Annotated in this window: 90 protein-coding genes and 2 riboswitches (1 of these 92 running past the window's edge); of the genes, 37 read left to right on the plus strand and 53 right to left on the minus strand. The window is 30.4% G+C overall.

The genetic code is table 11. The features are described 5' to 3' along the window. A protein-coding gene (gene katG / locus BM072_RS08110) for a catalase/peroxidase HPI (protein WP_092908157.1) crosses the window boundary here: on the minus strand, positions 1-1008 show its 5' portion. The gene continues 1206 nt to the left of window position 1, outside the view; only the first 1008 of its 2214 coding nucleotides appear in the window; the start codon lies at positions 1006-1008; the stop codon falls past the left edge of the window. Between the two features lie 481 nt (positions 1009-1489). Here katG and BM072_RS08115 point away from each other — a divergent pair, with 481 nt between their 5' ends. From BM072_RS08115 to BM072_RS08135, 5 genes are all read left to right on the plus strand, one after another. Further along, the gene (locus BM072_RS08115) at positions 1490-1759 is read left to right on the plus strand and encodes a hypothetical protein (RefSeq protein ID WP_092908158.1); all 270 of its coding nucleotides are present in this window, start codon (positions 1490-1492) and stop codon (positions 1757-1759) included. Then, a complete protein-coding gene (locus tag BM072_RS08120) occupies positions 1759-2061 on the plus strand; it encodes a DUF6620 family protein (protein WP_338061010.1) in 303 nt (100 codons plus the stop codon). The genes BM072_RS08115 and BM072_RS08120 overlap by 1 nt, the downstream gene beginning before the upstream one ends. Positions 2062-2085: 24 nt before the next feature. Further along, positions 2086-2289 (plus strand): hypothetical protein, encoded by a 204-nt coding sequence (locus tag BM072_RS08125; RefSeq protein WP_092908160.1) that lies wholly within the window; start codon positions 2086-2088, stop codon positions 2287-2289. A gap of 61 nt (positions 2290-2350) precedes the next feature. Further along, on the plus strand, positions 2351-3574 hold the full coding sequence (locus BM072_RS08130; protein ID WP_092908161.1) for a hypothetical protein: 1224 nt from the start codon (positions 2351-2353) through the stop codon (positions 3572-3574). 37 nt (positions 3575-3611) lie between these two features. After that, positions 3612-4121 (plus strand): GNAT family N-acetyltransferase, encoded by a 510-nt coding sequence (locus BM072_RS08135; protein ID WP_092908162.1) that lies wholly within the window; start codon positions 3612-3614, stop codon positions 4119-4121. A 13-nt stretch (positions 4122-4134) separates the two neighbouring features. On the opposite strand, the gene BM072_RS08140 is transcribed toward BM072_RS08135, so the two are convergent. The 8 genes from BM072_RS08140 to BM072_RS15480 all read right to left on the minus strand — a co-directional run bounded on the left by BM072_RS08140 (position 4135) and on the right by BM072_RS15480 (position 9160). Further along, positions 4135-4593 (minus strand): DoxX family protein, encoded by a 459-nt coding sequence (locus BM072_RS08140; protein ID WP_092908163.1) that lies wholly within the window; start codon positions 4591-4593, stop codon positions 4135-4137. 3 nt (positions 4594-4596) lie between these two features. Continuing rightward, positions 4597-5019, minus strand: a complete 423-nt coding sequence (locus BM072_RS08145; protein WP_092908164.1) for an SRPBCC domain-containing protein — start codon at positions 5017-5019, stop codon at positions 4597-4599. A 164-nt stretch (positions 5020-5183) separates the two neighbouring features. Continuing rightward, positions 5184-6206, minus strand: coding sequence for a pirin family protein (locus tag BM072_RS08150; protein WP_092908165.1), 1023 nt, complete (start codon positions 6204-6206; stop codon positions 5184-5186). Between the two features lie 306 nt (positions 6207-6512). Beyond that, positions 6513-7238 (minus strand): sterol desaturase family protein, encoded by a 726-nt coding sequence (locus BM072_RS08155; RefSeq protein ID WP_092908166.1) that lies wholly within the window; start codon positions 7236-7238, stop codon positions 6513-6515. Positions 7239-7386: 148 nt separating this feature from the next. Then, on the minus strand, positions 7387-7902 hold the full coding sequence (locus tag BM072_RS08160) for a hypothetical protein (protein WP_092908167.1): 516 nt from the start codon (positions 7900-7902) through the stop codon (positions 7387-7389). A 1-nt stretch (position 7903) separates the two neighbouring features. Then, entirely contained in the window at positions 7904-8263 is a 360-nt protein-coding gene (locus BM072_RS08165) for a hypothetical protein (protein WP_092908168.1), read from the minus strand. Further along, positions 8263-8652, minus strand: a complete 390-nt coding sequence (locus BM072_RS08170; protein ID WP_092908169.1) for a hypothetical protein — start codon at positions 8650-8652, stop codon at positions 8263-8265. Before BM072_RS08170 ends, BM072_RS08165 begins: the two co-directional genes overlap by 1 nt. Positions 8653-8989: 337 nt before the next feature. Next, complete coding sequence (locus BM072_RS15480) at positions 8990-9160, minus strand: hypothetical protein (RefSeq protein ID WP_177190283.1); 171 nt, start codon at positions 9158-9160, stop codon at positions 8990-8992. Between the two features lie 212 nt (positions 9161-9372). Between BM072_RS15480 and BM072_RS08180 the strand changes: the two genes are divergently transcribed. The 6 genes from BM072_RS08180 (at position 9373) to BM072_RS08205 (ending at position 16827) form a co-directional block, all read left to right on the plus strand. Further along, positions 9373-9741, plus strand: a complete 369-nt coding sequence (locus BM072_RS08180; protein WP_092908171.1) for a hypothetical protein — start codon at positions 9373-9375, stop codon at positions 9739-9741. Between the two features lie 315 nt (positions 9742-10056). Then, positions 10057-12144 (plus strand): WG repeat-containing protein, encoded by a 2088-nt coding sequence (locus BM072_RS08185; protein ID WP_177190284.1) that lies wholly within the window; start codon positions 10057-10059, stop codon positions 12142-12144. Positions 12145-12317: 173 nt separating this feature from the next. Beyond that, complete coding sequence (locus BM072_RS08190) at positions 12318-13694, plus strand: hypothetical protein (RefSeq protein ID WP_092908173.1); 1377 nt, start codon at positions 12318-12320, stop codon at positions 13692-13694. Between the two features lie 12 nt (positions 13695-13706). After that, positions 13707-14213 (plus strand): hypothetical protein, encoded by a 507-nt coding sequence (locus BM072_RS08195; RefSeq protein ID WP_092908174.1) that lies wholly within the window; start codon positions 13707-13709, stop codon positions 14211-14213. A gap of 172 nt (positions 14214-14385) precedes the next feature. Further along, complete coding sequence (locus BM072_RS08200; protein ID WP_177190285.1) at positions 14386-16122, plus strand: TrkH family potassium uptake protein; 1737 nt, start codon at positions 14386-14388, stop codon at positions 16120-16122. Between the two features lie 9 nt (positions 16123-16131). Continuing rightward, entirely contained in the window at positions 16132-16827 is a 696-nt protein-coding gene (locus tag BM072_RS08205; RefSeq protein ID WP_092908175.1) for a potassium channel family protein, read from the plus strand. A 4-nt stretch (positions 16828-16831) separates the two neighbouring features. Here BM072_RS08205 and BM072_RS08210 read toward each other — a convergent pair whose 3' ends face one another. The 3 genes from BM072_RS08210 to BM072_RS08220 all read right to left on the minus strand — a co-directional run bounded on the left by BM072_RS08210 (position 16832) and on the right by BM072_RS08220 (position 20169). Next, on the minus strand, positions 16832-17200 hold the full coding sequence (locus tag BM072_RS08210) for a hypothetical protein (protein ID WP_092908176.1): 369 nt from the start codon (positions 17198-17200) through the stop codon (positions 16832-16834). 255 nt (positions 17201-17455) lie between these two features. Next, positions 17456-18574 (minus strand): tetratricopeptide repeat protein, encoded by a 1119-nt coding sequence (locus BM072_RS08215; RefSeq protein WP_092908177.1) that lies wholly within the window; start codon positions 18572-18574, stop codon positions 17456-17458. After that, positions 18571-20169, minus strand: a complete 1599-nt coding sequence (locus BM072_RS08220) for a helix-turn-helix domain-containing protein (protein ID WP_092908178.1) — start codon at positions 20167-20169, stop codon at positions 18571-18573. The genes BM072_RS08215 and BM072_RS08220 overlap by 4 nt, the downstream gene beginning before the upstream one ends. 197 nt (positions 20170-20366) lie before the next feature. Between BM072_RS08220 and BM072_RS08225 the strand changes: the two genes are divergently transcribed. After that, positions 20367-21668 (plus strand): T9SS type A sorting domain-containing protein, encoded by a 1302-nt coding sequence (locus tag BM072_RS08225; protein ID WP_092908179.1) that lies wholly within the window; start codon positions 20367-20369, stop codon positions 21666-21668. A gap of 354 nt (positions 21669-22022) precedes the next feature. Then, complete coding sequence (locus tag BM072_RS08230) at positions 22023-22322, plus strand: hypothetical protein (protein WP_092908180.1); 300 nt, start codon at positions 22023-22025, stop codon at positions 22320-22322. Positions 22323-22373: 51 nt separating this feature from the next. Here BM072_RS08230 and BM072_RS08235 read toward each other — a convergent pair whose 3' ends face one another. The 3 genes from BM072_RS08235 to BM072_RS08245 form a co-directional block, all read right to left on the minus strand. Further along, the gene (locus BM072_RS08235; protein ID WP_092908181.1) at positions 22374-23084 is read right to left on the minus strand and encodes a LytR/AlgR family response regulator transcription factor; all 711 of its coding nucleotides are present in this window, start codon (positions 23082-23084) and stop codon (positions 22374-22376) included. Further along, entirely contained in the window at positions 23081-24268 is a 1188-nt protein-coding gene (locus BM072_RS08240) for a sensor histidine kinase (RefSeq protein ID WP_092908182.1), read from the minus strand. The genes BM072_RS08235 and BM072_RS08240 overlap by 4 nt, the downstream gene beginning before the upstream one ends. Before the next feature lie 86 nt (positions 24269-24354). Beyond that, positions 24355-26757 carry an outer membrane beta-barrel family protein gene (locus BM072_RS08245; RefSeq protein ID WP_092908183.1) on the minus strand — a complete coding sequence of 801 codons (2403 nt, stop codon included), beginning with the start codon at positions 26755-26757 and terminating at the stop codon, positions 24355-24357. Positions 26758-27045: 288 nt separating this feature from the next. On the opposite strand from BM072_RS08245, the gene BM072_RS08250 reads away from it, so the two are divergent. From BM072_RS08250 to BM072_RS08290, 9 genes are all read left to right on the plus strand, one after another. Continuing rightward, positions 27046-27345, plus strand: coding sequence for a hypothetical protein (locus BM072_RS08250; RefSeq protein ID WP_092908184.1), 300 nt, complete (start codon positions 27046-27048; stop codon positions 27343-27345). Positions 27346-27410: 65 nt separating this feature from the next. Beyond that, positions 27411-27701 carry a hypothetical protein gene (locus BM072_RS08255; protein ID WP_092908185.1) on the plus strand — a complete coding sequence of 97 codons (291 nt, stop codon included), beginning with the start codon at positions 27411-27413 and terminating at the stop codon, positions 27699-27701. Between the two features lie 98 nt (positions 27702-27799). Beyond that, entirely contained in the window at positions 27800-28900 is a 1101-nt protein-coding gene (locus BM072_RS08260) for a Fic family protein (RefSeq protein WP_092908186.1), read from the plus strand. 306 nt (positions 28901-29206) lie between these two features. Then, positions 29207-30451: a phage integrase SAM-like domain-containing protein gene (locus BM072_RS08265; protein WP_092908187.1), complete on the plus strand. Its 1245-nt coding sequence runs from the start codon at positions 29207-29209 to the stop codon at positions 30449-30451. Next, a complete protein-coding gene (locus BM072_RS08270; RefSeq protein ID WP_092908188.1) occupies positions 30444-31586 on the plus strand; it encodes a hypothetical protein in 1143 nt (380 codons plus the stop codon). Before BM072_RS08265 ends, BM072_RS08270 begins: the two co-directional genes overlap by 8 nt. Before the next feature lie 107 nt (positions 31587-31693). Then, positions 31694-31972 carry a helix-turn-helix domain-containing protein gene (locus tag BM072_RS08275; protein WP_092908189.1) on the plus strand — a complete coding sequence of 93 codons (279 nt, stop codon included), beginning with the start codon at positions 31694-31696 and terminating at the stop codon, positions 31970-31972. Between the two features lie 111 nt (positions 31973-32083). Further along, on the plus strand, positions 32084-33337 hold the full coding sequence (locus tag BM072_RS08280; RefSeq protein WP_143080481.1) for a primase-helicase family protein: 1254 nt from the start codon (positions 32084-32086) through the stop codon (positions 33335-33337). A gap of 125 nt (positions 33338-33462) precedes the next feature. Beyond that, on the plus strand, positions 33463-34383 hold the full coding sequence (locus BM072_RS08285) for a toprim domain-containing protein (RefSeq protein WP_092908191.1): 921 nt from the start codon (positions 33463-33465) through the stop codon (positions 34381-34383). A 190-nt stretch (positions 34384-34573) separates the two neighbouring features. Then, on the plus strand, positions 34574-35110 hold the full coding sequence (locus BM072_RS08290) for a hypothetical protein (RefSeq protein ID WP_092908192.1): 537 nt from the start codon (positions 34574-34576) through the stop codon (positions 35108-35110). A gap of 7 nt (positions 35111-35117) precedes the next feature. On the opposite strand, the gene BM072_RS08295 is transcribed toward BM072_RS08290, so the two are convergent. Then, a complete protein-coding gene (locus BM072_RS08295; protein ID WP_092908193.1) occupies positions 35118-35654 on the minus strand; it encodes a hypothetical protein in 537 nt (178 codons plus the stop codon). 244 nt (positions 35655-35898) lie between these two features. On the opposite strand from BM072_RS08295, the gene BM072_RS08300 reads away from it, so the two are divergent. From BM072_RS08300 to BM072_RS08310, 3 genes are all read left to right on the plus strand, one after another. Next, positions 35899-36645: a metallophosphoesterase gene (locus BM072_RS08300; RefSeq protein ID WP_092908194.1), complete on the plus strand. Its 747-nt coding sequence runs from the start codon at positions 35899-35901 to the stop codon at positions 36643-36645. A gap of 89 nt (positions 36646-36734) precedes the next feature. Next, a complete protein-coding gene (locus tag BM072_RS08305) occupies positions 36735-37001 on the plus strand; it encodes a helix-turn-helix transcriptional regulator (protein WP_092908195.1) in 267 nt (88 codons plus the stop codon). 2 nt (positions 37002-37003) lie between these two features. Then, on the plus strand, positions 37004-38266 hold the full coding sequence (locus BM072_RS08310; RefSeq protein ID WP_092908196.1) for a type II toxin-antitoxin system HipA family toxin: 1263 nt from the start codon (positions 37004-37006) through the stop codon (positions 38264-38266). Positions 38267-38327: 61 nt separating this feature from the next. On the opposite strand, the gene BM072_RS08315 is transcribed toward BM072_RS08310, so the two are convergent. Further along, positions 38328-39167 (minus strand): hypothetical protein, encoded by an 840-nt coding sequence (locus BM072_RS08315; protein ID WP_092908197.1) that lies wholly within the window; start codon positions 39165-39167, stop codon positions 38328-38330. Between the two features lie 138 nt (positions 39168-39305). Here BM072_RS08315 and BM072_RS08320 point away from each other — a divergent pair, with 138 nt between their 5' ends. From BM072_RS08320 to BM072_RS08355, 8 genes are all read left to right on the plus strand, one after another. Next, complete coding sequence (locus BM072_RS08320) at positions 39306-42482, plus strand: type ISP restriction/modification enzyme (RefSeq protein WP_092908198.1); 3177 nt, start codon at positions 39306-39308, stop codon at positions 42480-42482. A 3-nt stretch (positions 42483-42485) separates the two neighbouring features. Further along, entirely contained in the window at positions 42486-43550 is a 1065-nt protein-coding gene (locus tag BM072_RS08325) for a ComEC/Rec2 family competence protein (protein ID WP_092908199.1), read from the plus strand. Positions 43551-43553: 3 nt separating this feature from the next. Further along, positions 43554-44912: an ABC-three component system protein gene (locus BM072_RS08330; protein ID WP_092908200.1), complete on the plus strand. Its 1359-nt coding sequence runs from the start codon at positions 43554-43556 to the stop codon at positions 44910-44912. Then, positions 44896-45429: an ABC-three component system middle component 1 gene (locus BM072_RS08335; protein WP_092908201.1), complete on the plus strand. Its 534-nt coding sequence runs from the start codon at positions 44896-44898 to the stop codon at positions 45427-45429. The genes BM072_RS08330 and BM072_RS08335 overlap by 17 nt, the downstream gene beginning before the upstream one ends. Beyond that, on the plus strand, positions 45416-48547 hold the full coding sequence (locus BM072_RS08340; RefSeq protein ID WP_092908202.1) for a hypothetical protein: 3132 nt from the start codon (positions 45416-45418) through the stop codon (positions 48545-48547). Before BM072_RS08335 ends, BM072_RS08340 begins: the two co-directional genes overlap by 14 nt. Positions 48548-48793: 246 nt before the next feature. Then, positions 48794-50020, plus strand: coding sequence for a site-specific integrase (locus tag BM072_RS08345; RefSeq protein WP_092908203.1), 1227 nt, complete (start codon positions 48794-48796; stop codon positions 50018-50020). A gap of 136 nt (positions 50021-50156) precedes the next feature. Next, a riboswitch (SAM-I-IV-variant riboswitch) is annotated at positions 50157-50258 on the plus strand. 58 nt (positions 50259-50316) lie between these two features. Beyond that, positions 50317-50955, plus strand: a complete 639-nt coding sequence (locus BM072_RS08350; protein ID WP_092908204.1) for a hypothetical protein — start codon at positions 50317-50319, stop codon at positions 50953-50955. 224 nt (positions 50956-51179) lie between these two features. After that, a riboswitch (SAM-I-IV-variant riboswitch) is annotated at positions 51180-51274 on the plus strand. 48 nt (positions 51275-51322) lie between these two features. Next, the gene (locus BM072_RS08355; protein ID WP_092908205.1) at positions 51323-51562 is read left to right on the plus strand and encodes a hypothetical protein; all 240 of its coding nucleotides are present in this window, start codon (positions 51323-51325) and stop codon (positions 51560-51562) included. 96 nt (positions 51563-51658) lie between these two features. On the opposite strand, the gene BM072_RS08360 is transcribed toward BM072_RS08355, so the two are convergent. The 8 genes from BM072_RS08360 to BM072_RS08395 form a co-directional block, all read right to left on the minus strand. Further along, positions 51659-52861, minus strand: a complete 1203-nt coding sequence (locus tag BM072_RS08360; RefSeq protein ID WP_092908206.1) for an IS256 family transposase — start codon at positions 52859-52861, stop codon at positions 51659-51661. Between the two features lie 128 nt (positions 52862-52989). Further along, positions 52990-53388, minus strand: a complete 399-nt coding sequence (locus tag BM072_RS08365) for a hypothetical protein (protein ID WP_092908207.1) — start codon at positions 53386-53388, stop codon at positions 52990-52992. Between the two features lie 91 nt (positions 53389-53479). After that, the gene (locus BM072_RS08370; protein ID WP_092908208.1) at positions 53480-54172 is read right to left on the minus strand and encodes a M48 family metallopeptidase; all 693 of its coding nucleotides are present in this window, start codon (positions 54170-54172) and stop codon (positions 53480-53482) included. A 3-nt stretch (positions 54173-54175) separates the two neighbouring features. Further along, complete coding sequence (locus tag BM072_RS08375; protein WP_092908209.1) at positions 54176-57226, minus strand: type I restriction endonuclease subunit R; 3051 nt, start codon at positions 57224-57226, stop codon at positions 54176-54178. Then, on the minus strand, positions 57226-61200 hold the full coding sequence (locus BM072_RS08380; RefSeq protein WP_092908210.1) for a sacsin N-terminal ATP-binding-like domain-containing protein: 3975 nt from the start codon (positions 61198-61200) through the stop codon (positions 57226-57228). The genes BM072_RS08375 and BM072_RS08380 overlap by 1 nt, the downstream gene beginning before the upstream one ends. Before the next feature lie 45 nt (positions 61201-61245). Next, complete coding sequence (locus BM072_RS08385; RefSeq protein ID WP_177190286.1) at positions 61246-62508, minus strand: restriction endonuclease subunit S; 1263 nt, start codon at positions 62506-62508, stop codon at positions 61246-61248. Beyond that, positions 62502-64928, minus strand: a complete 2427-nt coding sequence (locus tag BM072_RS08390; protein ID WP_092908212.1) for a type I restriction-modification system subunit M — start codon at positions 64926-64928, stop codon at positions 62502-62504. The genes BM072_RS08385 and BM072_RS08390 overlap by 7 nt, the downstream gene beginning before the upstream one ends. 104 nt (positions 64929-65032) lie before the next feature. Further along, the gene (locus BM072_RS08395) at positions 65033-65242 is read right to left on the minus strand and encodes a hypothetical protein (protein WP_092908213.1); all 210 of its coding nucleotides are present in this window, start codon (positions 65240-65242) and stop codon (positions 65033-65035) included. 140 nt (positions 65243-65382) lie between these two features. Here BM072_RS08395 and BM072_RS08400 point away from each other — a divergent pair, with 140 nt between their 5' ends. Further along, positions 65383-65772 (plus strand): hypothetical protein, encoded by a 390-nt coding sequence (locus tag BM072_RS08400; protein ID WP_092908214.1) that lies wholly within the window; start codon positions 65383-65385, stop codon positions 65770-65772. 18 nt (positions 65773-65790) lie between these two features. On the opposite strand, the gene ytxJ is transcribed toward BM072_RS08400, so the two are convergent. The 9 genes from ytxJ to BM072_RS08445 form a co-directional block, all read right to left on the minus strand. After that, positions 65791-66117, minus strand: a complete 327-nt coding sequence (ytxJ, locus tag BM072_RS08405; protein WP_092908215.1) for a bacillithiol system redox-active protein YtxJ — start codon at positions 66115-66117, stop codon at positions 65791-65793. A gap of 118 nt (positions 66118-66235) precedes the next feature. Next, a complete protein-coding gene (locus BM072_RS08410; RefSeq protein WP_245752092.1) occupies positions 66236-67222 on the minus strand; it encodes a type II toxin-antitoxin system HipA family toxin in 987 nt (328 codons plus the stop codon). A 1-nt stretch (position 67223) separates the two neighbouring features. After that, positions 67224-67544 (minus strand): HipA N-terminal domain-containing protein, encoded by a 321-nt coding sequence (locus BM072_RS08415; RefSeq protein ID WP_092908216.1) that lies wholly within the window; start codon positions 67542-67544, stop codon positions 67224-67226. Continuing rightward, complete coding sequence (locus BM072_RS08420) at positions 67541-67750, minus strand: helix-turn-helix transcriptional regulator (protein WP_092908217.1); 210 nt, start codon at positions 67748-67750, stop codon at positions 67541-67543. The genes BM072_RS08415 and BM072_RS08420 overlap by 4 nt, the downstream gene beginning before the upstream one ends. A gap of 230 nt (positions 67751-67980) precedes the next feature. Further along, entirely contained in the window at positions 67981-68289 is a 309-nt protein-coding gene (locus tag BM072_RS08425; RefSeq protein WP_092908218.1) for a thioredoxin family protein, read from the minus strand. 22 nt (positions 68290-68311) lie between these two features. Continuing rightward, positions 68312-68578: a rhodanese-like domain-containing protein gene (locus BM072_RS08430; protein WP_225539054.1), complete on the minus strand. Its 267-nt coding sequence runs from the start codon at positions 68576-68578 to the stop codon at positions 68312-68314. A gap of 25 nt (positions 68579-68603) precedes the next feature. Then, positions 68604-69998, minus strand: a complete 1395-nt coding sequence (locus tag BM072_RS08435) for an MBL fold metallo-hydrolase (RefSeq protein ID WP_092908220.1) — start codon at positions 69996-69998, stop codon at positions 68604-68606. Between the two features lie 39 nt (positions 69999-70037). After that, complete coding sequence (locus BM072_RS08440; protein WP_092908221.1) at positions 70038-71456, minus strand: MBL fold metallo-hydrolase; 1419 nt, start codon at positions 71454-71456, stop codon at positions 70038-70040. A gap of 92 nt (positions 71457-71548) precedes the next feature. Then, positions 71549-72352: a sulfite exporter TauE/SafE family protein gene (locus BM072_RS08445; protein WP_092908222.1), complete on the minus strand. Its 804-nt coding sequence runs from the start codon at positions 72350-72352 to the stop codon at positions 71549-71551. Between the two features lie 232 nt (positions 72353-72584). Between BM072_RS08445 and BM072_RS08450 the strand changes: the two genes are divergently transcribed. Together BM072_RS08450 and cydB are read left to right on the plus strand one after the other, a co-directional pair. Then, a complete protein-coding gene (locus BM072_RS08450; RefSeq protein ID WP_092908223.1) occupies positions 72585-73922 on the plus strand; it encodes a cytochrome ubiquinol oxidase subunit I in 1338 nt (445 codons plus the stop codon). Between the two features lie 6 nt (positions 73923-73928). Then, a complete protein-coding gene (cydB, locus tag BM072_RS08455) occupies positions 73929-75005 on the plus strand; it encodes a cytochrome d ubiquinol oxidase subunit II (RefSeq protein ID WP_092908255.1) in 1077 nt (358 codons plus the stop codon). A 96-nt stretch (positions 75006-75101) separates the two neighbouring features. Here cydB and BM072_RS08460 read toward each other — a convergent pair whose 3' ends face one another. The 8 genes from BM072_RS08460 to BM072_RS08495 all read right to left on the minus strand — a co-directional run bounded on the left by BM072_RS08460 (position 75102) and on the right by BM072_RS08495 (position 82838). Continuing rightward, positions 75102-75575, minus strand: coding sequence for a PaaI family thioesterase (locus tag BM072_RS08460; RefSeq protein ID WP_092908224.1), 474 nt, complete (start codon positions 75573-75575; stop codon positions 75102-75104). 18 nt (positions 75576-75593) lie between these two features. After that, a complete protein-coding gene (locus BM072_RS08465) occupies positions 75594-77060 on the minus strand; it encodes an MBL fold metallo-hydrolase (RefSeq protein ID WP_092908225.1) in 1467 nt (488 codons plus the stop codon). Between the two features lie 186 nt (positions 77061-77246). Continuing rightward, a complete protein-coding gene (locus BM072_RS08470) occupies positions 77247-77888 on the minus strand; it encodes a carboxymuconolactone decarboxylase family protein (protein WP_092908226.1) in 642 nt (213 codons plus the stop codon). A gap of 5 nt (positions 77889-77893) precedes the next feature. Next, positions 77894-78586 (minus strand): ABC transporter ATP-binding protein, encoded by a 693-nt coding sequence (locus BM072_RS08475; RefSeq protein WP_092908227.1) that lies wholly within the window; start codon positions 78584-78586, stop codon positions 77894-77896. Between the two features lie 3 nt (positions 78587-78589). Continuing rightward, entirely contained in the window at positions 78590-79813 is a 1224-nt protein-coding gene (locus tag BM072_RS08480) for an ABC transporter permease (protein ID WP_092908228.1), read from the minus strand. A 4-nt stretch (positions 79814-79817) separates the two neighbouring features. Then, complete coding sequence (locus tag BM072_RS08485; RefSeq protein ID WP_245752093.1) at positions 79818-80981, minus strand: efflux RND transporter periplasmic adaptor subunit; 1164 nt, start codon at positions 80979-80981, stop codon at positions 79818-79820. Next, positions 80914-82239, minus strand: a complete 1326-nt coding sequence (locus BM072_RS08490) for a TolC family protein (RefSeq protein WP_092908229.1) — start codon at positions 82237-82239, stop codon at positions 80914-80916. Before BM072_RS08490 ends, BM072_RS08485 begins: the two co-directional genes overlap by 68 nt. 17 nt (positions 82240-82256) lie before the next feature. Next, positions 82257-82838, minus strand: a complete 582-nt coding sequence (locus tag BM072_RS08495) for a TetR/AcrR family transcriptional regulator (RefSeq protein ID WP_092908230.1) — start codon at positions 82836-82838, stop codon at positions 82257-82259. Positions 82839-82983: 145 nt separating this feature from the next. Between BM072_RS08495 and BM072_RS08500 the strand changes: the two genes are divergently transcribed. Further along, positions 82984-83895 (plus strand): IS481 family transposase, encoded by a 912-nt coding sequence (locus BM072_RS08500; RefSeq protein ID WP_092908231.1) that lies wholly within the window; start codon positions 82984-82986, stop codon positions 83893-83895. Positions 83896-84030: 135 nt separating this feature from the next. Here the strand turns inward: BM072_RS08500 and BM072_RS08505 are convergent, their stop codons facing one another. From BM072_RS08505 to BM072_RS08555, 11 genes are all read right to left on the minus strand, one after another. Further along, complete coding sequence (locus tag BM072_RS08505) at positions 84031-85050, minus strand: hypothetical protein (RefSeq protein ID WP_092908232.1); 1020 nt, start codon at positions 85048-85050, stop codon at positions 84031-84033. A 1-nt stretch (position 85051) separates the two neighbouring features. Further along, positions 85052-86632 (minus strand): AAA family ATPase, encoded by a 1581-nt coding sequence (locus tag BM072_RS08510; protein ID WP_092908233.1) that lies wholly within the window; start codon positions 86630-86632, stop codon positions 85052-85054. A 42-nt stretch (positions 86633-86674) separates the two neighbouring features. After that, on the minus strand, positions 86675-87100 hold the full coding sequence (locus BM072_RS08515; RefSeq protein ID WP_092908234.1) for an exodeoxyribonuclease X C-terminal domain-containing protein: 426 nt from the start codon (positions 87098-87100) through the stop codon (positions 86675-86677). Between the two features lie 60 nt (positions 87101-87160). Then, the gene (locus BM072_RS08520) at positions 87161-88147 is read right to left on the minus strand and encodes a helix-turn-helix transcriptional regulator (RefSeq protein WP_092908235.1); all 987 of its coding nucleotides are present in this window, start codon (positions 88145-88147) and stop codon (positions 87161-87163) included. A gap of 82 nt (positions 88148-88229) precedes the next feature. Beyond that, the gene (locus BM072_RS08525; RefSeq protein WP_092908236.1) at positions 88230-89342 is read right to left on the minus strand and encodes a Fic family protein; all 1113 of its coding nucleotides are present in this window, start codon (positions 89340-89342) and stop codon (positions 88230-88232) included. A gap of 252 nt (positions 89343-89594) precedes the next feature. Further along, the gene (locus tag BM072_RS08530) at positions 89595-89876 is read right to left on the minus strand and encodes a helix-turn-helix transcriptional regulator (RefSeq protein WP_092908237.1); all 282 of its coding nucleotides are present in this window, start codon (positions 89874-89876) and stop codon (positions 89595-89597) included. 110 nt (positions 89877-89986) lie between these two features. Beyond that, entirely contained in the window at positions 89987-90481 is a 495-nt protein-coding gene (locus tag BM072_RS08535; RefSeq protein WP_092908238.1) for a hypothetical protein, read from the minus strand. A gap of 3 nt (positions 90482-90484) precedes the next feature. Next, positions 90485-91327: a relaxase/mobilization nuclease domain-containing protein gene (locus tag BM072_RS08540; protein WP_177190287.1), complete on the minus strand. Its 843-nt coding sequence runs from the start codon at positions 91325-91327 to the stop codon at positions 90485-90487. 5 nt (positions 91328-91332) lie between these two features. Next, positions 91333-91632 carry a plasmid mobilization protein gene (locus BM072_RS08545; RefSeq protein ID WP_092908240.1) on the minus strand — a complete coding sequence of 100 codons (300 nt, stop codon included), beginning with the start codon at positions 91630-91632 and terminating at the stop codon, positions 91333-91335. Between the two features lie 113 nt (positions 91633-91745). Further along, positions 91746-92720, minus strand: coding sequence for a DUF6371 domain-containing protein (locus BM072_RS08550; protein ID WP_143080482.1), 975 nt, complete (start codon positions 92718-92720; stop codon positions 91746-91748). Positions 92721-92869: 149 nt separating this feature from the next. After that, entirely contained in the window at positions 92870-93835 is a 966-nt protein-coding gene (locus BM072_RS08555) for an AAA family ATPase (protein WP_092908242.1), read from the minus strand. Between the last annotated feature and the right edge of the window lie 90 nt (positions 93836-93925).

Genomic DNA, 93925 nt, shown 5'->3' on the forward strand with positions numbered 1-93925 from the left:
TAAATAAGTTAAGAATAAATTTGACCATTCTGTTGGTTTACTTGTCCATGTAACTTCTATTCCTGATGTAATTGTATCTGGACCTTTACCCGTTCCGAAAGAGTTTTTCCAACCTAAACCTTGCATTTCTAGACCTGCAGATTCTGGATCTGGACCAACATGATCAGCTGAAGCTGCACCGTGTGTTTTTCCAAATGTGTGTCCACCTGCAATTAAAGCAACAGTTTCTTCATCATTCATCGCCATACGCGCAAATGTGTCACGAATATCTCTTGCAGAAGCTAAAGGATCTGGATGACCATCTGGACCTTCTGGGTTTACATAAATTAATCCCATTTGTACAGCAGCCAAAGGATTTTCTAATTCACGATCGCCAGAATAACGGCTATTTTCGCCACCACTTTCTTCTAACCATGTTTTTTCTGATCCCCAATATACATCAATATTTGGCTCCCAAACATCTGCACGACCACCTGCAAATCCAAGTGTTTTGAATCCCATTGATTCTAATGCAACATTTCCTGTTAAAATGATTAAATCTGCCCAAGAAATCTTGTTTCCATATTTTTGTTTTACTGGCCAAATCAAACGACGCGCTTTATCTAAAGAAACATTATCTGGCCAAGAGTTTAACGGAGCAAAACGTTGTTGACCTTCGCCTGCACCACCACGACCGTCTTGCACACGATATGTACCTGCGCTGTGCCAAGCCATACGAATGAAAAATGGACCATAATGACCAAAATCTGCCGGCCACCAATCTTGCGAATCTGTCATCAATGTTTTTAAGTCATTTTTAACTGCTTCTAAATCTAAACTTTTAAAGGCCTCAGCATAATCAAAATCAGCATCCATAGGATTTGATTTATTATTTTGCTGACGTAAAATATCTACTTTTAATTGATCAGGCCACCATTGCTCGTTGGTTGTTCCCATACCAGCTACAGGTTTATCCATCGATCCATTATGAAATGGACATTTGCTAATGTCGTTTGAATTGTTTTCCATATTGATTGTTTTATTGTTTTCTAACTTTTTGTAAATATTATAAATATAACAAATCGTTTGCAGATTTTTGAATTGTATTGTTTTATTTATCTATAATTTAAAACTATTATTTATAAGGTTTTATCTAAAAAATTTATGATGGATTAAAAAAAAGCTTTATTCAACCTTATTTTAAATTTAGCTATAAATAGGGATTTTTTAAACTGAATAATTTTCTGAATTTTGACATATCAATAACAAACAATAAATCAACCTAAAAATAATAACCGAATTACTAACCAACATTCAAACCTAACTAATTACCTAACTTATTTTTCAAAATCGCTTATAGGATAACCACCTAAAGCGATTTTTTTGTGTAGAAAAATCTGAAAAAAATTGAGCGCTTAAATTAACTAATAGTAGTGATCCTTAAATCGATGAAAAATAACAACTTTCCTATAAAATCAATCAATTGGGTTCATTTTATAGAAATGATTTTATGGTAAAAAGTTCTTTGAAAAGTTTTACTGATAAAAAAGCTTGGATACAAAATTATTATCCGATTTATACGGATGTGATAGAAGCGCAAAATAAACCAGAAGCAGATCGTTTACATGACAAAATAGAAGAAATTCGTACGATAAATTACAATTGGTTTCAGGATTGTTTTGATGAGTTTAGACGTATTTTTGAAAGTAAAGTTGAAGATCTAATTTTATTGAACACGATATTGCAACACAAGCTAATGCAAAAGACAATCCTTTGTTAGTGCCTATTCACGGTATTAGTTTATATGATTATGCTGCTGGTTCTTCGCAAAGAGGTGCGGGAATTCCAGAAACTGAAATTTTCAAAGCTTTAGGAGTAGAAAAACCACAATGGGACGAAGCTGATATTATTTGGCAACAACGTATACAAGAGGATAATGAAATGACTGTAATGACTTTATTTAGTCAATATTTTGGGCAAATTGAGCAACATCCGAAATTAGGAAGCTTGAAAAAAGAATCAAATGGCGTTGCCAATGCAAATATGGAACGTGCAAAAACAGATGAGAAATTCTTTTATTAGTTAGTTGGAGCACGAGATGCTGCGATGGAATGTGGTATGGATGGCGGACAATGGATGTTGGATACTTATGGTATTGATATTACAGAGTTTCAATCCCAAGCAATGATTTGGATGCGTTCTGGAAACTATGCTTCGATGATATATTATCAAATGCTCAAAAAAGACGAATATTTAGCTAAATTTCAAAAAGAAATGGGCGGAAGTATCGCAGATGATATTGAATTTTAATTCTCAAATAATTTCAAAAAGTGTGATCAAATGATAACATTTTTTTTATCTTTATTTCCTTATGAGAAAACTACTTAACTTCAATATCAGCCTTGGTTTCGGTTTAATCTTGGCTTTATTTGTATCCAATTCGGTATGGGCACAGCAAAAATATTATGTTTATCAATACAATAAAACCTACGGATTGACCGATTTATCGGGCTCAGATTTGATTGAAGGAGATTTTACAGATGTGGAAGATGATTTTACAGATTCTAATTTTGTGGTTTTTGAAAATAAAGCACAAAAATATGTTTTAATTAATCTAAAAACTGGTAAACAAGAGGTTTTTGATACTTTCAAACCTTTTAGTTTTTATGCTGAAGATGAGTATTTTTCTTTTGTAGAAAAGAATGGAAAATATTATTATCGCGGTAGAGAAACCGAAAAAATAATTTCTGTTCCGAAAGAATTATCCAACAACTATTTTTCTCAAATAGGTATGATTAATAAAAACTATTTATTTGCAATTAGTACCGAAGAAGTTAAAGAACCAGTCAAAAAAAGTAAAACTCCCGTTAAAAAAGGAGCCATTCCTCCTCCAACGCTTCCGCCAAGTTATAAGGAAAAAACGTACGTTTATCTGTTCAAAAATCAAAAATCGTTGCCTTTTATCAAAAAAATAGAGATAGATAGCGATCATAGATTTTCATCTAGTGAGGCAAATTCGCTTTTTACCTTTTTTGAAGTCCGCAAAACTCCGAAAACAGATAAAAAAGGTGAAGTTTCATACGTTACCCTTCAAGACAGAACTTATAATCCTGATTTAATGCCTTGGCATTTTGCTTACGAATCGCCATTTGATATTGCCACTTTAACTGTTGGGAAAAAACTAATCATTTGCGATTCTACTTTTAAAGTGTTAAAAACGGTTCCAAAATCAGAAGATAATGATGCAAGAGATTTAGTAAAAACATATTTAACGGCAGCCTATCCAAATGATGATATCAACGTAAGCTTTGGTAATTTTTCTCCATCTGTTTCGATGGGCGGACTTGGTGGAACAAGAAAATCGTTTTGGGATGTTAAAGAAAAAGATGGTTTTAGTGAAATAAGTTATCTGAAAGATGAGCAATATGTTCCGTATTTAAAAGCGAAGGGAAAAGCTGAAATTCATTCAAACAACATCATCGAATTGACGGACGAAAAGGAAAATAGTTTATATATTTATTTGGATAGAGCGCATCTTGATGTACTTCCTATTCCACAAAAATATAGTACTGCATTTCAAATCACGAAATTGTAGTCATCTAAAAACAACAAAATAATTACATAGAAAAACCATGTTTCCAATTATAAAAACAGAACGTTTAACACTAAATCAAGTTGAACTGAATGATGCTGAATTCATCTTATTTCAACGATCGAGTCCCGAAGTAACGAAATATATCAGAAGAGAACCGTACACAAAAGTTGAGCAAGCGATTGCATTTATTGAGATGATTACACAACAATTCACCGAAAAACAGTCATATACATGGGCTTTGCGCAATCCTGAGACCAACGAAATGCTAGGAAGTATTTGTCTTTGGAATTTTTCTGAAGATCGCAAAACTGCTGAAATCGGTTATGATTTACATCCAAACTTTCAAGGAAAAGGTTTTATGAACGAAGCCATGCAAGCAACTATTAATTATGGTTTTAATCAATTAAACTTAAACCAAATCGAAGCTTTTACAAGTAAGTACAACGAAACATCTAAAAAACTATTAACCCAAAATAATTTCATTCTAAATAGCAATCGTAAAGACGAAGACAATGAGGATAATTTTATTTTTGAGCTGAGTAAATAACTAAAAAATTATTCTAGTTTAAATAAATACCAAAAAACCAAGTCCAAGCAATTAGAATTATTTGCATCGGAAGTCTTTCTCTGTATAGGTAGCGCATTCCAGGTCCGGTAAAATCAGCTTTAAAAATATTAATATTTTTCTTAGACGAATTAATATTTGCTATAAAAACAACGAGGTAAAATGCAATTAATAAAATTGCTGTAATTTCTCGGATCGACGGAATCATCAAACATATTCCTGCAGCAATTTCGATGAAACCAGTCAAATAAACCAAAACTATTTTTGCAGGAAAAAATGAAGGAATCATCATTGCCATTCCTTTTTCAAAACGGAAATGAGCCGCACCTGTAAAAATGATGAATATTGACATGGCAAGATTGCCTGAAAACAAAAAATTCCAATCTCCTTCTACTATTTTTGTTCCGATTAGAGCAATTACGAAGCTAACGAAAATAATGCCGAGTAATTTCATAGCCTATTCCTCCGCAAGATTTTTAATATTTTCAAAATTTTTCGGATATTTTGAATTGAAGAAATCAACAAATTCATCCAAAGAATTTACCTTTCCAATGAGTAAGGTCCCGTTTTCATTGGGTTCTAATATATAATCTAATGTTGAATCTTCCCAATCTTGAGGACTCAATTCGCCTTCTAAAATCCAACCAAGATGTTTCATGCTTAGCTGTTTATTAGGAATGTTTTTCTCTACAAGATTGTACATGCCATTATTTTTTGGATCCAAAAATTTCATGATAGTTCCCTCTTCCCAAGTTCCTTCAAAATAAGTTCCCTCGTTCATCGCAGAAGCCCATTTTTTATAATTGTCTTGCGTAAAAAGTACCTCCCAAACTTTTTCAGGCGTTGCATTGATTTGGATAGTATATTCTAGTAATTTCATGATAAGTTCGTTTTATAAATTCGTTGGTCAGTAAAATAATTTAATAAACTAAAATACAACTATTAATAGCTCTTCAATCAATATTTTTATAAAATATTTTTAGCTTTGAATTGATTAAATAAAAAAATCTCAACTAAATGATAGTTGAGATTTTGATTTCCTAACTACGGTTTATCTATTTCTTCACCATGATTATAACTCGCAAAACGCCCTGTGTCTTTCGGATTTACGATATCAGTCTCTTTATCACCCCAAGGCCAACCGCCAAATTCTGTACGACGATATTCTTCAAACGCTTCTTGTAACTCTTGTTGGGTATTCATCACAAACGGGCCATATGCAGCAACAGGTTCCCCTATAGGCTCACCTTCTAAAATCAATATTTTAGCTTTTTGATCACCATTAGTGATTGTTATTTCTTCGTCACCAGCAAGATCTGCCAATTGTCTTTGCTGCATGTTGTTTTCCTCAATAGAAATAGTTGAAGTTCCATCATAGAAAAACACAAAACGGTTCATACTTGCAGCAACAGCTGGCAAAACAAATTTAGTTCCTGGATCCATTTCTACCAAAGCGATTCCAACATGATGATTTTTATCTTTTGCCCAAGAGTTTTCTAAAGGATCTTGTGATTTAACACCATAATATTCCCCTAAAATAACTTTAACGTCAACCTTTCCTCCATTTTCATCAGTTATATGTGCTTCCGGAATTTTTTCACTCCAAAGCATTTTATAATTGGGTTCGGTTAATTTCGATTTACTAGGCATGTTTAACCATATTTGAAACAAACGAAATGGATTGTCTTTATCATCATTTAGCAAAGGAAACATTTCACCATGTAAAACACCAGAACCTGCACTCATCAATTGGACATCACCGTTTCCATAACGTCCTTTAGAACCTTTAGAATCAAAATGGTCAGCAAAGCCCTCTGCCGCAATTGTCACAATTTCAAAACCACGATGCGGATGATGAGGAAAACCTGGAATCGTTTCGCCGTGGTACATTCTCCAATCTGCATCTCGATCAAAATCTTGTCCAATATTCTTTCCTTTTAATAAAGAAGCATCTGGCCCCATCTTTCCATTGCCTTTTGGATACAAATCGTAATGATACGCACTTAAAATAAATGGATCACGAACAGGCATTTGACCTACAACTTTTGATATATTTTTAACTTTCATATTGTTTATTTTTAAATTAATTTCTTATACTATTTACTAGTCAAATTGTAGACCACAAGCAATTTACAAACAGTTTTAAATAGTTACCTCCAAGTTACTTAGCGGCATTATTTAACAGAACTCGCTAGCTACAAAAGATATCTGACAGAATGTCACTTTAATTTTAATGAAAAACAATATTTATAAATATACCTACATTTAGGGATACTACAGCTCTGCCAAGATTGCTATTTTTGAGTTGAAAGAAATTACGAATTAATAAATAAAATTATTTTTACTTGAATAAATTTGTTTATTACCTGATGACTAAGCTTTATATGTTCCAAATATTCGATCCCAAATAGAGGTATAAAACCCAAAATTTTTATTTTCGTATAGATGGTGTTGATTATGAAATTTGGTCGTTCCAACAAAGAATAGATCAAAAGAGGAAGGAAAAAACTCACGATTCAAATGACCAATAGTACCCCAAATGAGATTAATCGTTAAATACAATACAATTGATAAAATAGAGAAATCATAAAAACTAAATAGTGATATCATCATTAAACCGAAACCTAAAGTTTCAAAAGGATGTAAAACAAATAGGCTTAAAAAATTGGTACTTGTATGCTCGTGATGTTTTCGATGCAATATTTTGTAAATAAAAGGTATATGAGCCAAATAGTGAAATATATACATAAACAAATCCATTAAAATTAGTAATCCAATACATTCTAATGCCACACTAAAAAGTGACTTTGATTCGTTTAAAACAATAAGATTATTTTTCCATAGAACAACGCCAATCAACATCACAAAAGCGTTGCAAATAATGGTTAGTAAACTTATTAAAAAATCGGTTTTATAAATAGGATGATTTGTTGGCTGTAATGTCTTTTTGTGGCAGGTTTTTTCAATAAACAGAAATAATAAAATAGAAAATAAAAACAACAAAATATTGACTATAAGACTGAAAATGATCCATTCTAGCCAAGAAAATTGTGCCAATAAATGAATATAATGATGCAAAGTATCTGTAATATTATCCATAAATTTGAGTATATCAACTCATTCATGTAAATATATGAAATTCAAAATTATATCCTTAGTTGAAATTGAATTACTGAATGCAGCAGATCCAAAAAAACTTATTAATGATGACTACCGATTACATGATTTGAAGTTGTTTTTAGATAATTTAATCCAAAACATAAGTTTTTTCATCCATCAATTTTTCAGTATTATTTGACTGATTTTGTCTTGAATTTTTATATTCAATTAATCTAAAAGTTACTTTTTTCACATTTTTATCAACACGCAACTTATTATTCATTTGATAATTATAACCCGTAACTAATGCTAACTCTTTGCCCGCAATGCTTTTTATGTAAATATTATAGTTTACAATAAGTTCATCATCTTTCATCATCTTTTCTATCACGCGTTTTCCTAAAATTCGAGGACCTAATCCACCTGAATTATACCAACCTTGAACTGAAAAATCAATTTGATTACGCGATTTATTCGTCATCTCAATTTGATGCTCGAAAACTTTATCCGAATTGACTAAGATTATTTTTTGTCCTTTAACATTTCCTAAACTATCCAAAATATTAACCTTTTCTGACTGCCGTTTTGTTGCTGTTAGCGTTATTTTATTGCTATTACAACTCCATAAAAAGAGTAAAAAAAGCATGTATAAAAGTGTTTTCATTTTAATCTATTTTATAGCCTGCACAATGACCTGCAATTTCTGCAAATAGCCCTTTCAATTTATTTAAATAAGTTGTTTGATCCATCAGGTAAACAGTCACTTTCTCTTCTACTCCTTGATGAATATAAGTATGAAGCTCTCCTTGATCTTCATCTAAGATAATTTTAAAAACAGTCCCATCCTTTTTATTTCTTGCCGAAAAAATAGGATTTGCATCACGCATTGGATCTCCATTTGAAAAAATAGTTTTAAAATATGGAAACTCCCACACAGCAGCAGGATCTATTTCTTTAAACGAGAGAAGCGCATAATTTTCTAAAGCATCATAAACAAGATTTTGTTGCATATAATTACCCTCCATTATATATTAAACCTCAAATGATTTGATGAAAAAAGAAGACCATTTCCACTGTATGGCTTTTGGCTTAATTCACCCACATCCGATACTCCTTTTAGATCATCAAACAATTCTTGAATAACTGCTGTTCGTTGAAAACCACTTAAAGTATGTGCAATGATCGTATCACTCATACAGACTAATTTTTTATTTGGATGACCTGCACAAATTTTACTTCCTGTCTCCCAATCCCAAACCATCCATTCCCAACCATAATTTTTCACCAAAGCCTCTAACCAGAGGAAACTTAAATTTTCTAATTTAAGTTTCCCTGAATCCTTTCCCATCCAGTATTTAACAGCTTGTTCAAGCGTGTGAAGTAATTCTTTAACTGAAGAGTCTACATAAGTCAACTTACTTTGATCAATAATGGTGTAAGCATTCTTTATTTTCTTTTCAATGCTTTTACTTTCTTTATCATTTGGATAACGAAGAAATGCAAATTCACAGTCAATACGAGAAAACGTTATCCCTCCATTTTTTTTTTTGCATTTCTATTGGAATACAAATCGTATTGGTAGTGGGACTTAAAAAAACTTCAGTAGGATCAAATGAAAAATTCTCTAGTTGATAAAAGCCCGATAAAAAATTATGTTCAATCAATTTTATCAATTTATAATCTTCGGAATCAGCTACTACATGATTACAATAATAATCAGGTTGCAAATACCAATATAAACAAAGCGCAGTTCAGCGATCGCATGTTGGCTGCTCCGCTAACCATAGCAAGGGTGCTAGTCCATAATTATAATTTTGAACAAATTGATGCCATTCTTCCGTAGTTAATTTTTGAAATTTTCCAGTGCCTTCTAAAGCAGCATGAACTCTATTTTTATTCTTTTTTGTAAATATTATTTCCATTGGGACTTAATTTAAAAATTAGTACAATGTCTTAGCAAATTAGCAAGAAACTATACAAATTAACTGAAAGTTTTAAAAGCATCAAATCGCCGAAAATAGCTATTTTTAGATTGTATAAATTTATGTTATTTAGCAGAAGTAAAATATTCTTAAGTCAATTAAAAGTATCGTTTCAAATATTATCTAAAATTTAATTATTTAAAAAGAAAAACATGAACGTTTCAGAAAAAATACATCACGAAATTTACAATTTAGTAACCGATTTTTTAAATACCGTAAATAAAAAAGATAAAGTCAAATTATTAGCGAAATTTGAAGTCACTGATGATATGTTTGAGGAGATTTTAGAGTATTTAGACTACATCGGAGAACTGAATTTATCGTCACTTCCTTACAAAAAAACGATAAATCACAACATCGTCAATAAACCTATTTTCAATATCGATTGTATGAATGATGGCGGATATATTGTGGAATGCAACACAATGAATTTTGGTAAGGAAACAGAAATTGTGCTGCAATGTGAAGTAGATTTTCAAGATGGAACATACAAATTGACACTTCCTTTATTTAAATCTTAAAATGATGGCTGTTAGTTTTGAAACAATAAAAAATCATCATGAATAAATCTATTTTTCGGAACGAATGAAAAAAGATTGCGGCAAGAAGCAGATGAAGAAATAATCTTTTTAAAATCAAAACCGATGCAATTCCGTTTTTAGTTTACAATTATAAAATACTGAATCAAAGAATAATATACAAGTAATTTTTACACTGAAATAAATTTTTTAAAGTAAATTGTATTACCTAAAAATAAATCACACATGCTACGCTACACGCTCCTACTTTTCAGTTTTTCTTTCCATATTGTTTGTTTTGGACAGACAAAAGATGAAATGATAAAAAGCATTGCCGATTCGAAAAAGAGTATGGAAACGCTAATTAAAATGACTGGTTTGGAGATTCGATTAGAATCTAACAGCAAAGCTTTTGATCCTGAAGATAATTTCAATTTTCGCGAAATACCGAGCTCAAAAGATAAAAATAGTCTTGATTCAACATTAAACCGTTATTTTTCTAATCTCTATGTTGGTGGAGCAATAATGCCGCCGTACAATTTTATTTCGCTCAAAAAAGATGAAAATGAACTGATTAAAATTTTGGGAGTTGACAATTTTTATTTCCACGATCGCAACAATAAATACCCAAAAATGACGCCTGTCAAATTCATATTTCTTGATAAAACAGAACAAGACAGCAAAGGTCTTTTTGAAACTGCGGAAACATTGAAAGAAAAATACGGCAAAAAAGAACCCGAAGGTTATTACTCGGATATAGATAGCACCAAATTGGATGATGCCGACAAATATTTGCTAACAGAAAGTAGTTCATTTTACCAAGAATATAAAGTAAAAATGAAGAAACCTATCGCTGCCGTTGTGATGGATATTGAGTTTCCGATAAAAGGAAGTAGCGTCCAAAATATCTCGAACGACCATAAAATCGTACAAACAGCTCACGGAAATATCGAATTAAAAGGTCTAAAAGATAATGTGTTGATTTTAGAAATTCCGAACGATTTAGAGAAAAGCATTCAGGTATTGGCGCTTTATCAAGATGGTCGCCGATTAGCAGAGAAATCATCAAATTCGAATACTGTTTTTAGTAAAGAAAAAATAGATGCGTTTCAAAAACTATTGCCAGCGTACGACAAAGCGCTGAAAGAAATCGAAAAAGGAAACATCAAAGATGGAGAAGCTTTAAAAGTTTTTATTACGAAAGAAGCTAAAATAGATGTTGATGCGTTGGAAACTCCTGATAAAATGCAAAAAACATATCGTTTTTCGGGACCAATTTCTACCGTTCAATTGAAAATCGAAGACGCTAATTCAAACGTATTCAAAACTCAAGTAACGTATAATTTTAAATCGGTTGAAAATCAAGATTATTTGATTGCAACGGATTTCAATACAGAAAAACGTGGTTTGGTAGACACAAAAGGAAATTGGATTGTTGCACCAAAATACAATGCTCATTTCAGACAGTTGAACAACTATTTTTATACCGATCAAATTGATGATCACGATCAAACGTATTATTTCAATCCAACAACTAAAATTTTGCAGGAAGTTGCGTATAAAATTGATGACACAGAAATATATGGCAAGAAATATGTAAAAATTGAAACGAATGTAAATGGTCCAATCGGTGTAATTGATGCGAATACGGGCAAAATTTTGATTCCGATGAAGCATGGTTTTATTCATTATCAAGACAATGGAACTTGGCTAGCGAGAGATGATGAAAGTGACAAAGAAGGTGCTTATGCTGCGGATGGAACTATTCTTATTCCACTAACTTTTGACAATGTGAAGTATAAAACGGGATTTTTCTACACCAAATATAATCCAACCGATTTTTATTATACCGAGCAAGTCAATATTTACAACAGCCAAGGGAAAAACATCACCAACAATAAATATAATGAACTTATTGATGCGTTTTCGGATGGGTTGCAATTGGTCAAAAAACATACTTTTGATAAGGATAAAAAAGGTACAATTCTCTACTCCGATTATTATTACATTGATAATTTGGGCAACGAAAAACTGAATTTCGAGCACGGAAAATATCACGAAGCTTTCGCTTTTAGCAATGGATTGGCTCGAATAGAAAAAGCCAATAATGACCAATATGATTACGACGGAGATTTTGGGTTTATCGATACAAAAGGTAAAGTTGTTATTCCGTTTGAATACAATAAATGCACTGATTTTTATGGAACTTATGCCTACGCCGAAAAGAAAAATGGCGAAAATAGCTGGTATGGATTTATCAATCAGAAAAACGAAAAAGTGATTACTTTACCAGACGGTTATCAATCTTCTTGGTTTGACAAAGATCGAAAAACTTGGATTATGCGACTTTACAATGATGATCTTTATGATTTTGATGGCAATAAAATTGTAGTTGAGAAAAAGTAGGTTTTTAAATCATTTCTGATCTAAAATATTGTCACTTAAATAATATTATCACATGAAACAATGTTAAATATCTACTATTTAACATTTTAGGAATAAATATTGATTAAATAGGCTAATAACTCTATTTACCTATGAAAAGTTCTTTATTTTTTCGATTGATATTATTTCTCGTCTTGCACTTTACATCCAGTGTTTATGCGCAATGTACAAGCTGTGATATCGTCAATCCTGTTACTTTTGGCAATTATACATTTCCTGCAAATAGAACAGTTTGTTTTACTCAAAATACAACTTTAGGTGATATTATTTTAGAAGATAATGCAAAAATTTGTATCGCGCCAAATGTTACACTTACCATCAATACAAATACAACTACAACAGAGGGTTATAACAATCAAATTGATGTAAACGGAACTTTAAAATTTAGTAATAATCCTAATTTTAAATCCGATATACAACTAAATATTGCTTCAACTGGGCTGCTAGAAAATTCTGCTGGTTTTACTATCACAAACAGTAAAACTTCTATCATTAATAACGGAACTATTAACCTTCAGAATACAATTAATTTTGCTGGAGCTAGTTCTAAAAATTATGTTGAAAACAACGGAACAATAAATGTTAGTCGATTCAATTCAACTAACGGAGCTACTACAGTTTACAATACTGGAACAATCAAATTAACAAATATCATCGATAATAATGCAAGTACTTTATATATAAATTGTGGAATAATTGATTCGCAAGCTAGTATAAACATGGGTGGTTCTAAAATTATCAATACAGGTATTTTTACTTTAGCAGGTGGTACAAATGACTTTAGTGGAGCTAGTAATATTATAAATTTTGGTGTATTCAATTTTTATAGTACTATAAATGGTGGTACAAATGCAAGTATTTATAACGAAGGTTTAGTAAGGTTAAGTGCCGCAAACTTGAATGGTTTAACGCTATTAGGTCCAAAAAATTCTGCTAAAAAAGGTTATTTTTATGTCAGACAAACAATGAATCCAAATGGTGCGAAAGTTGGTCCGAACTTAGATTTTATAAAATTTTATTCGTTTAATCCTGATGATAAATCTTCATCACAAGGCGAAAATCAAATTTTCAGTAATTCACCTATATACATCGATGCAAATAATAACACAACAACCGTAGCTGGTGCTAATGTAACTTATGATTGTGCGCCAACTAATAATTGCTCGGCACCAATGATTGTACAAATCAATAAATGTCCTGATAGTTTTGGTAATTTTCCTCCAGATGTTACATTTTGTGTAAAACCTGCATCTACAAAAACAGGAGCAAAACCAAGCACTGTTGGTATTAGTACTTATGCAACCAATTCAAATAATTTTCCAAGTAATATTCCGAACGGATACATTGCATTAGCTTCAAAAAATAAAGGGCTTGTAATTACTCGGGTTCAAAATAGCGCGAAAATAGTCGACCCAAAAGAAGGAATGATTATTTACGATATTGATGCAAAATGCACCAAATTATACAATGGCACAACATGGCATTGTATAGTACGAAGTTGTAACGAATAATTAATTTAAACAATGAAAAAAACCACTCTCATCCTACCCCTACTCATTTCCTTTTCTACATTATCTGCCCAAGTTTCTATTGGTAAAAATGCTGTAAATGGTAATAATACAATTCTAGATTTTTATGAAGATAGCACCAACATACAAGGTCTAATTTTGTCGACTGTAGATATATTGCCAACAACGCCCGCAAACGGAACTTTTTTGTTTGATAAAACAGATGATAAAGTAAAAATGTATGAAAATAGTGCATGGGTAAATTTATCGGATCAAGGAACAGAAAATAATATCGTTGCAAATACTTCTTCTGATAATGGAGATGGCGTAATTATTGGCGCCCAACAAAGTGCTGCAAGCGGAATTTTGATTTTAGAAGCTGATGATAAAGCAATCATTTTACCAAAAATTACCAAACCCGAAGAAAATGTACCTACACCATATCCTGGTATGATTTGTTATGATACAGCAAGTAAAACTATGGCCGTTTATGACGGAAAAAATTGGAATTATTGGAAATAAATGACTTTTTTGAGCGCTATTTTAACTGAAAATCGTGTGAAATATTATTAATCAAGTCACTTTTTCAGTCAATATCTACCTCAATTAAAATAACTTACATATAAATATGTACAATTAGTTGGAAATAATATGCATAATTATACCTTTGCGACTTTAACTATAAGAAAATCGAATGCTTAAATTTCTTGTAAATAGTAAGTACTTTAATATTGCTTTATCTATTTCCTACGTACTGGCAATTGTGGTTTTAATCGCAATGTTAGGTTTCGGATTTCCAATTGAGTACAAAGTATACGTTAACATTTTTTTCATTACACTTTTGTGTATTGGCGTTTTAAGAACGGTTTTAAAATATGTTCATCGTAAAGAAAAAATTATGCCGCGCGTAATTGTTTTCGACATTATCAGTATTTTATTTATTTTGTATTGTATCTCCATACAACTAGGTCATTACAGCTTTTATTTTGTAAGTAAATACCTGCAAATTGCTATTATACTAAAGCTAATTAGAGAATTAGCAACACCAAAATTAAATTTTAAAAGATCGGTTATCACACCACCACAACTCTTTATTTTTAGTTTTATTATCTTAGTTTTTGGTGGCGCTTGTCTACTTATGTTGCCAAAAGCAACAAATCATCCCATTAATTTTTTAGATGCCTTATTTACCGCAACAAGTGCTGTTTGTGTTACTGGATTAACCGTTGTTGATACCTACGAAGCTTACACGCCAATAGGTCATTTTATTATCATCGTTTTGATACAAGCTGGTGGATTAGGAATTTTGACATTTGCGGGTTATATCGCCTATTTTTTCAAGGGAAATAGTTCGTACGAAAATCAAATTGCATTAGGAAGTATTGCCAATAATGATTCGTTAAGCGAAGTTTTTGTCTTTGTAAAAAAGATTATTTACCTCACTTTTAGTATTGAATTGTTAGGCGCAATTTTAATCTATTTTTCATTATCATCGTATAAAATAGGTTTTTTAGACAAAGTTTTCTTTAGTTTATTTCACTCGATTTCGGCATTTTGTAACGCAGGTTTTTCTACTTTACCTTATGGTTTAATGAACAAAGGTTTTATACACAATTATAACTTTCAATCGGTATTAATCGTTCTAATTTTTCTGGGCGGAATTGGTTTTCCAATCTTAATAAATTTAGTGAGATATGTCGAATATCTAATCCGAAAAGTATTTTTATTGATCATTCATAAAACAAATGACAAAAAAAACTGGGTATTTACATTAAGTTCTAAAGTCAATTTAATTACGTCTTTATCCATCTTAATTATCTCGACAATTATCTTATTTTTTGAAGAATATTACCGCACTTTAGCACCACATCATGGTTTCGGAAAATTTGTTTCCGCTACTTTTATTGCAATGACGCCGCGTACAGCAGGTTTTAACAATATAGATTTTGCGCAGTTACATTTCTCCTCAATTTTATTGGTTATTTTATTAATGTGGATTGGTGCTTCGCCAGCTTCTACCGGAGGTGGTATAAAAACGAGTACGTTTGCAATTGGTATTCTAAACTTTATAAATATTGCGAGAGGTAAACCAAAAATTGAAATTTATAAACGAGAACTTAATCCAATTAATATTCAGAAAGCCTTTGCTACAATGACTTTATCGTTTTTGGTTATCGGAATTGGAATATTTTTAATCACAAAATTTGATAATAATTTACATTTGATTGATGTTGCTTTCGAAGCGTTTTCGGCCTATTCTACCGTTGGTTTATCGCTTAATTTAACACCACATTTATCAGATCCAAGTAAAATTGTTGTCATCACAATGATGTTTATCGGACGTGTTTCTATGATCACTATTTTAATGTCATTTTTTAAGAAAACTGTCTCATCAAATTATCGTTATCCTTCGGATGACATCCTTATTTAATAAAAAAATATGAAAGTAATAATTATAGGTTTAGGAAATTTTGGCGCTGCATTGGGTAAAAAAATGTCAAAATTAGGGCACGAAATTATTGGTGTTGATAACAATATACAACGTGTAGAAGGTTTAAAAGACAAGCTTTCTTATACGATTTGTTTAGATGCGACGGACGAAATTGCAATTAACAAACTTCCACTAAACAATACGGATATTGTGATTATAAGTATTGGCGAAAATGAAGGTGCCAACATTATGGCGACTGCAATTTTTAAGAATAAAAATGTAAAACGTTTGATTAGTCGTTCGATTAATTCGCTTCACGAAAATGTATTACAAGCCATTGGTGTTTCAGAAATTATTCGTCCAGAAGCTGAATCAGCAGAGCGTTGGACAAAAAAACTGAATGTAAAAGGCGTTGTCGATTCGTTTGAGTTGAACAAAGAATTTAGTATTATAGAAGTTGTTACGCCTGATGAATTAGTTGGTAAAACATTTGACGAAATTCAGTTCAAAAAACAACACAATATTCTTGTAATGACAATTATTCAAAACAAAGAAGAAGCGAGTTTTCTTGGACAATATAAAATTGTACCAGAAGTACAAGGTTTTCCATCATCAAATACAGTAATTAAGAAGAATGATGTTTTGGTAATTTATGGTGCAAATGAGGATATTTACCGATTTTTAAAGAAATATAATATTCAATAAAAAATTAAATAGCATATCGTTTTTTAAGATAAAATTTGTGGATGTATTCGTAAAATAAAGCCCCTGAAAAATAACAAACGACATCCACAAAATCTGCCGTATATTGAGTAGAAAATAACGGCATAATACCTTCTAACAAAGCAGAAAGGACAACTGCTGATAAAAGTGAATATGAAATGGGATAAGTATAATAATTTTGTTTAAAATAAAACACAGAAATTAGATAACTTCCTAAATGACTCATGGCAGGTACAGCCAAAAAATCGGTCAAATAACCATTTACTATTCCGATTGAAAAATCATAATATCGACTGATTTTAACTGCAATCCAAACAAGTAAATAAAGCGTAAAAAAAGGATCAAATAACTTCACATTTACACTACCAAAACGATGATTAAAACGCAAAATATACCAAGTATCATCAAAAATAGAAAAAATGCATCGTCTATAAATTTTTGAGTTCCACTTCTTTTATCTTTATTCTCCTCCTTCATTTTATTCTCTTTTTGTACAAGAATCACAAAGATAATCGTTTTTAATTGAATGGGATTTTGAGCTAATTATGACTAATTATTTTATAATTGAAAATACAAAAAATTACTCAAGTATTTAGTTCACATTACTTTTTTACTCATTCAACATAATCCCACGAATTTTATTTTTAAAAGCTAAATTTGCTTTCCTTTTTTTCAAAATTAAATAAATTAAAATTCCTGCTAATATTAAGAAAACTGCTGAAATCACAAGATTCATTTTCGTGTATTTTGATGCAATAATTTCCCTTTTGTTTTGCATTTCTTTCGTTTGATTGTCGATAGAACTGTTGATGGATTTCAGCTCACTTTGTTTTCTTTCAAACCGAATATCTTGGAATTTTTTATTGTAAAATTGGTATTCTGTCAAATTATTCAAAGCCAAATAATTATCTGCCATTCCTTTATAGATTCCTTCATTTAAAAGCAAATCTCCACTATTTTCAGCCATTTTTTCAGCATCTTCCAACATTTTTAGAGATTCTTGATGTTGATTATTTAAATGATACATATCTGCCATTCCTTTATAGGCGAAAGCTTCCAAACTTTTTGCATTGGCTTTTTTCGCAAAAGAAGCCGATTCTATAAAATATTTTTTTGCATTTTGATATTGGTTCATTTCAATAAAACAATACGCAATATTGTAGCTAACCACACTTAGGTTAGAAAGATTTACTTTGGATAATTTTGCTTGTTTAAAGTTTTTTTTAGCGATAAAAAACTTCTCCAAAGCCAATTCTGGATTCGCTTGGCTTTTATAAATCATCCCACGAATAGCATACATTTTTCCTAGATTTGAAAATTTAGAACTACTGTTGGGTATTTTCGAAAGATAATTTTCTGTTTCGTCTAAAGTTTCAAAACTTTTACTAAAAAGTTCCATGTGTTGATATTGAATCGCAATGTAAATCACGAGATTTATTTTTAATTCTACTGTAGTAGCTTCATTCAGAAGTTCTTTTGCTTTCAATAAAACTTTTAGTGATTTGTCGATATTCCGTTTTGCAACATAAGCATTAGAAATCACAAGGTAAATTTCTATTTTTTTATTTGGATCTTTCTCTTTTCCTAAAAGTTCATTTCCAACTCTTAAGGATTCATCGGGGTTATCGTAAATTCCAATCCGTGCTTTTTTTAGGATAGAATCTGTAGGAATTTGTCCAAAACAAAACCAAGAAAAAGTGAAAACAATAAAAATAATTAACTTTTTCATTCGTTTTTAGATTTCTTAATTTGTTGGATGTACGTGTTGGGCGACATTCCTGTAACTGATTTAAAAATAGTTGTGAAAGCGCCATGCGAAGAAAATCCAGAAAAATCGGCCAGATAACTTACTTTATATTGCAAAAACTCAGGTTTATTTTTTAATAAATAAGCAATATGATTAATTCTGAGTTCATTAATATAAGCATTGAAATTTTTACCTTTCGTAGTGTTAATCACTTCTGTAAGGTATTTTGTATTAGTATCTAATTGTCCTGCCAAAATAGAAAGTGACATATTTTTATTAAGAAAACGATCAGATTGTTCTAATTCTTCTAATTTTTTCAGAATATCGTCTTCTTTTTCTTTAGAAATAACAACTGTTTTTTTATCAGATTTTTCCGTTTCATCGGTAACTAAAACATTTTGAAAAATAGGAGAAGTTGTTGTTGATTTTTGTTTTACACTTTCAATATCTTTTAATTTTGCAAAGAAATTGAGTTGTTTTTGTAAATCTTTAGCTGATTTAACTTGGTTAAAATAATACAACGAAAGTCCAACAATTCCGAGAATGCAAAACCCGATTAAAAATAGATTTTTCGATTTTTCTGCTTGTTGAAAAAAGTTAAGATTATTATTTTCTTGCGTTTCTATAAATTTGATGAGATATCTAATTCCGTCTTTTTTATTACTTTCTAATTTTGCGTTGGTTTCCAAAAACAATTTATCATATTTTCGGTATTTCTCCGAATCTTGCAACACCGAATAATTTTTTGACATTAATTCATATATCTTCGATTCTAATGGAAGATAATTAGAATTTTCAATTTTTGAAAGGCCGATATTTAGATAGTCTAAGGATTTTTCATAATCTTTTTGAAGGAAATAAATACGCGACATTTTCTCATTTGCAAAAGCCTCTAAATAATAAAAATCTTTCCCCGAATAGTTTTGTAAAATAGTTTCAATCTTTAATTTGGCTTCTGTAATTTTATTTTTTTTGATTAATAAAGACGCCAAAAAAAGCTCATTTTCGGTTTTAATGATTTGGCTTTCATTATTTACGTTTTTTAAAAGCTGACTACTTTTCTTAAAGGCAATTTCTGCTTCATTTATCTTCTTTGTTACCGCGAGATTTAGCGCTTGTAATTGATACAGTTTTGCAATGGTAATTATTTTATTGGGGTTTTTATTATTGATTTCTTTTGATAAAATTTTGTCAATACTATTTTCTGATTGTCGGTATAAATCTAAATTTTGGTACTGTTCTGCAATGCTATAATTCATAAAAAGTTGCGAAAAAGCTGTGTTATTTTCTGTATTAAGAAATGAATCTCCTTCTAACGAGGTTTTTATAGATTGTACAAAATTTCCTTTCATGGCATAAGCTTGCGCCATAATGTTTTGTAGAATCAATTTTTGCTCGTCATTTTTGGTATTGATGCTTACATTTTGAGAAAACTGAATACAATCATCCGGATTTTGATACAATTTTTTTACCGCTTTATCAATTAATGTAAAAGAATCGGTAGTCTCATTTTGGCTTTTCATCAAAATAGAAAACAGCAAGAAAAATAGAAAATATAATGTGCCTTTAGTGAACATAAAGAATATAGAGTTTAAATATACATTAATTCTGTGGATTCTTATCTTGAAACAAGCATAAATTAGAACTAACTGATTATTAGTATTTTAATTTTTCGAAAATTACAAGTTTCATGAATCTTGTAAGTATAAAACTTGTCTTCACGGATTAATTCATATAATATTGAGGAACAAAAAATACTTAAAACAATATTAATATGAAATTATTTTACAAAACGGCAAAATCTTTATTTTTTGCAATCCCGTTAGTTGCAGTTCAATTCATGAATGCACAAGTATTTGAAATAGCAAGTGGCGGGATGTATTTCCCAGGCGGTGTTTCAGAAAACGGAACAGTTTCACTAAACAAAGGTACTACAGTTTATCTTTGGAATTCTACACAAGGACTCCAAGAAATTGGTGGTCTTACTAACAATACTCTTTTTGGCGGGAGTGCACTTATTTCTGAGGATGGAAAAAAAATAACAGCGGGCGTTACCAATGCTACTAATAATATGAATGAACTTTCAGTTTACAATGTTGAAACACAATCTTGGACCCATCATGGTGGCATTGGGACAATAGGTTTAGACGGATCATTAAGTAATTCTTGGGGAATATCCAAAGATGGTTCTACTGTAGTGGGACTTGGCTGGCTAGATACAGGTAAAGCTCACGGTGTAAAATGGGATGCTACCAATGGGATGATTGATTTGGGCAGTACGGTTACTGGAAAAAGTTCGCGTGCCAATGCAATTAATGATGATAAAACAATAATTACAGGATGGCAAGATAAAGCCGACGGTTCTAGAAGAGCGGTAAGATGGGTAAATGGGGTACAAGAATATCTTACTGATAACTCAGGTAACCACATTGGCGAACCAAGCGCAATGTCGTCCGATGGCAAGACAATTGTTGGTTATACTCGTTTATTTCCTTATGTATGGAATGAGACGACGGGTTATCAAGAAATTGTACACCCATCCTCAAGTGGTTCTTTTGAAGGGGGATCTTCTGCAGTTTCTGGTGATGGCAAAATAGTAATCGGATATTTTAGAGCTTTCCCAGGTTTACCAATGACAGGCGAAGGTTTTATTTGGACACAAGAAAATGGTAGAAAAAATCTTAACCAGTATGTTACAAGTTTAGGTATTGATACCAAAGGTATAACTTTCGGACTTCCACTTGCGATCTCAAAAGATGGAAAAAAAATTGTAGGGACTGGTGTAAAAGCAGGGAATCAAACTGTTGCATTTTTAATTGATCTTACTTCATATTTAACAACTGAAGCTATTGAAATCAAACAATTATCAATCTATCCAAATCCTGTTAAAAATATCTTGAACATCAACGGTGCAGACAGAATTGGGAGTTTAGAAATCTATAATATGATTGGTCAAAAAATTAAAACAATACAACCAACAGACAAAATAGAAGTTTCTACATTAGCAAAAGGAACTTATATTTTGAAAATTGTAAATAACAATAAAACACAAAATATAAAATTCATAAAAGAGTAAGTGAAAATCTGTTAAGTGATTAAACATTTTTAAAGCAAGAGTTGGCTATCAATTCTTGCTTTTTTATTGAGCAGAAGTAAGAAATTATTAAATAATAAGCCTTTTTTTTTTATATATATCAAAAAAATTGCACAAAAAATGTATTGTTGTTATTAATATATTTCTTCAGTAAAAAATGGACATTGTTCTAAGATTTTAATCGTATTTTAGAAAAATTACGGTCGTTTGTCCAATCAAAACAAATTGAACAGATACAAATAGACCAAATGGTATGCATACAGCTATATCTACAGACGAAAAGATTATAAAATAAATTCACATATGATAAAAATTATTACATCAGTACTACTATTAATGTCCGTTTCTATTTATTCTCAAAACAGATATGAATTATTAGACGAAGGAAAAGATAAAGAATACCTTTCAGACACTATTTCAAAAATGTATACTAAAGGATTAATTACTGATAAACCCATAGTTGTAATTGATGGAAAACCTTTTCGCTATCAAGATTTAGAAACAGAAAAATTAAAATTGTCCAAAATAGAAATAGATAAAATAATTCCAATTGATAAAGAGAAAGGAATTAATATTTTTGGGAATTTTGGGGAAGCAGGTGTTGTTATTATTACGACAAGCAGACCAAAAGAGTAAATACAACTACTAGCTTCAATAGCCGTTGCACAAAAATAAAAATTATTCGACTTAATTTAATCCCAATATTTCAAATAATTCATCTTTTTTATTAATTGCAATTGGTATTATTTTTCCATTAGAAAGTTCTACCATATTTCCATTAATAGACTGAATAAATTCTGTATTAATTACAAATGCTCTTTGAACTCTAAAAAATAATTTATTATTCAACATTTCTTCCATTGCTTTTAATGTCGATAAAGTTATATAAGAGTTTGATGTTGTATTTATATTAATATAATTTCCTTGAGCTTCAATATAAATAATTTCATTTAATAAAATTTTAATGAATTTACCTTCACTTTTAATAAATATTCTCTCTGTATTATCTTGAGCTTCTGATATCTTTTTTTGAATATCTAGATTCTCTTTAACTCTATTTACTGCTTTTAATAAGCGCTCAAAACGAACAGGTTTTATCAAATAATCAACTGCACCTGTTTCAAAACTATCTACAGCAAAGTCTCTATGAGCAGTTATAAAAATAAAATAAGGTTTATTAGGTAATGAACGAAACAAATCTAATCCATTTAATTGTGGCATTTCTATATCACTAAAAACAATATCTATATTATTACTTTGTAAAAAAATCATCGCATCCAATGGTTTATTAAATGTTTTTTTTATTTCTAAAAATGATATTTGAGAAATAAAGTCTTCTATCAATTCAACACCAAGTGGCTCATCATCAATTACTATACAATTATATTTTTCGCTCATAATTTTAGTTTTATTTCCAATGAAACAATAAATTCATTTTTAAATTGATTAATATTCAGTTTATATTGATTTGGATAAAGTAACTCTAACCTTCTTTTTATATTACTCATTCCAATTCCTCCTCTTTCTATTAGTTTATCATTATTTATTTCGGAAACATCATTTACTATTTTAAAATTAACAGAATCATTTAAAACAGAAATAGAAATTGATAAATAGGCACTTTCTTCATTCTTCAATCCATATTTAAATGCATTTTCTATAAATGTAAAGGTTAATAAAGGTGCAATCATTAAACCAATAGTATCATCGTTTCTTTCAATATTTAATTGAATGTTATAAGAATTTGGATAACGCATTTTCTCTAATTCAAAATAATTTTCAATAAATTCTAACTCCTTATTCAAAGAAACTTTTTCAGCATCCGATTCGTACAAAGAATATCCCATTATATCAGATAAATTAAGAATTACTTCAGGAGCTTTATCATCTTTTTTCAAACTTAATCGATATAAATTATTTAGTGTATTAAATAAAAAATGTGGATTTAGTTGAGCTTTCAAAAAGTCTTTTTCTATTTTGATATTCTGGATCTCTAAATCTGACTTTCTTTGTTCTATTTTCAAAGTATTTGAAAATAATCGAAGTGTATCAAACAATACCTTAATTAATAACGAAACCGAAATTGAAAGAACTATGGTAAATAAATTTCCAAGTACAGCTTTATAACCTATAATTTCATAAAAACTTGTATTTGATATTTTATCTACAAAATCTTTATATGCCTCATCCTTAATTTCAATTCCAAAACTATTAAAAATATTAAAAATGATATAATCAGCGATTAACCAAGTATAAATAAGAAGTGGAAATAATAATACGATAAAAAAGAATGTATATTTAAAACTATTACTTTGTTTGATAATAAACGGAAACAGTAAATAGAAAAACAAATAAAAAACTACAATATCATTTAATACTGTCCTAATTGATAAAATCAAAGTAGTTTCTATTGAAAATTGCGGACCATAAGAAAAATGAATTATATGCAATACTAAATAACAAAACCACATCAATAAATGACAAAATAGTTGAACTTTTCTTGTATAAATTTTGTCAAAATCTAAATTCTTTATGAATTGGATAAGTGTGTTTAGTTCTGTATTCTTTAAAGAATTTTCCATGGCATTAAAACTTTATTTCGTCAAATTACATTTATTGTAAATATATAAAATCAAAGGAAACTTTATTTCCTTTGATTCTAAGATCATCACAATCTACCTTTTTCATCGGTACTGCTTGAATCTATTTTATTTGCTTTGAAATTCTCTCCTATTTTAAAATTATAAATCAATGAAATAGAAAAAACTCTTGATTGTTCTTTATGTGAAATCCATATTTTTGTGTCATTAAAATAACTTGTAGCTTTGTAATTATTTGTATAAAAAACATCACTTATAGATACTTTTGCAGTTAATTGATTTTGTGAAAATTTCTTTTGAAAACCTATATCAATACCAGAAATTCCTTCTGTCACAATATTACCACTTACCATTTGAGGTGTATAAAAACCGTTCAAATTTGCACTATAACCATTTCCAAGTAAAATTTCATGCTCTGTTTGCAATATAAAAGAAGGTTTCTCTATTTTAAAATATGGTGACTCAGAAATCGTATAAGTTAATAGTATATTATTTACTGTTGACCACCACTTCGTGATTGAAATTGGAGCACTTATAGTTGCCGTAAAAACTTTATTAGTACCTGCATTATCTTTGATTACAGTCAATAATTCTTCATTTGAATTATTTTGAATTATTTGCGCAATTGCGTCTTTTGTTTCGCTAAAACTTAAAGCGGCATAATATTTTCCTTTCCATAAACTACCCAACTCAAAAGAGCTTGTAAATTGAGGCTTTAAGTATGGATTTCCCGTTAAAACCGAATAATTATCAATGTAATATTTATAAGGATTTAAATCGAAATAAGAAGGGCGCTTAATTCTTCTGTTGTATGAAAATGATAAATAATTGCTTCCATTTTCATTTAGATTTTTTTTAATAAATACAGAAGGAAACCAATTCAAATAACTTTGATTAATACTAGCTTGTTGATTACCTAATAAATTTCCTTCAATATCAGATTGTTCTGCTCTTAAACCTAATTGATATTCTATCTTTTTCCACTCACCATTAAAATTAGCAAAAGCACCATAAATTTCCTCTTTATAATCAAACTGAAAATCAAGATTTGACACAGAATTCCACGTATTATCAAAAACTTCATATTTATTTGTATTGTCAATTTCTGTAGATGTTGCCTTTGCACCAAAAGTTAGATTTTGTCCAGATTTAAAAATCCAATTATACTTTGCATCTGCTGTAAAAATTTTTGCTTCGCTTGGATAATAAAATTTAAATAATGTATCTTTTATTATAATATCTGAAGCAGTATAATCTCGACTATTGCTGGTACTAATTCCTTTTCTTTTATTATTTGTAAAATCTGAAATGAAAGTAATTTTAGAACCTAAAGTATCTGTTTTTATCGAATAATTTAATCCAATATTATGATATTTAGATTTAGAATCTGTAGGAAAATTCCCTTTTGATTTTAAGTTTTTAGAAATATCTGGATAAATAATATTTGAATTAGAAATAGAATTACTTGAAAAATTATTAAATTGACCTGTATATGAAATACCAATAAATTGTTTTTCTGTAATATCATATGTTGTTCCTAATTTTACACGATTACTTTTAGATTTCTGTATATCGTGAGTTTTTTGAACATATTCTCCATTATTTGGAAAACCTCTTTTTTGTTCTAATTCTTCATAATTTTTAGAATTATTATATGAATAAGTTGCATTTAAACCAATTTTCCCACTCTTGTAATTAAAAGCAGCATATGGATTATAAGAAGGATATTTTCCTAATCCTATAGAATAATCATTTCCGATATAACCATTAATTCCTTGTTTTGAACTTTTTTTCAAAATAATATTAATAATTCCGCCTGAACCTTCTGCCTCAAACTCTGCAGATGGATGAGCTATAACTTCTATGGATTGAATTTCATTTGAACGTAAAGTCTGAAGATAATTATTTAAATCATCTCCACTTAAATTAAGCATTTTTCCATCAATCATTACTCGAGTTCCCCATACTCCATTGATAGAAATATTCCCATTATTAACAAATACTCCTGGTGCTAGTTTAAATAAATCCATTGATGATTTTCCTGATGAATTTGGATTATCTGCAATATTCATCACAATTCTATCAATTTTTCGTTCAATTAATGATTTAGATTTTTTTATAAAAACTTCTTTCAAAGAAACATCTTGATCTACTTCTTTTTGAACAGTTAATGTAATTTCTTCTTGTGTTGAATTAAAATCAAATTGCTGGTTCGCTTCCGAAAAATTTCCATAATAAGACGTAATAATATAGCTACCATTCTTAGGAATATATACTTCGAATACACCATTTTCATCAGATATTTTTTCAATAACAATTTGTTCTGAATGATTACTTGACTTTATGCTTAATACAGCAAATGAAATAGGATTTCCATCTTCATCAATGATTTTTCCTGAAACAGTACTTTGAGCATTTGCTAAATTAAAAGCAAAAAAAAGTATTAGACTTGATAAAATTGATTTGTTCATGTATTTTATTTATTTCAAATCTAAAATGATGACCATTCTATATCAAGTTTATATGATAAAAAGGAAACCACGAAGGATGAAAATAGAATATTTAAGGATAAAAGATTTTCTAGTGGTCTAAGAATTATCTGTATTATTAAAATATTTATAAATAGTATTTATTCCGATGATAAACCAATGAAATTGATGAATTCTCTTATTTAGAATTGGCTAAAAAAAATGGTGTGAAATAGTGAAATTAAAGTGTTATTTATATTTATAATTTTTAAGTTTGCTAATATTTTTTTTATGAAAAACTGTATTATAATTTTTATATTCTTTTTAAATCTTCAAACTTCATTTGCTCAAAACATTGGAATTGTATCAAATATTAACCTAGATTTAGAATATGTTCATTTGGAAGGAACTTTAAAGCTAAGACTTAAAAATCAGCATAAAATTGATTATAACATGAATGAATTTATAAATCAATATTTCGAAAAAAAAGGGTTTGAAGTAAAATATCCTTACGATTTTGATTTTAACTATTTGCTAAAAATCATAATTACAAAACTCCTAAGCAGAACGAAAAACTTAATGAGTATGTAAATCTGTTTTGTCTAGAAAATAATTTACAAAAATTAATTATTATACGTAAGCCTACAGAGATTGACATGACTCAGGGTGTAGCAGGTTTCAAGGACGTTGAGAGTGATTTTTTTATTTACACTTCTAGTTTAGCTAGAAAAAAAGCAGGCATAGTATATAGAACAGAAATCTTTTTATATGATCCATCTAAAGGTAATAATTTTAGTCGTTTTGGATCTAGTTGGAGAATTCATAATTTCAAAGATTATATTATTGATAAAGAAGGTAATATTGATAAAAATAATAAAGTAGAATCTAATATGATAAAAGTATTTGAAGATTTTCTCATAAAATATTTTGAGAAAATTCTAAACTAATTAACATTCCAATATCAATTTAATCTTGAGCCAAATAAATTTACTAATCGGCTCATATTTTTAGTATATTTGAGCCAATTAGATTAAATAATCGGCTCATGAAATACAATTGGCAATATAAAAATTGGGCAAAATTTGAATATGATTCATCTGTAATCGATCAAATTGTAATAAAATTTGCATTGGAAATAGGCGAATTAAAAGGAATTATTGATACTTTACCCGAAGATATTAAACAAGAAACTATTATTCAATTTATGATTGATGAAGCCATTAAAACATCTGAGATTGAAGGCGAATTTTATAGTCGTCAAGATGTAATGTCTTCAATCAAAAATAAAATTGGTATTCATTCTTCTATCAGCCATATAAAAGATAAAAACGCTCGTGGAATTGGCGAATTAATGGTTGATGTTCTAAATAATTTTAAAAATGAACTTACTGAAGATTTAGTAAAAGAATGGCATAAAATATTATTCGAAAATTCAACCTCTATCAATGCAGGAAATTATAGAATTGGTGAAGAACCTATGGTTATTGTTTCAGGTGCTTATGGTCGAGAAAAAATACATTATGAAGCTCCTCCTTCAACGGATGTTCCAAACGAAATGCAAAAATTCGTCAATTGGTATAATGAATTCAAAGTAGAATCAATCGATATTAAAAACTCCTTAATTAAAACATCCATTGCTCATTTATATTTTGAGTCGATCCATCCTTTTGAAGATGGAAATGGACGAATTGGACGTGCTATTGCTGAAAAATGTTTATCAGAGAGTTTTAATCGTCCGTTAATCATGAGTTTATCAAGCACAATTGAAAAGGATAAAAAGAATTATTATGAAGCATTAAAAGATGCTCAGCAAACATTAGAAATTACAGACTGGATTTTGTATTTTTCTAATACTATTTTAGAGGTACAAATTCAAGCAAAGAAAATAACCAACTTTACTTTAAATAAAACAAAGTTTTTAGATCAAACAAAACCACTTTTAAACGAGCGTCAACTAAAAGTCGTTATAAAAATGTTGAATCAAGGAGCAGAAGGCTTTGAAGGAGAAATGTCAGCAAAGAAATACATATCCATTACCAAAACTTCTAAAGCTACTGCAACACGTGATTTACAAGATTTAGTAGAAAAAAATATTTTGACTACCGAAGGTGCAGGGCGTTCGGTGAGGTATGAGTTGAATATGTAATTTATTCAATTAAATAAAAATGGGTATCAAACGGGTATCAAAACTATGGTGAAAAATGGTGATTTTAAAATGCAGTAAAAACTCTAAATGATTAAAAATCAACATTATTAAATAAAAAAAGCACCTTTAAAAAGGTGCTTTTGTGGTCCCACTTGGAGTTCTGTTTGTTTTTATTAACTTTTAATGTATTTTTACACATTATATAACAGATAGTTAGCATTTTACATAAATTAGTTTTAATCAATTTTAACTTATTTTAATTTCAAAAACACCCCCTATCTGACCCCCTAATTAAAAGTTGTTATAATGAATTATCATTTTGAGCTAAGGAAAGATAAAATCAACAAAAATGGTCTAATCCCTATCAGATTAGTTGTTACGCATGGGAAGTCCAGAATACGTAAAAATATCAACGCTAAAACAATTGACGTTGATTGGAACAAAGATAATTTCTCAATAAATAATCAAAAGAAAAGCCCCTACTTTGAATATTACAAAGCTTCTAATAGAGAAATTCAATCTGTAATTGAAAAAGTTGAATTTATTTTCAAGTTTTTTGAATACAATGAAATAGATTTTTCAGAACAAATATTTAATGAAAGGTTCGATGAAGATAATACTAAAATTTCGATTGACTTTTTTGAAGCATTTCAAGAATTTATTGATGTTTCAAAATTAACCAAAGCTACTGGAACAATTAAAAAATATACTACAGTACAAAATTTTCTAAAAGATTTTAAAACTTTTACAAAATATCCATTACGTTTTGATACTATCAATAAGAAATTTGAAGAAGTCTTTATGCTTTATTGTTTTGAAGAACGTAAAACGGTTAATAATTACTACGGAAAATTAATTTCAATCATAAAAACCTTTATGCAATGGAGTTTTGATCGACAATATCATAATTCTATTGAATATAAACGAATTAAACGTACTGAAGATGAAATAGAAGTTATTTATCTGTCTATGGATGAATTAATGGAATTGTACAATCATAAATTTGAAAATAAATCTATGGAAAGAGCAAGAGATTTTTTCTGTTTTGGTTGTTTTACGGGTTTACGTCATTCAGATATTTACAATCTTAATAATGCAAATATTTACGACGATCATATTAATTTATCCTTAATAAAAACCAAAACTAATGATCATATTATTCCATTAAATGATTTTGCAAAAGCTATTTTAGAGAAATATAAAAACACAATTTACAATCCAATTCCTAAAATTTACTCACAGAAATTAAATAAAAAAATTCAAGATTGTTGCGAAGAATTAAAATGGTTTGATGAAGTTAAGTTAGTGCGTTTTATTGGAACTGAAAGAGTTTATAAAAAATTTCAAAAGTATCAATTAATCACTTCCCATGTAGCACGAAAAACCTTTATTACAAATGGTTTAATCTTAGGAATGAATGAACGTGTTTTAAGAAATATCACAAATAGTAAAGATGAAAAATCTTTCAGACGCTATGTAAAAATTGAGGAAGTACAAAAGCAGAAGGAAATGGATATTTGGAATACAGTTAAATACAAAAAAAGTGAATAAACTAACGATAAATACACCATTGAATCAAGTTTTAGTTCATTTAAACAAAAATGGAGATATTGAAATTGAAAATCTCTTAGACATTATCAATGAACATCTGAATTACAATGATATTATTACACTATTTGATTACATAGATATTCATTTTCCATTACTTAAAAATCAATTAAGTGTAATTGAAAATCTAAACATTCACTTATTTGAAAAAAAATATTCAGCAAACATTTCTGAATACTCCAAATTACTTGAAACTGGATATTTTATATGCTATTTAATCGCCTTAAAGTATGAAATTCAATCAACTTTACTTAATCCATTGTTTAATAATCTGAAATCAAAGTTTATAAAAGATTTAGATCTTAAAATTAATCAAAACACAGCTAAACTAGATTTAGAATTTGAAAATAAAGGGCATTTTAGTTTAACAGACTGTCTATTTTCATTTTTTATTTACGAGCATATAAAAGCCTTTAGATTATTAAAAAACAATATTCTAAAATCAATAGAAGAATCAAATAATGATCATACATATGTCAATTTAACATTCGAAATAAATAACTTCTTCAGAATCTTAAATCTTGATTACATTCCACTAATAAATCAAAAATCAATTGATACAAAAATTCATAAAAATGAAGTTTTAGTTTTATTAAATGGAAGCTTAAATAATGAAAGATGTATTCCTTTATCAAAACTTGATAAAAATATTATTAAAGAAAATTTAAATTATTTGAACAAAAACAATAACAGCTATTTAATTTATAAAGTTTTAATAATCTTACTACGTGAAATATCTAAAGTAGATCACAGGTATATGATTAGAGTAATACTGGATAATCTAACAAATATAAATCCTACGAAATATTCTAATGTTGAATATAATTACTGTCGAGATACTTTAAATGTCTGTTTATCTCAAAAAGAGAATTTATTCAAATTATATGCAGCTTTATCATTTTTAAAGGACTCCGAGTACCTTGAAGGGTTATCTAAATTACTTCCTAAATTATTAGCTGAATATCTAAATGTTAGCTCGACAAGTGAACAATCAATAAAGAATTACGTTTTTTTGAATAAAAATTCTAATAAAATAATTGAAAACTATAAAAATCACCTTTTCAAATATATCAATTAACATACTGATTATCTTTCAATTAACAATCAGGTGTAATATAGGTGTAACTTTTATATCTCAAATCATTCTAAGTTTGACTCAGTTAAAAACAATTAAACCTTTTTATTATGAGTAATAGATTTGTAGACAAAGGAGTTGAAAATAATTCTGCTCCTGAAAGAAAAAATGAATCAGTAAAATTTATTGAGAAAACAAGTTTTCCTATAAAGGAAGATCGATTGAAACAAGCGGAAGTTGCAGAAATGTTTGATACCACTGTTCAGACAATCATTAACTGGAGAAAAGCTGGGAAATTACCTTTTTATAAGATCGGTAGGCATATAATTTATTCAAGAAGTCAATTAATCAAAATCGCTTCACAAAATCAAGATTTAGTAAAAGCATAAAAAAAGAGTTTAATCCCACATTAAACTCTCATTTATAAAAATAACTTACGTTATGTTTTGCCTTTATTCTATGGCAAATATAAGACATAACAATTAATCACACAACTTATTATGAACTTAGATTCTGCCGAATTTATTCGAGTGGGCACATCATATTATGCTATAATTGAACGCCCTACCATATCAAAAGACACTGAAAAAATCATGATTTCTTGGAATAAAGAAACCATTGTAAACGACTTAGGTAAAGATTATATATCCGCTATTAAAAAGTATTACGGATTTTGTTGTATTCCACAACATATTAATTATGAGCGAGAAATTGGAGATTTCTATAATATCTACCATCCGTTAGATTATAATATCGAAACTGAATCAGAAATTGATTTACAAGAATTGCAACTAAAAATCCCTTACACTCTAAAATATATCAAACATATATTCGCAGAACAATATTTATTAGGGTTAGATTATTTGAAAATATTATTAGAAAATCCAACTCAAATTTTACCTGTACTTGTTTTAGTTTCTTCAGAACGTGAAACAGGAAAAAGTACGTTTCTGAAATGGCTTCGTAAAATTTTCTCTTTCAATGCAACTTTCATTAATGCAGATTCATTTGTAAATAACTTTAATTCAGATTTGAATGGAAAATTACTTGTTTTGGTTGATGAAATTATTACAGACAATCAACAAGTAACTGAACGCATTAAATTTCTTAGTACAGCCGATCGAAATAAGATTGAAAGCAAAGGAAAAGATAAAGAAGAAGTAGAATCTTTCTACAAATTTGTAATGACTTCCAACTTCGAAAAGAATTTTATCAAAATTGATAAAAAAGAAACTCGATTTTGGGTTCGAAAAATTCCATCAATTATTAAAAACCCTGAATTTGACAAGCATTTATACAAGGAAATCCCTTTCTTTTTAAACTATTTAGTACGAATACCCCATTCTACACCAAAGCAAACTCGAATGTGGTTCACTCCAGAGCAAATTAGAACTTCAGCTTTAACAAGACTAATGAATTATGAGAATGAAAATGCAAAACAAAAAGTATTTGAAATCATAAATGAAATTCATGAAAATTTTAATGAGGATGAAATATTAATTGCTCCAAAGGATATTCAATCTATTTCTAAACGAATTCATGGGAGAAACTCGATTGAAATTAATGAAGCAAGAAACGTATTAAAAACTCTAAACTTAACACCTTCTAATAATTCAAATAAATATGAAGGATATGAATATTTACCACATGGTGAATTCGTAAAAATTGATCGAAAAGGAAGATATTATTCTATAATTTTCAGCGAAATACGTCATTTTTTTGATGACAGTGATGACAGCCTTATAACTATTTGATATATAATAAAATACTGTCATCAAAATCGTCATCAAACCGTCATCAAAATTTAGTTTGATGACAGAATTAGGAAAATAAAATTTGATTTTGATGATTGATGACAAAGTGATGACAGCTTATTGAATTGAATTACATTCAATTACAAGCTTCTGTCATCAATCATCAAAAATTTCGTAAAATCTCAACCGTACAGAAAATGAATTGTAAAATGATAAACGAGCAAATTAAAATGATGGATTATTTAGCTCAAAAAGACATTTATCCAATAAGTAGTAAACAGAATGTTTTTTGGTTTTTAAGCCCATTTAGAAATGAAAAAACAGCTTCTTTTAAAGTAGATAATTCGACCAATCGATTTTATGATTTTGGAGAAGGATTTGGAGGAACTTTAATTGATTTAATTTCTAAACTTGAAAATATTTCAATCATAGAAACTATTCAAAAATTCAACGAAAATTCTTTTTCTTTTCAAAAGCAAAATGATTTTCATATTGAAAAAATTCAAACAAAAAATGAATATAAAATTTTAGAGTTGAAAGAAATTTCATCATTTCCTTTAATTCAATATTTAGAAGAAAGAAAACTGCCTTTAGAAATTGTAAAACGATATTGTAAAGAAATTCATTACAAATTAAATCAGAAAACATATTACGCAATTGCATTTCCGAACAATGAAAATGGATATGAAATTCGAAACAAATATGTAAAAATGTGTTTGGTAAAAAAAGATATTTCATTGATAAAAAACAATCAAAATCAATTGAAAATTTTTGAAAGTTGGAGCGATTTTATCAGTTACCTTTTTCTTTTTCCAACTGACGAATTTCTTTACGATTTTTTAATATTAAATTCAATTGCTTTACTCAGAAAAAATATAGAATTGAGAAATAAATATGAAAAAATTGAAACCTATTTTGATCAAGATGATACTGGGAAATCTGCTACAAATTTCTTAAAAACTGAATTAAAAGATAAAGTAAAAGATGATTCGAATTTCTATAAAAACTATAAAGATTTGAATGAATTCTTAATTTTTGAAAAATAGCTAAAAATTAGAATTCTTAGAAAATTAGGAATAGCAAGCAGTAATCGCGGGTAACCGATTCTATCCTATATATTCCTAATTTTCAATTTATTACAAAATAAAAGTAGTATTTACACATTCTTTAAAATACTACTTTACAATATAACACATTAAATATCAATAGTATTAACAATGTTAACAAAGTAGTAAAATGAAAAATAAGTTAGTTACTTTCAAATTGGATGAATCAATTAGAGATCATGCAACAAAAATGAAAAGATTATACAATTATCCTACTTATGATGATCTTTTTCAAGACATTTTTAAATTTTTTATTGACAATGAAACATCTCCAAGAGATGCAAATATTTCACTACACAAACAAATTTTTGAGATGAAAAGATCATTATCAAAAATTCATTCTGAGTTTATAAATAAACGATTAAACCCAACTCTTTTTGAAATAAAAACTCAATATATAAACACCAACAAAACTATTATTGAGATGATTAATCAAACCAATTCTAATACACATAAAGTTATAGAAATTGCAGAAAGTTTAAGTATAGCTCCACAAAAAGAGGCTCCACAAAATAATATCAATTTAGAGGATATAAAGTCTAAAATTTTAGAATTAGATAAAGTGAAAAAAAGCAAGTTCAATGGAGAAAAAAATATTGTAGAAATTGATTTAGTTGAATACAATCGATTAATGGATCAACTAAAATTAAAACTAAATAATTTTTAAAATCGTGTTAAAGAAAATTAGAATACTCAACGGATTTATTTAAAAAGTACTCTAATTTATTATCATATTCTTCTTTAGAAATATGATCATTTTCTATATGTACATCATAAATATCTTGAAAATAAAAGTAGAGAAACATATTAATTCTATAATCTTGATTATTGTGATTTAAGAAATTTTCGAAATCATTAAATGTGTATGGAACCAACGAATCGAAATTTAAAGAATTACGAATTAGTAAATATTCTGTAATCGTCATTAATTTAGGAGATTTAACAATCAAGTAGATTATTGCTGTTTTGATTGAAGTATTATCAATTAATAAAAATTCATTGATTTTATTAAATAGATATTGATTATCAACTCCAATATCATTGTTTTTTTGATACAGTTTTACTTCGTTTACAAAATCAGGATTAAGTTTAATATAATTTAGTTTTTCTAAAGATTGATCTTTTTCTTCAAACAAAATACGATTGAAAATAAGATGAATAACTTGTAGTGGATTTTTCCCCTGTTCAGATAATTTTTGTAGATATTCCATAAATAAAAATGGCGTGATACTAAACACAATCCGTTACTGAGGTACTCGGATACCCAAAACTCGAAAAGGCTAGCCCACGCCACTATATGGCATGAGCGTAAGCCTATCTAAAATTTTGAGTTTTTGAAGATTCCGAGTTTTCAGCAACCAAATTCTGACAGCTTACGCGTACGTAATTACTATTTTAATGATGTAAAGATAGAAAATGATTACTAAATTTAGCTCATTAATTACACTCATAATAATGAAAATTCAAACCCTTAGCGATCTACATTTAGAATTTGGAAGCACTTCTCTTTCTTTCGAAAATGCAGATTTAATTATTTTAGCTGGTGATACTCATCTTGGTATCAAAGGAATTGAGTGGTGTAAAAAATATATACCAAATAAAAGAATTATTTATTTACTTGGGAATCATGAATATTATAAAGGATCTTATCCTAAAACATTATTAAAAATAAAAGAAGCTGCATTAAATACAACTATTACTGTTTTAGAAAATGATTTTATTGATATAGAAGGGATTCGTTTTCATGGGTGCACACTATGGACTGATTTTTCAATATTTGGAGATCCAATGAAATATGGAATGATTTGTCAAAGTCTAATGAATGATTACAAATACATTAAACGTGATCCTTCCTATTCAAAAATGAGAACTATTGATATTTATCGTATTCATAATAAATCTATTGCATGGCTTGAACAAAGCCTAAAAGCTTCAATTGGTTTAAAAAATATAGTTATTACACATCATGCACCGAGTATAAAATCAGTTCCAAAAGAGTATGTTTCTGATCCTGTTACATCCGCTTATGCTTCAAATTTGGAGGATTTTATTTTAGAACATCAACCTATGTATTGGATTCATGGGCATATTCATACTCCTTGTAGATATATGATTGGTAAAACTGAAATTATTTGTAATCCTCATGGATATATTGATGAAAAAGATAATGGTTTTATAAAAGAATTGATAATAGAGTTATAAACTGAAGTTTTTTATTTTATAACTAATGTTTATTAAAATATGCATATTGTTTATATTTTAGTATATTTGATTATTATAATATACATTTTATGTTAGATTTTACTACAATTAAAGATGTAAAAAACACAATTGGTGAATGGTGTAAAAAAATGCGTAAAGCAGAACGTTTAACCCAACAAGAATTAGCTGATGAATTAGTTCTTTCTAGACTAACGATTGCCAAACTTGAAAATGGAGATAATCCTACACTTGAAACCCTTTTAAAAGTGTTACAGTATTTTGACGAAATGAAATCGATCAATCAATTTGTTTCTGATAAAATTGAGATTTTAGAAAATAATCAATCCATGTATTAATAATGGCAAAGAATCAAATCATTTCGGTAAATTTTCAAGGAATTGAAATTGGAAAAATTGGATACGACGAAAACCAAAGAAAATCAACATTTCAATATAATCCTCAATTTTTAGAAAGCAATCAATTCAAGAAAATATTTCCATATGTTATTCGAAGAACTTCTAATGTACAGGTGTATTCAGAATTTGAAGGGGAAACTTTTCGTGGATTACCTCCTATGATTGCTGATTCGTTACCTGATTTTTTTGGAAATATAGTTTTTAAAGAGTGGCTAGAAGCTACTCAAAAAGAAATGAATTCTATTTCTCCATTAGAACAATTAACATACGTAGGAAAAAGAGGAATGGGAGCTTTAGAGTTTTCTCCAGCCAAAGAAATTAAATCAAATCAGAGTATTGATGTAGAAGAAATAACGGAAGTGGTAAAGAAAGTACTTGATTTAAAAACTTCAATAGAAGAAAAAGGATTAAGCGATATAGCATTACTAAATATTTTCAAAATTGGAACTTCAGCTGGTGGTGCACGACCTAAAATTTTAGTTTCTGAAAACAAAAATACAGGACATCTTATTCCTGGTGATTTAGAAACTTCGGATGATTACAATCATTATTTAATCAAACTTTCAGTAGATGAAGATCAAGGTTATTCGAAAGAAAAAATAGAATTTATTTATTATCAAATTGCGACTTCTATTGGAATTGAAATGATGCCTTCTAAATTGATTGATGATAAACATTTTGCAACATTACGTTTTGATCGTCAAAATGGACGAAAACAACATATTTTAACAGCTTCTGGAATGACAGGTTGGGATTTTAAAAAGCCTGAAAACTCCTCTTATGAAAATCTTTTTAAACTTGCATTTGATTTAAAACTTTCTCATAAAAATATTCAACAATTGTATAAAAGAATGGTTTTTAATCTTGTTTTCTCTAATATTGATGATCATTTAAAGAATTTTTCATTCGTTTATGATTTAGAAAAAGACCGTTGGAATTTATCTCCAGCTTATGATTTGACGTATCCTTTGGATGCTTTAAAGAATTATTTGAGAATTTCTAGAGCAATGTCGATAAATGGAAAACGAAATGATATTAATCGAGAAGATTTAATGAAAATTGCAGATTTATTTACAATAAAAGATGCAAACAGAATTATTGATGAAGTTGTAAACTCTACAAATCAATTTAGAATTCTTTGCCAAGAACAAAATATTCCAGATAAAGTGATTACAAAAATTGAGTCAGAGTTTTTGGAAGTTTAATTAAAAATCGTGTAAAACCAAATACAATTCGTTAAAAAGGCACTACCAAATTATATCTATTCTAATCATATTGCCATATTTCAAACCAAGGTGTTATTTTAAAGTTCTTTTTATTAATTACATTACATATTTCATGTTTAATATTGTTCTCATTAGAATGTGTTATGATAGCTATCTCTTTTGAATTTTCTAAATAATTCAAATTACAATTCGTATCGTAACCAAATTTATTCATTCCTATAAAAAAATCAGGTGAAGAATCATCTATAAAATCATTATCTGAGTCATAATTTTCATTTTTATTAATACTTAAATCCAATTCTATTAACATTGGTATTTTATCATTAAACTTCTTATACTTTTTTTTACTTTTAACTATTTTCCCAGTAATTATTTCTTCTAGTACTTCAGTATAAATATTATTATTATCTTCTGAAATTATTAATTCATCATGCTGAAATTCTAAAGTATTATAATCTATTTCATTATGAAAATAAATATTTTTATTTTCTAAATAATTAAAATCATTAATATCACATGTGTCTGTTTCTAATAAAGTGTTCAATTTTCCATTAGATTCATTATTATTTTGAATTGAATCATTAGCATTTGAAGATTCAATTAATTTTTTAGTTCTAATTACTTTATTACTGAAATAAATAAAGTCTGTTTGAGAAGTTTCACTAATAGGATAATAGCTTTCAGTTTTAATAACAGTTATTAATCTATCTTCTTCATCATAATAATATTTTTCGAAAATATTTTTCGAATCATTAAAATATGAGATAAGCTTATCATCTTCGTATGTTAATTTTATATTTTCCTCAATTAAATGAGGAAACAATTTATATGTTGGTATTACAAAATGTTGATGTCGATTAAAAAATATTTTTTTTTTCATTTTATCAAAAACTAATATTAAAATATGATGTTTACAATTTTTCTAAATATAAAAAATTTCAACATCACTTTAACGCATTTTAATTCTTTTTAATTTAAACTAAAATATTGTAATTTTAGAAATCTATTAAAACTTAAAATGACAACCCAACAATACTTAGAAAATTTAAACCGACTTTTTCAAACAGGAAATGCTCGAGAACATTCATACAGAGGAGATTTACAAACATTACTAGGGACTATTTTACCTGATATTTTAGTTACAAATGAACCTGCAAGAGTTGAATGTGGTGCTCCTGACTACGTTTTAACAAAAGGAAAAGCAAATATACCTATTGGCTATATCGAAGCTAAGGATATTGGTGTAAAGCTAGATTCAAAAACATTAAAAGAACAATTCGATAGATACCGTAATGGATTATCTAATCTTATTATTACAGATTATTTACAGTTTGATTTTTACAGAGATGGCGAAAAAACGACAAGCATAACAATTGCAGAAATTATTGATGGAAAAATAATTTCAAAACCTGAAAATTTTAATGTGTTTGAAAATCTAATTAAAGATTTTTCTCAAACCATTTCTCAAACGATTAAAAATCCTCAACGTTTAGCCGAATTATTAGCTGGTAAAGCACGTTTAATGGCAGATGTGATTGAGAAATCATTAGATGTTGATGACGAGCAAAATATTGCATCTGAACTGAAAAATCAGATGAATACTTTCAAGAGAATGTTGATTCACGACATCAACAATAAGTCTTTTTCTGATATATACGCACAGACAATTGCTTACGGAATGTTTGCTGCTCGATATAATGATCTAACTTTAGAAACCTTTTCTCGAATAGAAGCGGCTAATCTTATTCCTAAATCAAATCCTTTTTTACGCAAACTATTTCAAGATATTGCAGGGTTTGATTTAGATGATCGTTTAATTTGGATTGTAGAAGAATTGGTTTCAATTTTCTTAGCAACTGATGTAGCTAAAATCATGAAGAATTTTGGAAAATCTACAAAAATGGAAGATCCAATTATTCACTTCTACGAAACATTTTTATCAGAATATGATAGCAAATTGCGTAAAGCTCGTGGAGTTTGGTACACGCCACAACCAGTTGTTAATTTTATAGTACGCGCAGTAGATGATATTTTGAAAGATGAATTTGGTTTATCAAGAGGTTTAGCAGATACTTCAAAAACAACTATAAAAGTAAATACTCAAAACCCTGACAAACGATCGGCAACAGGTTACAAACAAGAAGAACGAGAAGTGCATCGTGTACAAATTTTAGACCCTGCAACAGGTACAGGTACATTTTTAGCCGAAACGGTAAAACACATCCATTCCAAATTTAAAGGAATGGAAGGTATGTGGCCAAAATATGTAAAAGAAGATTTAATACCCCGTCTTAATGGATTCGAGTTATTAATGGCTTCTTATGCAATGGCACATCTTAAAATGGATATGCTATTACAAGAAACGGGTTACAAAAGTACAGACGATCAACGTTTTCGTATTTTCTTAACCAATTCGTTAGAAGAAGCACATCCTGATTCAGGTACATTGTTTAGTTCTTGGCTTTCGGACGAAAGCACACAAGCCAATGTTGTAAAAAGCGATACACCTGTTATGGTAGTGATTGGTAATCCGCCTTATAGTGGAGAATCTGTTAATAAAGGTGAATGGATTATGAACCTGATGGAAGATTACAAAAAAGAACCTGGAGGAAAAGAAAAATTAAAAGAACGAAATCCCAAATGGATCAATGATGACTATGTGAAATTTATTCGATTTGCGCAATACTTTATCAATAAAAATGGAAATGGTGTAATGGCTTTTATTAATCCTCATGGTTTCTTAGATAATCCTACCTTTAGAGGAATGAGATGGAATTTATTAAATGAATTCGATAAAATATATACCATCGATTTACACGGAAATTCTAAAAAGAAAGAAACAACTCCTGATGGTTCTGTAGACCAAAACGTTTTTGATATTATGCAAGGAGTTTCTATTAATTTATTTGTAAAAACAGGTAATAAAAAAACTTCTGAATTAGGGAATGTTTTTCATTATGATTTATATGGTAAACGTGATTTAAAATATGATTTTTTAAATGATAATACTATTCATTCAATTGATTTTAATCTTTTAGAAAATATTGCACCTAATTATTTTATGGTGCAAAAAGATTTTGGCGCTCAAAGTATTTATGATAAAGGTTTTAAGATTAATGAATTATTTCCTTTAAATAACGTAGGTATGATTTCAGCAAGAGACTCATTTTCAATGCATAATTCAAAAAATAAATTAATTAATACAGTCGAAAAATTCTTAGCTATGGAAGATGAAGATGCAAGAATATTTTTTAATTTAGGTAAAGATGCAAGAGATTGGAAAGTCAGTTATGCAAAAAACGATTTGTCAAAAACATATCCTGAAAATGGTAGTTTTCAATTAATGTCATATAGACCTTTTGATACTAAATGGACATTTTATAATGGTAATTCCAAAGGTTTTCATTGTTATCCTCGTCCTGAAATAAACAAACATTTTTTTAAAAATAATATTGGACTTGTTTTTAGGAGACAACAACCTGAATCTAAAGATTTATACATCTTCATTACCGATAAACCTTTAGTAGATGGTTATATAAGATCTGACAATAAAGGAGGTGAAAGCACTGCCCCTCTTTATCTTTATAACGACACTACTCAAACAAATTTAGAAGAAACAACAGAACGTACACCAAATCTAAACATGGAGATTGTAAATGAAATAGTAAATAAATTAAGCTTAACATTTACAAATGAAAAAGAAACAGCAGAAGGTACTTTTGCACCAATAGATATTTTAGATTACATCTACGCTGTTTTACACTCGCCAAAATATAGAGAAACTTACAAAGAGTTCCTTAAAATCGATTTTCCTCGTGTACCTTACCCAACAGACCGAAAACAATTTTGGGAGCTTGTAGCGTTAGGAAAACAGATTAGAGAGATACATTTATTAGAATCTCCGAAAGTAGAAGATTTTATTTCTTCATATCCTGTTAATGGAACTAATATCGTAGGGAAACCAAAATATACAGAAGGTAAAGTTTTTATCAATGATATACAGTATTTCGACAACGTTCCTGAAGTTGCTTGGAATTTCTATATCGGAGGATATCAACCTGCTCAAAAATGGCTAAAAGATCGCAAAGACATAGAATTATCTTACGAAGATATTTTCCATTATAATAAAATCATCGTTGCGCTTACAGAAACAGATAGATTGATGAAAGAAATTGATAATGTTTTAGAAATTTAAGTTATGAAAATAAAATTTTTACAAGCAGGTAACGGAGACTCCTTTTTATTGTCATACAATGATGGCACTAAAAACCGAAATATATTAATAGACGGTGGTATTACAGATACTTATTATTCACAAAATACAGGTAATGAAGGAGATCTTAAAACTGAGTTAGATACTATAAAAAATAATGGTAAATCACTAGATCTTCTTATATTGACTCATATTGATAATGATCATATTTGTGGATTTTTAAAGTGGTTTGAAATAGATTCAGAAGCTCATAGTAATATTAAAAATGTTTGGTTTAATTCGGGTAAGTTAATTGCGGAATATTTCAATGAGCAAGAAAATGACGATTTGAAAATAGGATTAAAGATATTTTCAGATTCCCAAACAGGAGTTCATGAAGCAATAAAATTTGAGGATTATTTGATTGATAAGGAAATATGGGATAAGAAAATAATAATTCAGGGACAAGAGTATGAGGAATGTGGTATGAAAATTCAAATTCTTTCGCCCAACGAAACGCAATTGAAAAGACTTTTAAAGGAATATAAAGAAAAAACTGGTGATCCCGCATATACTGTTGGAAGGGGAAAAGATTGGAATAAAGATATCAAAGATTTTATTGAGGAAGAAAACAGACCCGATTTCAAATTTAATCAGGATAGTAGTGTCAAAAATGGAAGTTCTATCTCATTTATCCTGACTTTAAATGATAAGTTTTTTTTGTTTTTGGCTGATTCTCATCCCAAGGGTATAGTAACACAACTAAAAACACTCGGCTATAGTAAAGAAAATCCTTTAGAAGTTGAAGTAATGAAGGTCTCCCATCATGGTAGTAAATCAAACACTAATAAGGAACTATTAGAAATTGTAAAAACAGAGAATTATATTATCAGTACAGATAGTTCTGGACATAATCATCCCAATAAAAGGACATTAGCTCGAATACTAAATGTAAACCCAAATGCAATTTTTCACTTTAACTATGAGCATGTTCGAAATGAAGTGTTTTCTGCACAAGACAGACAAGATTTTCAAATAAAAGCCCGTATAACTAAAGAACTAAATTTTTAAGAAATGACATTAGATGAATTAAAACACTATACTGTTCGGGTAAATAATGGAAGTGGGTGTTTATTTCAACCGATATTAGATGAAAATAATTATACCTACATTTTGACAGCCAAGCACCTATTCGAAGATGTAAAGCAAGATATAAATGGTAATAATATTCCACATGTAATTCAAGATGGAACAAATATTTCTATTGTTAGACAAGTGAATGTTGATGGTCAATGGCAAAAGATTTCAATCCCATTTACTCTAGTGAGAGGAAAAACGTACTTCCCTCATAAAGATGCTGATGCAGCGATATTAAAAATAAATTATTTGTCTCCTCAATTTGATAGAATTGTTTCTATTGATGTTCCAAAAATAAATAATGGATTCTATCTAAATGGATTTCCAAATCAATTTGGAGGACAAGTTGGTGAAGAGTATACGACATATAGTATTAGAGAGATTGAAGCTTCAGGTAATTATTCTCAAAATGCTCAACTTACAAATCAAGTATTAAATAAGGAGCAAATTGAAGGAATGTCTGGTGGTGGGATTACATCAGTCCAAGAAGATCATATTTCTATTATAGGAATTCAAAGTAGAGTAAAACATCCGAATTGGGCTAATGGAAAAATATGCTTTGTTCCTATGAAATATTTTGCTGAGATAATCAATTATGAAGAGTATACCGCGTTATTAACTAAACTGTATCCTCCACACGTTGGAAAGTTTGATTTCCTTAAAGATGACGCATTTACGTTAAAAGTTGATGCTTGGGATGAAAACATAATTTCCTCAACTAGAATACACTTAAGGAATAAAGCTTTGAGTGTAATTCAGTCAGATGTAACTCCTATTGGTATAAAAGAATTGTTCAAAAAGAGGTTACTGATAGATGAAACTGAAGATCATTGTTTAGATACTAAAAATATATGGATAGCATGGCTGGAATTTCTCACAATAATGAATATAGTAAAGGAAGATAGTCTTAGCATACAACAATTAAGCGAAGTATTTGATAACATTAGATTTAAGTATTTAGATACTAATGATTGGACAGATTTAATACCTAACAAACTATCCAAATCGGATTATTTAGGCTTACAAACAGACTCAACTATAATTGTCAGTACTAGAATGCCACCAGAAAGACCATTTATAATTCCAAAAGGAAAAATAGTTGATATAGCTAGAGTATATGATAAAAGTGGTTTCAGGACAAATAAAGGAATTGACCCCTTTACTTCCTTCAATTTTGTCCATTTAGACTATTTTAAAAAGAAATGCATAATAGATAAAATGGCAACATATCAAAATTTAAGTGAACAAGAGTTTTTAACGCTACTAAAAAAAGAATACAATGAGTTATTTAACTGAAGAATTACAATCTGATATTAAGAATGAGTTCCCTGATATCATATTCGAATATAGTGAGATAAATTTTGGAGGAATCATTCCAACTTTCTTTATAAATATTAAAGACGAGAAAAATCTAACAAATAAATGGAAAGCTATTACCGAATTTATTGCTGTACATTTTCAATCATTGCTCAGAAATGAATTTAGTATATGGAATATTTATCTATTCTTCATTTTGGAACAAGAAATAAAAGATGATCTAAAATATATTATTGAAAACGACACATTTTCAAGCAGAAAAATTATTATATATCCTAAACAAGAAGTAGAATCAATCATTCAAGAACACATAAAGAATGATGATACAGAAATACATTCTATTATTGGTTTTGAAGAAACACCATTTCAACCAAATTCCAATGTTTGGAGTATATTGAATGAAATTAACTATAAAAAGAAAATTACTGATGATATTAAGAATGGACTTGATGAAATTATTCGCGAATTAAAAAAAGTAGAGAATGATGAAGTTTAAAAAAATAGAGATATCGGGTTTTAGAATATATGATGATCCTAAAGATGCAACATTTGACTTAACGACAGCGTCAGATAAACCTGCAGGTTTTATATCATTATATGCACCTAATGGATTTGGTAAAACATCGTTTTATGATGCAGTCGAATATGGGATAACAGGTTCTATAAATAGATTTTTCGTAGGCAAAAGAGAACTTGATAAATTGGCTAATTTTCAGAATCAAGAGAACGAATTATCTTTTATTAGAAATATAAAATCTCCACCAGAAAGAGAGACATATATAAATATTACTACAGATTCAGATAAAGAGTCCATTATCAGTAAGAAATTTAAAAAACATGGTAATCAAACTCATGATTTAAACTTCAAAATAAAACCTGAAGTCCATGAATTTCAAAAAGTAATATTATCTCAAGAATGGATAACCGCATTTTTAACTGAACAGGATGGTGAGTACCGTTATGAGAAGTTCATGGAAATACCTGAATTATCGAGTATCAACGAATATTATAACAAGCTTAAGCAAACCTATTCTGTTCATGACTCTAAAAAGAATAAACTTAAAGACAATATTGTAGAATTTGAGAAGAGTATTCAAAATATAGATTCTGAAAATTTACTTGACACTGTTAATAATCAAATTCAATTATTAGTAGAAAAATTTAAAGAACAGTCTCTTACATTTTTATCACTTGAAAGCACGAAAGAAGACATAAAGAGACTGAAAGATATTATCGCAAACAGAACTATTTCCAGTAATAATGAGTCTAAATTGATAAAATTATTGGAATATGTAGATGTATCAAAATCAGGCAATGATTCGATTATGGGAATTAAAGCCTACTTCACAATTCAAGATAGTAATCAAAGAAATCACAAGAGATTATTAGAAATACAACAGCTCATAGAGAGATTTGAAAGTTTTGAAAAAATAGGAATAGAAATAGATAATACAAAGAAATCGCAACAAAATTATATAGATGATAAAAATCGAGTAACCAAGTTGATTTTAGATTTTCTGGAATATGAGCGTATATTAAAAGAAATACAAGGAAAAATTAGAACAATATCGCAAAAGGAGATTAATACTGAGGATATTAATAAACAATTGGGTGAGCTAAATCGAACAGAAATAGAATTACGAAGTCAACTTGAAACGGTATTGAGACAATTGGAAGAATTGGCAACTAAAAAGGCTAAGATTCCTGAGCTAAAAGTAGAATTTGAAAATCTAAATAATTTAATTCAAAAAACAGGTAAGGAACTAAAAGACAAAAAGGGACAAGCTGATAAAAAGGAGAAAAAACAACGTGAATTAGAAAGTGCTATCACGAATTTACAACGAATAATCAAGGAAATAACGGATGGAGTATATCCTCAAATTTCTAATAGCGAAAATCAAGAGATAAGTGAATTAGTGCAAACATTAAAAGAAAGTGAGCAATTACTATCTAATGAAAACACAACATTAAAATCTCTTAATTCAACTCTTAAACAACAAGAAACATTAAATCAAACAATATCAGATTTTATAAAAGCAGGTCTATCTATAGTTAATGAACGTCAATCATCCTCCTGTCCATTGTGTGAAGAGAAATATGATTCTTATAGTGCTTTAGTTGAAAAAATCACTAATAATAAGGCATTAGATGAAACATTGAAAACACTTCTTGCTCAAAAAAGTAAGAGTGAACTACGCATTTCTGACTTAACTACAAATATAAAAGAAAGTAAGGAACAGCTTCTTGATATTTATAAAAAGCAATTAGATGGGCTATCCACTAAAAATCAAGAAGAAAGACAGTTGTTGGAAAGTCTAAGACTGAATATTAAAGATATTGAGTTTGAACTGAATATTTTAAAAGAGAAGAACGAAATCCAAAAACTTGACATAAAAGGATTGTCGTTTGAAATTTTTGAAAAACAAATTGATGAAAACTTAATAGAAGTTATTAAAGTAAGAGATATTGTTAAACCTAAACTCTCTGCAAATAAAGAAGCTATTGATAAGGTCAAGGAGCAGTTAGATTTCTTGAAAAACCAAATAGATTTACTTAAAAAAGAAAATGAAAGTCTAATTAACAATGAAAAATATGTGTCTGTAACAGGATGGTTTAATGAATATTTTCCAGGCAAAGAAATAAATAAAGAATTGTTGCTTCAAAGAGACTCTTCATTAACACAAAGTATTAGTCAATTTGCTATTCGACTGAAAGTGGCGGATGAAAAATATGACACTCTTAATCAAGAACTAACATCGTTTAAAAAAGAGAATTTGTTGCAAGAGAAGTTAGATTTAGGGAAATTGACTCATGAAAATGTTGCCAAACTTACTGCCTACCGTTACTTCCTAAAAGACAATTTGGATATTGATTTGTCTCAAATGAATGAAACGATTCTATCAAATATAATTGAAGAAAAGCAGACAAAATATAAAGCTGATTTAGAATATACACGATCTATACAATTGGAATTTCAAAAATTGGAAAAATTTAGTGAAAATGTTTGGCCGTTTCTACAATCCGAAAATGCTAAAATGAAACTTGTTGATGCAATGGAAGAACTTCACTTTTTAGAAAAGACAGTTGAGCCAGTAATAAAAACAGAATGTGATAATGCCAAAACTTATCTTGAAAATCGAATCAAAAACTTTTTCTACGAAGAATTGATCAATAAACTATACAGGAAAATAGATCCACACCCTGATTTTAAGTCAGTAAAATTTAAAGCAAACTTTGATTCTGATCATCCAAGATTGGATGTTTTTGTTGAAAATATTAAAAATGAAAATGTTTTAATTCCAAATCTATATTTTAGTACCGCTCAAATTAATATATTAAGCTTAAGTATCTTTTTAGCGTCAGCCTTGAATTCTAAAGAGTATGACTGTATATTTATTGATGATCCTATTCAATCTATGGATAGTGTAAATGTTTTATCTACTATTGACTTATTTAGAAGTTTAGTAGTAAATGAAGGGAAACAAATAATTTTGTCAACACACGATGAGAATTTTCATAACTTATTGATGAAGAAAATACCAATGGATTTGTTTGAATCAAAGTTTATAGAATTAGAAGCTTTTGGAAAAATCAAGAATTACCCCCCTAACTAACCCCCAATAAAAAAATAATCCCGATAAACAGTGTGTTTATCGGGATTTTAAGTGGTCCCACTTGGGCTCGAACCAAGGACTTGCTGATTATGAGTGGGTATTATGAAACTTTCAAAATGTTTCATTTTAATTCATACTAACTGATAATCAATATTTTATATAACTGAATTAATATATTAGATTTCATAATAATTACCTAAACAGTACAATTTGTTGTACTAATGTTGTACCGATAAAATTTAACGTATGAAATCAAGTATTAAAATTGTTTGCAAAAAGAACGCTTTAGCTGATGGTAAGTTTCCTATTTATTTAAGAGTAACTATTGATCGCAAATCAAAATTTTATAAAACACCCTATAGTTGTGATTTGAGAGAATGGAATGATGCCAAAGGAGAATTCAACTCAAAGAATAAAAACTATCTTCAATCGAATAGAATTTTAAATCAAATTAAAGATGATGCTTCTTTAATCTTAAATGAATTATTAGAAAATAAAAAATCATTTACTTTAATAGAATTTGATAATATTTATTGTCAAAATTCCAACCTAACCAATAATTTTATTGAGTTCCTAGAATCAAGAATTAAACAGCTCTATGATGCTAAACAAATTAGTTATAGCGATTCACATAATGACACTTTGAAATCTTTAAAGAAATTCAAAAGTAATATTAATAAATATTCATTTGATGATATCGATTATAGTTTTTTATTGAATTATGAAACTTTTCTAAGAAAGACTGGTTGTGAAGATGGAGGAATTGGGGTTTATATGAGGAACATACGCTCAACATATAACATTGCTATAAAATCTAAAGTTGCAAAGCAAGAACTATATCCATTCAGAGATTATAAAATCTCTTCTTTAAAATCTCAAAAAATTAAAAAAGCACTAACTAAGGAACAATTACAAAAACTTATTGATTTTGATATACAACAAATTCCATCAGCTACTAATGCGAGGTATTTATATTTATTTAGCTTTTTTGCAAGAGGTATGAATTTTACCGATTTAGCTGAATTAAAATGGGAAGATATTGAACATAGTAAATTCTCTTATAAAAGAAATAAAACAGGAATTAACATTCGAGTAAAAATACCTGAAAACCAAATTACAAACGAAATATTAAATTTCTACAAAGAATATCGCCCCTACCCTACAAATTATATTTTTCCAATTTTAAAGAAAAATATTCTTGAATATGAAGAAGAAGAATTATCAGGTAGAAAACATAATGTTAGAAGCTATTACAATAAACAACTAAAATTAATTTTTGAAAAATTAAATATTGATACTAAGATCAATTTCTATACAGCTAGACATACCTTTGCTACTATTTCTTTGAAAAATGGAGTACATGTTTCTAAAATCAAACAAGCTCTAGGACATCAATCCATAAAAACAACTGAAGCATATCTAGAAGATTTTAAAGACGCCGAAATTGATGAAGCTTTTGAGAATTTAATTTAATAAAAAATAAAATCTCTCCATTTTTAGTTGAAAATTTACAATTATTTTGGGTGTTGTAACTGATTTGGTGAGGAATATAAGGAATTAGTAAATAAATTTTGATATAATATACGTTATTAATAATTTTACACCATAATTCAATCATCAAGAGTTTCTTAATTATTAGGAATACCAACCGAGCTTTTACTAGACACGGTGGTTTAGAATGAGGGCAAATCTGCCAAAAAAATAAGGTTAAATCCACTATTCATTCTCTTGCGATGATTTGTAATTGATTAAATTATAAATTTTGCAATATGATACAAGCACATTTTAGTACAGAAAAAACGAATGTACAAACACAAGGAAGCACTTACAATGAAGATTTTGGAGAAGCCTATATTTCTGATTTTAAAAAATTAGCCATCATTAATTATTTTTATATTTACATCGATTATACCATCACTTATGTGTATCGAATCACATCTGATAACTACTTACAGTTAATCGATATCGATCAATTTAATAATAATTTTAAACGTAGAATTGTTGCACAGTATAAGTATGACAATAATTTGTCGTTTATAGAAAATCTAAAAACAATAATAACCGAATTTATACACTCTAGAGGTATGTTTGACGGTCAAATTACACAATTTGAATCTGATATTATTTCTGATGAACTTTATCATCAAATACAGCAAAGCATTGAAGATAAAATGATTGACAATACAAAAAGTGAATTACTGGATTATATGCACGAGGTAGGTCTAGATCCTGTTGTCCACGACTCAGAAAAAGGTCTTTTTATTAGTAAATGTGTAAATTCTGTAAATCACCCTATTTTTATAGTAATTACATCAGAAAAGGAAGAATGGACTTGCGGATATTGTCATAAAAAAGGAGGCCTTACAGAATTAAAAGAATGGATTGAATTTAAAAACTCTAAAAATTAATTGAATTAAACTAAAAAATTATTCAACCATTCACAAATTAAGATCATGAAACAGTACAGATATTGTACATAATTGATGTTTAATCAAGATTTTTTAACATGAAATAGATAAAAGTAGTTGAATTACTCTGGGTGTTGTAACTGATTTGGTGAGGCATAAGAGGAATTAAAAAAACTATAAACTATTTTGATAATTTAAATATAATCAATAATATTATATCATAATTCAATCATCAAGAGTACATAAGGTACACCAACCGAGTTTAACAAACCACGGTGGTAAAGCGATGAGGGCTGTTCAGTCAAAAAATTGTCACTCTCTAAATTCTTAATGATTGATACTGTTTAATAAAGTAAAGTATCAAAAAATGGAAAATTTAACTGAAAAATTTGAAAAAAACTTGATTTCACTTTCAGATCAAGAAGTAATTAACTCCTTCAATAAAGAGGTGGGTAATACTGGATGGGTAGCTGCACGAGCTCACTTTCTAAAAGCATTAATTAATCAATTCGAATCAAGAGAAATTGACTATTCAATCATTAAAAATGAAAATACAATTTCTTTCGCGAAAAAGGTTTTTCTAAAAGAAAAAAAACTACACTATTAAAAAACATGAGCCGATTAGCATAAATAATCGGCTCATGTTTTATAATTTATGACACTATCCTATAAAGTGTGTAAGTTAAAAAGTTGGGCTTAGATTTTATAATCTGAGCCTTTTTTCAAAAATAAGCATAAATTGGTTAAGAACAATACCCCAATTATGAATAGGCATTGTCCATTTTTTAGTTGATTCCTTGAGTGCTAAATAAACAGACTTCAATACCGCATCGTCAGTAGGAAAAGACATTTTGTTTTTGGTATATTTTCTGATTTTTCCGTTCAGATTTTCGATTAAATTAGTCGTATAAATGATTTTACGGATTTCCATTGGGAAGTCAAAAAATACGGTTAGTTCGTCCCAGTTGTTTCTCCAGGATTGGATTGCGTAAAGATATTTCCCTTCCCATTTTGTGGCAAAATCTTCTAAAGCGGCTTTGGCAGCGTCTTTGTTGGGTGCAGTATAAATATGTTTCATATCGGCAGAAAACTCTTTTCTGTCTTTCCAAACCACGTATTTACAAGCGTTTCTAATCTGATGAACCACACAGATTTGGGTTTGAGATTCAGGAAAAACCGATCGGATGGTGTCTGTAAATCCGTTCAAATTATCAGTAGCAGTAATCAAAATATCTTCTACGCCACGAGCTTTTAAATCCGTGAGAACGCTCATCCAAAAGCTGGAGCTTTCGTTCTTTCCAAGCCACATTCCGAGGACTTCTTTTTTACCTTCACGGTTGAGTCCAACAGCTAAATAAATGGTTTTGTTGATGACTTTTGAGTTCTCGCGAACCTTAAAAACAATCCCATCCATCCAAACAATTAGATAAACATCGTCTAAGGGTCGATTCTGCCAAGCTACAACTTCACTGGCTACTGCGTTTGTTATTCTGGAAATTGTCGAAGTGGAAACATCAAAATCATACATTTCTTTAATCTGCTCTTCAATGTCCGAAACGCTCATTCCTTTGGCATAAAACGAGATAATGATGTTTTCTAAACCATCGATGATGTTGTGCCTTTTGGGAACTAATGCAGGCTCAAAACTACCTTCACGATCTCTTGGAACTTTAATCTCGGATTCACCGAATGAGGATTTTATCTTTTTGGTTCCATGTCCGTTTCGATAATTACCATCGATGCTTTTATCATGTTTTTCGTTGTCCAGATGGCTATCCAGTTCTGCATCAAGCATGTGTTCTACGGCCTTCTTGTGGAGTGCTTTGAAGAAAGATGTTAAATCTTCACCATTCTTAAAGGACTTGAAAAAATCCTTGTTGTTTAATAAATCTTCTTTGTTAGTCATAACTGTATAATGTTTAAAAATAATAAAAAGTTATTTCCAATAAATCTTTTGAGCATTAAAGGCTCAAAATTTATCAGAATAACTTTTTAACTTACACAGTTAGTGGGATACTACCTAATTTATAATAATTAGTAAACCTTTACCTCTCCTCCATTTTTTTCTTCATAACAACTTGCCCAAGAAAAATAATCATATTCAATTTCTGACCAACTGTTAGCTTGAAATTCAAAACCATAGTTTAAGTTAACTTGATTCAACTCAAGCGAAACATGTAAACGATCTTTGTCTACAAAATCAATTGATTTATCAAACAGTGTGTTATCGTTTAGTTTTTTAAGTATAAGTTCTAATATGTTAGCTGGATTATACTTTTTCAACATATTATCTAACATTATTTCGCCAACAATTACAACGTCTAACGCTTCATTGTAACGATACAAAACCCAGTAATTTTTTAATAATTGAACTTGATCGATTTCAAAATCAGAACAGGTACAAAACGTGACATCAGAATAAACTTGACACATAAATTTAAGTTTTGATAAATATACCTTCTTCTTAATAGATGCAAATCAATCTAAAAAAACAATTCTAAATTCTAAATTTCAAAAATAGACCTTACAAAGGCAATTCGTTCAATAATTTCTTCTGGGTTCTCCAATTTGGGAAATATTGATCCAATAATAATATAAATCGTTTATTATGATGTCGTTCTAACAAATGGGTTAATTCATGTACCACAATATATTCAATACACTCTAAAGGTTTTTTAGCCAATTCTATATTAAACCAAACACGCTGATTACTTGTAGCACAACTTCCCCATTTGGTTTTCATGTAACGAATTTTAAATGTCGGTACTTCTATACTCATTTGTCTGGCATAGACTTCAACCATTAGCAGCAACCGCTTTCTCAATTCTTTTCTATAAAATGCATACAACTGCTTTTCTAAAGATGCCTTATCATTAATATTTTTAGAATACAATACAAGATATTTACCTTCAATCTCTACCTTGCTTTTATTGGATTCTACTAATTTCAGCAAATATCTAGATCCTAAAAAAAAATGGCTTTCTTGATTTTTGAAAACTCTAGGCTCTTCCCTTTTTTGCTCCAAAAACTTGCGTTGCTCCTTCTTAATCCAAGCCAATTTCGTAGCGGCATAAATTTTCACCTTCTCCAAATCATAAAATTGAGGAGAAGAAATGGTAACATTTCCCTTTGGAGGATGAACACTCAAATGAAGATTTTTTATATCCTTGAACGTTACATCAATCTCCACTGTGCCTATCTTTATACGTTCCGTCATTGGTTAATACTCGTCTTTATGTGCTTCTATAATTTTATAAACTTCATCTACTTTTGTAAGATCATTTACTACTTTATAAATTGCTCCTTTTAAAACTTTTTGCTTTTGTACATTCTCCCTAAAACCTTCTTGTTTTGCATACTGAATGGTTTCTTCACATAGCAAAGCTAAACTTTCATCTCCCAAAGTATGATACAGAGCTACTTTTCCTTTCGTATTCAATGAAACTGGGATATCATCCTTTTTACCTTGATTGACTTGTCTGATTAAATTAGCCATTTCAATCAAATACTCTTGATAAGAAATTGTTTCTGCTTTTCTTCTTTCAATTAGTTCTTGTAAAAGTATAGACATTTGATCGAAATACTTTGGGTCTAATAAATGTTCTTCAACGATTTTACTACGAACATTGTTTTCAATAGTTTCCGCAACAGCTTCTTTATTCCCTTTAATTCCTTTCGGTAACGAATCTATAGCTTCATTCATATTCGTCTCCATCAAATCTAATAAAGAGATATCATCAAATGGAGACACCTTTTCAGATTCCTCCGCTTTAATATACGTATCAATCAAAAAACGCATATCGGCTTCATAAGCTTTCAAATCAATCGTTTCACCCGATGCTATTCTTATCACTTCACGTAAGGCTAAATAATCCTCCATCTTTTTATGGAAACCTTGAATTTCAGCTTCTGTGAATTTTGTATTTACAAAATCGGCTTTTAGATTTGTATATGCGCGTATATACTCAACAATTGCTTTGTATAAGGCCATACGCTTGTATTCATTCGATTTTAATTCATCTGCATTTTCGGTATTTCCACAGAAATAATGAATATAATCGATGTCTGCTTTTGGATGTGCAACAGGTTCACAAATGGCTTCTACCGTTTCTTTTGCCGTCATCAAACGGTCAATCGCAATTTTTAAACGATCTTTCATACTAATTTCGACCTCGTCTTGCGTAAAACCTTCGCTATCCAATTCTGATGTATAAACATTGATGGCATCCGTCACATTACCAAACAATTCCATATAATCTACAATATACCCATAATCTTTATCATCCGTATCCAAACGATTCACCCTACAAATAGCTTGAAACAAGGTATGATCTTGCATCTTTTTATCGATGTAAATGTAGGAACATGGTGGCGCATCAAAACCTGTTAATAATTTAGAAACCACAATTAGTAATTTCATTTTTGCAGGTTCTTTTCTAAATCGTTCTTTACTTTCAGATTCGTAGGTTTCTGTTTTAGATTTATTCCCAGAACTTTGCACTTCTTTTAGAAGTTCAGTATAGGTATTAAAAATATATTCTTTATCAGTTTCGGTATCTGCTCCTGTATCTTCTTTCGATACATCACCCGTATGTGGATTGTACGATGTAATGACTGCACATTTGTTTTTTAATTCTGTCTGCAAAAACAAATTATAATATTTACAAGCTTCATAAATACTCGAAGCGACTAATATCGCATTTCCCATTTGAGAACGAAGACGTGGCTTCGTCTGAAAATCAAAAATAATATCAGCAACTATTTTCTCCATACGGCTTTTAGAGCTCAACACATTTTGCATCGTTCCCCATTTCTTTTTCAGCTCGTTTTTCTGGAAATCATTTAGACCTGCTGTTTTCGATTCAAACCATTGATCTATTTTCGTTTGAGAAGTCAAATTTTGTTCGATACATCTCCCTTCATACATCAAATCCTTTACAACACCGTCTTCTACTGCTTCGTTAAATTTATAGGTATGAATGTATCTTCCAAAAACATCCATCGTTGTTTTCTTATCTTCTTTCAACAATGGCGTACCTGTAAAACCAATAAAAACCGCATTTTGTAGAACAGCTTTCATTACTTGGTTTAACTTGCCACTTTGAGTACGGTGACACTCATCTATAAACACAAAGATTTCACCTTGGGTCTTTACAGGATTGTCTTGTAGATCTCTAATGAAAGCATCAAAATCGGTATCTGTTTTATTCCCAAATTTATGAATCAACGAACACACCAATCGTGGTCTTGGTGCCGTTAAAAAATGTATCAACTCCTTACCCGACTTGGTTTTCGCAATATCTGTTTCTCCAACATCATTGAACACACGTTCTATTTGATCGTCTAGCTCGGTTCTATCGGTTAAAATAACAATGCGTGAGTTTGGAATATTTTCCAAAATCCACTTTCCTAACATCACCATCATCAAAGATTTACCAGAACCTTGTGTATGCCAAATAATTCCTCCTTCTCTTCGTTGTATAAAAGGTTGTGCCGATTTTAATGCAAAATATTGGTGAGGGCGTGGTAATTTTTTTACCCCTGCATCAAACACAACTCCATTGTAGATTATATCCAAAAAACGATCTTTAACACATAGTTTTTTCAGATATTTATCCAATTTATAATCTTTATTTTCTTGTTCATCTTCTTTCCAAGATAGAAAATATTTAGCAGGAGTTTCTATGGTACCATACTTCAAACCTTGGGTGTTGTTACCCGCAAAAAGAAATTGAACGGTACTGTAAAACCAATCGTTAAATAATTCTTTTTGGTTAGAAATCGTTTGGTTTACACTTTCTGCAATATCCGTTGTACCACGTTTCAATTCCAAAACACCCAATGCAATACCATTTACATACAAAACAATATCGGGACGACGGGTATTTTGCCCTTTTGCTAAACTTACTTCTTCGGCTATACCAAACTCATTTTTCGCTGAATTATTCCAATCTATCGGGAAAATGGTTTCAAAATTCTCTCCCAATTCTGGGCGTGCTTTTACACCATAACGAAGTAATGAATACATCGCCTTGTTACGATCGTACAAAGATCCTGCATTGGTATTGGCCGCATCGTACACTTCCTTCACGGCTTTATTGGCCAAAGTTTCGGAATAGCCACGTTGCAAAAGATTCTTTTTCAAAATCTCCTGTTCTACATTGCTATTGTGTTCACGTTTTTCCCAATTACCATAATAAGTATATCCCAATTGTTCTTGAAATAATTGGATGATACGGTTTTGGGTAATGCGTTCTATTGGGTTAATCATTATATAATTTCAATTTTATACTTAGTAAATGTTAATTTATATTGACTGTTCTGAAATCCATTCAATTGATCTTTAAATTTCTCAATAGGATTACCTAAAAATATGATTTCCTCACTATTTACTCTTACAATTTGATAATTTTCATTTTTTAATGCACAATCTATTTCAGCTTGGGAAATATAAAAATCACGCCTGTTGCTACTTGTCGTTTTAACTTCTACAAAACAAGCATCTACCCCTTCGAATCCAACTAAATCAAAATAAGAGTATTTGTACTTATTTGTAATATACAAATAGGGTATCAATGTTTTTAATGTATCATTGCTAGATAAATTTATCAGTAATTCATCCTTCAACTCTTCATAATATTTTATGTCATCCACAACACCTTTGATTAATTCAAAAATACTGTTTAGAACTACCTTTCTATCTCCTGTGTCAAGTTGATAATACTTATTTACGAAATAATTCAATACTTCGTGTTCTCCATTAGATCCAATTGTTTCAAGTTCCTCACTTGATGAGCTGTCAAATGCTATATTTTTAATTACCTTCTTTTTTATGCTCCTGTTGGATGATTTAATGATATTATCTGATTGAGAACTAAAAACTATATTCTTAGATTCTAAATTCTTCGATAACTTATGATACAAAAAATCTAATTCTTCATTCTTGATAGGCTGTTGGCTTATCTCTACTTTCAAGTCTTCTATTTCATTGGAAGAATAGATAATATCCAAACCAAAATCATAATCTTTAAAATCTTCAGAATACTTTAACTCTACAAAAAAAGAACGAAAGGAATCAAATTTTTCTACATTTTTTAACGCTTGTATCGAGTTACTTGTTTCAAAATTCCAATGATCTTCAGATATATCCACTTCTGGAAACTTCGCTACAATCTTAGCTATAAACAACTCCCTTTTAGATTGGTATGATATATCATATTTTTTCTTTAAAATATTTATCTCAATATTATTATACTCATTAAACAAATCTTCTATACTTCTATTATAAAGTAGTATCTCTATTTTTTCAGAAAATCTATAGGTGTTAAATAATAAATAAGAAAGTACTTTAGATTTATTCTTATTACTATCATCTGTTATGAATACCTGATTATTTTTAATAAAAAAAGTAGTGATATAATTATATTCAAATACCTTACTCTTCCTGACAACTTTAATACTATCAACTTTAAAAACTTTACTGGTGGCTATCGTCTCGAGTATATTATAATCATAATCTAGATAATTTCTATCTGATTGGTTATCATTCGTAATTTCACACAAAAGATATGGAATTCTGATAATAAGCTCTTTAAAAAAATCGGTAGTAATATCAGGAATGCTATTATCATTATATTCAAAATATTCTTCCAATTCAATAACTTTTTCAACCAGCCTCTCGTCATATAAACCTTTATCCGCTTCGTAGTAAAGGAAATTTTCAAATTTCTGATTTATTGCATTTTCAATATCCATTTTTGTTTTAAATATTGAAAAGTTTACCGTTGTTGTAAATTTCAGCCCTTCATCAGTAAAAATCAACCAAACATTATTCTTACAAAACAATTGAAATGTAGATGCATAAAACACTCTCAATGAATCGTAATGAGCCGAAATACGCAGTACTTTCTCCAAATATTCCTTTAATACAAAAAAATATTCTTGACTAAAAGAATCATACTTTTTTACTTGTAGTAATTCTAATACAGGTCTAAGCTCTTTATGTCTTATATTTTTTATACTACTAAAAATATCCGAATGATTATCATTAATTAATGCAGGATGTACTGGTGTCTTATCCTTTAAATGTATAAAACAGTTCAGTACAATATTTTTATCAATTCGATCATTCTCTATATTCTTTGAGACTACCCCTGGTATATAATCTATTCCATTATCTAACTGCACATAGATCCTTTGGTCGTATACTTTTATAAAAGGAATCGGACTAACACCTAAAAAACTAAAAAAATCGTCAGGAAGATTTAATGTTTTTCTAAATTCTTCATCTATATCTTCTATACAGCAAAGTTGAGCAGGTTTGTATTTCTCACCCTTCACCTTCAAAAACAAAGTGCTAATACTAAATCTTGCTTGATTTTTTAATGAATTTTTTTCTCGACTCTCTACATCCAATACATTTGCATATCGTTCACAAAATGTACTATCTCTTTCTTGCTTCCTAATATAAAAACTATACACATTTTGAAGCAGTTCTATTTGTTGCTGCTCGCTAATGGCATCAATTTGAACAACTCCTGATAAATTTGTCTGTCTAAAGAACCTTAAATATTCATTGATATCAGATGCATCTTTTATATTCAAAGCCCTTTTCAAAATTTTACCTTCGTAGCTATCATCAATTTCTACTGTAGTAAACTTTAAATCCAGCAAAGTGCTGATGTTTTTTTTGTCTTTTTCAAAAAACACTTCTACATGCTCCTTGCTTATAATCTCTGGCAGATAAATAACCGCATTTTTATTAAACGATTCTTTAAGCTGAGAAAACAAATGTTCGACTTTACTATGTTTCTTTTGATAATAATCACTTGCAATACATCTCGAAAAATCTATTAATACTTTATAGAATTCTTCATAAATCTGTTGAGCCTTATCCTTATTCTCAAAAAACACTTTGGTATTTGCTCCTATCCAATTTACTAATGGCCTATAATTCCAACTGTCTATATTAAATATTAAAGAAATAATCTTAGCCGTTTCTGAATTGATTTTAAAATTAGATTTCAAAAAATTAAAATGCCATTTTTCTTTATTATCTTTTGAACAATTATTAATATATGTTGTATTTAACTGTAAATCTTCTGGTTTCCATAATGTAAACAACAATTCAATACAAGCCTGTAATAAAGCTTTATTGTATTCGCCAACAGCTCCATCCCAATTAATATTTTTACGATTCAGTGTCGTTCGGAAGTCAGCGTGAAAATCAACAAAAGGAAAAGGTGAAGCTACGTCTGTAGGAAGATAATTGTATAGTTTACCTTTATCATCAGCTCTAAGGTATAATCCTATATTTATAGTTTCTACATCAATACCAGCATTCTGAGCCAATTGTATTAATTTCTCATCGTTGATTGTACAATGAATCAAATTAGGATTATTTAATTTAACCTCCTTTGTCATTAAATGTTCTTCATCAAGTGCAATGCTTACTTGGAAAGGTTTGTTTTGATGTTTCAACTGAATAAACTCGAAATGAATGCCATTTTGTACTAAATTTTGTTTGATTAACTCTCCTATTATTTGACTATCTTCTAATTCAATAGCAATAACAGTACAATACCCCTGAGCAAACAAATCCTGAACTACTGCCTCTTGTGTATCAATTTCTATAGGAAAATAATAACCAGGAATACCCGTATCTGGATATTCCTTTTGCGCATTACGAATTTTCTCTTGTTGAATCTTAAGATCAGCGTCATTGAAAATAGAAGTCAAAACCTCTGCTTGTCTTATCATTTCGTACAGTCGAAATGCACCCATTTGCGATGTTTTACTTGCAGCATCTATAAATTGGCCTTTCGTAAATATATCCACACTCCTTGTTGGATAAACCTCATCAGGATTTTGCTTTTTTGCAATTGAAAAAACAGATTTAAAGCCTATACCTTTATTTCCAATAGCACTAGAAACTGTTTTTGAGGAAGTGTAAACAGAACAAATTGACTGAAAATCACCTCTTATTGTATTATCTCCATTTTCATAATCAAAATCTAATACATAAGTAAATGGCGTGCCGTCATTTGCCACATAAAGCAATCCATTTTTTATGCAAATCCTAATGTTTTTATCAGCTCTATCAAAAGCATTTTGCAAAAGTTCAAACACCACCCTACCTTCATAATCTGAGATAATATGAAGTAAGCCTTTGGCATCACGTTTTATATTTTCTACACTTTGATTCGTATAATTTGCGTAATGTTTTCTTAAAACTTCTTTTAACATTGATTCAATCTATTTTTATTTTTTTATTCAGTTCTAAAAAATCTATTACACCAACCTCACACGCCCCGTCAGCAATTCCTGCATCATGCCTTGCTTGATTTGGCGGGCTTTACCCAATTGCGTTGCTAAGGCCTCCAGCTCCGCACCCATATCAGATAAGATCGTAGCAATACGCTCTTGCTCGGAAAGGGATTTTGGTATAGAAATTTCTAATTCTAAGAAATTAGCTTTTGACAAATTATACCTAGTTGCGCCTTGAGCTAAATAAAATATTATTTTTCTACCATAAGGAGAACGAAATAGATAACTCAAAAACAATGGATTTACATTATTATCAAACAATCTAAATCCAAAACAAAAACTATTCAGATATAGATTATTAATATCCTCTAAAATCACACTACTTATACCTAATTCTTCAGGAGTTTCTGACGAACCATTAAACAAAAGGTCATTTTTCAAAACTTTATTCTGAATTTCACCTTGCTTTAAATTTACTTTCTCAAAAAAGGAATTATCAATAACTACATTCTTCATTACATTCATAAAGGGTATGTAATGAGCATTTCCTTTTCCAAAATCAACTTTTGTTTTGCCTGATAATCCTCCATAGGTTTTTCCAACCTCCCCCAATTTCTTCACTTCCCATGCTTCGACTCCGCTCAGTACAAGCTCTTCCGTAGGCGGTGTCAACAATTCTTGCATAGCACCTTGTTTAAAGAGGCGTTTTTTGGCGATGAGTTGTTCTAAATGCTCGATCCACGCATCGGCATCTGACAAAGCCGTAGCTATCGCTTCTTGCTCGGCTAGTGGAGGAAGTGGGATTGATAGATTACCAATTAAATCTGTATTTAAATTTGGTTGTCCGTTTCCCGTCGCAACATTATTTCGTAAGTATTCTGTTAAAGAATTTATATAGTAAACTAGAAATTTATTATCAGCTTTTAAATCAAGTAATGCTGCAATACCATCATTTGCACAGCATTCAATGCCTAATAATTTTGCAACACCTAAAGTTGCCCCACTATTTGATATTATTAATGTATCCTTTTCTAATCTTCGACTATAATTACTTCCTAATTCAGTCAACATACTTTCAGTATTATCTACATAAATCTTAGAATTAGAAATATTCGTTAAACTTGCGACAGTTAGCCAAGGAATATAATTTCCATTGAAGAATAGTGGTGAGCCAGCTGGTCTTGGAGACCCTCCTCTTACAGGTTTTGAAATATCATTAATTTTTTTCACCTCCCAATCCTCTGGAATTACGCCAATTTCAGTTTTTTTATAGCCTTGTTTTACCATGTCCATCCCATTTTTTGTAGGTGAGCCAATACTTTTGCTGAGGCTTCGAGCACCTCAGCCTCCAATTTTGGTAAAGTCGTAGCATAGCGTTCTGCCAATTCCTTAATGCGTTGCGTTAAGTTTTGGCTGATGCGTTCTTGCTCTTGCGTCAAAGCATTTTGCAAATAGGCTTGCCATTTGTGTTCTAATACCAAAGTTTTAATTTCAGCTTCGCTTAGCGTTGGGTATTTGGCTAATACAGCTGTTTCCAAATCCGCGTTCAGCTTTTTAATTTCGGCATTGGCTTTCTTGATGCTATCGGCTTGGGCAACGTAATCTTTTAATATCGCTTTTGTTGCTTTATCATCAGTTGTTTTCAGCAATTTACTTACTTCCGTAGCATTTACTTTTTCCAAATCGGCAAATAAACCTTCTTCGCTGCTTTGCTCTTCTTCTATTTCAGTCATGTGCGCTTGTGCGGTTTCTACTTTCGTTTCTTCGGCACGTATCGCTTCTTGCATGTCTTGAAAATATACGTCTACCAATAAAGCAGGTGAAATCATTCGTCCTTCAATCCCTGCTAAACCAGGTACTTCTTTGTCGCCTTTGGTTTTTCCATTCTTGTCAGTTTTCCCTTTAATCACCAAGCGTTGGTATTCGTTTCCGGCTTTCCAGCCATCCATACGAATGCTGTACACATCGTCTTGCATGGTTTCGTTCCAATAGGTCATCAAATGTTGGTATAAATCGTAGGCCTCCAACAACGCATTATTTTCAAACGCTTGCAAGATCGACTGACTCGCTTCACTAATCACCGTTTTGGTATCAGCACCTTGTGCTAAAGCTTGCCATTTTTCCATTTCTACCGCCAACCACGTTTGGAAGGTTAGGTTCACGCTTTCATTAAACGCTACAAATTCCGCGTGCGAGTAAATCGCCGATTTCAATTCGGTAGTCGGTACGTTGAGTTCATAAAAACCATCACGCACAGCTGTAAACAAGTCTTTTTTTAATGTAGCAAATACCTTCCAGTAATTTTCCAAGGCATCAATATCCGCACTCGGAATGCCCCCTTTAAGGTGCGCTTCTATATTCTGAATATCTTCCGCTTCTTGGGTATCAATATAGCGTGGGATATTTAAGTTGTAATCATTCTTCGGGTCGGCAATTTCCGTCATCGACACCATACGGCTGTACTTCGGCACTTCCAATTCGGCAGCAAACACATCTGTTATCTTACGAATGTCTTGCTCACGCAAACGATTTTTGTTGCCATCTTTTACAAAGCCCTTGCTCGCATCGATCATAAAAATCCCTTTGCGATGAGCAGCATGTTCCTTATCCAACACAATAATACAAGCTGGTATACCTGTACCGTAAAACAAGTTGGCAGGCAAACCAATAATTCCTTTGATGTAGCCCTTCTTCAAGATGTTTTTACGGATTTCGCCTTCCGCATTTCCACGGAACAACACCCCGTGTGGCAATACCACAGCAGCTTTCCCAGTCGATTTCAACGATTGTAAAATGTGCAACAAAAAGGCATAATCCCCATTCTTTTCTGGTGGCACACCTAATTCAAAACGATTGAATTCGTCCGCCTCTACATTTACCCCATTGCTCCAGCTTTTCAACGAAAACGGAGGATTAGCTACTACATAGTCAAAACGTTTTAGAGTACCATCAGCTTCCTTGTACGCTGGACGCGTCAAGGTATTATCTGCCACAATCTCTGCCGTAGGGCTATTGTGCAAAATCATATTCATACGCGCCAAGTTGGCCGTTGTCGTTTCTTTTTCTTGTCCGTACAGCGTAATATCTTTACCTGATTCGTTAGCAACTTTCAACAATAGCGATCCCGAACCACAAGTAGGGTCATAAGCCGTCGTTTGGTTCGTTGCATTATTCGGATTAATCCCAATCACTTTTGCCAACACACGCGAAACTTCGGCAGGAGTATAAAATTGACCTTTAGACTTCCCCGATTCCGTGGCAAAATGGCGCATCAGGTATTCGTAGGCATCGCCCAAAATATCATCGCCTTCGGCAGAATTAGCCGAGAAATCCAGGGCGTCATCGTTGAAGATGCGTACCAAGTTGGATACCGTATCCACCAAATCTTTGCCCTTTCCTAATTTGGTTTCATCGTTAAAGTCCGGAAATTCGTTGAGTTTATTGGCTTCCTTTATCGGATTGAGGATTTCCTTGTTGATTTTATCACCAATCTCCGGTTTCCCGATCAATGCCACCATATCGTCAAAGGTAGCGCCTTGGGGTACGGTAATCGCGCCAAAGGGATCGTTTTTGTATTTGTCGGAAATGTACTTCACAAAAAGCATCGTGAGTACGTAATCTTTGTATTGAGAGGCGTCCATACCGCCACGCAGTTCGTCACAAGATGCCCACAAGGAGCTATATAATTCAGATTTTTTGATTGCCATAATCTTTATAAAAAATTGTTGTAAAATACTAATAAAATAATATTAAATATCTAATAATTCTCACGAAAAATAAAAAACTTATAAGATATATTGATTTTAAAAAATTACTCCTTCGGAATCACCACTTGCACATCACCAATATATTCTTCTTTATATCCTTTTACTGTCATCATATGGATAAAAGGTAATAGATCAATTTCAATTGAAGAGCCATTGAATGTTTCTTCCGAAAGATCCAAAGATCCATTATAATTCAATGTTTCCTTGATTTTTTCTAACTGTTCGTCTGAGATTTTAATAATAATTTCTGGCATAGATTATTGTATTTTAATTATATATTAAATATAAATCACTACAAAGCCAAAACATGTCGCTGTAAATAATATAACAACTATCACAATCTGATAGTCATGTAGTCATATGTTTGCTTCATAATAAAATAAAGCAAATTGTTATGAAATTAAAAATCCATTACGAAGTTGAAACACTATTCGATCAAGAAACAAAAAAAGTAACAATCAATTCGTTTTATAACGATGATCCGATTGTTGCTCGCGAAGAAGCTTTTTCGTTTTTAAGAAATTATATCAATGTTCTGAAAGAAAAAAATCAAGTAAAAGTTGAAACTAAATATTCGGGACCACGAAATCATGCCCAATTTAGATTTGATAGTCGCACCAAAAATTTCGATCATAATTTGAGTACATATTTTGTAAGTCATTTAGTGTTTAAAGACTCAAAGTTAAATAAAGGGTTAAAGATATATGTTGTCGTAGATGAAACATTTTATACAAGTGAAGATTTTATTGATGAACACGAACGTAATTTAGTTTTCCAATTATGAAATCAAACCGAAGATTCTTTAATCGAATAAATCTAATTGTTTCTGAATTTCTTCATTTTTTATTTTACGATGTGAGGCATTGTACACACATTTTCCATCTTTTATAATTAGGATTTGCGGTGATTCGTGCTGAACATTGTATCGTCGTTCAATCTCATTAGAGAGTGGTCTATACGTTAATAAATCTAAATAATTCAGTTCAAAATCGCTTTCTTTTACAATATCCCAAATAATATCACATAATCCACAAGTTGTACTGTGTTTATAAATAATTTTTGGTTGATTAAAAGATGCTTGATCAATTTGATCTAAATGATCTAAAGTTGTAATATCTATTTTTTTCATTTTTGATTCTATTATTTCGCTTCTAAAATTACGTTGAAAAGAAGGAATAACCTATTCTATTTTCCTTGTATGATAAATTATAAAAAAAGTGCTAAGGAAATCTCCTTGTTCATCTTTTTTACTCTGTAACTATTCTCAGTTTCTTCAATCGACGCTGATAACTTTGCAAATAATTACGTTTTAACTTATCAGATAAAAACGATCTTCCAATTAAATCTACCACTTGGTCTTCTTTCGAAGTTAGATTTTGAAGGACTTTTATGATAGATTTCTCTGTCATTACTGCCTTCTCTCCCAATACCATCAATTGATCGATAATTTTGCCACTTGAAATTGATTTGGGTAATATTCCCTCTTTTAATGCAAAGTCCGCATCCTCGATATGAATTTTAGTATTTAGTAAATCATAAGCTGGACTTAATTTAAAATCGCCTTGTTGAGTTTCTATTAAAGAAAAATTCTTCAGATGTGCATCTCCATTCGAAAACAGGTAATTGAATACGATTAATGTATATAGCTTAGGCGCTTCTACTTTCCATGCAGGAACATATTTTTTCAATGCTTCAAATAACTCCAGATAATTCCCTTCATACTTATATTGTTCTCCATCTGTTGCAGGTGATTTACCTAATAATGAAGCAAAATCTTCTACAGCTAATTTATTTCCATTCTCATCATAATCAAAACGTTTCGTAAGATACGCTGGACTTCCATCTTCAAAAAAGACTAAGGCATTTTCTGCTGTTTCAATTTTAAAAATTTGTTTAGCGATTTGCATCGTTAAATGTTCGTTTGCGGGTGCGAACTCACTATTTTTCGGTAAATCTGATATAGGTTTTAGAATATATTGACCGCTTTCATTTTCATTTGTTAATCGTAATGTATTTCCATCAAGAATGAAAGAATATTTCTCTTGAAATCCTGAAATAGAAATATGTGTTTGATTTTGGTTAAATCTACTTTTATCCTTTCGATCAGAAGGCGAGGTATAATTTAAAAATGGATCGACTTTTTTTCCATTAAACATCTTCTTTAATACACTTGGACTATATGTATTAAAATTTTCTTTTAAAGAACCTGGACAATTTTTTATTTCTAACTTCATGCTAAACTCTTTCTATTGTTACTGCACCTACTGTATCTACTTTCGATGCTTGTAATAATATTCCAAAAGCATCATCTTCATCAATCTTATATGTTTTACAAATCATTCGTTTATTTACACCTTCTGGTAATAAATGATAGAAAAAAGGAAACAAAGCTTGTGATTTGAATTCAATTTGACTTTTTGGCAGCGTTAAACTTATCGAAGGTTTAGAATCATCAGATATCCAATCTTCATTATAGATAAAATGAAAACTACCATTATCCAATTGCGTTAAAACTCCTGCCCTTTCACCTTTATATAAAATTTGAGCAACTCTCATGATTCAATCGATTTAACCTCTAATTTAATTTCTAATCCTAAGGCATCACACAACTTTTGTAGTGTTTCTAACGTTGGATTACCTTTACCACTTTCAAATTGTTTTAACGTGCGTAAGCCAACACCAGAAATCTCTGCTAATGTTTCTTGTGATATCGTTAAAACTTTACGTCTTTCTTTGATTTGATTAATTATTGATAGTGTCATATAATGCACTTTTAATGTAAATTTAGAAATAAATAAGGTATAAAACAAGAAAAGTGCAACAAATTGCACTTTTATAAGTATATTACTATTATTTTAGCTTAAAGGTTTAAAATAGTGCGATATATTGCACTTAATAAATCTTAATTTGAAAACAGAACTAAATAATGGGGAGGTTAGATGGATTTGAAATCGCGTTATCTTTTAAAAGATTCAGACACGATTACTGTTTTTTAGATCAAAAATTGTTCTACTATTTTTTGTAAATCATCTTCAAACTTAACTCCATAATGCTTCCAAAGAAGTTTTCCTTGATGAAAAAGCATTAAAGTTGGTACGCCATTTACTTGATACATCGCATCAAACTGAATCGTACTTATTTTGTCTTTATCTACATCAATTTTTATTATCTCGACATGATCAGGAAGTTTTTCTTTTAAGTTTTCTAAAAATTGAAGTTGCAATTGACATGGTGCACACCAATCTGCATAAAAATCAATTAGATAAAAATTATTTCCTTGTATTCTGTCTAATAAATCCATTCAATATAATTTAATTATGTACTTAAATCATGTTCCAAGGTCCGCCATTGATGGCATCAAAACCTTTATTCTTTAGTATAACTGCAGCTTGCCCACTTCTTGCTCCGCTTCTGCATACCGTTACTATCTTCTTGCTCGACAATTCGCCTATTCTGCTTTCTAATTCTTGTAAAGGAATATTAACCGAATCTGCATGATGTCCTGCCAAAAACTCCGCGTTTGTACGCACATCCAATAGCAATGCGCCTTCTTGTAGATAATTTTCTACGTTTGAGTTTGATGTCAACATTTTAATAATTTTTTTGAAAAACATATTATTTGACTAATGGTTTTTTATTCAATTTCCAATCTGCCATTCCTGCACTATAATTTTCTACTTCAAAACCTTTTGATTCTAAAAAACTCTGTGCAATTGTTGCTCTATCACCTGCTTGACAGTGTAAAACTACTTTTTTATTCGGATCCAATTCATGGTATCGTTTTGGTAAATAACCTACGAAAATATGTTTTGCTCCTTCTATAAAACCTTCTTTAAATTCGGCTTCACCTCTTACATCTAAAATTTGAACCTCATCATTCCCGATATAATTTTCCATCGCATCAGCATCAATAATAGTTGAAGAAGTCATTTCTTCTGTATTGCTCAATAATTCTGCTGGTGTAATATAACCGTACACATTATCTAAACCAATTCGCATTAGTTTTCGCGTCATGTCCTCTACCTCATTTTCTTCTACAACTAACACGATTGGTTCTTGATAATTTACCATCCAACCCATCCAAGTGTTGAATGTTTTATTATTTTGAATATTGATTGTTCCTGGAACATGTATTTGCGAAAAATCTGTTTTGATTCTTGCATCAATTACTTTCATTCCAAAATCTTTTGCTTTCTCAAATTCAATATATGTCAACTTCGCCCATTTCGGAACTTCTATTAATAAAGGACGTTTTGTCTTGTTCAATTTTTTCATCATAGCAAAATAAGCTGGTGCCTCTGGTTGATCTGCTAATAGATAATCGATGAAACCTTTTTCATTTTGATCAAATTGTAATGCCCAGTTTCTTATTTTTTCGTATCCAACTGTTGAACTTGCTACAGCTCCCAATGCTTTTCCACAAGCTGATCCTGCACCATGAGCTGGCCAAACTTGAAGATAATCGGGTAAAGCTTGAAATTTTTTCAATGATTCGAACATCTGTTTTGCGCCAACCTCTTTCGTTCCAACCAAACCTGCCGCTTCTTCTAACAAATCTGGACGACCAATATCTCCGACAAACACAAAGTCTCCTGTAAAAATCATGACAGGTTCTTTTGTTGCAGGTGTATCAGTCAACAAGAAACTTATACTTTCTGGCGTATGTCCTGGCGTATGCATCACTTCGAAGATTAAATTTCCGACTTCTATTTTATCTCCATTTTTTAATCCAACATGGTCAAAATCGTATTGCCAATCTTTACCTCCTTCATCCGACAAATATATTTTAGCACCTGTCACATAAGCCAATTCTTGACTTCCTGAAAGATAATCTGCATGAATATGCGTTTCCGCAATGTGCGTAATTTTAAGATTATTTTCTTCGGCTATTTTTATATAAGTATCGATATCTCTTTTTGGATCAATTACAATCGCTTCTCCAGCAACTTGACATCCTACAATGTAGCTTGAATGTGCTAAAGACTTCTCAAAAATGTGTTGAAAAAACATAATTCTATTTTTATAGATTTTACAATTATTTATTTTGGTTTATAGCATTGTGGTTGGACAAACGTAATCGCTTACTTTGAATTTTCCGGATTCTTTTATTGCGGTAAATCCACCTTGAACATCAATCAGATTGTCATAGCCTCTGGCTCTTAATATGGAATTGAATATCATAGAACGGTAACCACCGGCACAATGCACATAATAGGTTTTGTCTTTATTTACTTCTGCAATGTGTTCGTTGATATAATCTAACGCAATGTTTTCTGAACCAATCAAGTGTTCTGAAAAATGCTCGCTCTTTTTGCGGACATCTAATATGTTCAAATCAGGATTTTCTTCCATTCGTTTTGCCAGTTCATCTACCGAAATTGATTCGATAGCATCAGTTTCTTTACCTGCATTTTTCCACGCTTCAAATCCGCCTTTTAAATAACCAATGGTATTGTCATAACCCACACGAGCCAAACGGGTAACGATTTCTTCTTCACGACCTTCGTCGGCAATCAATAAAATGGTTTGTTTAATATCCGGAATTAATGTTCCTGCCCAAGGTGCAAAATTGCCGTCAATGCCAATGTTGATGGAATTTGGAATAAAGCCTTTGGCAAAGGTTTGTGCATCACGAGTATCCAGTAATAATGCATCGGTTTCGTTAGCAGCCGTTTCGAATGCTTCAGGACTTAAAGCCTGTGTTCCTTTGTGCAACACCTCATCAATACTTTCATAACCTTTGATGTTCATCAACACATTTTCAGGAAAATATCCCGGAGGCGGCATCAAACCGTCTAATACTTCATCTATGAATTTTTCCTTACTCATTGGTTGCAAAGCATAATTGGTTTTCTTTTGGTTGCCTAAAGTATCGGTCGTTTCCTTGCTCATATTTTTACCACAAGCCGAACCCGCTCCGTGTGCCGGATAAACGATAATATCGTCTGCCAACGGAATGATTTTATTATGCAATGAATCATATAAATGAGCCGCTAATTTTTCCTGTGTTAGGTCGGCAATTACTTTTTGTGCCAAATCAGGACGCCCTACATCTCCAATAAATAGCGTGTCGCCTGTGAACAAACTGGTTTCCTTACCGTTTTCATCTATCAGAAGAAAACAAGTACTTTCCATGGTATGTCCCGGTGTGTGGATGACTTTGATTTGAATGTTTCCTACGTTTAAAATCTCCCCGTCTTCGGCAACGTGTGCTTCAAATGCAGGCTTTGCAGTAGGCCCAAAAACAATCGTTGCACCGGTTTTCTTAGCCAAATCTAAATGTCCGCTTACAAAATCAGCGTGAAAATGCGTTTCTAATACATATTTGATTTTGGCATTGTCTTTTTCTGCTTTTTCGATATAAGGCTGTACTTCACGTAATGGATCGATAACTACTGCTTCCCCGTTACTTTCGATATAATAAGCTCCTTGAGCTAAACATCCTGTATAAATTTGTTCTACTTTCATTTTTTATGATTTTTTAATTGTTTTAAATTTTATGATACAAAACTACAACCTGCTTATAACCTGCACAGTAACATAAGTTACAAGACTGTTTTTTATAAGAATAATTCTTTGATAAGGATATAGATTCCCATCACCAATACAAACCAACCGAATGCAGATTTGAGTTTATTGCCTTCTATTTTTTTGGAAAGGAAGATTCCGATAAAAATACCAACAACCGATAATCCGGTAAAAGTGGATAACAAAGTCCAGTCTATGGTTTCACTGCCTTGTAAATCTCCGGTAAACCCTAAAAGTGATTTCGCAGCAATGATAAACAATGATGTTCCTACAGCTAATTTCATAGGCATTTTTGCTAATAAAACCAATGCCGGAATAATTAAAAATCCACCACCTGCACCTACTAATCCGGTAAGCGTACCAACTAATGCTCCTTCCAGAAGAATCATCGGATAGTTGTATTTTATTTCACCAGTGTCTGCATCATTGCAATGCGGACAAGGACGAATCATCGATATGGAAGCAAAAATCATTACGATAGCAAACAATACCATCAAGGCGATGGGTTTTGTAAATTGAAAATTTCCGATACTGAAAAGCACATCAGGAATTAAAGGCATCAGATATGCCCGCGTTAAATACACCGCAACAATAGATGGAACACCAAAAATGAGCACGGTTTTAAAATCTACCTTTTTGTGAATAGCATTCTGAACACCGCCGACTAAAGATGTAGTACCTACCACAAATAAAGAATACGCTGTGGCTAATATTGGATTAACCCCCATCACATACACCAAAATAGGGACGGTAATTATGGAACCTCCGCTACCTATAAGTCCTAATGAAACACCTACTAAAACGGCTAATAAATAGCCTATAAGCTCTGTTGCCATAATTCAAAGATTAAATGATACGGCAAAATTAGAATACCACGATAACGCAGGCAGTAACAATTGTTACAGAGCTAAAAAATTAGAACTAAAATCATCAGATGTCTATTTATTCTATACTATGTAACAAGTGTTACAATCGTTTTTGTAATTTAGAAATACATTTACAGGTGCATATAAAAGGTGGATATATGCGGTAACAAAACCTGATATTCAAACGCTTAAAATATTCCTTATGGAAGACATGATTCTTTACAATCGGCTACAGTTTGCCTTTACGATTACCTTTCATTATTTGTTCCCTCAGCTCACTATGGGACTTTCTCTGATGATTGTTTATTTTAAATGGAAGTTCCTGCGAACGAAGAATGACGATTACAACAATGCTTCGAAATTCTGGATGAAGATATTTGCATTAAACTTCGCGATGGGGGTTGTAACGGGCATTCCAATGGAATTTCAGTTTGGTACCAATTGGGCTAAGTTCTCTGAGCTTACCGGAGGCATCATCGGACAAACATTGGCAATGGAAGGAATGTTCTCCTTCTTTTTAGAATCTTCTTTTCTAGGCATGTTTCTTTTTGGTGAAAAGCTACTCGGGCAGAAACTACACTTCCTTTCAGGTTTGATGGTTTTCCTCGGTTCTTGGGCAAGTGGTTTTCTGATTATCGCTACACATTCGTGGATGCAGCATCCCGTAGGGTATGAGATTTTAGAAAACGGAAAGTTTGTATTGAACAATTTTAGTGCGCTATTCAACAATCCGTGGCTGTGGCCATCTTATCTGCATAATCAGGCAGGGTCATTGGTAACAAGTTCATTTTTTGTAGCAGCGGTCGGAGCTTTCTATTTATTGAGCAACAGGCACAGTCGCTTCGGGAAGATTTTTGTAAAAAGCGGTGTCGTTTTTGGGGTGATTTCTTCTGTCATATTGGCTTTCCCTACGGGAGACTGGGCGGCAAAAAATGTGGTTAAATACCAGCCGGCAACATTTGCTGCGATGGAAGGTATTTTTGAAACTGAAAAAGGAGGTTCTGAAATCGTTTTGATAGGTCAGCCCGATATGGAGAATAAAAAACTGGATAATAAAATCGCTGTACCCAATGTACTTAGTTTTCTTACGTATCAGCGTTGGGATGCCGAAATTAAAGGATTAAACGAATTTGATGAATCTATACATCCTACTAATGTTCCCGGTTTGTATTATGCTTATCATATTATGGTTGGTTTGGGAACTATTTTTATCGGAATTATGGTACTTGCATCTTTCTTACTCTGGAAAGGCAGATTGTATAAAACGAAATGGTTGCTGTGGATTCTGATGTTTATGATTCCTTTTCCTTATATCGCCAATACGGCAGGATGGTACACAGCGGAATTAGGACGGCAACCCTGGCTTGTTTATAATCTGATGCGTATGGTTGATGGCGTTTCGCCTACCGTATCTTCGGGAAATACGTTATTTACACTTTTGGGTTTTGTCGGATTGTATTTGCTGCTTGGACTTCTTTTTCTTTTACTTGTTTTAAAAATCATTCGTAAAGGTCCTGAAGCTAAAATTGCATTAAAATAGTTGGTTATGGAAATATTTTGGTTTATTGTATTAATGGTGATGTTGGGAACTTACGTGATTCTCGATGGATATGATTTTGGTGCAGGAATTGTACATCTGTTTTTTGCTAAAACAGAAGAAGAGAAAAAAGCTGTAACCAATGCTATCGGTCCTTTTTGGGATGCCAATGAAGTGTGGCTCATTGCCGCTGGAGGCGTGCTGTTTTTTGCATTTCCTACACTTTATGCTTCGGCTTTCAGTGGTTTTTATCTGCCTTTGATGCTGGTATTATGGTTATTGATTTTCAGGGCTGTAGGATTGGAGTTAAGAGGACAGGTGCATAACCGAATGTGGGAAACAATCTGGGATAAGGCATTTGGTATAGCAAGTTTATTATTGGCTCTCTTCTTTGGAGCTGCACTCGGCAATGTAGTGAGAGGTGTAAATCTCGGGATGGTGGAAAATGGTGTCTCTACACATGAACCTCATTATTTCTTCTTACCACTTTGGAATCCTACGTTTGATCCGCTTGCAGAACAACAGGGAGTTATTGATTGGTTTACCTTGTTATTGGGACTTGTGGCAGTTGTTACATTAACCATTCATGGAGCAAATTGGATAATTCTAAAAACTTCTACTTCACTAAACCAAAGACTTAAAAAGGTTATTTTTAAATTGAATTTTGTATTGCTGGTATTGGTTGTTGCTTCGGCTTGTTTATGGCATTATGTAAAACCCTTTCCTTTAAATAATCTGCAAACGCATTATTGGCTTTGGATATTCCCAATATTTGGTGCAGTAGGTCTAATCGGGTTGTTCCGAATTAATAAATTCAAAAAAGATAGTAGTGGTTTCCTGTTTTCTTCAATGTTTATTTTCGGGAGTTTTGCTACTACGATAGCTTCTATGTTTCCGACATTATTGCCTTCTACAAATGGTGTTAATCCTTCCTTAACGATTCAAAATGTAGCGGCTCACGAATATGGTCTATCAGTGGGATTATACTGGTTTATAATAGCAGCAATACTGGTTGTAGCTTATTTTATTATTCAGTTTAGAGTCTTTAAAGGAAAAATGGATGATGTAGGCTATGGAGAGCATTAATTAAAACTGAAAGAGGCTGCCCCGTTTGCAGTGCAGCCTCTTTATTTTTCAATCATTTTTATTCGTAAGGTTATTCAATTCTTATTCTCAAGTTTTTTAAACATTGCTTTTTAGTTTTATAGCCAAAATCTCTCCTGTCGCACATATAATTCCTTTTGCAGAAAGTGTCATATCAACCCAGATTTTTCGACCTTCGATACTTCGGAGCTTTCCTATCAATTCCAGTTCTGTTCCCATGGGTGTAGGTGCTTTGAAATCGACTTTAAGCGATGCCGTTACACATCTTACAGGAATAGTTTCTGTATTTTCAAGATCAATATTCTCCGCAACACAAGCAAAGGCTGCGGCAGAACCTGTGCCGTGGCAATCCAAAAGAGAAGCCACCAAACCTCCGTAAACACTGCCGGGAAGTGCTGTGAATTTTTCGTCTGGCGTAAAATGGGCAATAGTTTCATCGCCCACTAAATACGTTTTCAACTGATAGCCAAAGGGATTATTCTTTCCACATCCGTAGCAATGTGCCAGTTCATCTGGATACAAATCCTGAATGGCTTTAGATTTATTTTGCATCGTTAGAATTCAAAAAAATTATTTCACAAGTTCGTTCTTTTTTTCTTTCCAATCGTTAATTCCTCCAGCATAATTCAGAATGTTTTCAAAACCGTGTTTTATAAGAATGGAATAAGCAATTGCCGCACGTGCACCGCTTTGGCAATGGATGATGACAGGCTCATTTTTATTGATTTTATCCAGATTGTTTTCAAGTGTATTTAAGGCAATATTTTCAACACCGTTGATATGACCACTTTTGTATTCGTTTTCGGTACGGACATCAATTTTCTGAACGTTTTTATTTCCTAAATACGATTTGAAAGTATCTATATCAATGGTTTTTACATTTTGCAAAGCCAAATTTTGTTCAGACGGATTGGTAATGTAACCATAGATGTTGTCCATCCCGATACGCATCAATTTTCGCATCAAATCTTCGATTTGATTTTCTTCGGCAATCAAAATAATCTGGTTTTGATAATCGACAATCGAACCGGCAAATGTGGAGAATGTTTTCATATTTTCAATCAGAAAACTTCCCGAAATAAATCCTTGACTCGAAACTGCTTTAGGACGGGCATCTATAACGATTAACCCATTTTTAATTGCATTATCTATTTCTTTTTGATTGAGTTCAGCAAGTTTTGGCACTTCAACCAATAGCGGACGATCTGCTTTGTTCAGATGCTTCATTACCGCAAAATATTTTGGTGGAGCTGGTTGGTCTTTCAAAATATAAGTTACAAAATCTGCTTCTTTCCCTGAAAATTGCAAAGCCGGATTAGTCAGTTTTTCCTGTTTCAAAGTCGATTGTGGAATATTGCTCAAACTTTTTCCACAGAAAGAACCTGCTCCGTGTCCCGGCCATATTTCGGTATTATCTGGTAATTTCAAAAATTTCTCGATAGAACGGTAGAGTTGTTTTGCTCCAAGCTTCTGCGAACCAATCTGTCCGGCTGCTTTCTCCAATAAATCAGGACGACCGACATCTCCTACAAAAATAAAATCTCCGGTAATGGCTTTGATTGGATTTTCTGTATCGTCTTTAACCAAAAAAGTCAGGCTCTCGGGCGTATGTCCCGGGGTGTGAATGACTTCTATCGTAATACTTCCAACCGAAATCTTATCGCCATCTTTCAGTCCGGTATGTGGAAAATCGTATTGCCAATCTTTTCCGCCTTCATCGGATAAATACAAGGGTGCTTTAGTAACTGCTGCGAGTTCTCTCGAACCACTGAGAAAGTCTGCGTGAATATGTGTTTCGGTAATTTTGGTAATTTTTAAATTATGTTTCTCTGCAATTTGCAAATAGGTATCAATGTCTCTTTTAGGGTCGATAACAATTACTTCTTTAGTTTGTGCATCGCCAATCACATAACTTGCCTGTGATAGCGTTTCGTCATAAATACGTTCAAAAAAAAGACCTTGTGCAAACGAGGAATTCGATAAGAAGAGTAAGGCTACCAACCCAAGGAAACTGCTTTTAAAAAAGATAGATTTCATATATTAACTGCTTTAAAATTTCAATGTTATATAATTATCTACACTAACTTCACATGGATATAGTGTAGTTTTAAATTACCAAAATTAGCAATTCTCATTTGGGCGGAAAGTAACATAGGTTACATAGGGGTGCAGGAATAAAAAATCATTCAAAAAAGCAGTTGTTCCATTGTTTTAATCTTTTACCTATTCTTTGTTGGTCTCAAAATAGATATTCGGTCTTCCAAAAATCCATTTTACGAATGAAACAACCAATGCAATCGGAATTATGAATATAGCGGCTATAATCATTCCGTATTCATACAACAAAGAACTATCTGAATAAGGTTTCCCTTTCTTTCTGGCACGGAGTGCACTCATTGGTAAGCCAATCATATTGCCCATCAGCATCAGTTGAATGGCAGCCAATATAATTCTTGCTTCTTCTTTTCCGTATTCTTTTATAATGGCTTCGTATGTTTCCATTTCGGGCAATCCACGTGTTTCGGCATAATGTTGAGCAAATAGGATGGCTTTCGATTCTTCGGGTTTGACAAAGCTTTTGTCTCCCGTAAGGAAACCCGATATTTCATCGTTATTCATTCCCATTTTTAATGCCATCTGCGTATGGGCGTAAGAACATACGGCACAAGAGTTGACCTCAGTTCCTGCCAGTTGCAATCTTTCTAAAAATTGCTCATCAATGATTTTCTGCTTTTTATTTTTGATAAATACTATTGCTGACCTCGCTGCTAACACCAGTGAACGAAATAGTTCTGATAAAGAAACTTTTCTTTTATACGAAGTTTGATTTTCAATGTTTTGAGGTATAGATATGTTATTATTCATTGTACTTAATTTTTATGTCCGCCAATGATGTTTCCGTCTTTCATTTCTATGGTTCGGTCACTTTTTTGAGCAAATTCATCATCGTGGGTGACAGCAATAATGGTCTGTCCAAAACTGCGGGTCAGGTCTTTGAAAATATCAAAAACAATGTCTGTATTCTTACTATCCAAATTACCTGTTGGCTCATCACCCATAATAATCAAAGGATCATTAATTAACGCTCTAGCAATGGCAACACGTTGTTGCTGTCCGCCCGAAAGCTTATTCGCAGGTTTGAAAGCTTGATCTTCCATACCCAGCATTTTCAACTTTTCATAAGCACGTTCTTCTATTTCTTTTGGAGAAAACTTACCAAGTTTCAGTGCGGGAATCATTACATTTTTTAGGCAGGTAAATTCTGACAACAGGTAATGAAACTGGAATACAAACCCTATTTTTTCGTTTCGGATTGTTGCCAGTTCATCAACCGATTTTCCTGTAATTAATTCATTATCTATCACTAAATTTCCATTATAATCTCTGTCCATAGTGGAAAGGATATAGAGCAAAGTAGATTTACCACTCCCTGACTTCCCGATAAGTGTTAGAAATTCACCTCTCTCTACTTCAAAACCAATATTTTTCAACACCTGAAATTCTACCGGGTCATAAAAATACTTGTCGATATTTTCTGTTTTTAAAACGATATTTTTATCCATGATTTACTTTCTAAAAATGCTGACCGGATCTACTTTTGCTGCTTTACGGGCAGGAATGTATCCGGCAAAAAATGTAATCACTAAGCCCATAACAACTCCCTGAATGAATTTCTGCAGTTCATAATCTACAGGAAAGTATCCTATGTCACCACCGATATATACCTTTTTCAACAAGGTAATCATTAGCAATGCCATCAACATTCCGCCAACTACACCAATCAAGCCAATAGATAATGCCTGCGTTACAAAAATCCGTATCACATCTTTCCCTTTAAAACCAATAGCTTTTAAGATGGCAATGTCATTTATTTTTTGTGAAACGGTCATGTTCAGGATATTGTAAATGCCAAAACCAGCAATGAGCATAATGGCTGTAGAGACAAAATTGATCATAATGAACCGCATTTTGCTGAGTGCCATCAGCGATTCGTTACTCTCTTTCCAATCTTCGGATTTGTATCCGGTTAACTGAGATAACTTTTCGGCAACGGCTGCCGCTTGATACGGATCTTTTACATTGACACTGATGTCTGTTACATACACATTGTTTTCTTTGAGCAATTGCTGGGCCGTGTATAGATTAACGTACGATTTGGTGTCGTCTGCAGTTGAATTAAATGATCGAAAAATACCTGCTACACGGAGGTTCTTAGTTACACCTTTTTGTGATGTAAGATTGATATTATCACCAAGTACCAAGTTCATTTTTTCTGCTATTCCTATACCGATTACGATGCCGTTCGGGTCGGATTTCAGGGTTTCAAATTTGCCTTCAACCATTGATGATGTAATGCTGTACATCATATCTGCTTCGTCTGGCTTTATCCCGATGCTTAATCCACTCACCTGAGTTTTTCCGTTATTATAAAACACGCTTGTGTTGACTTGGGCTGTTACCACAGTTACTTCCTTCTGTTGTTGTACCATTTCTGCAATACCGTTCGGGTTAATGATGGTATTGACTTTGGGTACTACTTTCGGATTGGAAATCAGGTACTCGGCAGCAGTATCACTTACCAGATTTTTGCTGATGACATCATCATTGTACAACCGAATATGTGGAGTGTTTTTGAAAATATTTTCGTCAGATGCTTTATCAAAACCAACCAGTAAACTGTTCATGAAAATATAGATTGACATTCCGAGCAATACCCCAAGAACGGCTACAGCAGTCATTTTTTTGCCTGAAAAAAGGTAAGTTCTGGCTATGTCTGTATTAATATTCATCAGTCTAAAGTTTTATATGTTCCAGAATATCATCTTTGCTGATTCCTTCCAATATTTCTACATATTCGGTAGAAATGATACCTGTTTTTACAACAATGGGTTCGTCTTTTCCTTTTAGCTTTACCTTATTTCCAAAGCCCAAATAGCTTCTCGGAATTAATAAAGCATTCTTCTTTTCGCTTGTCAAAATATTAGCTTCCAGTTGTGTGCCGTAAATACTACTTGCAGCTGCTTCATTCAGCAGCACTTTTACAATAAATGATTGTGTTTTTTTATCAAACGCAGCAACTATTTCACTGATTTTTCCTTCGTACACGTTGTTTTTATCTGTGTTGAACTGGATATAAACCAACTGCCCCAATTTTACTTTTCCGATGCTTTTTTCATCTACGTTCAATACCACTTCCGGTTTGCTGTCATCAGCAATTGTGGCAACAATATCTCCTTTTTTGACATAATCTCCTGTTGATTTCAGCTTGTTGACAATCGTACCATTTTGAGGTATTATCAGTTGATTGTATCGTTCTATCACTTTGCTGTTTTGTAGCTGATTTTTGTTAGAAATCTGCTGTGTTTTGGCACGTTGCAACAGTTCTGCTTTTTGCTTTTTTAAGGCATTCAGCTGTGCCAGTGAATTTTTTGCTGCCAATTGCATATTTTCAAATTCTACCTTGGCTACACTTTGCTTTTGGAACAGGCGTTCATAACGTTCAGCTTGTTGTTTGTCTTGCTCGTATTTGCTTTCTGCATAGCGAATTTTTTGTTCCAGTTGCTGAATGGCAGGCGAATTTTCCGTTAGGTTTTCGTTGGCAATGGTTAATTGTTCCTCTGCCGAATGCGTATTGATACGGTTAGACGGATTGTCGATAACCGCAATGACCTTTCCTATATTCATTTTGTCTCCCACCTCAAAATCAGCTTCTGTAAGTATGCCATCTGTTTGTGCCGTGAGATGATAGGCATCATCCCAATCGAGCATTCCCGATGCAAAAACTAATTCTTTTATATCTTTTACCACCGGCTGCGCTTCTTCCTTTGAACCACAGGATTGTAGTGTAACGAACAGTACAATGGTAACGAACAACTTTATTTTCATACGTCTAAAACTTATTATTGATGATAATTTTATTTTCACTAAATCCAATGCCTGCCAAAGCTGTAATAACATTTAGCTGGCTCAGCAGCATATCAGTTTGTGCAGTAAGTAATTTGTCTAAGGGCAGAATGTTTTCCTGATATTGATCGAAGTATTTCTGATAAGTATCTTCTTTCAGGGTTTGAATTTTCTTAAAGTTTTCGAGCTGTGAAGATGTTTTTTCGTACTCCACCAACAAATTGCTATTGCGGGTTTCGTTTTCACGCAAAAAGTGAATACGATCATTTTCGGCCATTTGCCATTGCATTTTTTTCTCTTTTACCGCCGAATATTTTGAAACGGTAGTAGGTAAATCCCAACTCAAACGAAGACCAACATAATTATATCTAATCCAATTGGAATTAGGATGAAAAAAGGACTCATTACTCAAGTTTTGCCAATTAAAGGAAGATACAAATCCCAAAACGGGTAACTGTTGTTTTTGTGCCGCTTTCCATTCCTGTTCTGCCACTTTTTCTCTCAGCTGATAATGGTTTACCCATAAATTGTTGTTTGCTTCTGTCAATATTTGTTTATGATCAAAATCTCGAATGTTTTGATTTAAAATGGGATTGACTTCATTCTCAAAAAACAAAGCAAGATTTTGCTGTTGGATTTGGATATAAAATTGCAATTGCGAAAGCTGATCCTGTAATCGAATAAGGTTCACTTCTGCTTCGTTTACATCTTGTTTGCGTACAAGTCCTTCTTCAAATCTGTTGTTTACGATGGTTAAAATTTGTTTTGCAATGACAATATTCTGCTCTACCATCTGTTGCTGTCCCTGAAACGATAAGATATTAAAGTAAATGCCGTTCAACTGGTCATAAATAGTCCATTCGTTTATTTTTTGCTGATTGGCTACCAGTTCCTGATTGGTTTTGGCAAGTTTTATACGGCTTATATTTCCAAGGTTAATAATATCGAACTGCGGTTGTATGCTGAATGTGCTGACATATTGTAAACCCATTGTGATTTCGCGAAAAGAACCTGGCAAACCGCCGAAAACTTCAGCAGGAATATAATTGGTTTGCAAATTCATATTATCAATAACCTGAGCCGATACCGGAATTCTCGGATTAAAGGCATTTCCAACTGCTGTTTTTCTGGTCAGTTCTGCTAAATCTTGCTGAATGACATCATTTCTGAAACTGACTTTTGTCTCCTTTGCAAAAGCAAGTACTTCTTCCAATGTGTGAAACTCTTTTTTCTCCTGTGACCATACTATAAACGGTAAGAAAATGATGACTATGAGTAATTTATGTTTGTGAATGTTCACTAACTTTTTCATTCAAAAAAATATTTATATTATACCTTAATTAAAGCTAAAAGGCTGTTCATTGTTTTTTGTCCCTGAATCTCAATATCAAATTCAAAAGCAGCTAATTTCCACTTTAGCATTTGCAGCCGAAACGTACCCATAACGATATGCACGAGTTCTTCTGAAGATATTACTATACTAAAAACCCCTGTCTTTTGCCCTTCTTTTATCAGGGAATTGAAACGGATAAAATTAGTTTGTAATAATTGCTGTATGGCATTTTTTACCTCATCAGAATTATCAATCAACCCATCTGATAAAACAATATTTATGAAACACGGATTTTGCTTGAAATACGAAAACTGACTTTTAAAAAGTGCTTTAAACTTTTCTTCCGGTGATTGTTTTGTATTGATAATAGTATCAAAACGCTGGGTAATATTTTCTGATAAATAGGCAATTAGTAGTGTTATGATTGCCTCTTTATTTTTGAAATGACGATACAAAGCACTTTCTGAAAAATGCATTTCCCGAGCCAGATTTTTAGTTGTAAGCCCTGCAATGCCACTTTCCATCAATATTTTACCTGATGCCTTTATGATTTCCAACTGTCTTTCAGACAAATCCATTTAATCCAAACTATTTTAAAAATGTAAAAGTAGTTTAACTCATTAAGCTACACTGTAACATAGGTTACACAAATAAAAAAACGAGTGTGGGTACGTCATATCATCGTAGACTAAATTAGTAAAAAACTAATATAGCGTTATGATTATGAAAAAGACAAAAGAAATTCAAACTTATTTAACATTTATTAAAAAATTACAAGTTTTAACATATGCTAAAGAATATGGAAATAATTCTATAGCTTATAAATTTTATGGTGTAAAAAAGAGTACGTTTTATAAATGGAAAAAGGCTTATGATAAACATGGAGAAGATGGTTTACTTAGAAAGAAACCAATCCCGGGTAATTTCCCTAACCAAATCAAGCAAGAAATTGTAGACAAAGTATTAGAACTTCGAAAAGAACATAAACTAGGTACTTGGCGAATTAAATGGTATTTAGAACGCTATCATGCTATTTACATATCGGAATCAAGTGTTTATCGTATTCTAAAACGATATAATATTGGTCCTTTGGATAGAAAAGTGAGTATAAGAGCTATGCACAGCATTAGATATGAAAAAGAAACACCAGGTCATCATGTACAAGTTGATGTTAAGTTTCTCATTTTCCATGATATAAATGGTAATAAAATTAAGCGATTTCAATATACAGCGATTGATGATGCTACACGAATTAGAGCACTCAAAATCTATGAAAAACACAATCAATTAAGTTCAATTGATTTTATAAATTATGTGATAGAGAAGTTTCCATTCAGAATTAATACAATTCAAACAGATAATGGTCACGAATTTCAATCAAAATTCCATTGGCACGTTCAAGATTTAGGAATGAGGCATCGATTTATAAAAGTGGGAACACCTCAGTTAAATGGTAAAGTTGAACGCTCACATTTGACAGATAAAAAAGAATTCTATCAACTTTTGAGTTACACAGATGATGTAGATTTGAATCAAAAACTTGAGCAATGGGAGAATTTTTATAACTTCAATAGACCCCATGGAGCATTTAAGGGTAAAACTCCTTATGAAATACTAAAAGCTAAACTAAAATAAGTAAATTTATGTCTACGAAGTCATGAAGTACGACATTCAACACCATCTTTATATTTTTTAAATCTTGGATGTGCAGTATCAGTTAAAGTTCCATCCAAGTCAAGTAATATGTACATAGTAATTTATTGGTGGCTTTTATTCAATTGATTTATAAAGTCTATTCTTAATTTCAATTATTTCTGTTTGTTCAAAATTTGAGAAATAATATGTTTTATCATGTATGCTTAAAGAGTTCAGATTACTTAGCTTTAAAGATTTTTTCAAATATTCTTTTAACTCTAAAATTCTAATTTTCATTTCATCATATTGGGTATCTCCTGATGAATCTGTATTATTACGTGTATACATAGTTTCTATAAGCAAATCATTATTATCTAACACTTCATCTTCTTGATCATCAAAAATCTTAAACCCTTTATCTGTTGTAACATTTAAAAAATTGGTAAATAATTTTCTTTTATGAAAAGCCTTATCTATAACTACTTCAACCTTTATTTCATAAGACCTTAAACTTTCTATTTTATTAATTAAATCAGGAATATATTTATAGAACGTATTAATTTGAAAATCCTTCAAATCTTTATTCTTATCTGTTACTATCAGTATATGATAAGGCACATCTAAATCTTTTGGTAATATTGAATCTATTAAATATAAAATATTTATATCACGTTGATTATTTGCTTTATCATTATTTCTATTTCTTTTATTATCATTTATATGTAAGATATATGGATCGTTAATAATCAATGAATTACTCACTAGGTTTCTTTCATTAAATAATACCTTCCAATTATTTGAAGTTTTCCCTTTAATTAAGTTTTTAAAATAATTTAATTTAAAGGGATTTTGTAAAACAGCATCATCTACAAGTAAATTACCTCTATTTATTACACTTATTCTTTTATCTAATATCACATAGTTTGGTTCAATATCAATATCTATTATATTATTGAAGATTGTAATATTACTTCCGTTATTAAACGAAAGACTAAAATCTGATATCCTTGATTTAATTGAATCATCCAACTCTAAATCTGCTAGATATAAATGCATTTTAACTTCAGCTTTATCTAAGATATAAAACCAATCTTCATATTTATCTTTATTTAGAAAAATTTCATTAAGTTGATGATAATTTAAAATAATGTTCATATTAATTCTTACTTGTCAAATTAAATCTCATTAATTCAAGCATGTGATTTCCAGCTTCATCAAAGAATCCAGAACCAAAGTTCTTGTCTAAAGAACCGTCCTTATTTATCCTCAATTGATATGGATCTTGATTTAATTCTGTTGGGAAATATGTGATACCTAAATTATTTCGATCCAATTTATTTTGAATTGATAATACCTGTAATCGACGAATTAAATATTCAGAATGGGTTTCTACTATCACTTTGGAATTTACTGAGATTAGTAAATCAGCTAGTTTAGATTGTAATGATGGATGTAAATTTAATTCTGGTTCCTCTAAGATAATTATTCCATTACTTATTGAAACAAGTAAGAGAATTTTAAATATCTGAATATTCCCCGTTCCTTTATCTACTAAAGGAATTTTAACTCCATTTTCAATAATTAATACTTCATAAGCTTCTCCACCATAAAAATTAATTTCGAAATCATCTCCAATGTTAAATTTATCTTTAGCCATCCAAGATTTTATAAAAGAATGTCTACGATCCAAAGTTTCAGAATTTAAGTTATTGTAATTATGAATTAATTGCGCTAAATCATTACTTTGATCAACAATAGAATTAAGGTTTGTATATTTTTTTAACGTTAATGGTAAAAATGATGAGTCAAAAGATTTTACACCTTTTATTAATCGATCTTTTTTTGTTGAAAGCTCCATACCGTCTTTCAGGTCACAATTATTTTCTTCAAATAAACTAACTGTACCTATTGAAGTACTTTTTTTATTGATATTAAATAATCTATAATATGGAATGATACTACTAACAGAAATATCTGAATTTTCAATGTTTTTAAAAACTTTTTTATACTTAGAATTTAGATCATAATTTCTTAATCTACTAGAAATTAAATAATCTGATTCTTTTATTAAACTATCAGTAATCATTCCTTCAACATCACCTGATATAATATAGTCTTGAAATTCTAAAGCGTTTTCTAACTTTCTTAATTCATCATTTAATGATTCTATTTTATCAATGTCATTTTCAACTTTAATCAAATATTCAATAATAGAAGTTACTTGATCCTTATATTTATGATTATTTATTAATCGTATTTTAAAAACATATTCATTACAATACTCTATTGGAAACCATTCTCCTTTTTCATCATCAAGCTCTACACTTTTTACTATATTATTCTTAATAAAATCATATTCGTAGATAATATCATTAACTAAATCAGTTACATAATACTTTAGAACTTTTGCAAAGTTTGATTTTTCATGTGGGATTAAAGTAAGATCATATTCAAAATTATTGACACATAGTTTTATATTTACATTTTCCTCGCTCAAAGAATATTGGCAAATTTGTCTATTAAAATCTTGAATATTTACATCTTTATATTCGACTGAAGAAAAATCAATCTCAAACATTTTATCTTCCTTGATAAATGTTGTAATTAACATATAGGCTTTAACCAATGAAGATTTACCTGAACTATTTGTTCCGACAAAAAAGTTTAAATCATTCAACTCAATCTCAGGAGTTGATATGTATTTTCTAAAATTATTTACTTGTATGTAATTTTTCATTTTTTCTTTTATATTTTAAAAATTTATAATGATGTATAATTGTTAATCTAAGTTCCAATAAACATCATTCATTGTTTCAGGATCATCAGTACCTGCTGCATAAGATAACCAATTGTCTTGCATGTCATTTATCCAATCGTCGTGGAATTCATCATCTGAATCAGATTCATCAAACGAGTCTTGCAAAGACCTATATTTCTTTAATTTATTATCGTTTATTTCTAATGTTTTTAATGTAGGATCTTCAAGTTTCACATTATTATCAGAATCGTTTACGATTATATTTAATCGGCAATTTGCTTTTAAGGCTTCTTTAAGTAATTCTTCATCAAAAACAAACCATTCTATATTTTCGACACACCATTTGATATAAAGCGGATTTGTTTCTAAAACATACTCAATTGAATTTCCATTATATTTCCCAAAATCCAAAGTTGTACAATCAGTATATAGTTTTAATGTTCTCATAAAGTGAAGTTTTATAATTGATTATGCAAACTTAATATCAACCTGTGCACTCTAATTGCACTAATAAAACTCTTTCATTTTTTGTACTCTTTCTTTTAGTTTATCAATCAATTCAATCGGTTCTAAAATTCTCATATTTTCGCCATAGGAAAGGATTAAAGATTCTAACTCATAATTTAGTTTCACTTGTAAATACAAATTGTTATCAATAATTTTCTGAGAACCATGGATTGGTTTTGACTTGATGTAAGGAACAATATTATCGGATAACACTATTTTTACTTTTTCTACTTCTTTTGATAAATCATTGCTTACTCCAATTATATCCTCAAAATATTCATCAAAATCTAGTTCAGATTTTTTATAGATTTCATCATAGATTTTAATTTCTATAATTCTATCCAATGCTAAGTTTTGAATATAATTAGCATAATGATTCCAACCAAAAAGAAACCAACGATTATTATACTGCTTTAGATAATAAGGTGAAATAATAAATTCTTGTTCTTGCTCTGATTTATACGATTGATAAGTGATTCTTAAAACCTGAGAGTTTTTAATGTAATTATAGAGTGGCGTTAAATATTCTAAACCAACTAAGAATTCATTTTCTTCAAAAGAAATAATATTCATTTTTGAAGAATTATTTTGAACATCAATTAATTTTGTTTCAAGATTTTCTAATGCATTAACACCAGGAATTCCTTTGATACGTGATAATAATTCAAACGTATTTTCCAAAGCTAATTGCTCATCTTGAGTTAATGGTTTATTTAAAATCGAAAAATTAAGGTCTTCATATCGATAATATACTTTTCGGCCATCTTTCAAAGAATCAATAGGAGCTTGATAACCTGCGTCACTTCTCATAAAATCAATATCCATAAAAAGCTGACGACGAGAAACAGTAGTTTCTACGGCATAATGAGCTGTTAAAACGGCATTACAAGCTTCTATCAAATCATTGATATAATACTTGCGATATGGATTACTAAAACATTTATCTAATGTTTTGTACCGAATTAATGCATTTTTATTGACCGCCATTATACTTTATTGAATTAATAAATGTAATGATATATATATCATTTATCTTATGTAAAACGTAAAATTAATATCTAAATTTAGTTTAATCTTTAAAGCTTACTAATTCATAACTTGTACTTCTTCCTCCCGAATTGGTCTTTTGAAGTATATTTTTATGGATTAAATCTGTAATATCTCTTAATGCGGTATCAGGCGAAACTTTATTGATTAAAGCCCATTTTTTGGTATTCAGATTTCCTTCGAAATGATCTAACAATAGATTCAAAATTTTGATTTGTCGCTCATTCAACGAAACATCTTTATTCGTTTGCCAAAAATTATGTTTCACTAAAACTTTTTGTAAAACTGCATCAGCATCATGTATAGCAATCATTAGGTTTTCACAATACCACTTCATCCATTTGGTAATATCTTGATCGCCTATCTGTGTTTCTTCTAAAATCTCGTAATAGGAATTTCTATTTTTTCGGATTTGAGAAGACATACTATAAAAACGTTGATTACTTCCGTCCGAACGTGTTAGTTGCAAATCAGCTATTGTACGTGCAATACGTCCATTTCCGTCATCAAATGGATGTATGGTTACAAACCATAAATGAGCGACAGCAGATTTTAAAACACTGTCCATTTCATTTTCTTGATTAAACCATTCCAAAAGTTGTTTCATCTCCAAAGGAACACGATCTGAATTTGGTGCTTCGTAATGTATTTTTTCTCTTCCTAATGCACCTGAAATTACTCGCATTGGACCTTCTGTATCCTTACGCCAATCGCCTACTTGAATTTTATACATTCCACTTCTACCTGTTGGAAACAATAAATTATGCCAACCAAATAGACGATCTTCAGTTAAAGGTTGATCGGCATTTTTAGTTGCATCAATCATCATTTCAACCACGCCATCTACATTACGATCCGAAGGAATTAAACCTTGTATATCTATACCTAACCTTCTTGCAATAGATGAACGTACTTGATCTTTATCTAAGATCTCTCCTTCTATTTCAGAAGTCTTGATGACATCTTCTGTTAAAGTAATTAAATTTGCTTCTTCTTTTAAATCAAATCCCAGTATTTCTAATTTCCCAACAAGTTTCCCTTGTTGATTACGAACCTCTCCTAAGACTTGAATTAACTCATCACTATCCCATTTAAAGGCTGTCCAATCTTTGTATTGATGTATGTAATAAGCCATATTTATGATGTTATGCGGTAAATATACAAATATTCTCCGCAAAAAAAGCGGTGATTAATAAAATAAACACCGCATAATTGGCTCATGAAAATTTAATTTGGAGAAATCTTATTCATTAAATCGTTTAAATCATTCTTATCTTCTTCATCAAAAGAATATCTATCTAGTAAGTCTTTAAGTTCAACCCAACCTTCTTTTGTTAGAATAAATCCGTGATTTCGTAAATGGTCATCTGTATTGGATATGGCAATATTAAAGTAAATCTAAATCTTGTAGTTTTCGGCCGAGCGTATCGTCTGCTGCTAACTTTAAAATATCATCTTGTAAGCCTAATACCCGAAGCACATTGAAATAAGCTCCCATAGATACACTTGGCTCTCCTTTTTCGATGAGATTTAAAGTAGATCTGGATATATCTGCTCTTTCAGCAACTTGTACCGCTGTTAATTTACGACGTTTACGGGCAAGTTTTATTTGCTCACCCATTTGTGACAAAGCATCTTTATAACGAGGTAAAACAATCTGTCTTTTCATAAACGTCCGTTATTTCATACAAATATAATTAAAATGACTGAAATAACGGACGTTTCTATAAACATTTAGTTTAATCCTGTATCAGTTTTTCAGGACGTTACAATTTATTATTATCTTGTATTATATATTTCTAACACTTCTTTATTTGATCTAATAAAGTTCATATATTGTTCTTTTTGTTCTTGCTCTCTCTTTTTTTCAGCATATTGTTTACCTGCAAAAAATATAGAGAAAAGTGAAACACAAATTAATAAAGCAATGAAGTATAAAAAATAATCAAATCTATATTTTGAAATCCTGCTTAATGACTTATCAAACGTTTTAAATTCTTGTTTCAATATTAATGATGATTCTTTTGTTACATTAATCAAATTCTGATTTATTTTTATAGCTTCAGTTTCAAATTTTGATAAATCAATCTCAAATTTCAACTGCTTCAAAAGATTAATTCTTCTATCAATTTCATTATTAAAATTTTCGTTCTTACTATCTATATTCTGATGTAATTTTTCGAGTTTTAAAATTGATTTTTCAATAGCTTCTACTCGATCAATAAAAACATCTAACGTTTCAGATAATTTTGGTTGTTGCTTTTTATAACTCATAGATTAACGTTTCAAATTATAGGATTTAGCTTGAGTTTCTGATTGCAATATTTGCCTCAAACCTTCCTCATAAGGTTTTTCTAAAGTCTTATGTAACTTTTCATTTTTATCAGGTAAAATTCCTGATTTCATTATGTTACTTAAACTTAATGAACGATGAATATCACTTGCCTTATAGTCAATCCCTGTATGTAAATCAATGATTCGATGACCTTGCAATTGTTCTTGTTTATTCAAAAATGGCATAACTTTAAAACCATACTTAAACATTCTTAATTTATACTCTTCATAATTAACAGAAACGGAAGTAATCTTTTTATGAATATTTAGTATCTCTTTCTGAATCAAATTCTTTTTATTTTTTTCGAGTTCGATAGACTTTATTTTATCAATCATTACTTGTTTCGCAGAAATTAATCCTCTTTTCTCTGCTATCCGATGAGCTGCCCATTGCGCTTTTTTCCCAACATGATTATCCTTTATCAAACTTCCATCATCTTTAACTCTTGAAAATAATATATGGATATGATGATGTTTTTTTTCTGTGTGTAAAAAAGCAACGTAAGGTTGATTTTTATAATCTATATCTAATTCTTTTAAGAAATCCCTTGTCAAGAATTTAAAATTATCTTTTTGCATATTATTTCCATCTTTTATATCTGGACTCAACACCATCGAAAATATCTTTTTTGAAGCTCTTTGATTTTGTTCGATGTAAATTTTAAAATCATCGAATATTTCTTTAGAATTTGCACCAGATATTAAGTTACGATCAACTTCAAATCCTTTATCTGGATTACATACATAATTAAAAAGTGTTCCACCTCCCACGACAGATTTTGCCATTCCAATCATAATTTTAAACGATTTAGATGTTCACGAATCAATTGAGCAGTTTCAATGGAAATCTCTTTCACTTTTGTTGAATCACCCACTTTAAATAAATTTCCAATTCTTCTAAAATTATCAGCATACTTATTTAATTCTTTATAAATTTCTATTTCTTCTTGAGTTAATTTATAAGATAAATTATAACCTAAAGCGATAGATCTTAAAAATTCTGAAGTTGTTATACCTGCTTGTTTCGCTTTATTATTAATGATATAAAATTCTGAATTGGATACTCTTATTTGTATTTTTTTTGATTTCATTTTGTAAATAATTTAGAATATTTTTAAAACCTTTTGCGACTGTATAGGAGAAAAAGCGAGATTGTATTTGGTAACAAGAATTGAAGATTTGTAGGTACAAATACACATCTCGATTACATAGACTTACTATTCATTAAATTTTCAACTATAAAATCTCCAATATCAAACTGATTTTCTTTTTGAATATCAGTACTATTATCTTCCAATAAAGTTGAAATTGAGATCGAACAATTCAACTCTTTTGCAATTTTTTCTGCTTTATTTTTCCAATATTCAAATGCTGTATTTTTTGCATCTATCGGTGATAAATCTGGCATCAAAATAACTTCACGATTTTCTAAAAACTTCATTTTATCTTTCGTTAAATTCATTAAACCTCCAGTTGCTAAAAACAGATACTTATTTTTAAAATAAAGCATTCCTAACAATACTGTTTTTTCTGATTCAACGATTACAATTATTGATTTTTTAAAGTGAGCATGATTTAATAGATGTAAACCAAACAGACATTGTTTTAGATTTGATTTATTTGGATTATACCATCGAAAAAAATTCTTACTTCGTTTACCTGTTTGAGAATTGTATATCATTTTCTTTAAGGTTCTTAAATTATAATCGATATCCAATTGTGGAAAAATTGTCAAATAATTATCATTCGACTTCTCCGTTTTTATGTGATATAAATCTAAAACTTGTAGAATTTCACTTTCGTTAAAATAGGTTTTCAAAAAAATATAAAGTGGATTATTGAAATTTGAACTTTCAAAAAATTGAAATACCTTTTTATCTAAGAATTCAATCTTAGGCTCTACAAAAACTTTATTCTTATCATAATTCGAATTATTCCCCTTAGTTGGATATTTAAAGTATTTTATAATTCGATTACATTTACCATATTCATAAGGTGAATACTCTTCTGTTTCAGTATTAATGAATCTCGTGTACTCTTTTTTTCTACAATTTGGACATATAAAACGAGATTTGGATCCTGAGTATTTTTCTAAGCTATATTTAAAATTTTCTTTCATAATTCCGAGTAATTCCGAATGGAGTCTTGTTTGATAATGATGTATATCTCTGTTATTCAATCAATTGAAACGTTTTTTTTTAAAATCGGATTCGGACTCATTAATTTTTTTATAAAAAACATCATGTCCGAATCCGAATATTAAATAAATCAATATAACCTATTGTAAATAAACCTGTTAAGTGTTATATTTCAATCTAGTAAATCGGATTAATTCGGATTTACTGAATTTTCTTGATCTATGAGTTTCAGTTTATTTCTAATTGTTTTTTCATTGAGCTTTAAAATATTTGCTATTGTAGTATTGGGTAATTTTAATTCTTTACAATTTTTAATTATCTCTAACTCCGAAATCATTTTCTCATTGTTTTTAATAAAATTAGTTTCGCTATTTTTCAAATGATTTACTTCTGAATCTATTCCTATATAAGAGAATATTGGTACGCCATCTATATTTTCTAATTTGAAAACAATAATATTTTCTGAATCAAAATTATTGACATCCATCCGTGTTTTTAATAATTTCAAGATAATTTCAGACGGATTTACATTTGATTTTCTTAATCCAAAAGCATAATCTAAAAAATTACCTATATAACTACTCCCATAGATATCTTCTAAATCCATTTTTTCGGATAAATCAATTCCTTTTCTAGGATGTGCTATAAGTAAAATAGAAATTAAGGTATCTTCTTGTAACTTTTTTATATTAGTTATAAACTCAAGAACTAGGGCAGGTTTGTTAAGATCGTAAATAATACTCATCAAATTATCAATGATTAAAAATGTAATTTTATATCTTAAAATTGAATCGTTTATACTGTAAAGAAGTTTCTTGAGAAAATCTTTTTCAAGAATATTTACATTGAGTTTTGAACGATACATATTATCACTAAAATGTAGAAACTCTCCATTGGAATATTGATAACGATTGGCTATTTGACGATCTGTCATTTCGCAATCAATAACCATAACACGATTTTGAACTGTAGAGAACATATCAAAAACTTTATCACCGTTTGATATATAATTGGCTAGTTGAACTGCAAATATCGATTTACCAACATTACTTTTTCCTAGTATCAATCCGATTCCTGGCTCTATCAGCTTATCAACAATATACTCGAGTTTTGGCTGATCTGAGCCATCTTTGATACATGCATTAAAAGTTTGGATATACTAACTTAGTTGGGAGTAAAAGTTAAGCATAAAACCTTAATTTTAATATATGAAAAGAATCCGTAAAATTTATCCAAGCGATTTTAA

It is taken from the genome of Algoriella xinjiangensis (genome assembly GCF_900115015.1).
Lineage (GTDB): Bacteria > Bacteroidota > Bacteroidia > Flavobacteriales > Weeksellaceae > Empedobacter > Empedobacter xinjiangensis.

Excerpts from the sequence above, each read along its gene's own strand:
- BM072_RS08345 (WP_092908203.1), top strand. The coding sequence starts at position 48,794 with ATGAAATCAAGTATTAAAATTGTTTGCAAAAAGAACGCTTTAGCTGAT.
- BM072_RS08480 (WP_092908228.1), bottom strand. The coding sequence starts at position 79,813 with ATGAATATTAATACAGACATAGCCAGAACTTACCTTTTTTCAGGCAAA.
- BM072_RS08415 (WP_092908216.1), bottom strand. The coding sequence starts at position 67,544 with ATGAGAGTTGCTCAAATTTTATATAAAGGTGAAAGGGCAGGAGTTTTA.
- BM072_RS08280 (WP_143080481.1), top strand. The coding sequence starts at position 32,084 with ATGAACTTAGATTCTGCCGAATTTATTCGAGTGGGCACATCATATTAT.
- BM072_RS08375 (WP_092908209.1), bottom strand. The coding sequence starts at position 57,226 with ATGATTAACCCAATAGAACGCATTACCCAAAACCGTATCATCCAATTA.
- ytxJ (WP_092908215.1), bottom strand. The coding sequence starts at position 66,117 with ATGAAAAAAATAGATATTACAACTTTAGATCATTTAGATCAAATTGAT.
- BM072_RS08165 (WP_092908168.1), bottom strand. The coding sequence starts at position 8,263 with ATGGAGGGTAATTATATGCAACAAAATCTTGTTTATGATGCTTTAGAA.
- BM072_RS08200 (WP_177190285.1), top strand. The coding sequence starts at position 14,386 with ATGCTTAAATTTCTTGTAAATAGTAAGTACTTTAATATTGCTTTATCT.
- BM072_RS08490 (WP_092908229.1), bottom strand. The coding sequence starts at position 82,239 with ATGAAAAAGTTAGTGAACATTCACAAACATAAATTACTCATAGTCATC.
- BM072_RS08400 (WP_092908214.1), top strand. The coding sequence starts at position 65,383 with ATGAAATTAAAAATCCATTACGAAGTTGAAACACTATTCGATCAAGAA.
- BM072_RS08515 (WP_092908234.1), bottom strand. The coding sequence starts at position 87,100 with ATGAGAACATTAAAACTATATACTGATTGTACAACTTTGGATTTTGGG.
- BM072_RS08195 (WP_092908174.1), top strand. The coding sequence starts at position 13,707 with ATGAAAAAAACCACTCTCATCCTACCCCTACTCATTTCCTTTTCTACA.
- BM072_RS08215 (WP_092908177.1), bottom strand. The coding sequence starts at position 18,574 with ATGAAAAAGTTAATTATTTTTATTGTTTTCACTTTTTCTTGGTTTTGT.
- BM072_RS08180 (WP_092908171.1), top strand. The coding sequence starts at position 9,373 with ATGAACGTTTCAGAAAAAATACATCACGAAATTTACAATTTAGTAACC.
- BM072_RS08510 (WP_092908233.1), bottom strand. The coding sequence starts at position 86,632 with ATGAAAAATTACATACAAGTAAATAATTTTAGAAAATACATATCAACT.
- BM072_RS08395 (WP_092908213.1), bottom strand. The coding sequence starts at position 65,242 with ATGCCAGAAATTATTATTAAAATCTCAGACGAACAGTTAGAAAAAATC.
- BM072_RS08450 (WP_092908223.1), top strand. The coding sequence starts at position 72,585 with ATGGAAGACATGATTCTTTACAATCGGCTACAGTTTGCCTTTACGATT.
- BM072_RS08225 (WP_092908179.1), top strand. The coding sequence starts at position 20,367 with ATGAAATTATTTTACAAAACGGCAAAATCTTTATTTTTTGCAATCCCG.
- BM072_RS08310 (WP_092908196.1), top strand. The coding sequence starts at position 37,004 with ATGGCAAAGAATCAAATCATTTCGGTAAATTTTCAAGGAATTGAAATT.
- BM072_RS08305 (WP_092908195.1), top strand. The coding sequence starts at position 36,735 with ATGTTAGATTTTACTACAATTAAAGATGTAAAAAACACAATTGGTGAA.
- BM072_RS15480 (WP_177190283.1), bottom strand. The coding sequence starts at position 9,160 with ATGGAAATAATATTTACAAAAAAGAATAAAAATAGAGTTCATGCTGCT.
- BM072_RS08340 (WP_092908202.1), top strand. The coding sequence starts at position 45,416 with ATGATGAAGTTTAAAAAAATAGAGATATCGGGTTTTAGAATATATGAT.
- BM072_RS08545 (WP_092908240.1), bottom strand. The coding sequence starts at position 91,632 with ATGAAATCAAAAAAAATACAAATAAGAGTATCCAATTCAGAATTTTAT.
- BM072_RS08140 (WP_092908163.1), bottom strand. The coding sequence starts at position 4,593 with ATGAAATTACTCGGCATTATTTTCGTTAGCTTCGTAATTGCTCTAATC.
- BM072_RS08325 (WP_092908199.1), top strand. The coding sequence starts at position 42,486 with ATGAAAATAAAATTTTTACAAGCAGGTAACGGAGACTCCTTTTTATTG.
- BM072_RS08360 (WP_092908206.1), bottom strand. The coding sequence starts at position 52,861 with ATGACTAACAAAGAAGATTTATTAAACAACAAGGATTTTTTCAAGTCC.
- BM072_RS08330 (WP_092908200.1), top strand. The coding sequence starts at position 43,554 with ATGACATTAGATGAATTAAAACACTATACTGTTCGGGTAAATAATGGA.
- BM072_RS08260 (WP_092908186.1), top strand. The coding sequence starts at position 27,800 with ATGAAATACAATTGGCAATATAAAAATTGGGCAAAATTTGAATATGAT.
- BM072_RS08125 (WP_092908160.1), top strand. The coding sequence starts at position 2,086 with ATGGAATGTGGTATGGATGGCGGACAATGGATGTTGGATACTTATGGT.
- BM072_RS08130 (WP_092908161.1), top strand. The coding sequence starts at position 2,351 with ATGAGAAAACTACTTAACTTCAATATCAGCCTTGGTTTCGGTTTAATC.
- BM072_RS08350 (WP_092908204.1), top strand. The coding sequence starts at position 50,317 with ATGATACAAGCACATTTTAGTACAGAAAAAACGAATGTACAAACACAA.
- BM072_RS08505 (WP_092908232.1), bottom strand. The coding sequence starts at position 85,050 with ATGAACATTATTTTAAATTATCATCAACTTAATGAAATTTTTCTAAAT.
- BM072_RS08390 (WP_092908212.1), bottom strand. The coding sequence starts at position 64,928 with ATGGCAATCAAAAAATCTGAATTATATAGCTCCTTGTGGGCATCTTGT.
- BM072_RS08520 (WP_092908235.1), bottom strand. The coding sequence starts at position 88,147 with ATGGCGGTCAATAAAAATGCATTAATTCGGTACAAAACATTAGATAAA.
- BM072_RS08500 (WP_092908231.1), top strand. The coding sequence starts at position 82,984 with ATGAAAAAGACAAAAGAAATTCAAACTTATTTAACATTTATTAAAAAA.
- BM072_RS08535 (WP_092908238.1), bottom strand. The coding sequence starts at position 90,481 with ATGAGTTATAAAAAGCAACAACCAAAATTATCTGAAACGTTAGATGTT.
- BM072_RS08425 (WP_092908218.1), bottom strand. The coding sequence starts at position 68,289 with ATGGATTTATTAGACAGAATACAAGGAAATAATTTTTATCTAATTGAT.
- BM072_RS08265 (WP_092908187.1), top strand. The coding sequence starts at position 29,207 with ATGAATTATCATTTTGAGCTAAGGAAAGATAAAATCAACAAAAATGGT.
- BM072_RS08300 (WP_092908194.1), top strand. The coding sequence starts at position 35,899 with ATGAAAATTCAAACCCTTAGCGATCTACATTTAGAATTTGGAAGCACT.
- BM072_RS08370 (WP_092908208.1), bottom strand. The coding sequence starts at position 54,172 with ATGACGGAACGTATAAAGATAGGCACAGTGGAGATTGATGTAACGTTC.
- BM072_RS08290 (WP_092908192.1), top strand. The coding sequence starts at position 34,574 with ATGAAAAATAAGTTAGTTACTTTCAAATTGGATGAATCAATTAGAGAT.
- BM072_RS08365 (WP_092908207.1), bottom strand. The coding sequence starts at position 53,388 with ATGTGTCAAGTTTATTCTGATGTCACGTTTTGTACCTGTTCTGATTTT.
- BM072_RS08115 (WP_092908158.1), top strand. The coding sequence starts at position 1,490 with ATGGTAAAAAGTTCTTTGAAAAGTTTTACTGATAAAAAAGCTTGGATA.
- BM072_RS08430 (WP_225539054.1), bottom strand. The coding sequence starts at position 68,578 with ATGTTGACATCAAACTCAAACGTAGAAAATTATCTACAAGAAGGCGCA.
- BM072_RS08540 (WP_177190287.1), bottom strand. The coding sequence starts at position 91,327 with ATGGCAAAATCTGTCGTGGGAGGTGGAACACTTTTTAATTATGTATGT.
- BM072_RS08275 (WP_092908189.1), top strand. The coding sequence starts at position 31,694 with ATGAGTAATAGATTTGTAGACAAAGGAGTTGAAAATAATTCTGCTCCT.
- BM072_RS08465 (WP_092908225.1), bottom strand. The coding sequence starts at position 77,060 with ATGAAATCTATCTTTTTTAAAAGCAGTTTCCTTGGGTTGGTAGCCTTA.
- BM072_RS08230 (WP_092908180.1), top strand. The coding sequence starts at position 22,023 with ATGTCCGTTTCTATTTATTCTCAAAACAGATATGAATTATTAGACGAA.
- BM072_RS08220 (WP_092908178.1), bottom strand. The coding sequence starts at position 20,169 with ATGTTCACTAAAGGCACATTATATTTTCTATTTTTCTTGCTGTTTTCT.
- BM072_RS08385 (WP_177190286.1), bottom strand. The coding sequence starts at position 62,508 with ATGGTAAAACAAGGCTATAAAAAAACTGAAATTGGCGTAATTCCAGAG.
- BM072_RS08245 (WP_092908183.1), bottom strand. The coding sequence starts at position 26,757 with ATGAACAAATCAATTTTATCAAGTCTAATACTTTTTTTTGCTTTTAAT.
- BM072_RS08420 (WP_092908217.1), bottom strand. The coding sequence starts at position 67,750 with ATGACACTATCAATAATTAATCAAATCAAAGAAAGACGTAAAGTTTTA.
- BM072_RS08255 (WP_092908185.1), top strand. The coding sequence starts at position 27,411 with ATGACTCAGGGTGTAGCAGGTTTCAAGGACGTTGAGAGTGATTTTTTT.
- BM072_RS08410 (WP_245752092.1), bottom strand. The coding sequence starts at position 67,222 with ATGAAGTTAGAAATAAAAAATTGTCCAGGTTCTTTAAAAGAAAATTTT.
- BM072_RS08185 (WP_177190284.1), top strand. The coding sequence starts at position 10,057 with ATGATAAAAAGCATTGCCGATTCGAAAAAGAGTATGGAAACGCTAATT.
- BM072_RS08460 (WP_092908224.1), bottom strand. The coding sequence starts at position 75,575 with ATGCAAAATAAATCTAAAGCCATTCAGGATTTGTATCCAGATGAACTG.
- BM072_RS08485 (WP_245752093.1), bottom strand. The coding sequence starts at position 80,981 with ATGTTATTACAGCTTTGGCAGGCATTGGATTTAGTGAAAATAAAATTA.
- BM072_RS08530 (WP_092908237.1), bottom strand. The coding sequence starts at position 89,876 with ATGAAAAGACAGATTGTTTTACCTCGTTATAAAGATGCTTTGTCACAA.
- BM072_RS08355 (WP_092908205.1), top strand. The coding sequence starts at position 51,323 with ATGGAAAATTTAACTGAAAAATTTGAAAAAAACTTGATTTCACTTTCA.
- BM072_RS08250 (WP_092908184.1), top strand. The coding sequence starts at position 27,046 with ATGAAAAACTGTATTATAATTTTTATATTCTTTTTAAATCTTCAAACT.
- BM072_RS08145 (WP_092908164.1), bottom strand. The coding sequence starts at position 5,019 with ATGAAATTACTAGAATATACTATCCAAATCAATGCAACGCCTGAAAAA.
- BM072_RS08475 (WP_092908227.1), bottom strand. The coding sequence starts at position 78,586 with ATGGATAAAAATATCGTTTTAAAAACAGAAAATATCGACAAGTATTTT.
- BM072_RS08435 (WP_092908220.1), bottom strand. The coding sequence starts at position 69,998 with ATGTTTTTTCAACACATTTTTGAGAAGTCTTTAGCACATTCAAGCTAC.
- BM072_RS08135 (WP_092908162.1), top strand. The coding sequence starts at position 3,612 with ATGTTTCCAATTATAAAAACAGAACGTTTAACACTAAATCAAGTTGAA.
- BM072_RS08315 (WP_092908197.1), bottom strand. The coding sequence starts at position 39,167 with ATGAAAAAAAAAATATTTTTTAATCGACATCAACATTTTGTAATACCA.
- BM072_RS08320 (WP_092908198.1), top strand. The coding sequence starts at position 39,306 with ATGACAACCCAACAATACTTAGAAAATTTAAACCGACTTTTTCAAACA.
- BM072_RS08205 (WP_092908175.1), top strand. The coding sequence starts at position 16,132 with ATGAAAGTAATAATTATAGGTTTAGGAAATTTTGGCGCTGCATTGGGT.
- BM072_RS08295 (WP_092908193.1), bottom strand. The coding sequence starts at position 35,654 with ATGGAATATCTACAAAAATTATCTGAACAGGGGAAAAATCCACTACAA.
- BM072_RS08240 (WP_092908182.1), bottom strand. The coding sequence starts at position 24,268 with ATGGAAAATTCTTTAAAGAATACAGAACTAAACACACTTATCCAATTC.
- BM072_RS08440 (WP_092908221.1), bottom strand. The coding sequence starts at position 71,456 with ATGAAAGTAGAACAAATTTATACAGGATGTTTAGCTCAAGGAGCTTAT.
- BM072_RS08235 (WP_092908181.1), bottom strand. The coding sequence starts at position 23,084 with ATGAGCGAAAAATATAATTGTATAGTAATTGATGATGAGCCACTTGGT.
- BM072_RS08155 (WP_092908166.1), bottom strand. The coding sequence starts at position 7,238 with ATGGATAATATTACAGATACTTTGCATCATTATATTCATTTATTGGCA.
- BM072_RS08525 (WP_092908236.1), bottom strand. The coding sequence starts at position 89,342 with ATGGCTTATTACATACATCAATACAAAGATTGGACAGCCTTTAAATGG.
- BM072_RS08160 (WP_092908167.1), bottom strand. The coding sequence starts at position 7,902 with ATGAAAACACTTTTATACATGCTTTTTTTACTCTTTTTATGGAGTTGT.
- BM072_RS08380 (WP_092908210.1), bottom strand. The coding sequence starts at position 61,200 with ATGTTAAAAGAAGTTTTAAGAAAACATTACGCAAATTATACGAATCAA.
- BM072_RS08495 (WP_092908230.1), bottom strand. The coding sequence starts at position 82,838 with ATGGATTTGTCTGAAAGACAGTTGGAAATCATAAAGGCATCAGGTAAA.
- cydB (WP_092908255.1), top strand. The coding sequence starts at position 73,929 with ATGGAAATATTTTGGTTTATTGTATTAATGGTGATGTTGGGAACTTAC.
- BM072_RS08445 (WP_092908222.1), bottom strand. The coding sequence starts at position 72,352 with ATGGCAACAGAGCTTATAGGCTATTTATTAGCCGTTTTAGTAGGTGTT.
- BM072_RS08470 (WP_092908226.1), bottom strand. The coding sequence starts at position 77,888 with ATGAATAATAACATATCTATACCTCAAAACATTGAAAATCAAACTTCG.
- BM072_RS08335 (WP_092908201.1), top strand. The coding sequence starts at position 44,896 with ATGAGTTATTTAACTGAAGAATTACAATCTGATATTAAGAATGAGTTC.
- BM072_RS08150 (WP_092908165.1), bottom strand. The coding sequence starts at position 6,206 with ATGAAAGTTAAAAATATATCAAAAGTTGTAGGTCAAATGCCTGTTCGT.